119 protein-coding genes and 1 riboswitch (1 of these 120 running past the window's edge) are annotated in these 115,343 nt (G+C 36.3%); of the genes, 90 read left to right on the top strand and 29 right to left on the bottom strand.

What is annotated here, in order from left to right; translation table 11 throughout:
* From AC07UM_RS10455 to AC07UM_RS10440, 4 genes are all read left to right on the top strand, one after another.
* Window positions 1-270, top strand: the 3' portion of a protein-coding gene (locus tag AC07UM_RS10455; RefSeq protein WP_494683552.1) for a TolC family protein. 1,005 nt of this gene lie to the left of the window's left edge; 270 of the gene's 1,275 nt are visible here — the last part of the coding sequence; its start codon lies beyond the left edge, outside the window; it ends in the stop codon at window positions 268-270.
* Window positions 271-273: 3 nt separating this feature from the next.
* Entirely contained in the window at window positions 274-1,389 is a 1,116-nt protein-coding gene (locus tag AC07UM_RS10450; RefSeq protein WP_494683553.1) for an efflux RND transporter periplasmic adaptor subunit, read from the top strand.
* Window positions 1,389-4,487 carry an efflux RND transporter permease subunit gene (locus AC07UM_RS10445; protein WP_152290905.1) on the top strand — a complete coding sequence of 1,033 codons (3,099 nt, stop codon included), beginning with the start codon at window positions 1,389-1,391 and terminating at the stop codon, window positions 4,485-4,487. Before AC07UM_RS10450 ends, AC07UM_RS10445 begins: the two co-directional genes overlap by 1 nt.
* 370 nt (window positions 4,488-4,857) lie before the next feature.
* Entirely contained in the window at window positions 4,858-6,258 is a 1,401-nt protein-coding gene (locus tag AC07UM_RS10440) for an MAC/perforin domain-containing protein (RefSeq protein WP_494683554.1), read from the top strand.
* 70 nt (window positions 6,259-6,328) lie between these two features.
* On the opposite strand, the gene AC07UM_RS10435 is transcribed toward AC07UM_RS10440, so the two are convergent.
* From AC07UM_RS10435 to AC07UM_RS10425, 3 genes are all read right to left on the bottom strand, one after another.
* Window positions 6,329-6,562, bottom strand: coding sequence for a hypothetical protein (locus tag AC07UM_RS10435; RefSeq protein ID WP_494683555.1), 234 nt, complete (start codon window positions 6,560-6,562; stop codon window positions 6,329-6,331).
* A gap of 170 nt (window positions 6,563-6,732) precedes the next feature.
* Window positions 6,733-7,707 (bottom strand): DUF6624 domain-containing protein, encoded by a 975-nt coding sequence (locus tag AC07UM_RS10430; RefSeq protein ID WP_494683556.1) that lies wholly within the window; start codon window positions 7,705-7,707, stop codon window positions 6,733-6,735.
* A gap of 68 nt (window positions 7,708-7,775) precedes the next feature.
* On the bottom strand, window positions 7,776-8,012 hold the full coding sequence (locus AC07UM_RS10425) for a hypothetical protein (RefSeq protein WP_494683557.1): 237 nt from the start codon (window positions 8,010-8,012) through the stop codon (window positions 7,776-7,778).
* 263 nt (window positions 8,013-8,275) lie between these two features.
* Here AC07UM_RS10425 and AC07UM_RS10420 point away from each other — a divergent pair, with 263 nt between their 5' ends.
* A complete protein-coding gene (locus AC07UM_RS10420) occupies window positions 8,276-8,443 on the top strand; it encodes a bacteriocin-like protein (protein ID WP_494683558.1) in 168 nt (55 codons plus the stop codon).
* A 35-nt stretch (window positions 8,444-8,478) separates the two neighbouring features.
* Here AC07UM_RS10420 and AC07UM_RS10415 read toward each other — a convergent pair whose 3' ends face one another.
* The 3 genes from AC07UM_RS10415 to AC07UM_RS10405 all read right to left on the bottom strand — a co-directional run bounded on the left by AC07UM_RS10415 (window position 8,479) and on the right by AC07UM_RS10405 (window position 10,782).
* Entirely contained in the window at window positions 8,479-9,015 is a 537-nt protein-coding gene (locus AC07UM_RS10415) for a YciI family protein (protein ID WP_494683559.1), read from the bottom strand.
* Window positions 9,016-9,031: 16 nt separating this feature from the next.
* Window positions 9,032-10,210, bottom strand: a complete 1,179-nt coding sequence (gene pncB / locus AC07UM_RS10410) for a nicotinate phosphoribosyltransferase (protein ID WP_494683560.1) — start codon at window positions 10,208-10,210, stop codon at window positions 9,032-9,034.
* Between the two features lie 95 nt (window positions 10,211-10,305).
* Complete coding sequence (locus tag AC07UM_RS10405; RefSeq protein WP_494683561.1) at window positions 10,306-10,782, bottom strand: Dps family protein; 477 nt, start codon at window positions 10,780-10,782, stop codon at window positions 10,306-10,308.
* 455 nt (window positions 10,783-11,237) lie between these two features.
* Here AC07UM_RS10405 and rpsL point away from each other — a divergent pair, with 455 nt between their 5' ends.
* The 9 genes from rpsL to AC07UM_RS10360 all read left to right on the top strand — a co-directional run bounded on the left by rpsL (window position 11,238) and on the right by AC07UM_RS10360 (window position 22,299).
* Window positions 11,238-11,651, top strand: coding sequence for a 30S ribosomal protein S12 (gene rpsL, locus AC07UM_RS10400; protein ID WP_027381287.1), 414 nt, complete (start codon window positions 11,238-11,240; stop codon window positions 11,649-11,651).
* 23 nt (window positions 11,652-11,674) lie between these two features.
* On the top strand, window positions 11,675-12,151 hold the full coding sequence (rpsG, locus tag AC07UM_RS10395; protein WP_089734635.1) for a 30S ribosomal protein S7: 477 nt from the start codon (window positions 11,675-11,677) through the stop codon (window positions 12,149-12,151).
* A gap of 6 nt (window positions 12,152-12,157) precedes the next feature.
* Window positions 12,158-14,275, top strand: coding sequence for an elongation factor G (gene fusA, locus AC07UM_RS10390; protein ID WP_494683562.1), 2,118 nt, complete (start codon window positions 12,158-12,160; stop codon window positions 14,273-14,275).
* Window positions 14,276-14,291: 16 nt separating this feature from the next.
* On the top strand, window positions 14,292-14,597 hold the full coding sequence (gene rpsJ, locus AC07UM_RS10385; protein ID WP_002661363.1) for a 30S ribosomal protein S10: 306 nt from the start codon (window positions 14,292-14,294) through the stop codon (window positions 14,595-14,597).
* 329 nt (window positions 14,598-14,926) lie between these two features.
* Entirely contained in the window at window positions 14,927-17,182 is a 2,256-nt protein-coding gene (locus AC07UM_RS10380; RefSeq protein ID WP_494683563.1) for a TonB-dependent siderophore receptor, read from the top strand.
* Window positions 17,183-17,200: 18 nt separating this feature from the next.
* A complete protein-coding gene (locus AC07UM_RS10375; protein WP_494683564.1) occupies window positions 17,201-17,818 on the top strand; it encodes a hypothetical protein in 618 nt (205 codons plus the stop codon).
* A 269-nt stretch (window positions 17,819-18,087) separates the two neighbouring features.
* Window positions 18,088-19,284, top strand: a complete 1,197-nt coding sequence (locus tag AC07UM_RS10370; protein WP_494683565.1) for a PepSY-associated TM helix domain-containing protein — start codon at window positions 18,088-18,090, stop codon at window positions 19,282-19,284.
* Window positions 19,285-19,388: 104 nt separating this feature from the next.
* On the top strand, window positions 19,389-19,880 hold the full coding sequence (locus AC07UM_RS10365; RefSeq protein WP_494683566.1) for a low affinity iron permease family protein: 492 nt from the start codon (window positions 19,389-19,391) through the stop codon (window positions 19,878-19,880).
* Between the two features lie 157 nt (window positions 19,881-20,037).
* Window positions 20,038-22,299, top strand: a complete 2,262-nt coding sequence (locus AC07UM_RS10360; protein WP_494683567.1) for a zinc-dependent metalloprotease — start codon at window positions 20,038-20,040, stop codon at window positions 22,297-22,299.
* Between the two features lie 59 nt (window positions 22,300-22,358).
* On the opposite strand, the gene AC07UM_RS10355 is transcribed toward AC07UM_RS10360, so the two are convergent.
* The 7 genes from AC07UM_RS10355 to AC07UM_RS10325 form a co-directional block, all read right to left on the bottom strand.
* Window positions 22,359-25,082, bottom strand: a complete 2,724-nt coding sequence (locus AC07UM_RS10355) for a hypothetical protein (protein WP_494683568.1) — start codon at window positions 25,080-25,082, stop codon at window positions 22,359-22,361.
* Between the two features lie 80 nt (window positions 25,083-25,162).
* A complete protein-coding gene (locus AC07UM_RS10350; RefSeq protein WP_494683569.1) occupies window positions 25,163-26,140 on the bottom strand; it encodes a hypothetical protein in 978 nt (325 codons plus the stop codon).
* A gap of 278 nt (window positions 26,141-26,418) precedes the next feature.
* The gene (locus AC07UM_RS10345) at window positions 26,419-26,838 is read right to left on the bottom strand and encodes a hypothetical protein (protein ID WP_494683570.1); all 420 of its coding nucleotides are present in this window, start codon (window positions 26,836-26,838) and stop codon (window positions 26,419-26,421) included.
* Between the two features lie 206 nt (window positions 26,839-27,044).
* Window positions 27,045-27,857: a hypothetical protein gene (locus AC07UM_RS10340; RefSeq protein ID WP_494683571.1), complete on the bottom strand. Its 813-nt coding sequence runs from the start codon at window positions 27,855-27,857 to the stop codon at window positions 27,045-27,047.
* Between the two features lie 4 nt (window positions 27,858-27,861).
* On the bottom strand, window positions 27,862-28,593 hold the full coding sequence (locus AC07UM_RS10335; protein WP_494683572.1) for an MIP/aquaporin family protein: 732 nt from the start codon (window positions 28,591-28,593) through the stop codon (window positions 27,862-27,864).
* Between the two features lie 23 nt (window positions 28,594-28,616).
* Complete coding sequence (glpK, locus tag AC07UM_RS10330; protein ID WP_494683573.1) at window positions 28,617-30,113, bottom strand: glycerol kinase GlpK; 1,497 nt, start codon at window positions 30,111-30,113, stop codon at window positions 28,617-28,619.
* Window positions 30,114-30,123: 10 nt separating this feature from the next.
* Window positions 30,124-31,722: a glycerol-3-phosphate dehydrogenase/oxidase gene (locus AC07UM_RS10325; RefSeq protein WP_124532190.1), complete on the bottom strand. Its 1,599-nt coding sequence runs from the start codon at window positions 31,720-31,722 to the stop codon at window positions 30,124-30,126.
* Between the two features lie 116 nt (window positions 31,723-31,838).
* Between AC07UM_RS10325 and AC07UM_RS10320 the strand changes: the two genes are divergently transcribed.
* The 30 genes from AC07UM_RS10320 to AC07UM_RS10175 all read left to right on the top strand — a co-directional run bounded on the left by AC07UM_RS10320 (window position 31,839) and on the right by AC07UM_RS10175 (window position 47,585).
* The gene (locus tag AC07UM_RS10320) at window positions 31,839-32,603 is read left to right on the top strand and encodes a DeoR/GlpR family DNA-binding transcription regulator (protein ID WP_494683574.1); all 765 of its coding nucleotides are present in this window, start codon (window positions 31,839-31,841) and stop codon (window positions 32,601-32,603) included.
* A gap of 248 nt (window positions 32,604-32,851) precedes the next feature.
* Window positions 32,852-33,475, top strand: a complete 624-nt coding sequence (rplC, locus tag AC07UM_RS10315) for a 50S ribosomal protein L3 (RefSeq protein WP_103231555.1) — start codon at window positions 32,852-32,854, stop codon at window positions 33,473-33,475.
* Window positions 33,466-34,095 (top strand): 50S ribosomal protein L4, encoded by a 630-nt coding sequence (rplD, locus tag AC07UM_RS10310; RefSeq protein WP_124532186.1) that lies wholly within the window; start codon window positions 33,466-33,468, stop codon window positions 34,093-34,095. The genes rplC and rplD overlap by 10 nt, the downstream gene beginning before the upstream one ends.
* A gap of 3 nt (window positions 34,096-34,098) precedes the next feature.
* Window positions 34,099-34,389: a 50S ribosomal protein L23 gene (gene rplW / locus AC07UM_RS10305; RefSeq protein ID WP_047380577.1), complete on the top strand. Its 291-nt coding sequence runs from the start codon at window positions 34,099-34,101 to the stop codon at window positions 34,387-34,389.
* 22 nt (window positions 34,390-34,411) lie between these two features.
* Window positions 34,412-35,233, top strand: coding sequence for a 50S ribosomal protein L2 (gene rplB / locus AC07UM_RS10300; RefSeq protein ID WP_103231554.1), 822 nt, complete (start codon window positions 34,412-34,414; stop codon window positions 35,231-35,233).
* A gap of 2 nt (window positions 35,234-35,235) precedes the next feature.
* Entirely contained in the window at window positions 35,236-35,514 is a 279-nt protein-coding gene (rpsS, locus tag AC07UM_RS10295; protein ID WP_034702850.1) for a 30S ribosomal protein S19, read from the top strand.
* Window positions 35,515-35,516: 2 nt separating this feature from the next.
* Entirely contained in the window at window positions 35,517-35,915 is a 399-nt protein-coding gene (gene rplV / locus AC07UM_RS10290; protein ID WP_034694674.1) for a 50S ribosomal protein L22, read from the top strand.
* A 7-nt stretch (window positions 35,916-35,922) separates the two neighbouring features.
* On the top strand, window positions 35,923-36,672 hold the full coding sequence (rpsC, locus tag AC07UM_RS10285) for a 30S ribosomal protein S3 (protein ID WP_076353263.1): 750 nt from the start codon (window positions 35,923-35,925) through the stop codon (window positions 36,670-36,672).
* Between the two features lie 98 nt (window positions 36,673-36,770).
* Entirely contained in the window at window positions 36,771-37,196 is a 426-nt protein-coding gene (rplP, locus tag AC07UM_RS10280; protein ID WP_076353264.1) for a 50S ribosomal protein L16, read from the top strand.
* 12 nt (window positions 37,197-37,208) lie between these two features.
* Window positions 37,209-37,394, top strand: a complete 186-nt coding sequence (rpmC, locus tag AC07UM_RS10275) for a 50S ribosomal protein L29 (RefSeq protein WP_103231553.1) — start codon at window positions 37,209-37,211, stop codon at window positions 37,392-37,394.
* A 12-nt stretch (window positions 37,395-37,406) separates the two neighbouring features.
* Window positions 37,407-37,661 carry a 30S ribosomal protein S17 gene (gene rpsQ, locus AC07UM_RS10270; RefSeq protein ID WP_027371715.1) on the top strand — a complete coding sequence of 85 codons (255 nt, stop codon included), beginning with the start codon at window positions 37,407-37,409 and terminating at the stop codon, window positions 37,659-37,661.
* A gap of 2 nt (window positions 37,662-37,663) precedes the next feature.
* Window positions 37,664-38,032 (top strand): 50S ribosomal protein L14, encoded by a 369-nt coding sequence (gene rplN / locus AC07UM_RS10265; protein ID WP_002983226.1) that lies wholly within the window; start codon window positions 37,664-37,666, stop codon window positions 38,030-38,032.
* 21 nt (window positions 38,033-38,053) lie between these two features.
* On the top strand, window positions 38,054-38,380 hold the full coding sequence (rplX, locus tag AC07UM_RS10260; RefSeq protein ID WP_103231552.1) for a 50S ribosomal protein L24: 327 nt from the start codon (window positions 38,054-38,056) through the stop codon (window positions 38,378-38,380).
* A gap of 11 nt (window positions 38,381-38,391) precedes the next feature.
* Window positions 38,392-38,943, top strand: coding sequence for a 50S ribosomal protein L5 (gene rplE / locus AC07UM_RS10255; RefSeq protein ID WP_089734598.1), 552 nt, complete (start codon window positions 38,392-38,394; stop codon window positions 38,941-38,943).
* Between the two features lie 3 nt (window positions 38,944-38,946).
* A complete protein-coding gene (gene rpsN, locus AC07UM_RS10250; protein WP_076353267.1) occupies window positions 38,947-39,216 on the top strand; it encodes a 30S ribosomal protein S14 in 270 nt (89 codons plus the stop codon).
* A 143-nt stretch (window positions 39,217-39,359) separates the two neighbouring features.
* On the top strand, window positions 39,360-39,758 hold the full coding sequence (gene rpsH / locus AC07UM_RS10245) for a 30S ribosomal protein S8 (RefSeq protein ID WP_076353268.1): 399 nt from the start codon (window positions 39,360-39,362) through the stop codon (window positions 39,756-39,758).
* Window positions 39,759-39,775: 17 nt separating this feature from the next.
* The gene (gene rplF, locus AC07UM_RS10240; RefSeq protein ID WP_103231549.1) at window positions 39,776-40,321 is read left to right on the top strand and encodes a 50S ribosomal protein L6; all 546 of its coding nucleotides are present in this window, start codon (window positions 39,776-39,778) and stop codon (window positions 40,319-40,321) included.
* 15 nt (window positions 40,322-40,336) lie between these two features.
* Complete coding sequence (gene rplR, locus AC07UM_RS10235; RefSeq protein ID WP_103231548.1) at window positions 40,337-40,690, top strand: 50S ribosomal protein L18; 354 nt, start codon at window positions 40,337-40,339, stop codon at window positions 40,688-40,690.
* Window positions 40,691-40,709: 19 nt separating this feature from the next.
* Complete coding sequence (gene rpsE, locus AC07UM_RS10230; RefSeq protein ID WP_045491132.1) at window positions 40,710-41,231, top strand: 30S ribosomal protein S5; 522 nt, start codon at window positions 40,710-40,712, stop codon at window positions 41,229-41,231.
* Between the two features lie 10 nt (window positions 41,232-41,241).
* A complete protein-coding gene (gene rpmD, locus AC07UM_RS10225; protein ID WP_027371710.1) occupies window positions 41,242-41,418 on the top strand; it encodes a 50S ribosomal protein L30 in 177 nt (58 codons plus the stop codon).
* Window positions 41,419-41,439: 21 nt separating this feature from the next.
* Entirely contained in the window at window positions 41,440-41,889 is a 450-nt protein-coding gene (gene rplO, locus AC07UM_RS10220) for a 50S ribosomal protein L15 (protein WP_103231547.1), read from the top strand.
* Window positions 41,890-41,898: 9 nt separating this feature from the next.
* A complete protein-coding gene (gene secY, locus AC07UM_RS10215; protein WP_103231546.1) occupies window positions 41,899-43,278 on the top strand; it encodes a preprotein translocase subunit SecY in 1,380 nt (459 codons plus the stop codon).
* A 3-nt stretch (window positions 43,279-43,281) separates the two neighbouring features.
* Window positions 43,282-43,497, top strand: coding sequence for a translation initiation factor IF-1 (gene infA, locus AC07UM_RS10210; RefSeq protein WP_034684855.1), 216 nt, complete (start codon window positions 43,282-43,284; stop codon window positions 43,495-43,497).
* Between the two features lie 62 nt (window positions 43,498-43,559).
* On the top strand, window positions 43,560-43,676 hold the full coding sequence (gene rpmJ / locus AC07UM_RS10205; RefSeq protein ID WP_007839480.1) for a 50S ribosomal protein L36: 117 nt from the start codon (window positions 43,560-43,562) through the stop codon (window positions 43,674-43,676).
* 9 nt (window positions 43,677-43,685) lie between these two features.
* Complete coding sequence (rpsM, locus tag AC07UM_RS10200; RefSeq protein ID WP_002983260.1) at window positions 43,686-44,063, top strand: 30S ribosomal protein S13; 378 nt, start codon at window positions 43,686-43,688, stop codon at window positions 44,061-44,063.
* Between the two features lie 12 nt (window positions 44,064-44,075).
* Window positions 44,076-44,465 (top strand): 30S ribosomal protein S11, encoded by a 390-nt coding sequence (rpsK, locus tag AC07UM_RS10195; protein WP_047491454.1) that lies wholly within the window; start codon window positions 44,076-44,078, stop codon window positions 44,463-44,465.
* A gap of 19 nt (window positions 44,466-44,484) precedes the next feature.
* Complete coding sequence (rpsD, locus tag AC07UM_RS10190; RefSeq protein WP_103231545.1) at window positions 44,485-45,093, top strand: 30S ribosomal protein S4; 609 nt, start codon at window positions 44,485-44,487, stop codon at window positions 45,091-45,093.
* A 33-nt stretch (window positions 45,094-45,126) separates the two neighbouring features.
* Complete coding sequence (locus tag AC07UM_RS10185) at window positions 45,127-46,122, top strand: DNA-directed RNA polymerase subunit alpha (RefSeq protein WP_103231544.1); 996 nt, start codon at window positions 45,127-45,129, stop codon at window positions 46,120-46,122.
* 6 nt (window positions 46,123-46,128) lie between these two features.
* The gene (rplQ, locus tag AC07UM_RS10180) at window positions 46,129-46,641 is read left to right on the top strand and encodes a 50S ribosomal protein L17 (protein ID WP_103231543.1); all 513 of its coding nucleotides are present in this window, start codon (window positions 46,129-46,131) and stop codon (window positions 46,639-46,641) included.
* Window positions 46,642-46,760: 119 nt separating this feature from the next.
* Window positions 46,761-47,585, top strand: coding sequence for an N-acetylmuramoyl-L-alanine amidase (locus tag AC07UM_RS10175; protein WP_494683575.1), 825 nt, complete (start codon window positions 46,761-46,763; stop codon window positions 47,583-47,585).
* 46 nt (window positions 47,586-47,631) lie between these two features.
* On the opposite strand, the gene AC07UM_RS10170 is transcribed toward AC07UM_RS10175, so the two are convergent.
* The gene (locus tag AC07UM_RS10170; protein ID WP_494683576.1) at window positions 47,632-48,066 is read right to left on the bottom strand and encodes a hypothetical protein; all 435 of its coding nucleotides are present in this window, start codon (window positions 48,064-48,066) and stop codon (window positions 47,632-47,634) included.
* Between the two features lie 368 nt (window positions 48,067-48,434).
* Between AC07UM_RS10170 and AC07UM_RS10165 the strand changes: the two genes are divergently transcribed.
* From AC07UM_RS10165 to AC07UM_RS10140, 6 genes are all read left to right on the top strand, one after another.
* A complete protein-coding gene (locus AC07UM_RS10165) occupies window positions 48,435-49,067 on the top strand; it encodes a response regulator (protein WP_494683577.1) in 633 nt (210 codons plus the stop codon).
* Between the two features lie 6 nt (window positions 49,068-49,073).
* Complete coding sequence (locus AC07UM_RS10160; RefSeq protein WP_494683578.1) at window positions 49,074-49,895, top strand: hypothetical protein; 822 nt, start codon at window positions 49,074-49,076, stop codon at window positions 49,893-49,895.
* A gap of 596 nt (window positions 49,896-50,491) precedes the next feature.
* The gene (locus tag AC07UM_RS10155) at window positions 50,492-51,280 is read left to right on the top strand and encodes a sensor histidine kinase (RefSeq protein WP_494683579.1); all 789 of its coding nucleotides are present in this window, start codon (window positions 50,492-50,494) and stop codon (window positions 51,278-51,280) included.
* 96 nt (window positions 51,281-51,376) lie between these two features.
* Window positions 51,377-51,706, top strand: a complete 330-nt coding sequence (locus AC07UM_RS10150) for a hypothetical protein (RefSeq protein WP_494683580.1) — start codon at window positions 51,377-51,379, stop codon at window positions 51,704-51,706.
* Between the two features lie 301 nt (window positions 51,707-52,007).
* A complete protein-coding gene (gene eno, locus AC07UM_RS10145; protein WP_047380609.1) occupies window positions 52,008-53,300 on the top strand; it encodes a phosphopyruvate hydratase in 1,293 nt (430 codons plus the stop codon).
* Window positions 53,301-53,384: 84 nt separating this feature from the next.
* On the top strand, window positions 53,385-54,671 hold the full coding sequence (locus AC07UM_RS10140) for a citrate synthase (protein ID WP_494683581.1): 1,287 nt from the start codon (window positions 53,385-53,387) through the stop codon (window positions 54,669-54,671).
* Between the two features lie 65 nt (window positions 54,672-54,736).
* Here the strand turns inward: AC07UM_RS10140 and AC07UM_RS10135 are convergent, their stop codons facing one another.
* Both AC07UM_RS10135 and AC07UM_RS10130 read right to left on the bottom strand, forming a co-directional pair.
* Window positions 54,737-55,060 (bottom strand): nuclear transport factor 2 family protein, encoded by a 324-nt coding sequence (locus AC07UM_RS10135; RefSeq protein ID WP_494683582.1) that lies wholly within the window; start codon window positions 55,058-55,060, stop codon window positions 54,737-54,739.
* Window positions 55,061-55,076: 16 nt separating this feature from the next.
* On the bottom strand, window positions 55,077-55,871 hold the full coding sequence (locus tag AC07UM_RS10130; protein ID WP_494683583.1) for an SDR family oxidoreductase: 795 nt from the start codon (window positions 55,869-55,871) through the stop codon (window positions 55,077-55,079).
* 121 nt (window positions 55,872-55,992) lie between these two features.
* Here AC07UM_RS10130 and AC07UM_RS10125 point away from each other — a divergent pair, with 121 nt between their 5' ends.
* The 3 genes from AC07UM_RS10125 (at window position 55,993) to AC07UM_RS10115 (ending at window position 59,770) form a co-directional block, all read left to right on the top strand.
* The gene (locus tag AC07UM_RS10125) at window positions 55,993-56,379 is read left to right on the top strand and encodes a winged helix-turn-helix transcriptional regulator (protein WP_494683584.1); all 387 of its coding nucleotides are present in this window, start codon (window positions 55,993-55,995) and stop codon (window positions 56,377-56,379) included.
* 86 nt (window positions 56,380-56,465) lie between these two features.
* The gene (locus AC07UM_RS10120; RefSeq protein WP_494683585.1) at window positions 56,466-57,527 is read left to right on the top strand and encodes a helix-turn-helix domain-containing protein; all 1,062 of its coding nucleotides are present in this window, start codon (window positions 56,466-56,468) and stop codon (window positions 57,525-57,527) included.
* Between the two features lie 80 nt (window positions 57,528-57,607).
* A complete protein-coding gene (locus AC07UM_RS10115) occupies window positions 57,608-59,770 on the top strand; it encodes an outer membrane beta-barrel protein (protein WP_494683586.1) in 2,163 nt (720 codons plus the stop codon).
* 35 nt (window positions 59,771-59,805) lie between these two features.
* Here AC07UM_RS10115 and AC07UM_RS10110 read toward each other — a convergent pair whose 3' ends face one another.
* Complete coding sequence (locus AC07UM_RS10110; protein ID WP_153816335.1) at window positions 59,806-59,970, bottom strand: hypothetical protein; 165 nt, start codon at window positions 59,968-59,970, stop codon at window positions 59,806-59,808.
* A 281-nt stretch (window positions 59,971-60,251) separates the two neighbouring features.
* On the opposite strand from AC07UM_RS10110, the gene AC07UM_RS10105 reads away from it, so the two are divergent.
* The 10 genes from AC07UM_RS10105 (at window position 60,252) to AC07UM_RS10060 (ending at window position 70,318) form a co-directional block, all read left to right on the top strand.
* Window positions 60,252-61,166, top strand: a complete 915-nt coding sequence (locus tag AC07UM_RS10105) for a dimethylarginine dimethylaminohydrolase family protein (RefSeq protein WP_103233312.1) — start codon at window positions 60,252-60,254, stop codon at window positions 61,164-61,166.
* An 80-nt stretch (window positions 61,167-61,246) separates the two neighbouring features.
* A complete protein-coding gene (gene ctlX, locus AC07UM_RS10100; protein WP_494683587.1) occupies window positions 61,247-62,170 on the top strand; it encodes a citrulline utilization hydrolase CtlX in 924 nt (307 codons plus the stop codon).
* A gap of 20 nt (window positions 62,171-62,190) precedes the next feature.
* On the top strand, window positions 62,191-62,550 hold the full coding sequence (locus AC07UM_RS10095) for an S-adenosylmethionine decarboxylase family protein (RefSeq protein WP_494683588.1): 360 nt from the start codon (window positions 62,191-62,193) through the stop codon (window positions 62,548-62,550).
* A 2-nt stretch (window positions 62,551-62,552) separates the two neighbouring features.
* Window positions 62,553-64,010, top strand: a complete 1,458-nt coding sequence (locus AC07UM_RS10090) for a DUF4178 domain-containing protein (RefSeq protein WP_494683589.1) — start codon at window positions 62,553-62,555, stop codon at window positions 64,008-64,010.
* Complete coding sequence (locus tag AC07UM_RS10085; protein WP_494683590.1) at window positions 64,010-64,201, top strand: hypothetical protein; 192 nt, start codon at window positions 64,010-64,012, stop codon at window positions 64,199-64,201. Before AC07UM_RS10090 ends, AC07UM_RS10085 begins: the two co-directional genes overlap by 1 nt.
* 13 nt (window positions 64,202-64,214) lie before the next feature.
* Window positions 64,215-64,430: a DUF350 domain-containing protein gene (locus AC07UM_RS10080; protein ID WP_062673653.1), complete on the top strand. Its 216-nt coding sequence runs from the start codon at window positions 64,215-64,217 to the stop codon at window positions 64,428-64,430.
* On the top strand, window positions 64,423-65,937 hold the full coding sequence (locus tag AC07UM_RS10075; protein WP_494683591.1) for a polyamine aminopropyltransferase: 1,515 nt from the start codon (window positions 64,423-64,425) through the stop codon (window positions 65,935-65,937). The genes AC07UM_RS10080 and AC07UM_RS10075 overlap by 8 nt, the downstream gene beginning before the upstream one ends.
* Window positions 65,938-65,974: 37 nt before the next feature.
* Window positions 65,975-67,501, top strand: a complete 1,527-nt coding sequence (locus AC07UM_RS10070) for an NAD(P)-binding protein (protein WP_494683592.1) — start codon at window positions 65,975-65,977, stop codon at window positions 67,499-67,501.
* An 8-nt stretch (window positions 67,502-67,509) separates the two neighbouring features.
* Window positions 67,510-68,535 (top strand): hypothetical protein, encoded by a 1,026-nt coding sequence (locus AC07UM_RS10065; protein WP_494683593.1) that lies wholly within the window; start codon window positions 67,510-67,512, stop codon window positions 68,533-68,535.
* Window positions 68,536-68,563: 28 nt separating this feature from the next.
* Entirely contained in the window at window positions 68,564-70,318 is a 1,755-nt protein-coding gene (locus tag AC07UM_RS10060) for a discoidin domain-containing protein (RefSeq protein WP_494683594.1), read from the top strand.
* Between the two features lie 47 nt (window positions 70,319-70,365).
* On the opposite strand, the gene AC07UM_RS10055 is transcribed toward AC07UM_RS10060, so the two are convergent.
* From AC07UM_RS10055 to AC07UM_RS10045, 3 genes are all read right to left on the bottom strand, one after another.
* Window positions 70,366-71,226: an alpha/beta hydrolase fold domain-containing protein gene (locus tag AC07UM_RS10055; RefSeq protein ID WP_494683595.1), complete on the bottom strand. Its 861-nt coding sequence runs from the start codon at window positions 71,224-71,226 to the stop codon at window positions 70,366-70,368.
* A gap of 80 nt (window positions 71,227-71,306) precedes the next feature.
* Entirely contained in the window at window positions 71,307-73,556 is a 2,250-nt protein-coding gene (locus AC07UM_RS10050) for a TonB-dependent receptor domain-containing protein (RefSeq protein ID WP_494683596.1), read from the bottom strand.
* Window positions 73,557-73,602: 46 nt separating this feature from the next.
* Window positions 73,603-75,864 carry a TonB-dependent receptor domain-containing protein gene (locus AC07UM_RS10045; protein WP_494683597.1) on the bottom strand — a complete coding sequence of 754 codons (2,262 nt, stop codon included), beginning with the start codon at window positions 75,862-75,864 and terminating at the stop codon, window positions 73,603-73,605.
* Between the two features lie 324 nt (window positions 75,865-76,188).
* Here AC07UM_RS10045 and AC07UM_RS10040 point away from each other — a divergent pair, with 324 nt between their 5' ends.
* Window positions 76,189-77,970 (top strand): carboxypeptidase-like regulatory domain-containing protein, encoded by a 1,782-nt coding sequence (locus AC07UM_RS10040; protein ID WP_494683598.1) that lies wholly within the window; start codon window positions 76,189-76,191, stop codon window positions 77,968-77,970.
* Between the two features lie 57 nt (window positions 77,971-78,027).
* On the opposite strand, the gene AC07UM_RS10035 is transcribed toward AC07UM_RS10040, so the two are convergent.
* The 3 genes from AC07UM_RS10035 to recJ form a co-directional block, all read right to left on the bottom strand.
* Window positions 78,028-78,366, bottom strand: coding sequence for a DUF3817 domain-containing protein (locus AC07UM_RS10035; protein WP_152290933.1), 339 nt, complete (start codon window positions 78,364-78,366; stop codon window positions 78,028-78,030).
* An 84-nt stretch (window positions 78,367-78,450) separates the two neighbouring features.
* Complete coding sequence (nadD, locus tag AC07UM_RS10030; protein WP_494683599.1) at window positions 78,451-79,035, bottom strand: nicotinate (nicotinamide) nucleotide adenylyltransferase; 585 nt, start codon at window positions 79,033-79,035, stop codon at window positions 78,451-78,453.
* 133 nt (window positions 79,036-79,168) lie between these two features.
* Window positions 79,169-80,881, bottom strand: coding sequence for a single-stranded-DNA-specific exonuclease RecJ (gene recJ, locus AC07UM_RS10025; RefSeq protein ID WP_494683600.1), 1,713 nt, complete (start codon window positions 80,879-80,881; stop codon window positions 79,169-79,171).
* 109 nt (window positions 80,882-80,990) lie between these two features.
* On the opposite strand from recJ, the gene AC07UM_RS10020 reads away from it, so the two are divergent.
* The gene (locus AC07UM_RS10020; RefSeq protein WP_124532136.1) at window positions 80,991-81,803 is read left to right on the top strand and encodes a M48 family metalloprotease; all 813 of its coding nucleotides are present in this window, start codon (window positions 80,991-80,993) and stop codon (window positions 81,801-81,803) included.
* An 80-nt stretch (window positions 81,804-81,883) separates the two neighbouring features.
* Here AC07UM_RS10020 and AC07UM_RS10015 read toward each other — a convergent pair whose 3' ends face one another.
* Entirely contained in the window at window positions 81,884-83,506 is a 1,623-nt protein-coding gene (locus AC07UM_RS10015; protein ID WP_124532134.1) for an ABC-F family ATP-binding cassette domain-containing protein, read from the bottom strand.
* 121 nt (window positions 83,507-83,627) lie between these two features.
* On the opposite strand from AC07UM_RS10015, the gene smpB reads away from it, so the two are divergent.
* The 5 genes from smpB (at window position 83,628) to AC07UM_RS09990 (ending at window position 88,383) form a co-directional block, all read left to right on the top strand.
* On the top strand, window positions 83,628-84,086 hold the full coding sequence (gene smpB / locus AC07UM_RS10010; protein WP_034694839.1) for an SsrA-binding protein SmpB: 459 nt from the start codon (window positions 83,628-83,630) through the stop codon (window positions 84,084-84,086).
* A 77-nt stretch (window positions 84,087-84,163) separates the two neighbouring features.
* Complete coding sequence (locus tag AC07UM_RS10005; RefSeq protein ID WP_494683601.1) at window positions 84,164-85,693, top strand: OmpA family protein; 1,530 nt, start codon at window positions 84,164-84,166, stop codon at window positions 85,691-85,693.
* A gap of 95 nt (window positions 85,694-85,788) precedes the next feature.
* Entirely contained in the window at window positions 85,789-86,529 is a 741-nt protein-coding gene (locus AC07UM_RS10000; RefSeq protein WP_494683602.1) for a YebC/PmpR family DNA-binding transcriptional regulator, read from the top strand.
* Between the two features lie 57 nt (window positions 86,530-86,586).
* Window positions 86,587-87,411, top strand: coding sequence for a UDP-2,3-diacylglucosamine diphosphatase (locus tag AC07UM_RS09995; RefSeq protein WP_124532128.1), 825 nt, complete (start codon window positions 86,587-86,589; stop codon window positions 87,409-87,411).
* Complete coding sequence (locus AC07UM_RS09990; protein ID WP_494683603.1) at window positions 87,412-88,383, top strand: glycosyltransferase family protein; 972 nt, start codon at window positions 87,412-87,414, stop codon at window positions 88,381-88,383. It abuts the gene before it with no gap.
* Here the strand turns inward: AC07UM_RS09990 and AC07UM_RS09985 are convergent.
* Window positions 88,372-88,662: a GNAT family N-acetyltransferase gene (locus AC07UM_RS09985; RefSeq protein ID WP_494683604.1), complete on the bottom strand. Its 291-nt coding sequence runs from the start codon at window positions 88,660-88,662 to the stop codon at window positions 88,372-88,374. The genes AC07UM_RS09990 and AC07UM_RS09985 overlap by 12 nt on opposite strands.
* Before the next feature lie 148 nt (window positions 88,663-88,810).
* Window positions 88,811-89,560 carry an RDD family protein gene (locus AC07UM_RS09980; protein ID WP_494683605.1) on the bottom strand — a complete coding sequence of 250 codons (750 nt, stop codon included), beginning with the start codon at window positions 89,558-89,560 and terminating at the stop codon, window positions 88,811-88,813.
* A 28-nt stretch (window positions 89,561-89,588) separates the two neighbouring features.
* Here AC07UM_RS09980 and AC07UM_RS09975 point away from each other — a divergent pair, with 28 nt between their 5' ends.
* The 8 genes from AC07UM_RS09975 (at window position 89,589) to AC07UM_RS09940 (ending at window position 96,882) form a co-directional block, all read left to right on the top strand.
* On the top strand, window positions 89,589-90,578 hold the full coding sequence (locus AC07UM_RS09975) for a stage II sporulation protein M (RefSeq protein ID WP_494683606.1): 990 nt from the start codon (window positions 89,589-89,591) through the stop codon (window positions 90,576-90,578).
* Window positions 90,562-91,524 carry a DUF4013 domain-containing protein gene (locus tag AC07UM_RS09970; protein WP_494683607.1) on the top strand — a complete coding sequence of 321 codons (963 nt, stop codon included), beginning with the start codon at window positions 90,562-90,564 and terminating at the stop codon, window positions 91,522-91,524. The genes AC07UM_RS09975 and AC07UM_RS09970 overlap by 17 nt, the downstream gene beginning before the upstream one ends.
* On the top strand, window positions 91,517-92,308 hold the full coding sequence (locus AC07UM_RS09965) for a DUF4129 domain-containing protein (RefSeq protein ID WP_494683608.1): 792 nt from the start codon (window positions 91,517-91,519) through the stop codon (window positions 92,306-92,308). The genes AC07UM_RS09970 and AC07UM_RS09965 overlap by 8 nt, the downstream gene beginning before the upstream one ends.
* Window positions 92,309-92,319: 11 nt before the next feature.
* Window positions 92,320-93,477, top strand: a complete 1,158-nt coding sequence (locus tag AC07UM_RS09960) for a DUF4350 domain-containing protein (RefSeq protein ID WP_494683609.1) — start codon at window positions 92,320-92,322, stop codon at window positions 93,475-93,477.
* 117 nt (window positions 93,478-93,594) lie between these two features.
* Window positions 93,595-94,626, top strand: a complete 1,032-nt coding sequence (locus AC07UM_RS09955; RefSeq protein WP_494683610.1) for an AAA family ATPase — start codon at window positions 93,595-93,597, stop codon at window positions 94,624-94,626.
* Window positions 94,627-94,697: 71 nt separating this feature from the next.
* The gene (locus tag AC07UM_RS09950; protein ID WP_494683611.1) at window positions 94,698-95,048 is read left to right on the top strand and encodes a four helix bundle protein; all 351 of its coding nucleotides are present in this window, start codon (window positions 94,698-94,700) and stop codon (window positions 95,046-95,048) included.
* A gap of 67 nt (window positions 95,049-95,115) precedes the next feature.
* The gene (locus AC07UM_RS09945) at window positions 95,116-96,438 is read left to right on the top strand and encodes a DUF58 domain-containing protein (protein WP_494683612.1); all 1,323 of its coding nucleotides are present in this window, start codon (window positions 95,116-95,118) and stop codon (window positions 96,436-96,438) included.
* 24 nt (window positions 96,439-96,462) lie between these two features.
* Window positions 96,463-96,882, top strand: a complete 420-nt coding sequence (locus AC07UM_RS09940) for an OsmC family protein (protein ID WP_494683613.1) — start codon at window positions 96,463-96,465, stop codon at window positions 96,880-96,882.
* A 71-nt stretch (window positions 96,883-96,953) separates the two neighbouring features.
* On the opposite strand, the gene AC07UM_RS09935 is transcribed toward AC07UM_RS09940, so the two are convergent.
* Complete coding sequence (locus AC07UM_RS09935) at window positions 96,954-99,569, bottom strand: MGH1-like glycoside hydrolase domain-containing protein (protein ID WP_494683614.1); 2,616 nt, start codon at window positions 99,567-99,569, stop codon at window positions 96,954-96,956.
* Window positions 99,570-99,757: 188 nt separating this feature from the next.
* Window positions 99,758-99,864, top strand: a riboswitch (SAM riboswitch).
* Between the two features lie 66 nt (window positions 99,865-99,930).
* On the opposite strand from AC07UM_RS09935, the gene AC07UM_RS09930 reads away from it, so the two are divergent.
* The 8 genes from AC07UM_RS09930 to metF all read left to right on the top strand — a co-directional run bounded on the left by AC07UM_RS09930 (window position 99,931) and on the right by metF (window position 109,890).
* Window positions 99,931-100,869 (top strand): alpha/beta fold hydrolase, encoded by a 939-nt coding sequence (locus AC07UM_RS09930; RefSeq protein ID WP_494683615.1) that lies wholly within the window; start codon window positions 99,931-99,933, stop codon window positions 100,867-100,869.
* 5 nt (window positions 100,870-100,874) lie between these two features.
* Window positions 100,875-102,413 carry an ACT domain-containing protein gene (locus tag AC07UM_RS09925; RefSeq protein WP_124532103.1) on the top strand — a complete coding sequence of 513 codons (1,539 nt, stop codon included), beginning with the start codon at window positions 100,875-100,877 and terminating at the stop codon, window positions 102,411-102,413.
* 112 nt (window positions 102,414-102,525) lie between these two features.
* On the top strand, window positions 102,526-103,686 hold the full coding sequence (locus AC07UM_RS09920) for an O-succinylhomoserine sulfhydrylase (protein ID WP_494683616.1): 1,161 nt from the start codon (window positions 102,526-102,528) through the stop codon (window positions 103,684-103,686).
* Window positions 103,687-103,715: 29 nt separating this feature from the next.
* Window positions 103,716-104,102, top strand: coding sequence for a four helix bundle protein (locus tag AC07UM_RS09915; RefSeq protein ID WP_494683617.1), 387 nt, complete (start codon window positions 103,716-103,718; stop codon window positions 104,100-104,102).
* Window positions 104,077-105,087: a homocysteine S-methyltransferase family protein gene (locus AC07UM_RS09910; protein WP_494683618.1), complete on the top strand. Its 1,011-nt coding sequence runs from the start codon at window positions 104,077-104,079 to the stop codon at window positions 105,085-105,087. Before AC07UM_RS09915 ends, AC07UM_RS09910 begins: the two co-directional genes overlap by 26 nt.
* Window positions 105,088-105,169: 82 nt before the next feature.
* Window positions 105,170-106,261, top strand: coding sequence for a fatty acid desaturase family protein (locus tag AC07UM_RS09905; protein ID WP_494683619.1), 1,092 nt, complete (start codon window positions 105,170-105,172; stop codon window positions 106,259-106,261).
* A 1-nt stretch (window position 106,262) separates the two neighbouring features.
* The gene (gene metH / locus AC07UM_RS09900; protein ID WP_494683620.1) at window positions 106,263-108,923 is read left to right on the top strand and encodes a methionine synthase; all 2,661 of its coding nucleotides are present in this window, start codon (window positions 106,263-106,265) and stop codon (window positions 108,921-108,923) included.
* Between the two features lie 7 nt (window positions 108,924-108,930).
* Window positions 108,931-109,890 carry a methylenetetrahydrofolate reductase [NAD(P)H] gene (gene metF / locus AC07UM_RS09895; protein WP_494683621.1) on the top strand — a complete coding sequence of 320 codons (960 nt, stop codon included), beginning with the start codon at window positions 108,931-108,933 and terminating at the stop codon, window positions 109,888-109,890.
* Between the two features lie 53 nt (window positions 109,891-109,943).
* Here metF and AC07UM_RS09890 read toward each other — a convergent pair whose 3' ends face one another.
* Together AC07UM_RS09890 and AC07UM_RS09885 are read right to left on the bottom strand one after the other, a co-directional pair.
* Window positions 109,944-110,627, bottom strand: a complete 684-nt coding sequence (locus tag AC07UM_RS09890; protein ID WP_494683622.1) for a hypothetical protein — start codon at window positions 110,625-110,627, stop codon at window positions 109,944-109,946.
* A gap of 91 nt (window positions 110,628-110,718) precedes the next feature.
* Window positions 110,719-111,870 carry a hypothetical protein gene (locus AC07UM_RS09885; RefSeq protein WP_494683623.1) on the bottom strand — a complete coding sequence of 384 codons (1,152 nt, stop codon included), beginning with the start codon at window positions 111,868-111,870 and terminating at the stop codon, window positions 110,719-110,721.
* A gap of 101 nt (window positions 111,871-111,971) precedes the next feature.
* Here AC07UM_RS09885 and folE point away from each other — a divergent pair, with 101 nt between their 5' ends.
* From folE to AC07UM_RS09865, 4 genes are all read left to right on the top strand, one after another.
* Window positions 111,972-112,640: a GTP cyclohydrolase I FolE gene (gene folE / locus AC07UM_RS09880; protein ID WP_494683624.1), complete on the top strand. Its 669-nt coding sequence runs from the start codon at window positions 111,972-111,974 to the stop codon at window positions 112,638-112,640.
* Between the two features lie 3 nt (window positions 112,641-112,643).
* Window positions 112,644-113,075, top strand: a complete 432-nt coding sequence (locus tag AC07UM_RS09875) for a DinB family protein (protein WP_103235402.1) — start codon at window positions 112,644-112,646, stop codon at window positions 113,073-113,075.
* Window positions 113,076-113,200: 125 nt separating this feature from the next.
* Window positions 113,201-114,667 (top strand): cysteine--tRNA ligase, encoded by a 1,467-nt coding sequence (gene cysS, locus AC07UM_RS09870; protein ID WP_494683625.1) that lies wholly within the window; start codon window positions 113,201-113,203, stop codon window positions 114,665-114,667.
* Window positions 114,668-114,731: 64 nt separating this feature from the next.
* Entirely contained in the window at window positions 114,732-114,983 is a 252-nt protein-coding gene (locus tag AC07UM_RS09865) for a hypothetical protein (protein ID WP_494683626.1), read from the top strand.
* Window positions 114,984-115,343 lie beyond the last annotated feature (360 nt).

The following is a 115,343-nucleotide window of genomic DNA, read 5'->3' as shown; positions in this document are numbered from 1 at the left end:
TTGAAATCGGAAAATGAAATTGTCTCTGTTTTCAGAAACTATATCCGGACACAACAGGTTTCAGAAGAAATTGATGAAAATTATGAATCTACATTGGATAGTTTGCTGGTAAGTCATGAAAAAAACTTCAGACTCAGAAATATCAGCATGCTGGAGTATATGGATTTTCTGGATACTTACATAGGAAATAAAATGATCATACTGGATACTAAAAAAGAGCTTAACCAATACTACGAAAACCTGCAGTATGCTGTAGGACAAGATTTATAAGATATGAACAAAAATATTACCCAATACATTGCTGCGATCTACCTCTCTGCCTTTGTGATTTTTACAGGTTGTACCGGAGAAAAAGAAAATAAGGAAGTTGAAAAAAACTATTGCATCAGTAAAGAACTTAAAAAAGATATTAAACTGGTGAAAGCAGAAATGCTTCCCATAGAAGAAAGCATTACCCTCACCGGAGAAGTGGAAAGTAACTCGGATAAAACGGTTCCTTTTGTAAGCCTGGTGGATGGAGTTGTGATGGATACCTATTTCTCACTCGGGGATTATGTGAAAAAAGGACAGACTCTGGCAAGTATAAAAAGTACAGCAGTAAACGAAATGCAGGACGATTCCCAAACTTTACAGGCTCAGCTGGCAGTCGCCAAAAGAAAGCTGACCTCTGTGGAAGCGATGTATAAAGATGACATTGCCTCTCAGAAAGATTTACAGGAAGCACGGTCGGAAGTAGCCATATTGCAGTCTAATATTTCCAAGACCCAGAAAAATATGCAGCTGTATTCAGCAGGAGGAAATACGATTCAGATAAAAGCTCCTGCGGACGGCTACGTTATTTCAAAGAATATTTCCAAAGGAATGCCTGTTACAGCGGGTGGAGACCAGCTTTTTACCATTTCCAACCTGGATAAAGTCTGGGTAATGGCCAATGTGTATGCTACGAATATGAGACATGTATATGTAGATCAGCCTGTAGTAGTGAAAACACTGGCATATCCGGATGATAGCTTTTCAGGAAAAATTAATACTATTTCTCAGGTCTTCAATGAAAACGAAAGAGTACTCAAGGCCAAAATCATTATGGACAATAATGGGATGAAACTAAGACCCGGAATGTCTGCGGATGTTGTACTACCTGTTAACTCACAAAATAAAAGTGCGCTGGCTATTCCTGCTAAAGCTTTGATCTTTGATAACAACCAAAGCTATGTAGTGGTATACAAAAAAGACTGTGAGCTGGAGATCAGACCGGTAACGGAGATTGCTTCCAACAGCCAGTATATTTATGTAGAAGGAAATTTAAAGTCAGGTGAAAATGTCATTGCTTCCAACGGATTGCTGATCTACGAAAATCTGAAAACCCAAATAAATAATTCCACCAAGTAATGCGAAAGTTTGTACAGAATATAGTTTCCTTCTCTTTAAAAAACTCATTGATCGTTCTTTTGGGTACTTTTCTTTTGCTGGCCGGAGGGATCTATTCTTATATGCATACCCCTATTGAAGCATTTCCGGATGTTACCAATACAAGGGTAAGAGTCATTACTCAATGGCCGGGAAGAAGTGCTGAAGAGATCGAAAAATTTGTCACATTACCCATTTCCAAAGAAATGAATGCCATTCCGAATAAAACATCGGTGCGTTCTATTTCCTTATTCGGATTGTCTGTAGTGACTGTGATTTTTGATGACCATGTCAATGATTTTTATGCCCAGCAATATGCTTCCAATAAACTCGGAAATGTAAACCTTCCTGCCGGGGCAGAATACAGCATTGAACCACCTTCCGGAGCTACGGGTGAAATTTACCGTTATATTATTAAAAGTAAACTTCCCATCAAAGAAGTTACTGCCATCCAGGACTGGGTAGTGGAAAGAGAGTTGCTGGCAGTTCCCGGTGTTGCAGATGTGGTAAGCTTCGGTGGTGAAGAGAAAACCTATGAAATAAAAATTAATCCTACAGAATTACACAATTACGACCTTTCCCCCCTGGATGTGTATGAAGCCGTTTCGAAGAGTAATATTAATGTAGGAGGAGATGTTGTGGCAAAAGGAGATCAGGCTTATGTAGTGCGGGGGATCGGTCTTTTGGAGAAGAAAGAAGATATTGAAAATATTAAGATCGAGGTAAAAGGTTCTACTCCGATTCTGGTAAAACATGTGGCTGAAGTAAAAATTTCTGCAAAACCAAGGTTAGGGCAGGTAGGGTACAATAAGGAAAATGATGTCGTAGAAGGAATTGTCATCATGCTTCGTGGTGAAAATCCAAGTGAAGTCATTGCCAGACTGAAAGACAGGATTCAAGAGCTGAACGGAGGAGAACTGCCGGGAGATGTTCAGATTGTTCCGATCATTGACCGTACAGAACTTGTGAATACTACCGTTCATACCGTTTCCAAAAACCTGATTGAAGGAGTCATCCTCGTTTCTATCATTGTATTTATATTCCTTTACAACTGGAGAACCACTTTTATTGTAGCATCAGTCATTCCTTTGGCTTTCTTGTTTGCGATTATTATGCTTAAAATTCAAGGGCTGCCGGCCAACCTGATTTCGATGGGAGCATTGGATTTCGGACTGCTCCTGGAAGGAACGCTGGTCATCGTAGAACATGTCTTTGTTGCCCTCGAACTTAAAGCCAGGAAAATAGGGGTGCGGAGATTCAATAAAATCTCCAAACTGGGGATCATTAAGAAGAGCGCAGGAAGTGTGGCAAGCTATATTTTCTTTGCCCTGCTGATTCTTATTGTTGCTCTGATGCCAATCTTCTCATTCCAGAAAGTGGAAGGAAAAATGTTCTCTCCGCTAGCATTTACGCTTGGATATGCATTATTAGGATCTTTGATTTTAAGTTTGACCTATGTTCCAGCGATGTGTAAAATTTTATTGACCAAGAATATTGAAGAAAAAGAAAATTTCATCTCAAAATTCTTCAAAGTAAATATCTATAGGATCTATGAATTCAGTGACCGCCATAAAAAAGGATTTATTATCGGTTTTGTTGCCTTACTTGCTATTTGCGGCTGGAGATTCTCCAATTATGGATCCGAATTTTTACCAAAACTGAACGAAGGAGCAATCTACGTGAGAGCAACCCTTCCCAACAGTGTCAATCTGGATGAATCGGTACGGTTGACCAAAGAGATGAAGGAGATTCTCATGAAATATGATGAAGTGAAATTTGTCATGACCCAGACAGGCCGTCCGAATGACGGTACTGATCCTACCGGTTTTTTTAATATCGAATTTAATATCCAGCTGAAGCCGGAAGGGGAATGGAAGAAAAAAATATCCAAAGAGGAGCTTCTTGAAGAAATGAGAGTTTCCCTTGAAAAATATCCGGGAATCAATTTTGGATTCAGCCAGCCAATACAGGATAATGTAGAAGAATATGTTGCCGGTGTAAAAGCACCATTGGTTATTAAGATTTTCGGAAATGATCTCTTCGAGCTTGAAAACTATGCCAATAAAGTAGCCAATTCCATCAGAACAGTTCCAGGAATTTCAGATGTCAATGTGTTTAAAAATATTGGACTTCCGGAATTGAGAATACAACTCCACGATTCTAAAATGGCCAAATATGGTATTTCCACAGCAGATGCACAGGCTGTCATCGAAATGACGATCGGCGGACAGGCTGCGACCAAGTTTTATGAAGAAGAAAGAATGTTTGATGTCATGCTGAGATTTGAAAAACAGTACCGCGACACTCCGGAAAAAATGGGGAATATTCTCATTCCTACACAGGATAATAAGAAAGTTCCATTGAAAGAAATTGCAACCATAGATTATCATACCGGACCATCATTTATTTACCGTGAAGGGAACAGCAGATATATCGGAGTTGGTTTTAATATTGAAGGACGTGATCTGGGAAGTACGATCCAAGAAGCAAAAGCAAAAGTAGATAAGGAAGTAAAGCTTCCGAAAAATCATAAAATGACGTGGGCTGGGGAATTTGAAAGCAAAGAAAGAGCGGCAAAACAGCTGGCAATGGTAGTACCGATATCTTTAGTTCTTATTTTGATGCTGTTGTATTTCAACTTCGGAAATGTAAAAGATACACTGATTTCTTCTATTACACTGGCATTTGCGTTTATTGGAGGATTTTTATCTCTTTGGTTTACAGGAACCATTTTCGGAATCTCAGCGGGGATTGGATTTATCATTCTTTTCGGAGTAGCTACCATAGACGGTATTGTTCTGATCGGAGTGATGAAAGAAAACCTGCAAAGCAGAATGTCTCTTAAAGAATCTATTGCACAGGGAGTGAAAAGCAGAATCCGCCCGGTGGTTATGATTGCCCTAATGGGATCTATGGGACTTCTTCCTGCAGCAATGTCGAATGGAATGGGCTCAGAAATTCAGAAACCTTTAGCCATTATGATTGTTGGAGGACTGATTGTCTGTATGCTGCTGTCATTTACAATACTGCCAATTATTTTCCATTATGCCTACCGTAAAAAGCATAAGGAAGCACTATAGTTTCTTTTATTTTGTTCATTATGAGGCCGGGATCCGTGAGGAAGATCCCGGCCTTTTTGGTTAAGTATTTTTTGTAGACTCTAAGATCTCAATATTCTTCACCACATCATTGCTTTCACATTTTTTAAGTTCTTTTAAAAGGGCAGGAGTGAGGATCTTCGGGCTCAGAATTGCGCAATCTACAATACCGATGACTAATCCAGTTTTTTAAGAACTTCCTCAGTGGTTTCATGATGTTTTTGTTTAAAGATATTGAGAAATACATTATCACACTATAAAAGGCCTATATTTTAATTAATTCCCTTATTCATGATTTATATCATTAGAGCTTTGAATGTAAAGAATTAAGTTTGTAGACTTAAAATAAAATATGAAAAAACTAAGTTTCTTTTTTGCAAGTATTATTTTACTGCTTGCAACTTCTTGCTCTACTGAGGAGCTTGAAAATCCTAACCTAAATGAAAACTCAAAAAAAAATTCAGGGAGAAGTTTTGCTAAAAGCGCTGGTGATGGTATTTATGACGTCTTGGGATACGGTTATAATGCTACAGGAGAATATGCTAATTCTAACGCTGCAGGATATCAGGTAATTGATATTGAAAGATTCAAAAACGAACAGGCTGGAAGATTGATTACTGATAATGTATTTTCTCAGGAATATCTTGAAGAATATGGTGAAAGTGCAGAAGCTTATTCAAAAATGGTATCTACGAAGGTAGGAGCAACAGCTGGATTCTCTTTATTTAAAAAGCTTATTTCGGTTAGTTTTAGTTCTTCGGTTAGTAACACTACTACCAATAAATTTGATGCTAAATATATTTATGGAAGCTATAATCTTCTAATTAAACAAAGAAGATTCAGATTTAATGCTACTCCTGTCTTATTGTCTGATTATTTGACTCCGGAGTTTTCCAGCGATTTACAGTCCAATAGTCCTGCACAGCTTGTAAACGATTATGGTACTCACGTTGCAGTAGATATTTACACGGGTGCCAAGTTAGATGTTATGTTTCAATCTGAAACAACAAATCAAAGTCGTGAAAAGGCTGCCAGAATTGGTGTTAAAGTGGGCGTAAAAAGTATTTTTGATGCAAATGTTGATAACGATGTAGATACTTCAGAATCAAATAAAAACTTTTCTAGAAAACTATCCTTTAAAACAAGAGGGGGAGATCCATCTAAGGGCTTGGTAGGAGAGCTAAACCTTGATCAAACGAACTCTAAAATTAATATTTCCAGCTGGCAGAATAGTTCCACACCAACTAATGCTGTGTTGGTAGAATTTGGGAGTAATGGTTTGATACCTCTTTATGAGTTTGTTAAAGATCCTGTGAAGAAGGCTCAATTGAAAGCTTATATAGATCAATATTTAATTGATAATCAGGTTAGACTGGATTATACAAATACGGCAAATCTTGTGAATGGTAATTTTGTTAGAAATCCTGCTACCAACCAGATCTTTTTTATGTTTGAAAACAAACTGAGATATATCCAAAGTCCTATGACACTATACGGGTTATTTAATATTACCAGTGGTGAAATCGCGACTATTAGTCCAAGTAATTTGTCAACAGTGGAACGTGGGGCAGATTTAACACCTGATAATGATCTTAAACAGGATAATTTTACCAATAAGATATACATGAGAGAAGGTAATACTTTAAGATATATTCCAAATATTGGTATTTATAATAAATATAGATTTAATAATAATGCGGTTAAAAAAATAAATGGAACAAACGGTTATATAATCGGTAGCGATATTTTTTAATTTAAAATTATAATTGTAAAAAAGAGACTGTCACAAAGACAGTCTCTTTTTATTTTATTGTTCATTAAGATTATGGGGTGATTATAATCGGATCAGGAAAAGGTTCAAGAACCAGTGGTTTACACATGGCTGCCGGTTGGCAGCTTCCCCCCATGCATATAAAATTAGTCATAGTGGTAGTGCCGTCAGGACATCGGATCATCGCTTCACCATGGCATCCTCCGGGGCATTGTGCCGGATATAGTGTTCCTCCGAATACCTCTTTCAATTCTGTTCTTAAAAGTTTTGTTAAGTTCTTTTTCATGGTTTAATTTTTTTTGTTTAGTAAATTATTTTATTCTTAACACTCTTATAATTAAATAAGTAGGGTTGAAAAGATTGAACTAAAATAGTAAATTATTCTATGGTAATTGAATTAATTTATGATAAATGTTAAAATGAAGGTTAGATTTTTTTAATGTCCAATAAGTCTGTTTATTTGTGCTTTGTTTTTGCCTCCAGTTTAGGCAAGTCTTTTTTATATTGCTCAGCATCCCATTTAATCTGCCAATTCTTTACATAGTCTGCCAATGGAGGAAGTCCAACATCTGCGCGTCTTTTATCTACATTTTCAGGATCTTCTAGTGGGGATACATAATATATTTGTGTTTCAGGATCACGTCCGATCTGGCTGCCGTAGATTTGTCTTTTACCTTGTCTCAGGGCCACCCTGTCTTCGAGAAGCGCCAGACTGCTGCTTTGTGCTTTACCATTTTTTACAGCATCTCTCATCATGGGCAAATATTTTTCCTGTGTTGCCTGATCTGCATGTTGGATAACAAGAAATAATGTAACACTTCCCTGTCCACCCACAATATCAGGACCCACCCAGCCATATTGATCAAGAATGGCTTTTACCTCAATAAGATTGAGTGAATCTTTTTTATTGATAAGCTGCCAATGATCATTCATTTCCTTTGAGTTTCCACCGTATTTTTTTTCAATACCATCGATTTGTTGTCTGTACTTTTGGTCTTCATTATAAATTTCACCAAGCTTTGCGACCAAGGGTTTATTCAAATTTGCTTCTGCTTTCTCCTGGTTCTGTTTGATTTTTTCGATGAGAGGCTTCCATCGTTTATCATTATGTAAAGAGCTAAGGTCTGTATCCTTTGTTATATGGTTATAATTACTGAATGTTACTGCAATCCTGTCAAGCTGTGAAAATGCACTGTCTGGCCCTGATGCCATTGCCCAAGAGCATGCTGCGTTATATCTGTCATTTACAGATGCCTTCCAGCCGTTAGATTTAAAGGCTTCTGAATAGTTGCTGGCAGAGTTTTTGAAATCCTTGGCTTGGTAAAGTGATTCAGCCGTTTTTACTTTATCCGTGTATTCTTTGGGAATAGTTTGTCCGAAGACCAGTTTTGTTGATGCTAAACACAGCAAAGCGAATAGTCTTACTTTCATGGTAAATTTTATTTATTTAAAGATAATAAAAAGTGAGCCGGGAAGCTCACTTTATATTTTTTATCAGATTATGGGGTGATTATAATCGGATCAGGAAAAGGTTCAAGAACCAATGGTTTGCACATTGCTGCAGGTTGGCAGGTTCCTCCCATGCATATAAAATTAGTCATCGTGGTGGTTCCGTCAGGACATCTGATCATCCCTTCACCGTGGCATCCTCCCGGACATTCCGGAAGATGTAAATACCCGCCGAATACATCTTTTAATTCTGTTCTTGTAAGTTTTGTTGAATTCATTTTTTTCATGAGATTAATTTTTAGTTTTAATTTAGTTTTTGTTAAGTTGCTTACAATGAGTTATGTAAGTTCGGTGTACTAAATGCTAAAATAATTAAATTAATTCATTATGACAAGAGATACTATTGCTGATTTGAATATTATTTATTTATAATGATTTGAAATGTAGGTTTTTAAAAAATAAATTGTATTTTTAATTCCAGGTAAAGAGAAATAAAAAGAGGAATCCGAAAATCTTCAAGAGTAGGAAACTAAACTAAACAAAATTAATCATGAAAAATTTGAAAAACTTAAACAGAAAAGAGTTAAAAACTGTTTTGGGTGGTGCCGCATTGGCTTGTGAAACACCTATAGATGGAGGTTGTCCGGCAGGGTATATATTCTGCAGCAATCCTTATTGCTGCTATCCACCAAGAAAACCGTATATCTGTATTGATTAATGAAAAAATCCCTCAATTGAGGGATTTCTTATTTATTAAGGATTTTCTTTTGAAACTTCATCATGATGTTTAAGATACAAAGGCAGAGCTGCTGAACCATACCATGGGAAAATTTCATAACTAAAGACTCCAGCCTGTACTGCAGGATCTGTTTTTACCCATTGTTCAGCTTCTTCCTTAGATTTAGTATTGAATATAAACATCCCGCGGTAGTTTTCTTTATTCTTTTCCAGAAAAGGTCCGGCTACTATGATTTTGCCTTCATCAGCAAGTTTACCGATATTCGTCATATGGCCTTTCATCACTTCGCCCATTTTAGCTTTGTCTTCAATCTTAGCAGATCCTGTGGTCAGCATAACAATGGTATAAGGTTTCATGCCATATTGATCAGCTCCTAAAGAATCTGCAAGTTTCTGGTTATATGCTAATTTTTTTACATCAGTCTTTTTTGCTGAAGATTCTGAGGCTGCTGGTTTTCCAGATGTTCCCGGTTTGCCGTTTTCTCCTTTTGTATGAACAGCACAGGAAATAACAGAAAGAGGGATTACGAAAAGCATTATAATTTTTTTCATCACTTTAGTTGTATAGCTAATCTTTTATTCTTAAAAATTCTTTTGCCAGTTCAATCATTTTTGGATCTCCTGTATACTTACCATGTTCATCAGACAATTTTACTGTAGGAATCCATTCTTTATTAGTGGCTTGTACCCCAATAAGTTTCATGACAATGTTCATGGGTTTCAATCCTACATCATTCGTTAGATTGGTTCCTATTCCGAAAGAGATTCCTATTTTTCCTCTGCAGTAGTTGGTAATTTCTTCTACTTTTTCAAGATTTAGGGCATCAGAAAAAATAATATACTTAAACATAGGATTGATGCCGTTTCTCTGATAATGAGCAATCGTTTTATCGGCAAATTCCAGAGCATCTCCACTATCATGGCGTACACCATCAAAAAGCTTTGCAAATTTTTTGTCAAACTGCTGAAAGAAGACATCGGTGGTATAGGTATCAGATAAGGCAACTCCAAGATCACCTCTGTATACATCTACCCAATGTTCCAAAGCCATTTCATTGGCCATTTTGAATCCATATTCCGCAGCGTGGAACATAAACCATTCGTGAGCATGGGTCCCGATTGGTTTTACGCCATACTTCATCGCGAAATGTACGTTTGAACTTCCTATAAAAGTAGAGTCTTTTTTTTGGGTTAAAGCTTCCATCACCAGATTCTGTACCTTATAAGAATGTCTTCTTCTGGTTCCGAATTCGGCAAACGTTACTCCAAGCCTGCCCAATGAGTCTGCTTTTTCCAATGTTTTGCTCATGACCACTTCATTGGAATCTCTTTCCATATGGTTCATTTCGTAATGCAGCTCACTGATCAATGCCAGTAAAGGAACTTCCCAAAGGATCGTTCTGTACCAAAGTCCTTCTACAGTAACAGAAAGGTCTCCTCCTTCCTGATGAATTTTCACTTCAGATGGATCAAAATGGTATCCCTCTAAAAAATCCAGATAGGGGAGATCAATATAAGGACATGTTCTTGCCATGAACTTTTTTTCATCTTTCGTAAGTTTAAGTTCTGCCATTTTATTAACGGCTTCCCTTAAAGCAATGTCAAATCCTTCCGGAAAGTGGTGTTTCCCCCTGTTGATAAATTCATATTTTACAATAGAACCAGGGAATAGTTTTACCACGGCATTCTGCATGGTTATTTTATAGAAATCATTATCAAGGATAGAGTTTAATCTTACATCGTTCATAATATGTGTAATTTTAACGCAAATATAAAAATAAAAAATAAAATCGCCTAAATGTAAGGCGATTTTTTTGAAATATTTCAACGCTTTTGATGGAGTTATTTTCCAAGATAAGAATTATACATCCAAACTTCTTTCTCCTGTTCGGTAATATAGTCGCTCATTTGCGAATTGGTACCTTCATCTCCAGCTTCATCAGTAATATCTAAAAGTTCTCTCTGCAGATCAATCACTACTTTGAATGAATTTAAAATCAGTTCAACACTTTTCGCTCCGTCAGTTACCTCTTTGCTTTCTTTAATCGTAGCAACTTTTAAATAATCTGAATAGTTGTGGGCAGGAATTGCCCCCAGTGTCAGGATTCTTTCTGCAATTTCATCAATCTTTAAAACCAGGCTGTTGTATAATTCCTCGAACTTCGGATGAAGCGTAAAGAATTGTTCACCTTTGATGTTCCAGTGTGACCCTCTTGTATTCTGATAAAATACAGAATAGTTGGCTAACAGTGCATTTAATTTTTCTGAAATCTTTTTACAATCGGCTTCTTTAAGGCCAATGATACTAGCATTTTTCATATGTATATATTTATTTTTTTAAGTTAAATAGAATCGCCGGCTTCAATTGAATAAGTTTTGAAATTCCGTTTGGCGATTGAATGAGTTTATCATTTATGTATCCCAAATTTACGAAATATCGTGCCAATTTCTCTCTTTAACAATAGATGATAACTATAAGAAAATTTTTAAATATAGTTTGGATGTATCAGATAAAATACTTGGGTCTATTTTGGATATACAACTTTATACATAAGTTCCAATAATGCAAATTTCATAATTATTTAATACTCTTTTTTTACGCGGTAAAATATATTTTTTCAGGTCTCTTTCCCGTATGTAGATTAGGCTTCTTTGATTATCATATTGAAATGTATTTGATTTTGGATGTAAGTCTTTGATTTTAATTTTTATATAAGTGTTTGCAGATTAAAAAAATATTACTATTTTTGCACCCTAAAATAAAAAGCAATTAAATGCCTACTATTCAACAATTAGTAAGAAAAGGAAGAGCCACGCTTGCCAAGAAGAGCAAATCGGCTGCCCTTGATTCTTGTCCACAAAGACGTGGTGTATGTACGAGAGTATATACAACTACACCTAAGAAACCTAACTCTGCACTTAGAAAAGTAGCAAGGGTAAGACTTTCTAACGGTAAAGAAGTTAACGCCTATATCCCGGGCGAAGGACATAATCTTCAAGAGCACTCGATAGTATTGGTTAGAGGCGGAAGGGTGAAAGACCTACCGGGAGTACGTTACCACATCGTAAGAGGTGCATTAGACACCGCTGGTGTAAATGGAAGAACTCAGAGAAGATCTAAGTACGGAGCTAAGAGACCTAAACCAGGACAAGCACCTGCTGCTCCTGCAAAAGGAAAGAAAAAATAATCATTAAATAAGGTACAAAAGCAATGAGAAAGACAAAAGCGAAAAAAAGACCGTTGTTACCAGATCCAAAGTTTAATGATCAATTGGTAACGAGATTCGTAAACAACTTGATGCTTGACGGTAAGAAGTCAATTGCATTCAAAATATTCTATGATGCTCTAGAGATCGTAGAAACTAAAAAAGGAGAAACGGAAAAAACTGCCCTTGAAATCTGGAAAGACGCACTTACAAATGTAATGCCTCACGTAGAAGTACGTTCTAGAAGAGTAGGTGGAGCTAACTTCCAGATCCCTATGCCAATCAGAGCTGATAGAAAAATTTCTATGGCAATGAAATGGTTAATTAGCTATTCTAAAAAGAGAAATGATAAGTCTATGGCTTTGAAATTAGCTAATGAAGTAGTAGCTGCTTCAAGAGAAGAAGGTGCTGCTTTCAAAAAGAAATCTGATACTCACAAAATGGCGGAAGCTAACAAAGCTTTCTCACACTTTAAATTCTAATTAGAAATGAGTAGAGATCTTAAATTTACAAGAAACATTGGTATTGCTGCCCATATTGACGCAGGTAAAACTACCACTACAGAAAGAATCTTATTCTACACAGGAGTTAACCATAAAATTGGAGAAGTTCACGATGGTGCTTCTACAATGGACTGGATGGAGCAGGAAGCAGAAAGAGGTATTACTATTACTTCTGCTGCAACTACTTGTTCTTGGAACTTTCCAACAGACCAGGGAAAACCTCTTGCGGATACTAAGCCTTACCACTTCAACATTATCGATACACCGGGACACGTTGACTTCACAGTAGAAGTAAACAGATCTTTAAGAGTATTGGATGGATTGGTATTCCTTTTCTCTGCAGTAGATGGAGTAGAGCCTCAGTCTGAAACAAACTGGAGACTTGCTGACAACTACAAAGTTGCTAGAATGGGATTCGTAAACAAAATGGACAGACAAGGTGCTGACTTCCTTAACGTGGTAAACCAGGTTAAAGATATGTTAGGATCTAATGCAGTTCCAATCGTTTTACCAATCGGTGCTGAAGAAGATTTCAAAGGTGTTGTTGACTTAATTAAAAACAGAGCGATCATCTGGGATGAAGCAGGACAAGGAGCTACTTTCGAAGTAGTGCCAATTCCTGAAGACATGAAAGATGAAGTTCTTGAATATAGAGAGAAATTAGTAGAAGCTGTTGCTGACTACGATGATACTTTGATGGAGAAATTCTTCGAAGATCCAGATTCTATCTCTGAAGAAGAAATCAACGAAGCTCTAAGAAAAGCTACTATTGATCTTTCTATTATCCCAATGACTTGTGGTTCTTCATTCAAAAATAAAGGAGTACAGTTTATGTTGGATGCAGTATGTAAATACTTGCCTTCTCCATTGGATAAAGATGATATCAAAGGTACTGACCCAAGAACTGACGCTGAAATTACAAGAAAACCAGACGTAAACGAGCCGTTCGCTGCTTTAGCATTTAAGATTGCTACTGACCCATTCGTGGGAAGATTAGCATTCTTCAGAGCATACTCTGGAAGACTAGATGCAGGTTCTTACATCTTGAACACTCGTTCAGGTGATAAAGAAAGAATCTCTAGAATCTATCAGATGCACGCTAACAAGCAAAACCCAGTAGAATATATTGAAGCTGGTGATATTGGTGCTGCGGTAGGTTTCAAATCTATCAAAACTGGTGATACTATGTGTGACGAGAAAAACCCAATCGTTCTTGAATCGATGGTTTTCCCTGATCCGGTAATTGGTATCGCTGTTGAGCCTAAAACTAAAGCTGACCAGGATAAAATGGGTAACGCTCTAGCTAAATTGGCTGAAGAAGATCCTACGTTTACTGTGAGAACTGACGAAGCTTCTGGACAAACGATTATCTCTGGTATGGGTGAGCTTCACTTAGATATCATTGTAGATCGTATGAGAAGAGAATTCAAAGTTGAAGTAAACCAAGGACAGCCTCAGGTTGAATACAAAGAAAATCTTACAAGAGTTGCTCAACACAGAGAAGTTTACAAAAAACAATCTGGTGGTAAAGGTAAATTTGCTGATATTGTATTTGAATTAGGACCTGCTGACGAAGGTAAAATTGGTTTAGAATTCATCAATGAGATCAAAGGTGGTAACGTTCCTAGAGAATTTGTTCCTGCCATTGAAAAAGGCTTTAAAGCTGCAATGAAGAACGGTCCTTTGGCTGGTTTCGAAGTTGAAGGTATTAAAGTTGTTCTTAAAGACGGATCTTTCCACGCGGTGGATTCTGATGCTCTTTCATTTGAAATGGCTGCTAAATTAGGATTTAAAGAAGCGGGACGTGCTGCTAAGCCAGTAATTATGGAGCCTATTATGAAACTGGAAGTTGTAACTCCGGAAGAATATATGGGTAACATAATTGGTGACCTTAACAAAAGAAGAGGTACTATCAGTGGTCAGGAAGAGAAAAATGGAGCTGTTGTAATCAAAGGTTCTGTTCCACTTTCTGAAATGTTTGGATATGTAACAACTCTAAGAACACTTTCATCAGGAAGAGCTACTTCTTCTATGGAATTAGAGAAGTATCAAGCTACTCCACAAAACGTTGCTGAAGAAATCATAGCTAAAGCAAAAGGTTAATTTTTAAATTAAAGAAATGTCACAAAGAATCAGAATAAAACTAAAATCTTACGATTACAACTTGGTAGACAAGTCTGCTGAGAAAATCGTAAAAACGGTAAAGGCTACTGGTGCTGTTGTAAACGGACCAATTCCATTGCCAACAAATAAGAGAATCTTCACAGTGTTGAGATCTCCGCACGTAAACAAAAAAGCAAGAGAGCAGTTCCAATTATCAGCTCACAAGAGACTAATGGATATCTACTCTTCTTCTTCTAAAACTGTTGATGCTCTAATGAAATTAGAACTTCCTTCAGGTGTAGATGTTGAAATTAAAGTGTGATAAATGCATACTTTGCAATGATTATACAATCCGTTCCTTTTCAGGGACGGATTTTTTTGTGAAGTTATCTTTAATAAACATGAAATAAAACATAAAGGGTAGATTCATCAATGTATGAATTTGCCCTTTTTTGTATTATGCTTTCAATAATCATAAAATAGGTTTATGGGATAACCATTAACGATAGATTATATCTGTTTGGGGATTCTAAAGAGACCTTAGGATGGCTTAATGATCTGATATTAATAGTTCTTTTTAAGGTGACATATGTCAGTATGTTTCATTTATTTAGAATCAATAAAAATAATAATTTTGCAAAAAATTATCAGATGAATAAAGTAATATCCTTTTCTCTGCTAGTATTAGGTGGGGTTCTTGCCAATGCACAGAAAGTAAATGATTCAGTTAAACACAAGAAAATTGAAGAAGTAGAACTGTTTGGTGAAAAAAAGAAACAGCCGCAAGGTCTGGATGCAATTACAAGATTGCCTTTGAAAACCAGAGATCAGATTCAGAGTATTTCTATAATTTCCCACAAAGCAATAGAAGAATTAGGAGCACTTACTGTCACTGATGTTGCTAAAAATGTACCCGGAGTAACATTATTTTCAAGCTATGGTGGAGGAAATGAGAGTATGTCTATCAGAGGATATCGTGGGGTTCCGGTATTGAAAAACGGTGTTCAGCTAGATTCAGACTTCCGTACCGCAGGAATGATTACAGATATGCAGGGAGTAGAAAGTATTCAGGTGATCAAAGGATCTGCTGCAGTTGGCCAGGGAATAGGAAATGGCTTAGGATCTGCAGGAGGTGTAATCAATGTGGTGACAAAAAGACCACAATTTATTGATCAGACCAATGTAGGATTCCGTTATGGAAGCTGGGATTTTTACAGACCTACAGTAGACTTCCAGAGAGTATTAGACTCTCAGGGGAAGGTGGCTGTAAGATTCAACGGGGCATATCAGAATAACAATTCATTCAGAAGCCATGTACAGGGAGAGAGAATTTATGTAAATCCATCTATTGCTTTCCGTCCGGATGATAAGACATTCATCAATGTGGAAATGGATTATCTGCACGACAAAAGAACACCGGACAGAGGGACGATCAACCTTGCTCCAGGAACTGTTGAAGCACTTTATCATATGCCGAAAGGTAAGTTTTTGGGATATACTTCAGATTATTCAAAAATAGAAACATATAATTTTGCCACAACCATAGTGCGTAATCTTAATGATAAATTAAAGGTAAGAGCAGCTTTTATCAATTCAGTAAGCAATACAGATTCTGAATCCTCATCAGTGTCACTTCCGGCTGGTGAAACCAACTATAATATCAGACAGCGTACAATAGGAAAGTCGCAGGGAGAAGATATTAATAGAGTATTGCAGTTAGATTTGATTGGAGAACAGATAAAAACAGGATTTATCAATCATACATTCCAGGTAGGTTTTGACTGGAGAGAGACAGAAACTTCAGCGACAACCTATGAAGCATACAAAAACTCAATTGCTCCTGCAAATTTGATCACAGCACGATCTACAAAGATTGGAAATACAACTTATGCTGCAAATCCGTTGGATATTTTTGATGTAGTAAACGGAAGTATTCCCAATCAGCTTCCTGTGAATGTCATCTACAAAAACTTAGGAAGATCAAATGCTGTATTGACTCCAAGCATTGGAGCAATGGCTCAGGATGTGATGACCATTGGGAAATATGTGAAAGCTCACTTAGGGATTCGTTACAGCAGGCTAAATGGATCAGCTAATGAATCTGTGGATACATGGAATCCTAATTTCGGATTGATCGTTTCTCCACTTCCAAATGTTAACGTATTTGGATCATACACAACTACAACATCTTTAAGATCTTCTAATAATTTCCTTTTAGACGGTGGTAGAGTAGGTCCATCAATGACTAAACAATGGGAAGCAGGGATTAAATCAGACTGGTTTAATGAACGTTTAAGATTTAATGTAACCGTATTTGATATTAAAACAGATCATCTTTCTTTCACTATTCTTGATGAAAATTATAACCCTGTCGTGATCAACAAACAAACGATGTACGGTCTTGCAGGAAACCTTAGAAGAAAAGGAGTTGAAGTAGAATTGATCGGAAGAATTCTTCCTAACCTTCAGATAATGTCAGGATGGGCATACCTTGATGCCCAATATCAGGATAGTCCGGCATATATTAACGGATCAGCACCAATGAATGCTCCTAAACATACTGCTAATGGATGGTTGAATTATAAGTTCAATAAAGGGACTTTATCAGGTCTTGATGTAGGGGCAGGAATTTATTATGTAGGAAAAAGACCGGTTGATGAATGGACTCAGAAAACATTTACAGCAGGTCACCTGAACAGTGTGAAGCCCGGAGATAAACCTTTCGACATGCCAGAATATACGACTGTAGATGCTCAGGTAGGATACGCATTGAAAAATGGAATGGGAATAAGAGTATTCTTTAATAATATTTTTGATAGTGTAGGGTACAGCTCTTATTTCAGAGGAGGATACATCGATCAGATTCAGCCTAGAAACTTTGCAGTACAGGTAAACTATAAATTCTAATCAACAAAATCAGTTATTATGAAAAGTATCAAAACATTAATTTTTGCATTGGCTCTAGGTGCTGTGACGGTATCATGTTCAGGAGATAAAAAGAAAGGAATAGATTATAACCAGTTCAAAACTGAAGTAAAGCTTACTCCCGAACAAGAAAAAAGCTTTGATGAGATCACCAAAAAATATCAGGATCTTCAGGAGCAGAACTTCCAGGCAGCAAAAGCGCAGGGAGGAAATATGGACCGTGTAGCTTTAGGAATCAAAAATGAAGAACTGAGAGCACAGCAGTCTATTGAAATTGCTACGGTTTTAGATACCTCACAGATGGAAAAGTTCAACAAATTTGTTGATGAAAATTCCAGAAAAAGACCAAGATATGACAACGCCCTGTTAGAAAAAATCAAAACTGAAGCTCAGCTGTCTGATGATGAATTCAAAGTAGTGAATGCAGCCAATGATGCCTTTGAAAAAGCATTCAATGATGCACATGATGTCTATCACGGGAATAATGATTTGGCTAAGCAATACTGGGAGAAATTCGATGTCCAAAGAAAATTAGCTATTCAGAAAGCCTTGAGCCCTGAGCATTATACTAAGTTTGAAGACATCGTAAAAGACGTTCAGTTCAAAGGAAGAAAATAACAACATTGATACCAGTGAGGGCTGGAAGCAGGAAGAAGGAAATGGATATAATATTGGACTAAAAGTTCTTACTACTTTTGAGAAAACATATTCAATTTGGTGAATGTAGATTAAAGTTAAATTGTAAGCTTTTACTCTAAAATAACTTCCATCGAGAGCTTCATGCTTTCTAACCCGAATTTGTATTAACTTTTTTTAATTTATTCATATCAATTTTAATTTAAAACATTAAGACGGTCCAACTGTCTTAATGTTTTTGCTATTAAACAATGAAATTATTATTTAAAAGCCTTTACAGGAAAAGAAGAAAAAACGAATCCATCACAAAATATCTGATGTGGATCATTCATCTCTGGTTGGGACTTTTATCAAGTGCTATTGTTTTTGTGATGTGTCTTACCGGATGTCTGTATGCATTCAAAAATCAGATCATTGATGTTAGCAATAAGGGCAAAGTTTATATAGGTTCCCACTCAGGACAAGTCAAGAATCCTGATGTAATCCAGGCAGAATTATTAAAGCAGAATAAAGAACTTACCTCTTTAATAATTCCGGATAATAAAGGAAAAAGTTATGTGATAGGTTACCGCGAAAATCATTTAGATAAAAGCACTTATTATAATCAGTATACTGGGGAAATTCTTGGGCAGCCCAATGTGGGATCAGGTCAGTTTTTTGAAGTAGTTCTTGATCTTCACAGAAATCTGATGATGGGAAATGTAGGAAGACAGATAGTAGGAGCATCGGTTCTGATGTTTTGTATTCTTCTGATCTCTGGTTTCATCCTTTGGCTTCCGAAGAAGCTGAAGTTTTTGAAACAGGGATTGACGGTTATGTTTAAAGCAAAATTTCAGCGGGTCAATTATGATCTGCACAATACACTTGGTTTTTATACTTTTTTGATGCTTTTCTTTATTGCTGTTACCGGATTGTATATAACCTATCCATGGGTGAAAAATGCACTTATTGTAAGCCTGGGTGGATCTTCAATAGATCATATTTCAAAAGAAAAAGACGGTGGTGAAGATGCCTTTGGAGGATTTCTTGAAGATATGCTTCAAAAGCAGGATGAAAAGAAAAACCTAAAGAATGCCGCTTCAGCTTCTGTAGATAAGATTTTAAAGCTGGCGGATCATCACCTCCCTTATCCTGCGGTTACCAGCATAGAACTTCCCAACAAAGAAAATCCACGTTATGTTGTGATCAAAACCAACAGACAGAACTTCCTTGGAATGATGTTCCCGGATGAAGTAACATTTGATAAAACAGGAGTTTTCAAGACCAAAGAACTATTCTCAGACAAACCGTTGAATAAACAATTTACCGCTTTAGCAAAGCCTTTGCATACAGGAGAGATCATGGGGCTGCCAAGCATTATTCTCTACTTTATAATATCTCTCATTGGCTGCTCTCTGCCCGTGACTGGATTTCTCATCTGGTGGCACAGGTTTAGAAAAATGAAATAAGATACGATAGGCAGCAGTCTAAAGTGTTTAGGTACCATATCTTCATTTCTTTTTCCGTTTTCAGATTATTTTTTTATACATTTAGTATATAAAAAGTAAAAGTTATGGGTCATAAAGGGAATCATTTTTTTGAAAAATTTTCAAACTGGGCTGTAAAATTTACGGGAAGTGCCTATGCTTTTGTCGGAGCTTTTCTAATTGTTGTGGTCTGGGCAGTTTCAGGTCCTTTTTTTGACTATTCAGAAACCTGGCAGCTGGTGATCAATACCGGAACTACAATCATTACGTTTCTCATGGTGTTTCTGATTCAGAAAGCTCAGAATAAAGATTCAAAAGCAATACAAATAAAGCTGAACGAGCTTATTGCGGCTCACGAGAAAGCCAGTAACCGGATTGTGGATATTGAAGATCTTACCGAAGCAGAATTGGATCAGCTTCACATCTATTATGAAAAATTAGGTGAACTTGCCAAAAAAGATGCAGATATCCATACTTCTCACTCCATTGATGCTGCACAGAGAAATCAGGATTATAAATATGAATTCTTTAAAAGAAAACACGAAGAGTGGATGCAGAAGCATGAACAGAGAAAATAATGGGGGTTAGTTGAAAAAAAAATTTAATTCATCAATGTTGTGGTGTTATTTTAAGCTTTCATACCGGTAGCTTGTGTTTTATTCTTATGTTTTTGTTTTTTTTATTGTTTTTTAGTGTTTTATTTAATAAATATTTACATTTGTTAAAAAATATTAAATGAAAGCAAAATTACTTTGTTTGCCGGTATTATTTTTAGCGGTAGCGGCAAATGCACAATGGAATAGAGGGATTCCTAGCCAGAAGATCACTAAACAAAGCGACAATTCTGTTTATTATCAGCTTGATATAGATCAGATAAGAACCCAACTTCTGAGAGCACCAAAAATGGGTGAGGGTGCTCCCGTTACAATCAGTATTCCTACCCTTGAAGGGAAGATCGAAAAATTTACCGTAAACAGTTTTCCGGTAATGGATGAGACTTTGGCGAATAAATACCAACTTGGATCATATGTTGGGATAGGAATTGATGATCCTACCAAGTATATCAGATTTAGTGTGGCTCCCAATGATTTCCAATCTATGATCATTGGTTTAGATGGTAAATACGAATTTATAGAGCCGGCAACGTCTGATAAATCTTATTACTCTATACACGGAAAGACCAATAAGAGTGGGCATGCGTTTACCTGCAAAACTAAAGAAAGTAAAGAGTCTGTAGAAAATTTACAAAAGCTAATGAATGCAGGTGCCACAGCTAAATCTAATAACAAAACTTTTCATACCCTTAGACTGGCTATGTCAGTGACAGGAGAGTATACAGCTTATTTTGGAGGAGTTGCCGGAGCGCTTACACAGATCAATGCTACTTTGTCAAGAGTAAACGGTGTATTTGAAAAAGAATTTAATCTTCATGTCAATGCGATTGATGCTCCTAACCTTATCTTTACCAACGCAGCTACGGACCCTTACAGTACATCTGAGTTCATGTGTAAGTGGAATTATGAGCTTATGAATGTTTTGCATGGAGGGTCTTACGGTGTTACTGATGCTAATTTTGATATTGGGCATTTGTTCGGAGCTTCAGGAGGAGGTGGAAATGCAGGTTGTATTGGTTGTATAGGAAGTAATGATGTTTCTACAACGTCTTATACAGTAGCTCAAAGTGACTGTCAGGATAGTGGAGGTAATTATTATGCTTATATAGCTCCTGATAACTATAAAGGAAGTGGAATTACTTCTCCGGCTAGTAATGTTCCTATGGGTGATAATTTTGATATAGATTATGTAGCTCATGAAATTGGACATCAATTGGGAGATAATCATACATACAGTTATAATGAAGGAACCGGTGTTTGTGTGGAGCCAGGATCTGGATCTACTATTATGGGATATGCTGGTATCACAGGTGCTAATACCGATGTTCAGCAACATTCTGATGCCTATTTTCATAGTGTAAGTATTGATCAGGTACAGACTAATATGACAACAGTAACAGTTGATGTAGAAACGCCAATCACAAATAATCCACCGGTTGTTACTCCAATGACGACAAGTTATACTATTCCGAAATCAACTGCTTTTGTTTTAACAGCTTCAGCAACAGATCCGGATGGTGATGCATTATCATATAACTGGGAGCAGGTTAATTCAAGTTCGTTAGGCAATGGTATTGGTAAAGCATCAGGTACAGGCGATGGAGCTGCAGCTATAGGTAATACAACATCTGGAGCAAGTTTCAGATCCTGGCCAGCAACAACAAGCCCTACAAGGTATTTCCCTAAATTAGCAACCGTTTTGGGAGGAGCCGTAAAAAATACGACAGATTTTGAAGCTGCAAGTACTGTAGCAAGAACTACAAATTTCCGAGTGACTGTAAGAGATAATAAACCTGGAGGACAAGCTCAGACAGCTTATGCAACACAGACTATTGTGGTAGGATCTGCAGCTGCGTTTACAGCTAATACAACATCCCTTAGCCCTAATGTAAACTCTACTATTGCATGGACGGTTTCCGGAACAACAGCTTCCCCATATAACGTAGCGAATGTTAAAATTGATTATACAGAAGATAATGGAGTAACCTGGAATAACCTGGCAGCATCAGTGCCGAACAACGGATCGGCAAGTGTTTTCATTCCTGCATCATTAGCGGGTAAAACAATTTATTTGAGAGTCTCTGCAATCGGGAATGTTTTCTACGCAGTGAAACAGGCTACTGTAGCGAGTCTACTGGCTGTTTCTGAAGCCGGAAGTGTGAAGTCTGTTAAGATTTATCCAAACCCTGCGGAGGATGTATTGAATGTTATGAATATTTCTCCAAACGCATCTTATGAAATATTCAATGCTCCGGGGCAATTGATTTCAAAAGGAACCATAGGAGATGGTAAAATTAATGTCAGAAATCTTGTAAAAGGAGTTTACTTTATTACAATCAATAATAAAGAAGAAAAAAGTACGACAAAGTTTGTTAAGAAATAATTTAATAAACAATAAAAATAAAAAACCTCTGAGTCATCAGAGGTTTTTTTATGAAGATATTATTTCATGAAATAACTAAAATAACTACAGCTTCCCATCAGGTTTTTCGTAGTTTCTGTATCAGAATACTGAGCTTTTAACTGAGCAAAATAGGTTCTGTATTTTTGATTCTTAAGATGGTCCATTTCTTTCTGGCGGGCATCTTCTTTTTCAGACCATTTAGGATCAGAATAATCAAAGTCTTTTGGAGCTTTTGCTTCGTACTGGTAATATTTACCCTGTTCAGCACTTGCCATCTGAAATAAGAGTCTTGCTTTTTCTTCTTTGTTGTTAGAAAGCTTAAGAGCTTTTTGATAGTAATTGATTGACAGATCAAAATTATCAGGCTCAATGTAAGAAGTGTCAAGGAAGTTTTTATAATAATACTTATAAGGATTCTTTCTGTCTGTATTCCAGAAGTTGTATTTACCTCCGTTGCTGTTGTCAATATCCATAACAAACAATTCACGGTAATATCCTAAAATAGAAGTATTATACAATAAGTTTCCGATAAGCTGGTTGGCCTTTGCCGCTTTTTCACCTGTTCCGTTTCCAATCTTTTTAAGTTGAATCAGTACATCTGCCAGTTCAAGTTTATCCATGTTCGTTTTGATGAAAGGGAAATCGGTGTAATTTTCTGCTTTCATACTTTCTGCATCCGGGCTTCCGAAACTTTCCCAAACATTATGCCCGAATACCAGATCTGAAATGTTTTTAAATCCATCATATTCTGCAGGAGTATATTGTTTGGTCGTTATGGTTTGACCGCTCTTTTCTGTCCATTCATAATTTTGTCTTGGAATACCTGCAAAGCTTTTCGCTTTTTCGTAATAAGATTTCGCCTTTTCAAAGTCGGCAAGCCTCATCGCTCTGTCTCCGTAAATTGTGCTGAAGAATGCATCAATGTTACCTACACTGTCCATGTTTTTGGCGATGATCTGCTGCTCAAACTGTGTTTTATTAGCCTTTCTGTAGAAATCTTCTACACTTTTTACCAAGCTGGAGTTTGGATTGTACTGAAGATCAGAAAGCTTATTATTCATCAGGAAAGACTTTCCGTCTTCACCCTGAAGTAAATAACGGTTGGCCATAACATCTTTCAGGAAATCAGCAGTAGAAGGTACTTCACCATAATAATCGTAATTATCTGTAGCGACTGTGTCTTTCACTACTTTTTTCTCTACGAAATACTCCGCATAATCTTTCATCAGATGATCTTCATATTCGGCATCAATTTTTGGCTGGGAAACAATATCATTCAGAACTTTCATTCGTTTGATCTCTTCCAGATATTCAGGATTTGTTGTTTTGATATCATTCAGAATTTCTGTGCTTTCTTTGTAATCCTTTTTCAGGAATTTAAGATAAGCATTGGCAATCTGCCAATATTCATCCTTAGATTTCTCTTTGGTTTTGTCAGTGAATTTCTCAAGATCGTCAAGATAATCCTTCATCTTATCATCATATCCATAGCCGGAAGTAGTGTAGAACGGAATTCTGTTCGGATTATTCAGCAATTCATCATCGCTCTGATCTGTTTTTCCATCGGCAGATTCTTTAGATTTTGAACCTCCAAAGAGATTTTTAAAGAACCTTACAATCTTTTGCCAGAAAGACAATTTTTCCTCTTTTACTTCAGTTTTAGTCGTAGTATTAGCATCTTTTGAAGTCGTATTGGTATCAGCTTTTCCTCTTTGTACATACGGATTATTGGCTGCATCTGAAGTATAATAATAAGTAGGCAGGTAGCTTCTTTCCAGTTCGTTGATGCTTCTGGCTGCCATTACCTTCAGAATTTCAGAATCAGGGTTGATTTCATACATCTTTTCCATGGTAGGAATAGGATTGTTGAAGTCCTCATATCCCAAAAGGAAATAAGCCATATTCTTTTCTTCATTGGTGCTGGCTCTTTTCATGATATTGCTGAAAGATGCTGTATCAGAAAGTTTCATAGAAACAAATGCAGACTCCTTACGGTCTTTGCTATTCATGAATACCTGGAAGAAATTCCAGTTGGCATCACTGTTCATTTCCAATCCTCTTTGTGCTCCTCCCAGCTGATCCAGGGACATAAAGTACACTGATCCTTTCAGTTTTATCGGAGCAACATAGGTTTTGAAAGCCTGTACTGCAGAATCATAGTTTCTGGTATAATGATTCAGACGTACCAGCTGATATCCATAACGCTGTTTGATTTCAGGATTTCTTGCCGCATTGTACAATGACGTTAAGGCAGCAATAGTTTTATTATAATCAAGAGCTGTGGCGTTTTTTCTGTTGACATCCCGGTTGTAATAAAATGAATTATCATTTTCAACATAATTGATGCTCATATAAGGCTCCAGATATTTGGCTTCAATTAAATAATCAATACCTTCCTTATATTTCTGGTAAAATCCGGAACCCAGTTTTTGTAAAAGAGGATTGGTCGGATTTCCGTTCTTTAAAGCATTCAGATCGTTCATGCTGATCTTATACACCAGATTTTGAGTTTCAGAATAGCTAAGCTGATTATTAAAGAACTTTTTCCATGTTTCAATATTATCATCAGGAATCAATGATGGGTTGTATCCTCCATAGAACCTGCTTGAATAGCTGTGCAGAAAAGGAAGATAAGCTTTGTCTTTGATAATGCTTTGCGTAAAAAGGTTGAAGTAATCATAATCAGGATCTGACCACGCGCACGCATCAGATTGTGTATAGAAAAGTGATACAACCGCAAGTGAAAGAATGTACTTTTTCATAGGATTTGTAATGTGTTTTTAATTTCTTAATAGTTTATGCTTTGGTCTTGACAGTTGGTATGTCTCTATCTCCGGGAGATTTACAATTTCCGATCTAACACAAATTTACTATCTAATTGATAATAAATAATATTAAAATGCGGGATTTTTTTCTCCAGAAAATTAATTACCTCTTCAAGCTGTTCTTCAGATATTTCCTCTGCCTTTATTTTGAAACCTTTGTTTAAATAACTTCCAAAGTAAAATCCGTCTTTCAGAACCTCAATCTCATGATCGGACGTCTTCTTAAAGTTGGGGTTTTCCAGATCTCTTTTTGATAAGGCATTTATCAATTTATGTTTTCCTAAATGATTGGTGACAATCCCCCAGGAATAAATAGGAAGTGCCACTTCAATTTTTTTGATAGGGTAGTCTTCCATTTTAGAAAGATAGCTTTTCAGAATGTTGACATCGAGAATAGAATTTTTATCAGAATTTTCCAGAGGTGAGGAAGTAGAGTAGCACATTAGATAAACTTTTTCCACAGGAGGAATTCCGGTCTGCTTTTTATCTTTCACCTGATGAAGACGAAGCGTGCAGGTAATTTCTTTTCCGGAAATTCTTTTGAGCTCTTTCAGAAATTTAAAATAATCATTCCGTGTTCCGGCAGTCCAGTCGCAGTCGATTTGGATTTCATTGTTTGTTTTCAGTTGATATTCTTCCGCTTTCTTTTGAATTAAAAGATGAATGCTTTCGGCCAGAAACTTGATCTCTTCTGCAGAAATCCCCAGCAATGTCTGATTGGTAATGAAAACTGTAGGAACAATCTGTTTATCGGTCTGAAAACTCTGGTCTTTAGCAATAACTGCTACCGGCTGAAATTTTCCGCTCACTTTATCTACATCAAAGAATCTTGTGTATAAATAGGGAACCGTAGCTTTGTCTAATGCTTTCTTCTCTTCACCGTCAAGCTTTAATTTGGTTTTCCAGTAATAAAACGTATAAGGATGATTTTCTTTCCTGTTGCATGAAACAATGAAGAAAAGAAGAAATAGAAATAAAATTTTAAAATTTTTCATTGGTATAAATTACTCTTGCAACCACCATTCGGTTCAGCTATAATTTTTTCAAAAGTAAAGATATTTAGACAGAATAGAAACAGTAAAATCCCGGTGATTGATTTTTGAATAGCAATTTCATGAAAATGATGATTAAAATACTTCTATTTCTGTAAACCATATAATTGGTATAAGCATTTTCCATTTTTGGAGAGCTGGAAAATCGTGATTTGACTGGGTAGTTGATTAAAACAAGAAAACCACCCCAGATGGAGCGGCTTTCTCTATATACTATTTAACTACTTGTACAGTTCACTTTCGCAGGCGCAGGTTTCTTTATCAATACTTTCACTGGAAGAACAGCAGCCCTCAAGGTTTTGAACATTTCCTTTCTGGTCGGTGAGATAGATTTTATTTTTATCAAATTTTACCAGAAATTTTTCTTCGAATTTTTTGAAAACGACTTTCATTACTTTATTAGGAGTATATTTGCCGGCATTTATTTCTTCTTTTGTCTCTTTTCCGTTAGCTTGATTCACCTGAACATAGCCAAAATGAACATCTCCATTCTTTTTGATATCCAGATAATAATGAGGAGTACCCGTACCACTATATCCTTTCATGATATCAAAACTTCTATGTCCAACAAACGGAACCTTTACTTGTGCTAAAGAAAAAATGCTGATGCAAAATATAAGTAAGCAGAAAATCTTTTTCATATATATTTTTTTCAAAAGTAAATATATTTGAGGAAAATAAATACCGTAAAAACCCGGTTATTGCAGATCATTGATTGTGACTTTAGCATATCAACAGAATATGTACGACCATTCCCTTTCTTTGTTATAATCTAATGGGGTGGGCATCGCAAAAACAAAACCACTCCTAAGAAGAAGTGGTTCTATATAATTTAGGTAAAGCTTAATTAAAAAACAGTTGCCGCAAGCTGAATTCGTGCATACTTATTAGACGGATTCCACATAGCCATCATAGATACAGGAAGGCTGTAATGATCCGTTATCTTTACTACTTTTCCTGCTTTTACACCCACATTTACGATGTCAAAGCTGTTTTTGCCGTTACCATATAGAAAAGTCTTATCATTAAGAGCAAATCCGGCCCCTACAAAAGCATCCAGATCTACTTTCTGGTCTTTAATGACAGGATAGCTGGCTTGTACATAGGTAGAATATCTGTTTTTCTTATAACTTCCGTCTGCTTCCAGAATAACCTCTCCCGCATTGGCACCTCCGTAAAGCATAATATCTGCTTCAATATTAATGGGAAATGAAGGACCGAAAGTATAGTTCGTTCTTAGATCAATAATATGAGCTGTTCTTCTCTGTGAATAGCTGAAAATATCATCAGCTGCCACTGCAGTATTAATATTCCTGGAGTTGTAAAGGTCCCATAATCCAATATAAAAACGTCCGTCAGAATATTGAACATAATAATTGATTTCTTTGTAATGGGTATTGTCCTTATCATCTGCTAATGCAGAAGCTCCCCAAATTCCCACTTTCCATTTTTTCTCCGCATCCAAAGCATAGGAAAGATTTCCCATTACCACAGGTTTATCAGTGATGATAAGCCCTCTCCATAAATGATTGTTCTGAATATTGGCTGTAAAATCAAGTCTTCCTTCTTTGGTTTCCTTGGCTTCACCATTTTCCTGTGAAAATAACCTTCCTGTGCCTATTGCCAGAAGGAAGATTCCTTTTAAGATTTTTCTCATCATATGTTTATTTTAAAAATCCATATAATAGTGCAGCAATAGCAGCTCCGATAATTGGACCTACAACAGGAATCCAGGCATATCCCCAATCACTGCTCCCTTTTACAGGAAGGATTGCGTGCATGATTCTTGGAGCAAGGTCTCTTGCCGGATTGATGGCATATCCAGTTGTTCCTCCCAGAGACAAACCTATTACCCATACCAGAAAAGTAACGGGAATAGCTCCTACAGTACCCAATCCTATTTTTGCTGTCGGATCGGCTTGTAATGAAATACTAGGATCGGAAAAATGGAAAATAACAAATACCAGGACAAATGTTCCGATAATCTCACTGATAAGATTAGAAGATGTTTTTCTGATAGCAGGACTCGTACTGAAGCAGGCTAGCTTTGCTCCCTCATCTTCGGTAATGGCAAAATGATCTTTATTAAATAGCCATACCAGAAATGCACCCAGCATTCCTCCGATCATTTGTGCAGCGATATAAGATGGAACCAGGTCCCATGAGAATTTTCCTGCAGCTGCAAGACCAATGGTCACAGCTGGGTTCAGATGGGCCCCACTTATTGGCCCTGCAACGGTTACTCCCACAAAAACGGCTAGTGCCCATGCGGTAGTAATAACAATCCATCCGGAATTATTTCCTTTCGTATCTTTTAAGACAACATTGGCTACAACACCGTTGCCTAACAATATAAGAAGCATCGTTCCGATAACTTCTGCAATAAATGGGGTCATATAAGTTTTTTTAAGTGAGTGAATTAATCTTCTATCCAGCTTTGAGCGCTTTTTACAGCTTTCTTCCAGAAGTGGGTCATTTTATCCACTTGCTCTCTGTCCAGTTGAGGGTAGAAGTCCTTGTCTACAATCCATTGTTCCTGGATTTCGTCTATGTTTTTCCAGTATCCTACTGCAAGACCGGCAAGATAGGCGGCACCTAGTGCTGTAGTTTCCAGGGTTTTTGGACGTGTTATTTTAACCGCGAATAAATCAGACTGTATCTGCATCAAAAGATCGCTCGCTGATGCACCTCCGTCTACTCTTAGCTCAAGACTCTCTCTTCCAGAATCAGCTTCCATAGCTTTTACAATCTCATAAACCTGGAATGCTATTCCTTCCAGTGTAGCTCTTGCGATGTGTGCGTCGGTAGTGCCACGGGTGATTCCTACAATCGTTCCGCGGGCATATTGGTCCCAGTAAGGAGCACCAAGTCCTGTAAGCGCAGGAACGAAATATACTCCGCCATTATCTGGTACGGAAGCAGCCAGTTCGTTCACCTGATCTGAAGAATGAATGATTTTAAGACCATCTCTTAACCATTGTATGGCTGCGCCTCCTACAAATACACTTCCTTCCAGTGCGTAGTTCACTTCTCCATTGATTTTCCAGGCTACGGTTGTAAGAAGATTGTTTTTAGAAGAAACGGCTTCTGTACCTGTGTTCATTAATAGGAAGCATCCTGTTCCGTAGGTATTTTTTACCATTCCCGGAGTAGTACACATCTGACCAAATAAGGCTGCCTGCTGATCACCGGCAATACCAGCAATTGGAATTTTAGTAGAGAATAGAGTTGTCGCTGTTTCTCCATAGATTTCACTGCTTTGCTTAACCTCAGGAAGAATGGCTTTAGGAATGTTGAATAATTCTAAAAGATCATTGTCCCATTCTAAAGTATGGATGTTCAGAAGCATGGTTCTGCTGGCATTGGAAACATCTGTGATAAACATTTTCCCACGGGTCAGCTTCCAGACAAGCCAGGTATCAACGGTTCCGAAACATAATTTCCCTTCCTCAGCCTTTTGTCTGGCTCCTTCTATATTATCAAGAATCCATTTTAGTTTGGTCGCTGAAAAATAAGCATCCAGAACAAGTCCCGTTTTTTCTTTAATAATCTCAGCGTGTCCCTGATCTTTCAGTTCATCACAATATTTTGATGTTCTGCGGTCTTGCCATACAATAGCATTGTAGATGGGTTCACCCGTTTCTTTGTCCCAAACTATCGTGGTTTCACGTTGATTTGTAATCCCGATGGCAGCAACTTCCAGTCCGGAGATTCCTGCTTTCGCTATAATTTCTGCTGCTACGGAGATTTGTGATGACCAGATTTCGTTGGGATCATGCTCTACCCAGCCCGGGGTAGGAAAGATCTGTTCGAAATCTTTTTGTGATACATATTTTATTTCTCCACTGTGGTTAAATAAAATCGCTCTGGAAGATGTTGTTCCCTGATCCAAAGCGAGAATCAATTTCTCATTCATAGGTAGGATGTTAATATAGGTTGATAACTTTTGGCGAATAAGGAGTTAATAGATATCCTCTTGCCAACTCAATGAATTCATTTTCCTGTTGCTGTGCCCATTCTTCGGTAAAACCTTTTTCTTCGGCAATGATTCTGGCAATATTGTGAGCGCAGTCTATCGCTGCTCTTGCATCTAAAAATAGGAGACGTACTCTTCTTGCGAGAATATCCTCAATAGTTTCTGCCATTTCATTTCTTACTGCCCATACTATTTCTGCTACGGTGAAAGCGTGATCAGGATGGATTTTCTGTGCATAACGCGGATTACTTTCCTGAAGAGCCTTTATAGCCGGTATATCAGATCCGTAAACGTAAAGGTGATTGGTTCTGTCTACTTGTTCAGGCTTCACATTTCCATGGATGGAAAGATGTTCTGTTTTAGAAGGAGAATTTCCCAATCGGTGAACTTTCATGGCTTCATCTACTGTATCCTCTGCCATTTTACGGTATGTGGTCCATTTTCCTCCGATAATAGAAACTAATCCTGTATCTGAAGTAATGACTTTGTGGCTTCGGGAAACCTCTTTTGTACTTTTGCTTCCGTCTTTAGGAGCGGCAAGAGGGCGAAGTCCTGCATAAACGGATTTTACATCTTCGCGGGTCGGCTTTTTAGCTAAATATTGTCTGGCTGTATTTAAGACAAAATTGATTTCCTCTTCTAGAGCACGAGGTTCAAAGCTTTCATCTTTCAGAAGGGTATCTGTAGTTCCTACCAGAGCTCTGTCATGCCAAGGGACAACAAATAAAACTCTTCCGTCTGAAGTTTTTGGGATCATAATCGCATCATCGCTTTTCAGGAATGATTTATCCAGTACCAGGTGAATTCCCTGGCTTGGTACAACTAATTTACCATGCTTAGGATTGTTCATATTAAGAATGTCATTCGTAAATACACCTGTTGCATTGATGACCACTTTACTGTGAATCTGATATTGCTGCTTTGAAAACTGATCTTCCGCAACGACACCTATTACTTTATCAGAAGCATCTTTCAAAAGGTTGATTACTTTTACATAATTAACAGCAGTTCCCCCTTTCTCGATAATGGTTTGGGTAAGGTTTACAGCAAGCCTGGCATCATCAAATTGTCCGTCCTGGTAAACAACACCACTCATTAAGTGATTTTGTTCAATAGTGGGAAGCTTTTCAATGGTTTTTGATTTGCTGATATATCTTGTTTTTCCAAGACTTAGTTTTCCGGCAAGGAAATCGTAAACGGATAGCCCAATCTTATAATAGATTCCTCCCCACCAGGTGTAGTTTGGGATAATAAAAGACTGATTTTTTACAATATGCGCTGCATTTTTAGCCAAGAGACCTCTTTCTTTTAATGCTTCTTTTACCAATCCGACATCTCCCTGGGCAAGATATCTAACTCCACCGTGTACCAATTTGGTACTTCTGCTGGATGTTGCTTTTGCGAAGTCATGAGATTCAAGCAATAAAGTTTTGAATCCTCTGCTTACTGCATCTAATGCTGAACCTAAACCACTGGCTCCTCCTCCTATGACAATAAAGTCCCATTCTTTTACATCGGTTAACTTACTTAGTTCTTCGTTTCGTTTCATAAATGTTTCGTTTATGTTTCGTTTTCAAATATATAAATTAAAAATGAAAGCAAAAAGAAAATAAATGAAATTTTAAAATGTGAAAAAAAATCGGTATTTTTGAGGAAACGAATAAAATGGAAAAGCTACTACCAAGGCAGGATGAAATACTAAAAGAGCTTGATGAGAAAGGACATGTGCTTGTTCAGGATCTGTGTGAAAAGCTTAGTGTTTCTTCGGTTACGATCCGAAAGGATCTGAACTATCTCGAAAGCTTGGGGCTTCTTTTCAGAAATCATGGAGGGGCGAGTAAGCAGGTTAGATATGCTTATGAGAAAAATGTAGGAGAAAAGGAAAATATCAATGTGGAAGCGAAGCAGGCTATTGCAAAAGCAGCTTTGTCTTTGATCCAGGAAAACGATTGTATCATATTGGCTTCCGGAACAACCATGCACTACCTTGCCAGAATGTTGGTGAATTTTGGACCGCTTACGGTTCTGACCTCTTCTTTAAGAGTAGCGATTGAACTTTGTAATAATCCTAATATTAATATCATTCAGTTGGGAGGTGAAGTGCGCAAGAGTTCTACTTCTATAGTAGGTTCTATTTCCGAAGGAATTCTTAAGCAGTTTTCATGTAATAAACTTTTCTTGGGTGTAGATGGGATTGATCCTGAATTCGGAATCAGTACTTCCAATGCAGCAGAAGCTCACCTGAATCAGATTATGATGGAGTGTGCAGATCAAACGGTGATTCTTGCAGATTCTTCAAAATTGAATAAGAAAGGGTTTGGTAAAATAGCGGCTTTGGATCAGGTGGATTATCTGATCACAGATCATGGTATTTCTGTTGAAGAAAGGGCTGAACTGGAGGAAGTAGGGGTAAATGTTATTGCTAAATAATGCCCTCATCTTAATTTCTTTTTTAAAATCAAAATAAATCTTTGGGAAATTTGTTCTGAATTTTTTCAAAATCATCTAATTGATTAAAAATCAAAATATTTTACTTGAAATATTTGTCAGTTATAAAATTATTCATACATTTGCACACTCATTTTACGGGCGTAGTATGCCTATATCAAAAGTAGAAATTACTTCAGACTCGGAAAAATGGTAAAAAATAAAGGATAAATTTTATTATAATATAAACAATGTCAGGTATTATTGGAAAAAAAATCGGGATGACATCTCTGTTTGACGAGAACGGCAAAAACATGCCTTGTACCGTTATTCAAGCAGGTCCATGCTCGATTTTACAGGTCAGAACCTTGGAAAAGGACGGCTATACAGCTGTTCAATTGGGTTTCGATGACAAGAGTGAGAAGAACGTTGGTAAAGCGTTAGCTGGCCATTTTAAAAAGGCTGGTTCTGCTCCTAAAGCTAAATTGGTAGAATTCCACAACGGATTCGCTGATGTGAAAGTAGGAGAAGAAGTAAAAGTTGATTTGTTCACTGAGGGTGAATATGTTGACGTAACAGGAACTTCAAAAGGTAAAGGCTTCCAGGGTGTTGTTAAAAGACACGGATTTGGAGGTGTAATGCAGGCAACTCATGGACAGCACAACAGACTTAGAGCTCCAGGTTCTATCGGTGCTGGTTCAGACCCTTCAAGAGTGTTCAAAGGGATGAGAATGGCTGGAAGAATGGGAGGTGAGCAGGTAACTGTTCAAAACCTTCAAGTGTTAAAAGTTGATCAAGAACAAAATCTTTTAGTAGTAAAAGGTGCTGTTCCGGGAGCTAAAAATTCTTATGTAATTATCAGAAAATGGAACTAGTAGTATTAAATACATCAGGAAAAGAGACCGGAAGAAAAGTAACTCTAGACGAAACAGTATTCGGAATTGAGCCAAATCAGCACGCGGTTTACTTAGAAGTTAAACAGTACCTTGCTGCACAAAGACAAGGGACTCATAAAGCAAAAGAAAGAAGCGAAATTACTGCTTCTACTAAAAAGCTTAAGAAGCAAAAAGGATCAGGATCTGCTAGATATGGTGATATTAAATCTCCAACTTTCAGAGGTGGAGGTAGAGTATTCGGACCTAAGCCAAGAGACTACAGATTCAAATTGAACAAAGCTCTTAAGAGATTAGCTAAGAAATCTGTTTTATCTCAGAAAATGAGAGACAACAGCATTAAAGTTTTAGAAGATTTGAGCTTTGGTGCTCCTAAGACTAAAGATTTTATCAGTGTATTGAATGCATTGGAACTTAACGGTAAAAAATCTTTATTCGTTCTTCCTGAAGCTAACAAGAATGTGTATTTGTCTTCAAGAAACTTACCAAAAACTAAAGTAATGAACTTCAACGAGATCAGTTCTTACGACTTAGTAAACGCCGGTGAGATTATTTTCTTCGAAGGTGCAGTTGAAAAATTCCAGGAAAATTTAAAGAAATAAGTCATGTCTATTATTATTAAACCAGTTATTTCAGAAAAGGCTAATTACCTTACAGATTTAAGAGGTTCTTATTCTTTCTTAGTTGAACCTAAGGCGAATAAAATCCAGATTAAAAAAGCTGTTGAAGCAGCTTACGGTGTAAAAGTAGCAGACGTTAATACAATGATTTATGCTCCGAAGGTTTCTTCAAAGTACACTAAAAAAGGTCTTCAAGTAGGAAAGACAAACAAATTGAAAAAAGCGGTAATCAAACTTGCTGAAGGTGAGGTTATCGATATTTTTGCTGTAAATTAATTATTAATTATAAATAATAGTAATGTCTGTTAGAAAATTAAAACCTATCACCCCGGGACAGAGATTCAGAATTGTAAACAATTTTGAAGAAATTACTACCAACAAACCAGAGAAATCTCTAACAGTTGGTATTAGTAAGTCAGGTGGACGTAACCAAACTGGTAAAATGACCATGCGTTACACCGGAGGTGGACACAAAAAGAAATACAGAATTATTGACTTCAAAAGAAACAAAGCAAACGTTGAAGCCACTGTAAAATCTGTAGAATATGATCCAAACAGAACTGCATTTATCGCTTTATTAGAGTATGCTGACGGAGAGAAGAGATATATCATCGCTCCAAACGGTATCAAAGTTGATCAGAAAGTAATTTCTGGTGAAAGCGTAGAACCAAATGTAGGGAACGCAATGAAGTTGAAAAACATTCCTTTGGGTACTGTTATTTCTTGTGTTGAAATGAAGCCTGGTCAAGGTGCAATTTTAGCAAGAAGTGCTGGTTCTTCAGCTCAATTAACTTCAAGAGACGGAAAATATGCAATCATCAAATTGCCTTCAGGAGAATCTAGAATGATCCTTACTGAATGTTATGCAATGATTGGATCAGTTTCTAACTCTGACCACCAGTTAACGGTATCAGGTAAGGCTGGTAGAAGCAGATGGTTAGGTAGAAGACCAAGAACAAGAGCTGTTGTAATGAACCCAGTTGATCACCCAATGGGAGGTGGTGAAGGTCGTTCTTCAGGAGGTCACCCAAGATCTAGAAACGGTATGCCTGCTAAAGGTTACAAAACCAGAAAGAAAAATAAAGCGTCTAACCGTCATATCATATCTAAACGTAAATAATTATGGCAAGATCACTTAAAAAAGGACCATTCATTCATCATACTTTAGATAAGAAGGTTCAGACAAACATAGAGTCTGGTAAGAAGACAGTTATTAAAACTTGGTCTAGAGCATCAATGATTTCTCCAGACTTCGTAGGACAAACTATTGCAGTACACAACGGGAAATCTTTTATCCCTGTTTATGTTACAGAAAACATGGTTGGTCACAAGCTAGGCGAATTTTCTCCAACAAGATCTTTCAGAGGTCATGGTGGTAACAAAAACAAAGGAAGCAGATAATCATGGGATCAAGAAAAAGAGAAAGTGCATTAGCACGTAAATTGACAAACCAAGATGTAGTAAAAGCAATACACAATGATTGCCCATCTTCTCCAAGAAAAATGAGATTAGTAGCTGATATCATTAGAGGAGAGCAGGTAGACAAAGCTTTATACATTCTAAAATATTCTAAAAAAGACGCATCTAACAAGTTAGAAAAAGTATTGCTTTCCGCAATGGCTAACTGGCAAACTAAAAACGAAGGTGCTGATATTGAAGAAGCAAATCTTATCGTTAAAGAAATTTTTGTAGACAGTGCAAGACAATTGAAGAGACTAAGACCAGCTCCACAAGGTAGAGGGTACAGAATCAGAAAAAGATCAAACCACATTACATTAATCTTAGGTAAAAAAGAAAATTAATCAAGGTATGGGACAGAAGACAAATCCAATTGGTAATAGATTAGGTATCATCAGAGGATGGGATTCTAACTGGTTTGGTGGAAACGATTATGGAGACAGAATCGCTGAAGACTACAAAATCAGAAGATACCTTGAGGCTAGATTATCTAAAGGTGGTATTTCAAAAATTTATATCGAAAGAACACTTAAATTAGTTACAGTTACAATTACTACTGCTAGACCGGGACTTATCATCGGTAAAGGAGGTCAGGAAGTTGATAAATTGAAAGAAGAATTGAAGAAACTTACAGGTAAGGATATTCAAATCAACATTTTCGAAATCAAAAGACCTGAATTAGACGCTGTACTAGTTGCTGATAGTATTTCTAAGCAAATTGAAAACAGAATTTCTTACAGAAGAGCTGTTAAAATGGCAATGGCAAGTACTATGAGAATGGGTGCTGAAGGTATCAAAGTTCAAATCTCTGGTAGATTGAACGGAGCTGAAATGGCAAGATCAGAATCTTTCAAAGACGGAAGAATTCCATTGTCTACTTTCAGAGCAGATATCGATTACCACTGGGCAGAAGCTCACACTACTTACGGTAGATTAGGTGTAAAAGTATGGATCATGAAAGGAGAAGTTTACGGTAAAAGAGAACTTTCTCCACTAGTGGGACAACAGAAAAAAGGAGGTCAGTCAGATAGAGGAAACAGAGGAGGAGACAGAGACAACAGAAGACCTAGAAAAAACAACAACAATAACAATAATAATTAAAATTTTAGATTAGAAATTTTGAATTTTAAATTACCGTTACTTTTTTAAAATTAAAAAAAATCTAAAATCTAAAATCTAAAATCTAAAATTTAGAAATTATGTTACAACCAAAAAGAACCAAATTCCGTAGAGTTCACAAGATGAAGATGAAGGGGAATGCCCAAAGAGGTAGTCAACTTGCTTACGGAACATTTGGGATCAAAGCGACGGAAGGAGCTTGGATCACTGCAAGACAGATTGAAGCAGCTCGTATTGCTGCGACAAGATATATGAAGAGAGAAGGTCAACTATGGATCAAAATCTTCCCAGATAAGCCAATTACTAAGAAACCAGCGGAAGTACGTATGGGTAAAGGTAAGGGAGCTGTTGAATATTGGGTAGCTGTAGTAAAACCTGGTAAAATTATGTTCGAAATCGGAGGTGTATCTTACGATATCGCTAAGGAAGCTTTAAGACTTGCTGCACAAAAATTACCAGTAGTTACTAAATTCATCGTTGCTAACGATTTTGTTAAACCTCTATAATCTTTGAATACAATGAAAAATGCTGATATTAAAAATTTAAGCGCGGGTGATATTCAAGCTCAATTAACTGAAGCAAAAGCTCAATATTCTAAATTGAAGTTGGCTCATGCAATCAGCCCAATTGAAAACCCGATTCAAATCAGAGATTTGAGAAAAGCAATCGCAAGACTAAACACTGAGTTAACTAACAAACAATAATTTCATTTTACAATGGATAGAAATTTAAGAAAAGAAAGAATCGGAGTGGTTTCCAGCAATAAAATGGAAAAAACTATTGTTGTTAGTGAAACTACAAGAGTAAAGCACCCGATGTACGGTAAATTCGTTTTGAAAACGAAAAAATATACTGCACATGACGAGAACAACGAATGCACAGAAGGTGATACAGTTTTGATCCAAGAAACTAGACCTTTGAGCAAGAGCAAGAGATGGAGATTAGTAAGAATCATTGAAAAAGCTAAGTAATAATGTTACAAACAGAATCAAGATTAAAAGTTGCTGATAACACAGGTGCAAAAGAAGTACTAGTTATCAGAGTTCTGGGAGGAACCAGAAGAAGATATGCTTCAGTTGGTGATAAAATCGTTGTTACTATCAAGGATTCTACACCATCAGGAAACGCTAAAAAAGGTCAGGTATCTAAAGCTGTAGTAGTAAGAACTAAAAAAGCAGTAAGAAGAAAAGATGGTTCATACATCAAATTCGACGACAATGCTTGTGTATTACTAAACGCAGCGGGAGAAATGAGAGGAACTCGTGTTTTCGGACCAGTTGCTCGTGAGTTGAGAGATAAAGAATATATGAAAATCATTTCATTAGCTCCTGAAGTACTTTAATTTTTAAAATTTTTAAAAGAAATGTCAAAGTTAAAAATAAAAAGAGGAGATAACGTAATCATTACTACTGGTAAGAAAGATATCAAAGGTAAGACTGGTGAAGTTATTGAAGTGATCAAGAAAGAAGGAAGAGACCCAAGAGTAATTATTGCAGGACTTAACATCGTTAAAAAACACGTTAAACCTTCAGCTTCAAATCCTCAAGGAGGAATTACTGAAAAGGAAGCTTCTATTCATATCTCAAACGTAGCTTTAGTTGGTAAAGACGGAAAAGCGATCAAAATCGGTTACAAAATCGAAGGAGATAAGAAAGTAAGAATCAACAAAAAAACGGGTGAAACTTTATAATTTGAATTAACATGGAATTTATAGCAAGACCCAAAAAAATATACAGAGAAACAATTGTTCCTGCAATGATGGAAGAATTCGGGTACAAGTCAATCATGCAAGTACCTAGATTAGAGAAAATCGTTGTATCACAAGGTTTAGGAGACGCTACTGCAGATAAGAAAATTATTGATTATGCTGTAGAAGAATTGACAAACATCACAGGTCAGAAAGCAGTAGGTACAATCTCTAAGAAAGATGAAGCTGCATTCAAATTGAGAAAAGGAATGCCTGTAGGTGCAAAAGTTACATTGAGAGCTCACAGAATGTATGAGTTCTTAGACAGACTTACTTCTTCTGCTTTGCCACGTATCAGAGATTTCTCTGGTATCAAAGCTGATGGTTTCGATGGTAGAGGTAACTACAACTTAGGTATTACTGAGCAAATTATCTTCCCTGAAATCGTAATCGACAAAGTGAAAAAAATCCAAGGGATGGACATCACTTTTGTTACTACTGCGAAGACAGATAAAGAAGCTAAAGCATTACTAACTCACTTCGGTTTACCATTTAAAAAGAACTAAGAAATGGCTAAAGAATCAATGAAAGCGCGTGAGCGCAAAAGAGAAGCACTAGTTGCTAAATACGCTGACAAAAGAAAAGCTTTAAAAGAAGCTGGTGATTATGAAGGACTTCAGAAATTACCTAAAAATGCTTCTCCTGTAAGATTACACAACAGATGTAAACTAACAGGTAGACCAAGAGGATATATGAGAACGTTCGGACTTTCCAGAGTAACTTTCAGAGAAATGGCAAACAACGGTCTTATCCCAGGGGTAAGAAAAGCTAGTTGGTAATAATTACTAATTAAAATCGAGACAATTAAGTTGTTTAGATACTAAAGAATAAATATCAGACCGAGGTTTTCTGAAGTCTGATATTTTTATCTTCAAGTCTTTTCAATACTGATTGTCTTTAACCAATAATTTATAAAAGAAAAATGGTAACAGATCCAATTTCAGATTTCCTAACAAGAGTAAGGAACGCACAAAGCGCAGGCCACAAAGTGGTGGAAATTCCTGCATCGAAAATCAAAAAGGAGATTACTAAGATCCTATTTGATCAAGGGTATATCTTAAACTACAAGTTTGAAGATAACGCTGTTCAAGGAGTGATCAAAATCGCTTTAAAGTACGATAAGCAAACTAGCAAACCTGCTATTAAGTCTATTCAAAGAGCTTCTAGACCAGGTTTGAGACAGTACAAAGGTTCTACGGAACTTCCAAGAGTACTAAACGGTTTGGGTATTTCTATCATCTCTACTTCTAAAGGAGTAATGACTGACAAGAAAGCTAGAGAAGAGAAAGTAGGCGGTGAAGTAATCTGCTATGTTTATTAATTTTTAATCAGAGGAAAATGTCAAGAATTGGTAAAGCAATTATAACAATTCCAGCTGGAGTTACAATCACTGAAAATAACGGTGTAGTAACTGTAAAAGGAGCAAAAGGAGAACTTTCTCAAGAGCTTACAGCAGGAATTACTTTAGAACAAAAAGATGGTGAGCTTAATGTAAACAGACCATCTGATTCTAAGCAACACAAAGCGCTTCACGGTTTATACAGAGCGTTAATCGCCAACATGATCGTTGGTGTAACTGAAGGTTTCGAAAAGAAACTAGAACTAGTAGGGGTAGGATATAGAGCTTCTCACACAGGTCAAAAACTTGAGTTGGCTTTAGGATTCTCTCACGGTATCGTATTAGAACTTCCAGGTGAAGTGAAAGTTGATACATTGACTGAAAAAGGTAAAAACCCAATTATTACTTTAGCGTCTCATGACAAGCAACTTCTAGGAATGGTTACTGCAAAGATCCGTTCTTTCAGAAAGCCTGAGCCATACAAAGGAAAAGGTGTAAGATTCGTAGGAGAAATTGTTAGACGTAAAGCTGGTAAATCTGCTTAATAAATTATAAGTATTATGGCATTAAGTAAATTAGAAAAAAGAATAAGAATCAAAAGAAGAGTAAGAGGGAAAATCTCTGGATCTTCTGAATTGCCAAGATTATCTGTATACAAAAGTAATAAGGAAATTTACGCTCAGTTAATCGACGATAAAAATGGTAAAACTTTAGCATCAGCTTCTTCTAGAGAGAAAGGTGTAGACGCTAAAGGTACTAAGACTGAAATTTCTGCTGCTGTTGGTAAAGCTATCGCTGCTAAAGCTATCGCTGCAGGAATCGGAAGTATTGTATTTGACAGAAACGGTTTCGTATATCACGGTAGAGTAAAAGCTCTAGCTGACGGTGCGAGAGAAGGTGGACTTAAATTCTAATCATTAAATTTCGGAAAATATGTTAGGACTAGATAATATAGAAAGAGTAAAACCGGGAGGATTAGAATTAAAAGATCGTCTCGTAGCTGTTAACAGAGTAACAAAAGTAACAAAAGGGGGTAGAGCTTTCGGATTTTCTGCTATTGTTGTAGTAGGAAACGAAGAAGGTATTATTGGTTTCGGTTTAGGAAAATCTAAAGAGGTTGCTTCTGCAATTGCTAAAGCAGTTGAAGACGCTAAGAAAAACCTTGTGAAAGTTCCTGTAATGAACCACACTATTCCTCACCAAACTACTGCTAGATACGGTGGTGCAGATATCTTCTTAAGACCTGCTTCTCACGGTACAGGACTTATCGCCGGTGGTGCGGTAAGAGCAGTATTAGAATCAGCTGGTATTCACGATATCCTTTCAAAATCTAAAGGATCTTCTAACCCTCACAACGTAGTGAAAGCTACTTTCAAAGCGTTATTAGATATCAGAAGACCTGAAGAGATCGCTAGAATGAGAGGAGTTTCTCTAAGTAAAGTGTTTAACGGTTAATATAAAAACAATGGCAACAATTAAAGTAAAACAAGTAAGAAGCGCTATTGGTAGAACAAAAACCCAAAAGAGAACGCTTGAAGCATTAGGATTAAAAAAACTTCACCAAGTTGTAGAACATGAAGCTACTCCTTCCATCTTAGGAATGATCGCTGCAGTAGGACACTTACTTGAAGTTCAAAAATAATTTTATAAAAGAGAAATTAAAATGAATTTAAATAACATACAACCTGCTGCTGGATCTACTTTCAACTCAAAAAGAATTGGTAGAGGTCAGGGTAGTGGAAAAGGAGGTACTTCAACAAAAGGACACAAAGGTCAAAAAGCTAGAGCTGGTTATTCTCAGAAAATCGGTTTCGAAGGTGGACAGATGCCTTTACAAAGAAGATTACCTAAATTCGGATTCAAAAACGTAAACAGAAAAGAGTTTAGAGGAATTAACCTTGATACTATTCAAACTTTAATCGAGAACAAATCTATTACTGGAGAAATCACGAAAGAAGTTTTAGTAGCAAACGGAATAGTTTCTAAAAACGAATTAGTGAAAATTATGGGTAGAGGAGAATTGAAATCTGCGGTTTCAATTTCTGCTGACAAATTCACTAAGTCTGCTGAAGAGCTTATTGCTAAGGCAGGAGGAAAAGCAATTACCTTATAATACTTACTAATGAAAGAATTTATACAAACACTTAAAAATATATGGAGCCTAAAGGAGTTAAGAGATAAAATTCTCTTTACGTTAGGTATTATCCTTGTGTATAGATTCGCATCTTATATCTCACTTCCCGCAATTAATCTTGCTGAAGTGGGAGATCTCTTAGAGCATTATAAAAATCAAGGCGGTAACAAGCAAGGAGCAGGTCTCCTTGGCTTGCTTTCGTCGTTTACGGGGGGAGCTTTCAGCCACGCTTCCGTAATGGCGTTGGGAATCATGCCTTATATTTCTGCTTCTATTATTGTTCAGTTGATGGGGATGGCTATTCCTTATCTTCAGAAGCTTCAGAAAGATGGAGAGTCAGGTAGAAATACATTGAACCAAATTACAAGATGGTTAACGATTGGAGTTTGTCTGGTACAAGCGCCTTCTTACCTAACTTCTATTACTCAATTATTCTTACCGTATGCTCAGTTCCAATCTGCATATTTTGTAGAGCCAAATTCTATCATGTTCTGGTTACCAAGTATTGTTATTCTGGTTGCTGGTTCAGTGTTCGCAATGTGGTTAGGTGAAAAGATTACCGACAAAGGAATCGGAAATGGTATTTCCATCCTTATTATGGTAGGTATTCTTTCAAGACTACCTGAAGCATTCTTACAGGAGATGGCCGTGCAGAACGGAAAAGGAGGAATGGGATCTATCATGATCCTTATTGAAGTATTATTCTGGATGGTGGTAGTTCTTTTAGCGGTGATCTTATCAGTTGCTGTTAGAAAAATCCCTATTCAGTATGTAAGCAGAGCTCAAGCAAGAGGAGGTGTAAACAAGAATCTTATGCAGGGCGCAAGACAATGGATTCCATTGAAAGTAAATGCTGCTGGTGTAATGCCGATTATCTTTGCTCAGGCATTGATGTTCGTACCAGGATTATTAACAAAATTCGATGAGTCCAACACTTTTCTTGCAGGTTTCAAGAATGTTTTTAGCTGGCAGTACAATGTATTGTTTGCGCTATTAATTATTATCTTCTCGTTTTTCTATACTGCAATTACAATTCCGGTAAACCAGATGGCTGATGACTTAAAGAGAAATGGAGGTTTAGTACCGAAAGTAAGACCCGGTAAAGAGACAGCTGATTACTTAGATGATATTTTATCAAAAATTACCTTGCCAGGTGCAATTTTTTTATCTATCTTTGCAATCCTTCCGGCAATTGTGCATGGAAGCTTTGTTCAGACAGATGCGTTTGCCCTATTTTTCGGGGGAACATCATTGTTGATTATGGTGGGGGTAATTTTAGATACAGTTCAACAGATTAATACATATCTGCTGAACCATCATTATGATGGCTTAATGCAGTCTAAACTGTCTAGAACGACTGGATATTAATTTATGGCAAAACAAAAACATATTGAACAAGACGGCGTTATAACGGAAGCACTTTCGAACGCTCAGTTCCGTGTAGAACTTGAAAATGGGCATATTCTTATTGCTCATATTTCCGGCAAAATGCGAATGCACTATATTAAACTTTTACCTGGTGATAAGGTAAAACTAGAAATGTCTCCCTATGATTTAACAAAAGGGAGGATCACATTTAGATACTAAAACATTTAGCCAAATGGAATGCACATTCCATTTGGCATTTGTAAAAAATAAATACTATCAAAATGAAAGTAAGAGCATCAATTAAAAAAAGAAGCGCTGATTGCAAGATTGTACGCAGAAAAGGTGTGCTATTCGTAATCAACAAGAAGAACCCAAAATTTAAACAAAGACAAGGCTAACATTAAATTATGGCGAGAATTGCAGGTATTGATTTACCAAAAAACAAAAGAGGTGTTATCGGTTTAACTTACATCTATGGAGTAGGAAGAAGTACTTCTTCTGAAATCCTTAAAGCTGCCGGTATCAGCGAAGACAAGAAAGTCAACGAATGGAATGACGATGAATTGGCTGCAATCAGAACATATATCTCCGAAAACGTTAAAGTAGAAGGAGAATTAAGATCTGAAGTGCAATTGAACATCAAGAGATTGATGGACATAGGATGCCAACGAGGAATACGTCACAGACTAGGATTACCTTTAAGAGGCCAGAGAACGAAAAACAACTCTAGAACCCGTAAAGGAAAGAGAAAAACAGTTGCTAACAAGAAAAAGGCAAGTAAATAATCGTTAGGAATTATGGCAAAACAAAGTAAAGTAGTTAAAAAAAGAAAAGTAAAAGTTGAAGCTATTGGTGAAGCACATATTCAAGCTTCTTTCAATAACATCATCATTTCTTTAACAAATAAAAGCGGAGAAGTTATCTCTTGGGCTTCTGCCGGTAAAATGGGTTTCAGAGGTTCTAAAAAGAATACTCCATTTGCTGCTCAAATGGCAGCTGAAAATTGCTCTAATGTTGCTCACGAAGCTGGATTAAGAAGAGTAAAGGTATACGTTAAAGGTCCTGGTGCAGGTAGAGAATCTGCAATCAGAACTATTCACAATTCAGGAATTGAAGTTAGTGAAATCGTTGATGTGACTCCAATGCCACACAATGGATGTAGACCACCAAAAAGAAGAAGAGTTTAATTTTTAGAATTTACCCATTATGGCAAGATATATTGGACCTAAAACTAAGATTGCTAGAAAGTTTGGTGCTGCAATCTACGGAGATGATAAAAACTTCGAAAAAAGAAAGAACCAACCGCCAGGACAACATGGTCCTAACAAAAGAAGAGGTGCTAAAAAATCAGAATATGCAGTTCAGTTAGCTGAAAAACAAAAAGCTAAATATACTTACGGTATTTTAGAAAGACAGTTTGCTAATTTATTTGAAAAAGCACACAGAAGCAAAGGTGTAACAGGTGAAGTCCTTTTACAACTTTGTGAATCAAGATTGGATAACGTAGTATACAGATTAGGGTTTGCAAAAACTAGATCTGGAGCTAGACAATTGGTTTCTCACAGACACATCACTGTGAACGGAGAAATTCTTAATATCCCTTCTTACTTGGTAAAAGCTGGTGATGTAATCACTGTAAGAGAAAAGTCTAAGTCTCTTGAAGTTGTTACCAATTCATTGGCTTCTAAGTCAAACTATGAGTGGTTACAATTCAACGATGAGAAGAAAGAAGGTACTTTCATTTCTGCTCCTGAAAGAATCCAGATTCCGGAGGACATTAAGGAAAACCTTATCGTCGAACTTTACTCTAAATAATTTTTTAATCAAATTTTTGCTCAACCCAATAATATGGCAATTTTACAATTCATAAAACCCGATAAAGTAATTTTACTTAACTCTGATGAATTTAAAGGTCAATTCGAATTTAGACCTTTAGAACCAGGTTTCGGGCTTACAATCGGTAATGCTTTGAGAAGAGTGTTGCTTTCTTCTCTGGAAGGATACGCTATTTCATCTATCAAAATAGAAGGTGTAGAGCACGAATTTTCAACTATTCCAGGAGTAATCGAAGACGTTACCGAAATTATTCTTAACCTTAAGCAGGTAAGATTAAAAGCTTCAGCAGAAGGCCAGGCTAACGAGCAGGTTGTTGCTAAAGTTTCAGGTCAGACGGTTATTACTGCTGGTGATTTAGGGAAATCTATCAACGGATTTGAGGTGCTAAACCCAGATTTAGTGATTTGTAACCTAAACAGTGATGTAACTTTCGAAATTACTTTCAATATTGAAAAAGGTAGAGGGTATGTGCCTTCTGAACAAAATAAGTCAAACAATGCTCCTGTAGGAACTATTGCTATCGACTCTATTTTTACGCCGATCAAGAAAGTACAATATAGCATTGAAAATTATCGTGTAGAGCAAAAAACAGACTACGAAAAACTTGTATTAGATATAGAAACTGACGGGTCTATTAGCCCTCAGAATGCTTTAACAGAAGCTTCTAAGATATTAATTTATCACTTCATGTTGTTCTCTGATGAGAGAATCACGCTTGAAACTGAAGCTGTAAAAGCATCTATCCAATATGATGAGGAAACTCTTCATACAAGACAACTACTTAAGTCTAAATTAGCAGATATGGATCTTTCAGTAAGAGCCCTTAACTGTCTTAAAGCAGCTGAAGTAGAAACTCTTGGAGAATTGGTTTCTTACAGTAAGTCTGATTTGATGAAATTCAGAAATTTTGGTAAAAAATCTTTGACAGAACTAGAAGAATTAGTGCATTCAAAAGGTCTTAACTTCGGTTTCGACGTTGCAAAATATAAGTTAGACGCTGATAAATAATTAATAATGAGACACGGTAAAAAATTCAATCACTTAGGAAGAACAGCTTCTCACAGAAGCGCTTTACTTTCTAATATGGCTTGTTCTCTAATTGAGCATAAAAGAATCAACACTACTGTAGCTAAAGCGAAAGCTTTAAGAGTATATGTTGAGCCTCTATTAACAAAAGCAAAAGAAGATACTACACACAACAGAAGAGTAGTATTCTCTTACCTTCAAAATAAATTTGCGGTTGCTGAATTATTCAGAACTGTAGCTCCTAAAATCGCTGAAAGAAACGGTGGTTATACAAGAATCATTAAGACAGGTTTCAGACCAGGTGATGCTGCTGATATGGCTCTTATCGAATTGGTAGATTTCAACGAGCTTTACAACCCTAATGCTGAAGAGAAAAAAGCTACGAGAAGAAGCAGAAGATCTACAACAGCGAAAACAGCAGTAGTTGCTGATGCTCCTGTAGTAGAAGAAAAAGTAGAAGAAGCTAAAGCTGATTCTGCTGAAGAAAAAACTGAAGAATAATATTCATTCAGATTCAAATATATAACAAAACCATTCGTAATACGGATGGTTTTTTTTTATTTCATTAATGTTTAATTAATATATTTAGAATAACTTTGAGGGTTTAAAAAATCTTGATCATGATCATCGTAAAAGATAAGTTAGGAAAAACAATTTCCGGGGAGAGTATTACCTTTATAGAATCTCCCAATAAAGAGGGAATTATTATTCCGGAATACATTATCATTCATTTCACAGCAGGACGCGGAGCTGAAAATTCGATAAACTGGTTTCAGGATCCTACAGCAAAAGCTTCAGCTCATATTATTATCGATAGAGATGGCAGGATTACCCAAATGGTAGAATTTAATAAAAAAGCCTGGCATGCGGGAAGAAGCCGATGGGCTGACCGTTCAGGATTCAATGATTTTTCTATTGGTATTGAGCTCGAAAACCCCGGAAGGCTTACGAAAGTAAATGAACGGTTTTATGCATGGTTTGAAAAAGAATATTCGAAAGATGTTGTAGTGGCAGCTAAGCATAAACATGAAAATACTACTTCTTATTGGCATAGCTTTACAGAAAAACAACTGGAAACCTGTTTTCAGGTTTGTAAACTGTTGATGGAAACCTACAATATTAAAGATATTCTAGGGCATGATGATATTGCTCCTTTCAGAAAAAACGATCCGGGTCCGGCATTTCCTATGGAAAGTTTCAGAGCGAAGCTATTGGGAAGAGAAGATGATACTGCAGATATGTTCGAGGTAAGCGCTGAATATGCTAATGTAAGAACTGGTGCAGGAACAGGATTTGAAACAGTGGTTAAGCTTAAGAAAAATACCCAGGTTGAGTTTATTAAAAGTAAACTGGGATGGTTCTATGTATATGTTTTGATGGAAGCAGGAAAAGATGGTGAACCTATATACGGATGGATCAACAGTGATTTGGTGAAGAAAGTTTAAAACTTATATAAATAAAATGTCCCTTAATAAGAGGGACATTTCTATTTTAAATCTTTGTTCTTTTCAGTTCAATAATATTATTACCCTGCTCAAGGTGGAGACTGTCCCCTTTTACCCTTGCAGTCATATCATCTTTCTTGTAAATCGTTTCATCACCTTTGGTTTCTGTCTTTGGTAACGTAAATGTTTTCTTGTTGCTGGTAATCGCTACTGTATTTTCTTTCGGATCATTTTTGAATACCACTTTTACCAATGTTCCGTCTGTAGCTTTATAAACGAAATCTGTTTTTTCAGTTTTCTGCCCGTTGATATCTACAGTAGAAGAACTTTGCGTTACCGAATCTATTTTTCCATTGTTGTCCGTAACTACAGTTGTTGAACTATCTGTTTTGATAACGCTTTTGTTTCCACTTTCGCTTTTTTTACAGCTTACCGCTGTTAATGCAAGTACAGCACCAAGTGCTAAAAGACCTTTTTTCATGATTATTTTTTTTGATATTTATTATGATTTTTATTCTTTAATTTTTACAAAAATCATGCCTGACAATATGAGAATTTTCCACTGATATTAATGTATAATTCTCTTTTTTTAATGAACAAAATAAAATAATGTTAGAGAGCTTGTTTCTGTAAAATAATTATTTGAGGGTTGAGCCTCATTTTTGAAGCTTTATTTTATTATGTTGGTATTAATTTGAGTTAATATTGTTTTTGCAACGAAAAATTGATTAGATTTAGTAAAAACTAAAAGACTAAACCATAACTATAAATTCAGATGTCAATATTACACAAAGGTGTAATTGATTCCCATTTATTTTCTGTTGAAATTTGTTACAAACAAAAAAGGTCATGAGTATTTCCATCGCCATAGTAGAAGACGAGAAGAACTACAACAATGCGTTGAAGAAAGTCATCAATTACCAGGAGGACATGAAAGTCATTGCTCAGTTCTTTGACGGGAATGATGCCATGAAAAATCTACCCGACTTTTCTCCGGATGTTGTAATGATGGATATCCAGCTGCAAGATATGCTCGGAATTGAAATCATAGAAAAGCTACGAAAAGAAATGCCCAATACACAGTTCATTATGTGTACCAGTTTTGACGATGATGAAAAAATATTCAATTCTTTAAAAGCCGGCGCTATGGGGTACTTGGTGAAAGGAGAAAGCATGGACAAGATTCTTTCTTCCATTCGGGATGTATACCACGGCGGAGCTCCAATGAGTTTTTCTATTGCCCGAAAAGTTCTTAAACATTTTGAAAAAAAACTTCCGGAAATCAAAGGCTTCGACGAACTTACGGAACGGGAAAAAGAAATTCTGGAACTTCTTTCGCAAGGGCTTCTGTATAAAGAAATCGCCGATAGAAAATACATCAGTATTGATACGGTCAAAAAGCATGTTGGAAATATCTACAGAAAACTTCACGTAAACAATAAAGTGGAGGCCGTCAATAAGTTTAACAATTTTAAAAACTAAGAAACCATGAATGAAAATCAGGATTTATTAAATTTAACAGGAAAAATTCATCAACTAGTAGATTACAAAACTATTAATACTGAAGAGTTAGAGAATGTAAAATCATTTTGTAATCAGGAAATTGAAAGATTAAATTCAGAAGAATTTATAGAAAGAGAATCTATAGATTGGAAGGATTATACAATTCATGAACAAACTGAACATGATGGGGAAATTGATGGCGGATTAGCAATGGAAATGACAGGTGCTTATCAGGACATTGATGATATTAAAAATATTTACAGGAATAAATTACAAGTTTCTGGGGAAGTTATATCAGATTTATTTGGGAAAAACGCTAAAAATATTAAAGTCTTTTTAGGTGAACTGAATAGAGGTCTTATTTTTTTATATGAAGATTTGGACTTAAAAAAATATTATATTATTAGTAATATGATCATTAAAGAAGAAATCTCTTTAGAAGAATTTGAAAGATATAAGGACGCATATAAAGATGGAGAACTAAAAAAGATATTAGATCCTTATATTCAGAAAATTGATAAGAATACTGTAAATACTATAAGGTTTACAGTATCAAGAGAATTTTTTTCAAAGCTTGAAAGTTTAAAACCTAAATATCCTAATATTGTAATTTCTTTTCATCCTGCAATACATATTTCCAAAGAAATTTTTGAGGTGGTCTTAGATGATGGAACGATCATTCAGGCTAGTTATGAGAGCAGGCTTACTTTTATTATGATATTAGGTTATTATCAAGGAGCTAGATTTATTCCTATACCTGGAATAGGCGTTTATGATAGAAACGGTTTATGTCCTCCAGGATGTTGATAAATGAGTATTCTTGATATAGCATATTATATTGTAATTGTTACAAATTTTGTTGTTTCCGTAGCCTGTAAAAAGTTACGGAAACATTTCTATTTTCTATATTTCTTTGTTACTATAGTGATAGAGTTGCTTGCATTATGTCATCATGACTGGCAAAGAATGTATAATTTTCTTGATATTTTCAGTATACTATTTTTTTATTTTCTTTTTAAAAAAGAAATAGCTAATAAGCGTTTTCTGACATTAACAACAAGTGTTGTACTCATATTGGCTGTATATTATACCTGTGTATGTAGCACTTCGTATTCTATATATACCGGACTTATTTTTTGTATATATTCCATATTTGTTTCTTTAAACTGGTTTTATAATATGATTGCATTTCAAAATGATACAGAATCAATACTGGAAAGAGGCCTATTTTGGATTAGTTGTTCCTTATTATTTTGGTCCGTTTTTTACCTTTTCAGAATGATGCCGATGTATTGGATACAAAGTAGGGATGAGGGATTTTTGTACACCTTGAAATATATTTTTCAAGTAGCAACTATTAGCTCATATCTTTTATTTCTTAAAGGACTTTTGAGTAAAAAATTATGAATACGCTACCCCAGGAAATAAAATTAGTTTTTCTTATTGCATTACTTATAGTAGTGCTCTTTGTAGCTTTTATTATTTTCGTTATATTAATGTATAACAGAAAACAGCTTTTATATCTTAAAGAGCAACAGCTCAAAGAATCAGAATATCAAAACCAGCTTCTCCAAAAAGAACTTGAAAAGCAGAGATCTATTGAAATAGAACGGGAACGTATTTCCCACGATATGCATGATGACCTGGGAGCAGGAATTTCAGCATTGAAACTTCAGGCAGAATTTCTGAAACAGAAAGCATCAGACGATGATCTGCAAAGTGATATCGATGAACTTCTGAAGACCTCTGAAGAAATGAATATCTCCATGAGAGAAATGCTCTGGAGTCTGAACTCAGGAAATGATACATTGGGGAGTTTTATCGATTACGCGATATTGTATACCGGAAATTTTTTAAAGAAAACAAAAATAATATTACGTTCGGAATGTGAAGATGTCATTACTGAAACTTCTATCTCTACAGAAATGAGGCGTAATCTTTTTCTTTGTTTGAAAGAAGCGGTCAATAATATATATAAGCACAGTCACGCAAATACTTTGAAACTTTCATTTTCCCAGGATAAAAATAACTTTTATATGAAAATCGAAGATAATGGAATAGGGATTTCAGAGGATCAGCCAAAGGGAAATGGTCTCAGAAATATGAAAAGAAGAATGACTGAATTATCCGGTGAATGCAATATCTCATCCCAAAATCCAGGGACTTCTTTGATTTTCAAAATAACATTATAGATTACTTATTTACAGCATCACTCTTATATATTACCCTTTTGTGTAATTGACAGATATGGTTTTTTAATGGAAATTTGATGTATAAAATCAAAAGCCATGAAAACTCTTATTAACGACAGTATCGGAGATTTAGAAGCTGCTTTAAAAAACAACAGTGATCTTCAGGAGAAATTCAAAACGAATCCTGTAGAGGCTATTAAAAATGTTGAGATCAAAAATCCGAAAGATACAGACTATTGGATCTATAGAATTATTGTACTGATGCTTGGGCTTGCAGTAATTGCCATTATTGCAGGACTTATTCTTATTTCTTTCTGGAACCAAGGGAAATCTCCCGATGCTCAGTTGGTGACAATCTTTGCAACGATTTCCTCAGGAGCAATAGGAGCTTTGGCAGGTCTATTATCCCCTTCCCCCAGAAAATAACTTACAATGAAAGCTTTAAAAAAGGAAATGATATTGCTGTATTGCTCTTTTTTAGTGGTATCAGAAAAAAACGAAAAGGTAAGCAACACTAAAATTAATTTCAAACTCCAGTATTTTGATATCTGGAGTTTTTTTATGACTGTTCCTCCATTTTAAATTACAAATTCAACACAAAGAAATTGTAGAGTTATCATAATATACATTAACTAAAATTTAACTTGCATTTATTTCAAAAAAATCCCTTGAAATACCCCTGAAAGTTTAATTTTGATTAAATTTGTCTAAACTAAAAAAATAAAAAATGAGTGCAATTTCTTACATAGAAGCAAGACAGATTTTAGATTCCAGAGGAAATCCTACCATCGAAGTAGATGTATTTACAGAAAGCGGGGCAATGGGCCGTGCTGCTGTACCTTCAGGAGCGTCTACAGGAGAACACGAAGCGGTAGAATTACGTGACGGTGGTTCAGAATATCAGGGAAAAGGAGTTCTGAAAGCTGTTGAAAATGTAAAAGAAGTAATTGCAGAGAATTTAGTTGGACAACCGGTTTTCGAACAAAACTATATCGATCAGATTATGATTGATCTTGACGGAACGGCTAACAAAGGAAATCTTGGTGCTAATGCTATTCTTGGTGTTTCTTTAGCCGTAGCAAGAGCTGCAGCTGCAGAATTGGGAATGCCGCTTTATAAATATGTAGGAGGAGTGAATGCAAACACACTTCCTGTTCCAATGATGAATGTTATCAATGGCGGATCTCACTCAGATGCTCCTATTGCATTCCAGGAATTTATGATCATGCCGGTAAAAGCAGATTCTTTCTCTCATGCATTGAGAAAAGGAACTGAAATTTTTCACAACCTGAAATCTATTCTTCATTCAAGAGGTTTATCTACTGCAGTAGGTGACGAAGGTGGTTTTGCTCCTACTTTCAAAGGAACTGAGGATGCTTTGGATACCTTACTTCAGGCAATTGAAAAAGCAGGTTATAAGCCAGGCGACGACATTATGTTAGCGCTTGACTGTGCGGCTTCTGAATTCTACAAAGACGGAATTTATGATTACAGAAAATTCCAGACTCCGGACGCAGCTCAGTTTTCAAGCAGCGAGCAGGTTTCTTACTTAGCTGAACTGGCTGCTAAATATCCAATCATTTCTATCGAAGATGGTATGCAGGAAAATGACTGGGAAGGTTGGAAAATGTTAACTGATAAAATCGGTGACAGAGTACAGCTTGTTGGTGATGATTTATTTGTAACCAATGTAGAAAGATTATCCAGAGGAGTAAAAGAAAATATTGCGAACTCTATCCTTGTAAAAGTAAACCAAATCGGTTCTCTTTCTGAAACAATGGCTGCTGTACAAATGGCTCAGAACAACAGGTTCACATCAGTAATGTCTCACAGATCAGGAGAAACTGAAGATTCTACAATTGCTGATTTAGCGGTAGCAATGAACTGCGGACAAATCAAAACAGGTTCAGCTTCAAGATCAGACAGAATGGCTAAATACAACCAGTTATTAAGAATTGAAGAAGCTCTTGGTGAAACCGCAATTTTCCCAGGTTTAGAAGCATTTAAAATTAAAAGATAATTGAATTTATAAATAACGGCAAGCGATAATTTTTGTTTGCCGTATTTTGTGGAAAGTGGTATATTTAAAAAAAATAAATAAATAATGTCAGACAACAAAGTAATATTGAATTACGACGGTAATTCATATGAATATCCAATCGTGGATAGTACTATCGGAGACAGAGGGATTGATATTTCAAAATTAAGAGACCAGACAGGTTTGATCACTCTGGATTTAGGTTACAAAAATACAGGAGCTACTATTAGCGACATCACTTACTTAGACGGAGATAAAGGAGAATTATTCTACAGAGGTTATCCAATTGAGCAAATTGCTGAAAAATCTAACTTCACTGAAGTAATGTATCTTTTATTACATGGAGAATTACCTACTCAGGATCAGTTTGCTTCATTCGACAATAATATTAAAAAATATAACTTCATCGCAGACGAAATGAAAAAGATCATTGATGTTTTTCCTCGTTCTGCTCACCCTATGGGAGTTTTATCTTCTATGACTTCTGCATTGACAGCTTTTAACCCTAAGGCCGTTAATGTAAACTCTAAAGAAGAAATGGATCATGCAGCGGAGCTGATGATCGCTAAGTTCTCTCACCTTTGTGCTTGGACTTACAGAAAAACTCAAGGTTTACCATTAAACCACGGAGATAACAACCTAAACTACGTAGAGAACTTCTACAAAATGGCATTCAGATTACCAAACGCTGATTTCGAAATCGATCCGGTAGTGGTAGGTGCTTTAGATAAATTATTAATTCTTCACGCTGACCACGAGCAAAACTGTTCTACTTCTACAGTAAGAATGGTAGGTTCTGCTCACACAGGTCTTTTCGCTTCTATCTCAGCTGGAGTATCTGCACTTTGGGGACCACTTCACGGTGGAGCTAACCAGGCTGTAATCGAAATGCTTGAATTGATCGAGAAAGATGGTGGTGACGTATCTAAATATGTTGCTAAAGCTAAAGATAAAAATGATAACTTCCGTCTAATGGGATTCGGACACAGAGTTTACAAAAACTTCGACCCAAGAGCGAAAATCATCAAGAAAGCTGCTGACGATATCCTTACTGCACTGGGTATTCAGGATAAAGCTCTTGACATTGCAATGCAGTTAGAAAGAGTTGCACTTGAGGATGAGTACTTCATCGAAAGAAAACTATATCCAAACGTAGACTTCTATTCAGGAATCATCTACAGAGCATTAGGAATTCCTACAGAAATGTTCACCGTAATGTTTGCATTAGGAAGACTTCCAGGATGGATTTCTCAGTGGAAAGAAATGAGATTAAAAGGAGACCCAATCGGAAGACCAAGACAGGTTTACCAAGGTGCTCAGGAAAGAAACTACATCGATATCGCAAGCAGATAATATTTGCTTTTATCATCATAAAAAAATCCCAAAGTTTACTTTGGGATTTTTTGTTTTTTTACAACTTATCCAGTAATAATTAAAGCTGTAATAAGATCGCTCTCCATTCTGAAATGAAAATTTAGTAGTAATGGGCTTCCATCGAAAGAACCGGCAATATTGATCCTTAAAAGAATTGTATTATCTCTTGTTGAAAAATCTTGTACCTCAAACAATGTTTGAAATTCATTGTTAGATTTCTCATTCCATTGCCTTATTTCCTCTTTTCCGAGATATATTTTTCCTTCATCAAACACAGTTGCCTGATCCGAAAAACAATGGGAAAAAGATGTACTGTCAAAAAGCTTCTGTGCTTTTAAAAATTCTTGTAAAATGTTCGGTAGGTTCATATTTTATTTTAAATGATTAAATAGTGGGAATGGTGCCGCCATCTACTACATATTCGGTTCCTGTTAAATATCCAGCCCGTGGAGAAACCAGAAACCCAACAAATTCTGCAATATCTTCAGGTTGTGCCGGTTTACCGATGGGAATCCCTCCCAATGCATCCATGACACTTTGTGTAGCTTCTTCAATCGTGGCCTTTGAACTATCAGCAATACGTTCCATCATTCGGGTTGCTGATGAAGTCATAATCCAGCCCGGAGAAACAGTCAGTACACGGATTCCTTTTGGGGAAACTTCTTTTGATAAACCTTTACTGTAGTTGATAAGCCCAGCTTTGGCAGCTGCGTAGGGTAATGTAGAATCAAATAAAGGTAATCTTCCCTGGATAGAGGCAATATGGATAATTACTCCATTTTTTCGCTCCAGCATTTGGGGGAGAAATCCTCTGTCTAAACGGACTGGCGCGAGAAGGTTCGTCTGAATCGTGTTCTCCCAATCTTCATCACTGAGAACAGCAAAACCACCACCGGGAGTATCTGAACCGCCAAGGGTATTAACCAGAATATCCAGTCTGCCAAATGTGGAAAGAACTTCCCGTACCAATTTTTCGGTTTCTTTTGGCTGGCTCAGATCGCCTGCGATAAAATGAAGGCGGTTGTTCATATTTTCAGGTTGATTTCTTGCAGTGACAATTACAGTGGCCCCTGCGCCTAATAATCTTTCGGCAATTGCTTGTCCGGTTCCTTTTGTTCCACCTGTTACCAAAGCGATTTTATCTGATAATTCGTTGTTGAAATTAAATGCTTCTGTCATGATTTCTTTTTTGTACAAATTTCAGGAGTATATCAGGTTCATACAAGTAAGGAAATACGAATCATATACGGATAAATTGATCCCTATTGTTGCATCCTGTCATTTGTATTACATTTGTTGTATGTATGAAAGAAAAATCCCACCTAATCTGAATTGCGGGCTTGATCTGATTGCCGAAGTACTCTATGGTAAATGGAAAATCCGTTTGTTGTGGTTTATTAATGAAGGAATTCAGAGGCCAAGTGAGTTGCAGCGGAAGATTCCCGATGCTTCCCGGAGAGTTTTGAATGTACAGTTGAAAGAACTTGAAGAGCATGATCTCGTGACTAAGAAAATTTATCCTGTCTTACCTCCAAAAGTAGAATACAGGCTTACAGAATTCGGGCAGACGCTGATTCCGGTGATTGCTGCATTGGGAAAATGGGGAGACGATCACGAAGAGCGTTTACGAACATTAATTTTAAAAAGGTTGGAAAACGGATCAGAGAATGGTATTGAGCAGCCTTAAGGGCAATTTTTACTATTTTACAAAAATTATAGAAAACCGAATACAATAATTTGATTAAATTTACTACTGTAAAAAATTAATACCCAATGAATTTCGGACAACAGCTATTATTTTTCTTCAGTGCAGTAGGAGCGTTTAATGGACTTCTGCTGGGAATCTATCTGCTGTTCATTAAAAAACCGAAATATCTGCCGGATTTTTTCCTTGGGCTTCTTCTTTTAATGCTAAGTTCAAGAGTAGGGATTTCCGTATTCATGTATTTTTATCCGGATTTGCCCAGAATTATTCCACACTTGGGAATGTCAGCATTATTTTTCACCGGACCGGCTTTATATTATTATGTGAAATCTTCCTTTCAACAGGATCAGTTTGATTGGAAGAACTGTCAGAAATCGTTTGGAATATTAACGCTTGTTTTAGGAGCTGTCGGATTATTATATTTAGTTTTCCCGATTACCTGGGATCACTATTTTGGAAGTTTCATTTATGCCACCTGGTCTGTATTTATATTTCTTACGGTGTATCAGTATTATACTTTGGTTAAACAAAATCATAAAAGCCCAAACAATTTTGTCCTTCCGGTTCTGGTGAGTAATGTGATTATCTTTTTGAGTTATCAATTGATTTCAACGGGTTGGGTACAGATATACTGTGCGGGAGGGAGTCTTGTATTTTCATTTGTACTGTATGCCAACTTTTTGATCTTATTTAATAAAAAATATCAACAGCTTCCTGTAAAAGAACCCGTAAGATATTCCAATAAAAAGATTTCAGAAGAACAGGCCGATAATTTTGTATCCAAATTACAGAGGCTAATGAGTGCTGAAGAACTTTATAAAAATCCGAATCTTAAACTGAGCGATCTGGCTTCCAGGATGAATATGCCTGCCCATCAGCTTTCCCAACTATTGAATGATAATTTGGATAAAAGTTTTTCTACTTATATCAACGAATACAGGATCGGTGAAGCCTGTGAAAAAATTGAAAATGGATCCTATTTGAAAATTGAGGAGATTGGGTATGAAGTGGGATTTAATTCCAAATCAACTTTCTTTTCTACTTTTAAGAAAATAAAAAATACAACACCGCTTTTGTACAAACAATCAAAAACCCTTACTGAACCTAGGTTTCAGAGTTTAGATTTATAATTCAGTACTGCGGAATTTTAATTTCAAAACCTTTTTTTTACGACAACCCAATACTTTTGATGTCATAAAATTTAATATTTATGATGATCAAATTATGGTTTTTGATACTGTTCCTGCTTCTTTCATTTTACGGAAATGCACAGAAAGCGGCCTCAGATTCTCTGACAAAAACAAAGTCTTCCACAACCAATATTTCAGAAGTTGTTATCCAGTCAGCTCCCCGAAAGATGAAGCTGAACGATGGGAATGTAGTAATGGCTGTTGCCGGAAATAAAGACTTTAAAACCTCTATCCACCTTCTTGATGTTCTGAGAAAAACACCAGGTGTTACAGTAGACCAGGAAGACGGAATTTTTATTGGAGGAAGAATCACTCCGGCCATCTTTATTGATGGCAAGCCTATTGTCATGAGCAATCAGGAGATACAGGCATATCTACGGTCTTTATCACCCGAAATGGTAGAATCTGTAGAAGTAAATACCAATCCATCTTCAAAATATGATGCAGAATTTAAAGGAATTATTGATATTAAATTAAAAAAGAACGCCAACCTTGGTTGGAAAGCAAACTATAACGGCACTGTATATAGTAATAAATTCAACTACCGGGAAAATACACTTAACCTATCTTATCACACAGGAAAAGTAACATACAATCTGCAGGCAGGCTATAATGAAGGGATTTCAACATATCGATATCAAGCGTTGCAACAGTTAGCGAATACTCATGTTTTGCGTACCAATACCTATCAGGAAGATTTCGGGAAAGTCTATAATATTCAGGCTGGAGCAGACTTCATACTGAATGATAAAAACAGGGCCGGGATCAGTCTAAGAAGTAACTTCCGGGAAAATGACCGTGCACGCAGCGGATCACTTTATGCTACTGATAAAAATGAAAAACAATTGGTGTTTCATACTGTGAGTGAAAATCCTACAAATTATTTGCAGGATAATTATGGAATTGCAGCCGATTATTCTTTCCAAAATAAAGGATTTAAACTCATCTTTTTAGGAAACTATCTTGCCGTTAAAAATAAGCAGGATGATGATTTTATCAATAAAGATCAGGCTACAGCTAATCTTTTGTCTTATTGGAAGTCTGATCTGCTTAACAAAATTAATATCTATACCGCTCAGATAGACGCTTCCCAAAAAATAAATAATATAGACATCGAGGCAGGTGTCAAGTACAGTAACTCCGATACCCGTAATAATATCAGGTATGATACATTGTCTGTCGGAAATCAGTTTGTTTTTGACCCTACACGAAGTAATGTATTTTCATATAAAGAAAAAATATGGGCAGGATATCTCGCGTACAGGCAGAAAATTGGAAATCTACAGATCAACGCTGGGTTAAGATTTGAAAATACAAACAGTATTTCCAATGCAGTTACTTTAGATTCTGTTGTTTCTAGAAAGTACCTGGAATGGCTTCCGTCATTTAGTACAAGCTATACTTTTAATAAATCCAGTGAACTTTCTCTCTCCTATAGCAGGAAGATAACAAGACCGGCTTTCTCGCAGCTTAATCCGTTCAGGTTTTATTTCAGCCCTCTCAATTACTGGATTGGGAATCCCTATTTACGGCCTTCATTTACCAGTCAGATTAAAGCAACCTATCGTTATAAAAACTGGGTTACAAGCTTTACGGTCGGAAAAGAAAAAGATTTCATGACACGTTATCCCATTTACAACCCGGAAACGAACGTATTACAATATTTGGGAACCAATCTTCCGTATCGGAATTTCGCTGTTTTTGAAACCAGTTTTCCGGTCAGAATTACAAAATGGTGGAATATCACCAGCCAGTTCACAGGAAATTACAATTATGAATTCATGCCCTATCTGGATGAGGTTTTTGCATTGAACATCTATAATTATGGAGTAAGAATCAATCAGGTGTTTTCACTTCCAAAAGGATATACAGTGAATATTTTTGCCAATTATGAGTCCAAAACGGGAAATAGCCTTTACATCATAAAACCAAGATATACCATAGATGTATCAGTTCAGAAGTCTTGGCTTGATAATAAACTGAACACTAAAATTGGTTTTAATAATATCTTTGATTCCTATAACCAACAGTTAGAATTCCGCCATAAGCAAATTATGGATAACCGCCTTACACACTGGTGGGATAGCAGCCGGTTGGTATTTTCGCTCAGCTATAGTATAGGAAGTACAAAATATCAGGTAAAAGAAACCCAGAAAACGGAAGAAGAAAACAGAGCGAGATAAGAAAACCTGCTTGAAAAAGCAGGCTTTCAGTTGTATTAAGGACATTGGCATCTGTCGCATGTCCAGATATAGCATTTTCCTGTATCATCCCATTCACAGCATCTTCTGGCTGTTGAGATGGGTGCTCCTCCCATAACGGATTTTTGTTGGTCTCTTCCTAATTTTTGTGCGTTTTTCAGCACCGGATTGTTCTTGTTCATGACTTTGATTTTTGGTGTTAATAGCTAAGTTTTATGATTTATAATTTCGCGAAAACTATATCACTAAGATATGAATTTAAATAATAAAAATAATATGTTTTTTAATGCTTATGTAGATGAAATATAGTAGGTTGTAGAGGTTTTTGAAATAATGTTTTTCCTTTTTTGTTAAAAAATAGTAAAAAACAATTTTGGACACATTCAAATTTAATGCATAAAATAATCCAAAAGTTTTATAGGTAGAGACCTTTACTTATATTTGTAGTATTGCATAAATCTTTATGAGACTAAACATTAAAAATGAAACGGGTAGGCTGAAGTCAGTAGTTCTAGGCCAGCCTAATTCACTGGGACCGGTTCCCACACTAGAGGAAAGTTATGACGCAAAGTCATATTACTCAATCGAACATAATATTTATCCTAAAGAACAGGATATTATTAATGAAATGAACGCTTTTGAAGCGGTTTTAAAAAAGTATGACGTTGAAGTACTGCGTCCAAGTATCATTAAAGATTACAATCAGGTTTTTTCAAGAGATGTAGCCTTTGTAATTGATGATAAAATGATCATTTCCAATGTGATCGCAGATAGAGCAGATGAGCAGGGAGCATACAAAAATGTTTTTGAAAAAGTAGCATGGAGAAAAATCATCAATCTGCCGGAAACAGCCCATATTGAAGGAGGGGATGTTATCGTATGGGATGATTTTATTTTCATCGGAACCTGTTTCAGCGAAGATTACAGAAACTATAAGACGGCAAGAACCAATGAGTATGCCATTGAAATATTAAAAGAATATTTTCCAAAGAAAAGAATCATTGACCTTGAACTGAAGAAAAACGATAAAATTCCGTTTGAAGGTATTCTGCATTTGGACTGTACATTCAATCCGGTAGGAGAAGACAAATGTATTATCTATAAAAACGGATTCGTAGATGAAAGCGACTACCGTTTAATCATCGATATTTTCGGAGAAGAAAACTGCTTCCATATCAATGATGAAGAAATGTTTGAAATGGTTCCTAATATTTTCTCTATTTCTCCTGATATAGTAGTTTCTGATAAAGCATTCACAAGAATGAACAATCATCTGAGAAACGAATGGGGAATGACTGTTGAAGAAATTCCTTACAGAGAAATCTCCAAAATGGGTGGTTTGTTAAGATGCTCTACAATGCCGCTTGTGAGAGAATAATTGAGTGGGGGTCTTAGGGCTTGAGAGCGGGAGAGTGTACTCTTTCAATCTTTTAATTTTCAATCTTTTAATCAAAAAAAATGCAAACAACAGATACAGTATTAATGATAGAACCGATTGCATTCGGTTACAACGCTGAGACAGCGAAAAACAATTACTTCCAGGTGGAACAGACAGGTTCTGATATCCAGTTCAAAGCTTTGGCAGAGTTCAATACCTTTGTTGGAAAACTGAGAGGAAAGGGAATCAATGTAATCACAATAAAAGATACATTGGATCCTCATACGCCGGATTCTATTTTCCCGAATAACTGGGTAAGTTTCCATAAAGACGGGAAAGTGGTTTTATACCCAATGTTCGCATCCAACAGAAGAGTGGAAAGAAGAGAAGATATTATTGAAAGTATTCAGAATCAAGGCTTTGAAGTTGCTGAAATTGATGACTGGTCTTTTTCTGAAACACAGGGACATTTCCTGGAAGGAACGGGAAGTATGATTTTTGATCATGATAATAAAATTGCTTACGGTTCTGTTTCTTTAAGATTAGATGAAAAACTGTTCAGAGAATTCTGCATAAAATACGGCTTCACTCCGGTTGTTTTCCATTCATTCCAGACAGTAGGAACAGAAAGACTTCCTATTTATCACACCAACGTAATGATGTGTGTGGCTGATCAATTTGTCGTAATCTGCCTTGACTGCATCGATGATGAATTGGAAAGAGAAAAGGTAATTGAAACCATTAAAGGTTCCGGAAAAGAAATTATTGAGATTTCAGAAGACCAGATGCAGCAGTTTGCCGGAAATATGCTTCAGGTTCAGAACAAAGACGGAGAGAAATTTCTGGTGATGAGCCAGACTGCTTACCAGTCTTTAACAACAGAACAGGTTGCAGCTATTGAAAAATACTGTGAAATTATCTATTCAGACCTCAATACCATTGAAGTAAATGGAGGAGGAAGCGCAAGATGTATGCTTGCTGAGGTTTTTCTTCCAAAAAAATAATATATTTACGAAAAAATTAATTGAACCCATTATCAAGTAAAGGTTTACATATTCTTCTGACTTTGGAAACAGAGTCAGAAGATTTGTTATTAGACAGCAAAGGTTTTCTGACGTTTACGGAAGAAATTCTGAAAACTAATGATGTAGAAATTGTAGGAGTGACGAATCATGTTTTTGAAAATGAGAGTTTTACTTCGGCAGTGATCCTTAAAGAGTCGCACCTTTGTATCCACACGTGGCCGGAATTTAAGCAGCTTACTTTTGATGTTTTCTTATGTAATTATACCCAGGATAACACCACGAAAGTAGAGCAGATCGCAGATGAGGTGGTTCAGTATTTTAAAGCTAATACCATTCAAAAACACAAAATTTACAGATAAAAATGCATTATGTCTGCCCAGCATGCGAATCAGAAAATAAATTAGATCTCAGTTTCCCTATTGAAGAATATGTTTGCCAAACCTGCTCTCATCTCATTGATGTAGCCGGAAACAAACAAATCAAGCATTTGAAAGTACCGACTGAAAACGTGGTCTTGGACGTCGGTCAGAAAGGGATAATTGAAGGTGTAGAATATACGGTCGTTGCTATTATTGTAAAGAAATATGGCTCCAGTATTTTCTGGCGCGAATACTATTTAAAAGACAGCAAAGGAAATGATGCTTTCCTGAGTGAAAGTGATGGACATTGGGTTTTCCTGATTCCTATGCATCCCGATGATTTTAAAGGTAAAAATTCGAAATTACCAACCTACCTAGGACGAACCTACCGCTGGTACGAAAACTCCCAGTGTAGTATTGAAGCTGCAGCCGGTTTTTTTGATGAGCACGTAGATTTCAGTATTGCTACCTACAAAGAATATGTCAACGGAACCCGTATGATCTCTCAGGAGAAGACCAGCAAGAAAAGCCAGTATTTTTACGGAGTTCACATTTCAAAATATGATATTAAAAGAGCTTTTAAAATAGCTAATCTCCCTCATTATACAGGTGTAGGGATCGTTCAGCCTTATTATTTTGATATCAAACAGACTAAAAACATCTTTTGTGTGGCTGCATTAATGATTTGTCTGCTTCAGTTGTATGTCTATATCTCAAGAACGAACGAAACCGTTTTTGAGCAGTCGGTCAACTTTTCTGATGTAAAAGATAAAGAACTGGTCAGTAAAAGTTTTACTCTTTCGGGTGGATCAGCACCATTAAAGGTTAATGTCTTTTCAGCAGTTGATAACTCATGGGCAAATGTTCAGCTAAGCCTTGTCAATGAAAATACCAACGAAGTTGTATATACTTCAAAAGATATCGAACAATATCACGGCTATGAAGGTGGTGAAAGCTGGTCGGAAGGAAACCAGTCTGAAGATTTTAATCTTTGCGGAGTAGGTTCGGGTAAATATCATTTTCTGATTTCAGCAGAAAAAGAAGGATCTTTGCCCCCATTTTCCGGTCTTCAGTCACCAGATTCAAAAGTATTGATCTCCAGGGATAAAGCTGGAGTTCTCGATGTTACAGATCTCTATAAAGTACAATCTACCACTTTTATAGATGGGAAAACACTGGAAAAAGATACAACCGAACTGGGTAAACTGGTGAAGGCATCCTTTGGAACCTCAAAAATAGACTCTTTGATCAACGCTGAAGGACTAAGACTTACAACGGATGTTGTAGCAGCAAACAGCGATGTTAAGATCAAAGCAACCTGGCTTCCCGTTTCATTCTGGAACTTCGGATTTATTTTATTCATAATGGTCGCTATTTTTGTGGCTATGTATATAGGAAGGTACTTATTTAATGTGAGTAAATGGAAGAACAGTTCAAACACCCCTTATTCTACATCGTAATGACTAATATTTTACACTATATAAAACAAAACTGGATACTCTGCCTGATGGGTAGTTGTTTTCTGACATGGTTTGTATACCTTACTTACCAGGGAAATCAGGTGTGTGACTGTGCCAAAACGGAAACATACCGTGACGGAACCACAAGAAGCCATTCCAGAGTAGGATTCTACAGATACTATCACAAATAAAAATATAAAAACTATGGACAACATCAATTTCTTACCCATATTAAACTCGGTTCTTTATTCATTTTTAGGAATCGCAATTCTGTTAGTGTGCTATTTCGTTATTGAAAAGCTTACGCCGGAAAAAACATGGCATGAGATCGCTCAGAACAAAAACATAGCACTGGCTATTGTCTTCGGAGCATTTATCATCGGAATTTCAATGATTATAAGTGCTGCAATTCATGGATAAGAAGAGGATTCCTCTTGAGCTGCTTTTATTGTTTTCAGTATTCGTCATTGCTACATGTGGATTGATTTATGAATTGGTGGCCGGAGCCCTGGCAAGCTATCTTTTAGGAGACTCTGTAAAGCAGTTTTCTTTTATTATCGGAGTGTATCTTTTTTCAATGGGAGTGGGTTCCTACTTTGCAAAATTCATCAAAGGAAATCTTATTGATAAATTCATTGAGATTGAAATCCTTGTAGGAATCGTAGGAGGAATCAGCTCTGTGGTGCTTTTTATTTTGTTTAATACTCTCGCACATTTTGAAAGCGTTCTCTACCTTTTTGTCTTTTTTACAGGATGTCTTGTTGGGGTGGAAATTCCGCTTTTGATGAACATTTTAAAAGATAGAGTTCAGTTTAAAGATTTAGTTTCAAATGTCTTTGCATTCGACTATATCGGAGCGTTACTGGCATCCATTCTATTCCCATTGGTTTTGATTCCAAAGCTGGGAATTGTAAAAACCCCTCTGTTTTTCGGACTGATTAATATTTCTATTGCGATATTTCTCTGTTATTACCTTAAAAAGGAATTATCAAAATCGTTTTCATTAAGAGTAAAGGCGATTTCGGCATTTGTTTTTTTGCTTGGACTTTTCTTTTTTTCAGATACGATTTTATCTTATTCTGAAGAAAAGCTATATGGTGAAAATGTAGTATACACCAAAAGCTCACCTTACCAAAGGATTGTGCTGACGAGAAATACTCACGAATTTCGTCTCTATTTGAATAACAATTTACAGTTTTCATCCACCGATGAATACCGTTATCATGAGGCTCTTGTACATCCTGCGATGTCTATGGCAAAAAACATTGATAACGTTTTGATTCTGGGAGGAGGAGACGGCTTTGCGGCAAGAGAAGTATTGAAATACAAAGACGTTAAAAAAATAACGCTCGTGGATCTTGATGGTGAAATGACCCAGTTTTTCAAGACCAATGAAACCATGCGCAGGCTGAATCAAAGTTCTTTTTCCAATCCTAAAGTGGAAGTCATCAATAAAGACGCCTACATTTGGGTAAAAGAGAACAGGAAAAAATTTGATGTTATTATCATAGACTTTCCGGATCCGTCCAACTACAGCCTGGGAAAACTATATTCCCTGCAGTTTTATAAAGAATTGGAGAGACTGACGACTCTTGATACCAAAATTGTGGTTCAGACCACTTCTCCGTATTTTGCGCCGAAATCGTTCTGGTGTATAGAAAAAACGATCAATCAGATTTTTCCTTTCACAGCAGCTTATCATACTTATGTTCCGTCTTTCGGGGAGTGGGGATTCTCTATGGCTTCATTTGAACCCATCAACAACAGGATCTACAGAAAGCTTCCCGGTTTAAAATACTATGATTACAACTTTTCACAGATGTCTTATTTTAATAAAGACATGAAAGTGAAAGACGTAGAAGTTAACCGTCTGGATAACCAGATACTAGTTCGTTATTTTGATGAAGAGTGGGGAAAAGTACAGTAGAAAGGATTTTCTTAAAACTATATTTTTAGGTAGCCTTATGCTTCCCTTTTTACAGTATTGTGGAAAGAAAGCAAAGTCACTGCTGGTAAAAATTACCGGAACCAATCATGTTCTCGGACATAAGCTATGGGCAAAAGATTTTCCACAGTTTTCAGAAGTTATCCACACCCAATATCTTATTGTGGGCGGGGGAATTTCGGGACTTGCTGCTTGCCGGTTTTTCAGTCAGCATAATGAAAACAATTATCTTCTCCTGGAAATGGAAAATCATTTGGGGGGAAATTCTTCCAATGGGGAGAACTCGTTTTCAAAGTTTCCGTTAGGAGCCCATTATTTACCATTACCCAATAAAGAAAATGTAGAAATCATAGAATTTCTGACAGAATGTGGAATCTGTCTGGGAACTGAAGAGAACGGAGAACCTATTCTTGATGAATACCAAATGACTTTTCCACAACAGGAAAGACTGTTCTATAGAAACTCCTGGCAGAATGATATTGTTCCTCAGAGAGGGATTTCAAAAGAAACTCAGCAAGAGCTCAACCGATTTTTTAAGCTGATGGATGAGTTCCGCCTGAAGAAAGATGCACAGGGAAAGTATTGGTTTGCTATTCCTGTGCATGATTCAAGCCAGGAAGATGAGGTCTTACACCTTGAAAAAATCATTTTCAAAGATTGGCTGAATGAAAATAACTATCATTCAGAAGAACTTCTCTGGCTGTTGGATTACTCCTGCAGAGATGATTTCGGATTAGGCATAGACTATGTTTCAGCATGGGCAGGCATTCATTATTTTGCAGGAAGAAAGAATAACTGGAGCGCGAAATATAAAGATCAGGTATTCACCTGGCCGGAAGGAAATGCCAGACTGGCAAAACATTTCTCAAAATATACAAAGGGAAAGCATATGCCCGCAAATCTTGTCTTTGATGTAACACTCAATGATCAAGTTGAGGTATTGAGCTTTGATAATATTCAGAAGAAAACAAAAAAGATTATTGCTGAAAAAGTACTGTTTGCATCCCCCCAGTTTGTGAACGAGAGAATTTTTAATCATAAGAAAGCCCAATCGTTTAATTACGTTCCATGGCTTTTAACAACGATTACTTTAAAGAATGAATTCGGAGGAGATGAAGAATTGGCCTGGGATAATGTGATCTATGGAAATTCAGGGTTGGGGTATATCTTTGATCAGCATCAAAATCTTAACCAGATTATTGGGGAAAAAGTAATTACCCATTATAAAAGCTTCTCAACCGGAGACTGTAGAAAAGCAAGGAAGAAGCTGTATGCAATGAAGGATGCTGAACTTAAAACTTTAGTTTTGAATGATCTGAAGAAAGCCCATCCGTTAATAGAAGATTTTATTCTGGAAATGCAGTTTCATAAAATAGGGCATGCTATGATTGCGCCGGTTCCTAACCAGATTTTTGGAGAAGCAACAAGGATAGCAAAAGAACCTATAGATGGGAAAATATTCTTCGCCCATTCTGATCTTTCGGGAATATCTATTTTTGAAGAAGCTTTTTATCAGGGAATAAGAACGGCCGGACAAATGATATAAATTATAATATGAAACAGCCTTGGATACATAATGCAAAAACAGACTGGTGGTTTATTTTATCACCACCTTTCCTGGTATTGTTGATTATTTTTCTTTTTCAGAAACAGATCCAGGGACTGGAAAACCATTATTCTTTTTATACATGGCTTTTCCTGATTGTTTTTGTGGACGTAGCCCACGTCTATTCTACACTGTTCAAAACCTATTTTGTAAAAGGTGAAATACAGAAGAATAAACTGCTTTATCTTGGGATTCCTGTTCTAAGCTGGATATTGGGTATTGTTTTATTTCAATTGGGAAGCCTGACATTTTGGTCGGTACTGGCTTTGGTTGCCGTTTTTCACTTTATACGCCAGCAGTACGGGTTTATGAGACTTTATGCCCGATTTGAGCCCAATAACTGGAGCAAAAAAATAGATGAGGTAGCTGTTTATTCTGCGACCATCTATCCTATGTTATACTGGTTTAAAACACCCCGCGCCTTTACCTGGTTTGTCAACAATGAATTTAAATGGCTTCAAAACCTTCCGGATTATATTCCTCTGATTACCGTTATCTATTTTGCAATTCTGATCATTTGGATCGTTAAAACTGTTTTTGAAGCTTTCAAAACAAAAAATATTAATATTCCTAAAACAGGATTAATTACCGGAACTTTCCTTTCCTGGTATTTTGGAATTGTATACTTTAACAATGACCTTCTCTTTACTTTCTTGAATGTAGTTTCCCATGGAATTCCTTATATCGCATTGATTTATATTCAGGAAATAAAACAAAAAGAAAATCATCAGCTGAACAGAATGCAGATTTTTAAATCTTTTTCGGGAGTATTTTTATTTGTAGCGATCATTGTAGGTTTTGCTTTTCTGGAGGAATTTTTATGGGAAACTTTGGTCTGGAATGAGCATTTTTCTTTGAATGTGATGGTTTCAGAAAAACTGTTTCAATTTTTGGTTCCGCTATTGGTCGTTCCACAGCTTACCCATTATCTTCTGGATGGCTTTATTTGGAGAAAACCAAAAAAAGTTAGCTAACTTTGCTCCGAATGTTTAAAATCTGAAAATGAGACAATATCTTTTATCATTAGCAATTTTTCTGGGAATCATAGTGGGCGGTCAGCAGAAAACTTTCTGTAATCCCATTAATATAGACTACGGATATACCCCTTTCGAAGTTTTTTCAAAACAAGGAAAACACCGTGCTACAGCAGATCCTGTTATTGTTAATTTTAAAAATAAACTGTTTCTTTTTTCTACCAACCAGGAAGGCTATTGGTACAGTGATGATATGCTGGACTGGAAGTTTGTAAAAAGGAAATTTCTAAGAGACAATAAGTATACCCACGATCTGAATGCTCCGGCGGTCTGGGCAATGAAAGATACGCTGTATGTTTATGGTTCTACCTGGGAACAGGATTTCCCAATCTGGAAGAGTACAAATCCAACTAAAGACGACTGGGAAATTGCGGTAGACACGTTAAAAGTAGGAGCGTGGGATCCTGCATTTCACTATGATGAAGATAAGAATAAGCTATACCTGTATTGGGGCTCGAGCAATGAATGGCCTCTGTTGGGAACAGAAGTTAAGGTTAAAAATCTGCAGTCCGAAGGTTTTGTAAAACCTATTCTAAAACTGAAACCCGAAGACCACGGATGGGAACGTTTTGGCGAATACAACGACAATGTTTTTCTTCAGCCTTTTGTGGAAGGAGCGTGGATGACAAAACATAACGGAAAATATTATATGCAGTATGGTGCTCCGGCAACAGAGTTTAGCGGATATTCTGATGGAGTATACGTGAGCAAAGGTCCTTTAGAAGGCTTCGAGTATCAGCAGCATAATCCTTTTTCATACAAGCCTGGTGGTTTTGCCAGAGGAGCAGGGCATGGAGCTACTTTTGAAGATAATTATAAAAACTGGTGGCATGTTTCCACTATCTTTATTTCCACTAAAAATAATTTTGAAAGAAGATTGGGAATCTGGCCGGCAGGTTTTGATAAGGACGATGTGATGTACTGTAATACAGCCTATGGAGATTATCCTACTTACCTTCCGCAATATGCACAGGGAAAAGATTTTTCAAAAGGTCTTTTTGCAGGATGGATGCTGTTGAATTATAATAAACCGGTTCAGGTCTCCTCTACCTTAGGAGGTTATCAACCCAATTATGCAGTAGATGAAGACATTAAAACTTACTGGAGTGCCAAAACCGGGAATTCCGGAGAATGGTTCCAGACAGATCTTGGTGAGGTTTCTACCATCAATGCTATTCAGATCAATTATGCAGACCAGGATGCAGAATTTATGGGGAAAACCTTGGGAAAGATGCACCAATACAAAATCTATGGATCTCATGATGGAAAGAAGTGGAATGTAATTGTGGATAAAAGTAAAAATACAAAAGATGTTCCTCACGATTATGTAGAATTGGAGATCCCTGCAAAAGCCCGTTTCCTGAAAATGGAAAACCTGAAAATGCCTACCGGAAAATTTGCATTGAGTGGTTTCAGAGTGTTTGGGAAAGGAGGCGGAAAAGAGCCTGCTAAAGTAGAAGGTTTTGTTCCTTTAAGAGCTGATCCTAAGAAATATGGTGAAAGAAGAAGTATCTGGATGAAGTGGCAGCAGAACTCTGAGGCAGACGGCTATGTGATCTATTGGGGGAAATCTCCCGATAAAATGTACGGAAGCATTATGGTATACGGAAAGAATGAATATTTCTTTACAGGAGCCGACAGAACTGATGCTTACTATTTCCAGATTGAAGCATTCAACGCCAATGGGGTTTCAGAAAGGACAGCACCTGCAAAGTCTGAATAAAAGCAATTAAGAAATAAAAATAACACGTTTTGAATGATCAGAACGTGTTATTTTTTGTCCGTTTTTTTAAGAAAAGTTGTTATTTTATTGATAAGAAATTCATCATTGGGATGTTTATCCCAATCCAAATGCCCACCATTGAATTGATAAGATTCATGAATGATATGGTTTTTATTTAAAATGGAATCTAGGATTTTTTCTTGTGAGGAAGGGATAACGCGGTCTGTACTTCCATAGTAGGATAAGGTAGGAGGGGAGGTTTTTGTGATCCATTTTACAGGGCTGGCAAAATCTATACGTGATATTCCTAGTCTTGGTACATCAGGATCCACAAGTCTTTCCTGAACAAAAGAATATTCCTGATAATTTTTGAAACCCGGATCTGAAAGATCAGCCGGACCCACAATATTAATAACAGCCTTTACTTTTTTATCAGAATCGAATTGATAGGCATATAGCATGGCTAAATGTCCTCCGGCACTGTTTCCCAATAATATGAATTTAGTATTGTATTTGAGTTTCTTTTCTAAAAAGGCAGAGACCTCTTTAATGTCGTTTATTTGATTGGGTAGCCCATAATTAGATGCTGATGCCAGTCTGTAATTGATATTAACGAAAATATGATCAGGAAATTTCTGCATGAGGGAAAGAGTGAAAAATGTAAGCTGTGACTTATTTCCACTACGCCAGCCCCCACCATGGATGATCATGAAAACATCCCTTTTTTGGAGTGTTTTTTTATTGGGAATATAAATGTCCATCACCTGTTCAGGACTATTTCCGTACTGAATATTTTCCTCTTTATCAAAGCTGATATCGTTGCCTAGTTTTATCTTGTTTTCCTTACAGCCAGTCCATAGAAAAAGCAGAATGAGGATGATTAAAATAATATGTGGCTTTTTTTTCATAGCGATTAAATATAAAAAATCCGCTGTAAAAAAACAGCGGATACCGTAAGAATAATTGAATATGAAGAAAGATACTTCTCTTATTTTGTTCTGCTTTTGATGGCATCAGATGCGCCTTCGATGTTTCTTACCTTTTTCACTTTCTGATTTCCGAAATTGTAGGTAAGGCTTACCATTACGTTTCTATTGTAGCGGTTTTGGTGGATGTAATTGTAATTCCCGTTGTCCTGGAAGTCTTCAATTTTGACAATATTGGTATTCAGGACGTCATTTACATTCACTGCAAAAGTCCAGTCGTTCCATATTTTTTTGATGCTAAGATCTAAACTCATTAGCTCTTTTAGTAGTCCAAGCTCGATCTGCTGTTTGTCTACGAAGAAATAATTAACTCCAAAGAACCATGTTTTCTTTTTATCAAGACGGATGGTGTTGTTGGTCTGGATGACAAGACTGGTAGAATTTGTTTTATTAGTGTATACAATATCTTCGCCCTTCTGATTTCTGAATCGGTCTCCTGTAGTAGGGTCGATGTCAAGACTTCCATTGTTGATGTTATGTTGAACTCCAATATTGAAGTTGGTTGTCCAGTATTGCTTAAAAAATGACTTCTGAAGGCCTAGCATTGCAGACATTTCCTGCTTATTTCCAAAATTGGTTCTGATGTATCTCAATACAGGATTGGTACCCACTGTACCATCCGGGGCTACCGGATATCCCTGTAACGGAACCTGAGTAATAGCATCCTGAATATAAGAATGGTTTAGAATCAGGAAGTATGAATTTTTAAACATATAAGTTAATTCCTGATTGTAAGTTGAAGATGCTTTTACAAACGGGTTGTTCTGAGTATAATTATCATCTGTCAGAATGTTTCTTACAGGATTAAGTTCCCAGAAACTTGGTCTTCTCATTCTGCTTGAAAAGGAATACGAAATGTTATTTTTATCATTAATCGCATAATTCACACTCAAATAAGGAAGAAAGTTTTTGTAATTTCTTTCAATTCTCTTAAGGGCTTCTGTAGGTGCATTATCAGAAGTTCCCAAACTGTTGGTAATCTCGTATCTCGCCCCTATTTTTCCGGAAAGCTTATCGGAAATCTTCTTTTCAACAGTAAGATACACACCGTAGATGTTTTCATCATAGATAAAATGATTGGGTCTGGGATCCGGATTTTTTACGGGATCAAAAGAATAAGTAATGTTTTTAGAATCGTTATCTGTTTTGGTTTTGTTATAATTTCCTCCTATTGATACTGTCAGATCATTTTTAAATTTCTGAATATAATCTACCATTCCGGAGAAGTTATTAATGATCTGAGGGAGATCCTGAAGCACTTGTGTTGTTCTTGTTCCTAGTCCTCTGTTGATATCTGAAGCGAAGGTTTGGTTATCTGTAAACTGAAATCTTCTATAGTTCAGATAGGCTGCATTTACATTCAGCTTACTGCCTGATGAATCTGTTTTTAATTCATAATTTAGATTCAAAGAATTGTTATAAGACCTTGCATCTTCTTTGTTTTTGGACCATGTATATTGTGTGCCTGTTTTTTTTATGGTATTAAACAAATCTACTGTTGAATTATAGCTTTTATTAGCCCATGTGTTCCATGATAATGCCAGGTTGCTTTTGTCATTCAGCTGGTAATCAATATTCAGATAACCGCCAATATTTTTGTTTGGATCGTTGATATCCCCGGTAGATTCATTGGAAGTATTGGCAGTACCATTTCTTAATGTATAAGTTTGTGCCTCAATATTTTCCCCACCGCTAAGATTGGCGCTCACTCCCAGCTTATCTTTTCTGTAGTTGGCCGAGAAACTGGCTTGGCTTCCGTTGTATTTACTGGTTGTATTAGACATTCTCATGTTTCCGCTGAGACCGTCACTCATTTTTTTCTTTAAAACGATGTTGATGATGCCATCTGATGATTCTACCTGATACTCACTTCCGGGAATCGTTATCACTTCAATTTTCTGAATATTTTCTGCCGGAGTATTTTTCAGGAACTGAGCCAGAGACTCAGAATCCATATTGGTTTTTCTTCCGTTGATATAGATCAGCGCATTATTCTTTCCTGCGATTTTCAAGGTCTTATCATCTGTAGAAGATAATAATGGAGTCTGTTTCAGAAGGTCGAAAGTGGTATTTCCTTTAGCAACAGGGGAAGCGGCCACATCATATACAAAACGGTCACTTTGCTTTTTGAAAACCTGTTTCGTGATAGTAACTCCTTCTATATTTTTAGTTTTTGCCGTATCAGATTTCTTCTCCTGAGCAAATGCACAAGTACCGAATACGATAGCCATTGACAAAATTATACGTTTCATTTTTGTTTTATTTAAGAGTGGTTGTCGTGAGATCAATTATTATAGATTAGGTTCTTGATTTTACAGCATCATTCGCTGATTTCATTTCCCTTGCCTTTTTCAGTTTCTGATTACCGAAATTGTAAGTAACTCCGATACTTATAAGTCTTGGATAATTGAAGTTGGTTATATTATTATAGGTTCCGTTAGGCTGTACTCCTTTAACTCTATAAAAGCTTTGATTGAATAAGTCACTAACTTCAGCTACAATCGTCCAGTCGCCTACAATTTTCTTCACATTGAAATCAAAGCTCTGTCTTGCCCCGATCATACCTCCTTCCATAGCGGTCTGGCTTGCAAAAAAGTAATTAACTCCTAAAAACCAGTCTTTTTTGGATGAAAGGCGGATTATATTGTTGAAGGTAGCAGACATATTATAGTTTTTGACATTAATGATATAAGGCTCTACAACTTCAGTTTCTCCCGGAACCGGCATGGATGTAGGATCTTCCCAAACTCCGCCACTATAAGTAACATACCCTAAGTTCACAGAATAGTTGGTTGTCCATATGTCTTTGAACCATGATTTGTTCATCCCAAGAGTTAAAGCAAGCTCTCTGTTTTTTCCGTAGTTAGTTCTGATATATCTAAGGAATCTAGTAGTTTCCATGGTTGTATTTCCTTTGATATCATATATAATGTTTCCCTTAGAATCTTTTTTGGGAGCCGTTACAGTTCCCTGCAATGGAAGGAGGTCTGAAGCAGCAGCATCTTCTACCATATTAAAACTCAGGTTGGCATAGAATGCATTTTTGTACATATAATTGATTTCCTGATTGTAATATTTAGAAGCCAATATAAATGGATTGTTCTGCGTATAATTGGTTGGAGTAAAGTAGGTTCTGGAAGGATTCAATTCCCAAAATCTAGGTCTTCTGATTCTGCTTGAAAACGTATAACTCAAATTATGATCTGAATTGATGGCATAATTTAAATTTAAATAAGGTAGCAGATTGTTGTAGTTTCTTTCAAATCCTGTTTTGTCTACAATATCTCCGGTACTTCTTGTCATTTCATAGCGGGCTCCTATTTTTCCGGATACTTTCTCAGTCAGCTTTCTTTCATAGTTCAGGTAAATTCCAAGAATATTTTCCTTATAAATGAAGTGGTTGGTCTGATTAGGATCTATCACAAATGCTCCGTTTTTCAGCTTATCCTGTCTGGTATCATTATCTGTATTGGTATGGTTGTAGCTGATTCCCATCAACCACGTTGCTCCTTTAGCCGTTTTTTTCAGATAGTCGATGTTGGCTGCATAGTTGTTGATAATTTGTGGTACAGCCTGACGAAGCGCTGAATATTTATTAATTGTATCATTCGTTAAAGGGAAACTTTCATTGAAACTTTCTTTATTTCTGTTGAACCATAGATAAGAGACGTTCGATGTAAGTTTGCTTCCCAGAGAGTCCGTTTTCATTTCATAATTTAAATTGAAAGAATGATTTCTGGTTTGCGCATCCTCATTATTGACAGTTCTGTTGGATAACACTCCATCTTGCCAATTGGTGATATCCAATATAGAATTGAAGCTTTTATTATATCTCATATTGTAAGAGAAACCTAAACTGTGTTTTTTATTGATTTCATAATCAACATTGAAACCTCCTCCGTAATTTTTGTTGGGATCATCATTGAAACCTGATGATTCATTTCTGAAAGTAGAATCTCCGTTAGACAATGTATATTTTTGTCTGTCTGTCCAGCTTCCCATTCTGAAATTAGAATTCCCGGACCATTTACCTTGTCTGAAATTAAAAGAAGCTCCTGCGTTTGGATTGTTGTAATAGCCTTGCTCATTCTGCATCTTCAACGTCCCATTATAACCGTTATTTTTGCTTTTCTTCATGACAATATTGATGACCCCTTCCTTGGATTCAACCTGGAATTCACTTCCGGGAACTGTAATGACTTCAATTTTTTGTATATCTTCTGATGGAGTTGATTTCAGCATTTCAATTAATGCCTCAGAATCCATATTGGATTTCTTATTGTTGATGTAGATTACCGCATCATTTTTACCCAAAATCTTCAGCGTTTTTCCATCTATACTGGAGATCATCGGGGTTTGTTTTAAAAGATTAAAAGTGTTGGTTCCTTTAGCAATAGATGAAGAAGCTACATCATATACCAAGCGGTCACCCTGTTTTTTGAAAACCTGCTTCTTGATATTAACTGCATCAATAGTATTTACTTTCAAACTGTCTTTTTTCTGCTGGGCAGTGATAAGTCCACCGAAAAATAGTGCTGCAATAAGAATTTGAGTTTTCATGATGATTATTTTTTTAGTTTAATAGCTTGTATGGTTTGTTATTTTACATTACAAAGATATATAATAAATACAGTATCATGCAATACAAAGTACTTAAAAATATTTCAAAATAAGTTTAATTAATTGATTATCAGTTAATAAAAATTTAGTTTGAAAATAATGATTGCTTGACCTTTCTGCATAATAAGACAACTTTAGCAATAAATTTGTTACATGATAGCAAGAAATTTATTAAGATTTAAAAAAGATTTGATGAAAAATAAGAGAAAACATGAGGACTCGTATTTTATTATTAATTTAGTTAAAACTAAAAATTATTACCATATGAGAAAATTTTACCTTTTATTTTTATTGTTTCTATTAATATTTTCATGTAAGAATGAATCTTTCTTAGAAATAAGTGAAGAGACACCCAATTCCCCATCTAATTATAATTTTGGGAATACTGCACAAAGAAATTTCCAGGGCGTAGTTCTTGATACCAACGGGGTTCCGGTTTCAGGAGCAACAGTTACCATTGGAACAAGTACGGTGACAACCAATCTTAGAGGTTTTTTTACATTTAAAAATGCTTCTGTAAAAGAAAACTTTGCCCACATAAAAGTGACAAAGTCCGGTTATGTAAATGCATCACGGGTTTTGGTTCCTACCAGCGGAATGAATCAAGTGAATATTATGATGATTCCTGCCACAGCCACTTCTACCATTACTTCGGGCGCTGCCTCTACAGTTTCATTGCCAAACGGAACGAAAGTAAAATTCGATGGAAGCTTCAAAGATGCCAGCGGAAATGCTTATTCAGGAAATGTGAGCGTTGCCGTTTTTCACTTAGCACCATCCAATCAATACCTCAATGAATTAATGCCAGGATCATTTTTGGCAACCAATTCAGGAGGAAACTCCAGAGTGATGGAAACTTTTGGGATGCTGCATGTACAATTAACGGGAAGTTCCGGACAAAATCTTCAGATTGCAAACGGCCACACGGCAGAAATTACCGTTCCAGTAGATCCTGCACAAGCTTCCAATTCACCAGCCACCATTCCATTATGGACTTATAATGAAGATACAGGAATGTGGAAGGAGGAGGGCTCTGCAACAAAGATTGGAAATACCTATGTAGGAACAGTAAGCCATTTTTCATGGTGGAATTGTGATGCACAGTTTGAGCAGGCGACAATGAAAGTAACGGTAAAAAATGCTGCAGGGCAGATTTTGCCTAATATCAAAGTAACTTTAAAGAGAAGCTCTCAGGCATATGAAACGTACGGAATGACTGACAATGCAGGAATGGTTTCTGGAATTGTTCCCGCAGGTGAAGTCTTAAGCTTAAAAGTGTATGATGTCTGTAATAATATTATTTATACATCTAGTGTCGGCCCTTTTCCGGCCGGAATCATAACGACGATCCCAGATATTACAGTAAATCCTTCTGCATCTACCAGTTATACTATTCAGGGGAATCTGAAAACTTGTGCCAATGCCATTGTTACTGATGGCTATGTAATGTTAAAGCCTGCAGTGAGTACAAATTATTTCCAATATATGTCAGTACCCGTAAACAGTAGCGGAGGTTTTACATTTAATACCTATTCATGTACTGCGAATCCACAGTTTATTTATGAAGGATTTGATGCGGTTAATGTTCAGACTACCAATCAGGTTACTTTCACGGCAACATCTACTACTGTAAATTTAGGAGATATCATGGCATGTAATTCTGTAAATGAATTTGTTAATTATAAAATTGATAATCAGCCTGTTGTTTATGTAATAGGATCTTTCAATGCACAATGGGCAGGTCTTACTCCTACATCACCTAATATGGTACCCAAACAATTGAGAATAAATTCAATGAATCCTGCAGGACCATTTTTCTCTATGACTCAAAATAATATGTTGGGCGTTGCAGCAAGTTTTACTACAGATTATATATTTGAACTTTCAGGAGCCGTTATTACACCAAGTAATGGAAATTTGGTTATAAACATAACCACTTTTGGAATAGTAGGGGATTACATTGATTTTACAGTTAATGGAACTTACACTAATAATTCAGGAAATCATACTTTCACAGCGACAGGGCATGTGAAGCGGGATATGTAATAACACTAAAAATTAAAAGGACCGAAAAGGTCCTTTTTTTATAGGGTATTTTATGAATTATTCTCTATCGAATCGGGCTAGTTTTTTATCTACCCAAATCGTTGCAAAAGGAAAGAATGCGGATAATAATGCAAAAACAAAATCTTCATCATCCCAATTATAAATTTTTCTTGCAGGAAGGCAGAGCAAAAGATAAAGTGTAAAAAATAATCCATGTAAGCTGCCAATAACGCTGATGAAAATAATAGAATATAAATTCTCATCATACCGGATCCAGATCATAGCGACACAATATAATAAAAGACATGAAATGGCTTCTGCAAGACAAATCTGTTTAAACCATTTGATGATTTTTTCCTGAGGATATTTTGAGAAAAATTGTTCGATGAAGTTCATTTCTTTAGCTATGAGTTGGGCGTTAAAAGGTAAGAGTCATTCTCTGCCTTCAGGTTTCTACCCTCTAATTTCTGATTTGCAAAATTACTTATAAAAATTACTACCATCCAAATATTCAAAAACTTCAGGAGGTAACATAGGTCTCACATTTTTACTGTCTCTGATCATATTGCGGATTTCTGTTGCAGAAAGTTCTATTACCGGAGCTTTTATCAGAGAGATATTCTCATGCTGTAAATATTCAGAATCTTTCTTTTCCCCATCAAATACTCTGGGATAAACAATGATATGATGATTCTTGATCAGAACATCAGAATTTTTCCATTTGTGAAGGCTCTTGAGATTATCCTCTCCCATAATCAGGCTAAAAGAATAATCCGGATATTTCTCATGGAGATACGTCAAAGTATCAATGGTATAACTAGGCTTCGGAAGTGAAAACTCCACATTAGAAGCCCTCATATTAGGATAATTCTTTACTGCAAGCTGTACCATATCAAGCCTGTTGTGGTCATTCAGTAAAGATTTTTTATCTTTAAAAGGATTTTGTGGGCTTACTACAAACCATAATTCCTCCATATCAGAGTTTTCCAGAATATAATTAGCCAGAATAAGGTGTCCGATATGAATAGGATTGAATGATCCGAAAAATAAACCGATTTTTTTCATTTTTTGTTAGGTAGTAGGTAGCGGGTGGGAGTACTTAGAATATAAATATTGGACTCAGGATTCTTTTTAAGGTTAATGGGGTTTGATAAAGTTCTGATTTCTATCACCTGCAACCTAAATCCTGCAACCTCCATCAATCCCTAAACTTCACATCCTTAATATTTAGATAATGAGTTACATTGCCTTTCCAGTGGTTTTCTTCCAGGGTAAACGCCAGGTCAAAGCTTTTGTTTTTAAAATCTTCAACAAATTGTCCAAGTTTGAACCCAACACATTCAATATTACGTCCTGTAGATTCCTGTTTGATATAAAATTTCAGATGATTGTTATCTTTTCCCATTGTTTTTACATACCCTGAAAGCTTCTGATTAGTTAATGTAAAAATAGGTTTCATATTATGAGGACCGAAGGGAGCCAGTTTCCTGTGGAAATTGATAAACTCTCTGTTAATTTCGTCAATTATGATTTCAGTATCAATCGTAATGGAAGGCTCTTTTTGGTGTTCTTTGATTTTTTCAGAGACAATTCTCTCGAACTTTTCTTTGAAAGCTTCAAATTTGTCCTTCTCCATCGAAAGTCCGGCAGCTGCATGATGTCCCCCAAATTTAAGGAAGTATTCGGAGCATATATCTAACGCCTCATGGACGTCAAAATCGGAAACAGATCTTGCCGAAGCTACCATTTCTCCATTATTTCCATCTGTGAATACCAGTGTAGGTTTATAATAGGTTTCAATAAGCCGCGAAGCTACAATACCAATCACTCCTTTATTCCATTCCGGATGATATACAATGGTGGTATGTTTACTTTCCTGCTGAGATTCTATAATCTGATTCAGAGCAGAAAGAGTAGAATTCATATCCAATTCACGTCTTTCATCATTAAGGTCCATGATATCGCTTACAATCTGATTCGCATGTTTCAGATTATCAGAAACCATCAGTTCCACTGCTGCTTTACCTTGAGATATTCGTCCGGCAGCATTAATTTTAGGAGCGATTTCAAAAACAATATTGGAAATTTCAAAATGGGAAAGCTTGTCTTCAGGAATCAGCAATCTTAATCCCAGATTTCTGGTTTTCCTAAGCGTTTTTAACCCCATCTTAGCCAATACCCTGTTTTCCCCCGTCATAGAAACAATATCTGCAGCAATTGAAATGGCCAGAAGATCTGTCAGTTCAAATAATTCCGCTTCCGGTAATTTATAAATGGTATTTAGTCCCTGGCAAAGTTTAAAGCCTACACCACATCCGGAAAGTTCCTTGAATGGATATCGGCAGTCACTTCTTTTAGGGTCAAGTACAGCGACGGCATTGGGAATCTCTTCACCTGGAAGGTGGTGGTCACAGATAATAAAATCAATATCCAGACTGCTGGCATAGCTGATCATATCAAGTGCTTTGATTCCACAGTCCAGAGCAATAATTAATGAGAAGTCATTTTCTTTGGCAAAATCAATCCCTTCTGTGGAAATTCCATATCCTTCAGAATTTCTGTCCGGAATATAATAGTCTAAATATTTTTTCTCAACAATTTTGCTGAGATATAGGTACATCAAAGCAACCGCTGTGGTTCCATCCACATCATAGTCACCATATACCAGTATTTTTTCACCATTTTCAATCGCAGTGGCAATACGCTCTACAGCTTTTTGCATATCTGCCATTAAAAACGGATTGTGTATATCGTTAAGGTTCGGTTTAAAAAATTCTCTGGCCTTTTGATAGTTGTCAATTCCTCTTAAAACGAGAAGTTTAGATTCAAAAGTACCAAAACCAAGTGACGAACTTAGTCCGTCCACAACTTCCTCATCGGGTTCGGGCTTATAAATCCATTTTTGACTCATTTCACAAAAATAAGGAAAAAAAACAGCATTCTGAAATGATCTCGAACTAAGTTTCAACTTAATAATTGTTAAAAAAAGGTTACCTTCGTGCTCCAAATTTTTAATAATTATGAAAAAAATTACTGTATGCCTTATGTTATTGGGGGCAATGTATTCGATCAATGCACAAAAAATTAACCTCGGAAAAGCAGCCGGAATGGTTTCAAATGGTGCAAAAGCTTTAACATTTACGAACGAAGATGCGGTTAAATTATCCAAAGAATCAGTAGACTGGATGGATAAAAATAATGCCGTAGCAGGACCTAAAGACCCGTACACTGTGAGACTGAACAAACTGTTTGGAAAACACAAATCTCAGGACGGTCTGAATTTGAATTATAAAGTTTATAAAGTGAAAGATATCAATGCTTTTGCCTGTGCAGACGGAAGTGTACGTGTATTTTCTTCTCTGATGGATATTATGACAGACAATGAATTGCTGGCAGTTATCGGACACGAGATCGGTCACGTTAAAAATCAGGATACAAAAGATGCGATGAAATCGGCTTATCTTAAAGCAGCTGCCTTAGATGCAGCATCATCAGCTTCTTCTGCTGTAGCGACCCTTAATGAGAGCCAGGTAGGGAAAATGGCTAATGCATTTTTAGATGCTTCACACAGCAAAAAACAGGAATCAGAAGCTGATACCTATTCATACGACTTTATGAAGGCTAATAAATATGATGTAGTAGGAGCTTATACAGCGTTCAAAAAATTGGCTTTACTTTCAGAAGGAAGTACACAAACTAATTTTGAGAAAATGTTCAATTCTCACCCGGATAGTAACAAAAGGGCAGAGTCTATTAAAAAGAAAGCTGAAAAAGAAGGGTTATGGAAAGATCCCGGAACAGTTTCTTTACCTACTGCAAAATTGACGAAATAATTATTTTATTTATTGTTTAAACGAAAATACCTCAAAACATTGCTTTGAGGTATTTTTATATAGATTTAATGTTGTTCAGATTAAGAATACATTTTTTCTCTTAATTCTTTCACCTTTTTATCAGCAAGGTATTCGTCGTAAGTCATCTCTCTGTCGATGATTCCGTTTGGAGTCAACTCAATGATTCTGTTACAGACTGTTGAAAGCATTTCGTGGTCATGAGACGCCAATAAAAGATTTCCTTTGAAGTTTGATAGTGAGTTGTTCAAAGTAGTAATACTTTCAAGATCTAAGTGGTTGGTAGGCTCATCTAATAAAAGAACGTTTGCTTTCTGAAGCATCATTCTACTGAACATACATCTCATTTTTTCACCTCCTGAAAGTACTTTACAAGATTTTAAAGCTTCATCACCAGAGAAAAGCATTCTTCCTAAGAATCCTCTCATGAATTCTTCGTGACGCTCTTCATCGTTTTTAGTAAATTGTCTTAACCAATCAACTAAGCTAAGATCTTCCTGGAAGAAACTTGTATTATCTAAAGGCATGTGAGATTGGTTCGTAGTAACTCCCCAAGCAACAGTTCCTTTGTCGGCTTCAACATTTCCTGCTAGAATTTCAAAAAATTCTGTGATCGCCAAAGAGTTTTTAGAAAGTATAGCTACTTTATCCCCCTTTTTAAGATTAAGATCGATATTTGAGAATAATAATTCCCCGTCTTTTGTCTTTTCAAGACCTTTTACATCTAAAATCTGATCCCCAACTTCTCTTTCCATTTCGAAAATAATTGCAGGATACCTTCTTGAAGATGGCTTAATGTCATCGATATTTAATTTGTCGATCATTTTCTTTCTTGCAGTAGCCTGTTTAGCTTTTGCAACGTTAGAACTAAATCTCGCGATGAAATCCTGAAGTTCTTTCTTCTTTTCTTCCGCTTTTTTGTTAGCTTGAGCTCTTTGTCTTGTTGCTAATTGAGAAGCCTGATACCAGAAAGAGTAGTTACCGGTGTAAAGATTAAGTTTAGCATAATCTAAATCTCCAATGTGCGTACAAACCGTATCAAGGAAGTGACGGTCGTGAGATACAACGATTACGGTATTTTCATAGTCAGCCAAGAAATCCTCTAACCAAGAAATGGTGTCAATATCAAGGTCATTCGTAGGTTCATCCAAGATCAATACATCAGGATTTCCGAAAAGCGCCTGAGCCAAAAGAACCTTTACTTTGTCCTTATTCTCCAGTTCGCTCATCATCTGATAATGCATGTCATCTTTAATTCTTACGTTTGAAAGCATCGTTTGCGCATCAGATTCAGAGTTCCATCCACCCATTTCATCATAGATTACACCTAGTTCACCCGCTTTAATTCCGTCTTCGTCAGAGAAATCTTCTTTCGCATAAAGCGCATCCATTTCCTCTTTTATCTCGAATAATTTTTTGTTACCTCTTAAAACTGCTTCAAGAACAGTATACTGATCAAAAGCAAAGTGATCCTGCTCCAAAACTGACATTCTTTTCCCTGGCTCCAGAGATACATTTCCTGTTGTTGGATCTTGCTTCCCTGTTAATATTTTAAGGAATGTAGACTTTCCCGCACCGTTTGCTCCGATGATTCCGTAGCAGTTTCCTTTGGTAAACATAATATTTACCTCGTCAAAAAGTACTCTTTTCCCGAATTGTAAAGATAAGTTAGATACTGTTAACATATAGTTTTGTAAATTTGGCGCAAAAATACGAAAAGAATTTGGGTATTTTGTAATAATATAATAGTCAAGTTTTTAAATGTATGGTATTTTTTATATATTTCATTAACGAAATTTTAAAATGATGAAGATTGAGAAAACAGTCAGTATATTAAATAAAAGAGCCCGCTTTGAATATGAAATTCTTGAAGAATATGAAGCAGGAATGGTTTTGACGGGTACCGAAATAAAATCTTTACGCTCATCTAAAGCATCTATCACAGAATCGTTCTGTCAGTTTATTGATGGGGAATTATACATCATCAATATGATGATTGACGAGTATAAATTGGGAACTTTTTACAACCATAAAACAAAAAGGGAACGGAAATTGCTCTTGCACAAAAAAGAATTGCAAAAACTTGAAAAAAAATTAAAGGATGCTGGAAACACAATTATACCTTTAAAATTATATATCACTGACAGGGGGAAAGCAAAGGTGCTGATAGCGCTGGGAAGAGGGAAAAAGCTTTTCGATAAAAGAGAGGCAATTAAAGATAGAGAAAACAAACGAAACCTGGACAGAATATTAAAGAAAAGTTAAAAATCATTTGAAAAACTTTGTATATAAAGAAAAATTATATTTATTTTGCATTATCAATTATTTAATCATTTAATTCTATGAAAAATCTAAAATTAGGAATTTCAGCATTGGCGCTTACTGTTGCCTCTACTGTTTTCGCACAGACTACCAACAATCCGTGGTTAATCGGAGTTGGTGCTCATGCTGAAAACCACGTAGCAGCAAGAAATAACTTCAGTAATACGTTCTCTGCTAACAATTTGACGAAAAATATGTTCAATGTGAACAATTTTTCTATTACACCTCCATTGTCTAAGCTAACAGTTGCTAGAAACATTGGTAAAGGTTTAGTAATTGACTGGCAAACTTCTGTTGGAAATGTTGAAAACAAAAGATTCAACATGGGGAAAGAATTTTTCCTAATGACAGGTCTTGGTTTCCAGGCTCACGCTGCAGGTCTTTTATGGAACGAGGAATCTTGGTTTGATCCATATTTAAGAGTTGGTGCTAACTACTTAAGACATGACTATACAGCTCTTACTTTCCCTAGAACATCTGTTGACGCTAACGGTAATCCAATCGAAAACGTACCTAATGGTAAGGATGGTAACGAAAATGGTAAAGCTAACCACTTTACTGTAGCTACAGGTGCTGGTGCTAACTTCTGGGTAACTAAAAACTTCGGTCTTGGTGTTCAAGGAGATTATGTATCAACTCCAGGTGATAAATCTACAGTGGCTAACTTCTGGCAAGCTTCTGCTTCTATCTTATTCAGATTCGGAAACAGAGACAGAGATAAGGATGGTATCCTAGACAAAGATGACCTTTGTCCTGATACTCCAGGTTTACCAGAATTCCAAGGATGTCCTGATACTGACGGTGACGGAGTTCCAGATAAAGACGATCAATGTCCAGAAGTGGCTGGTCCAGTTGAAAACAACGGATGCCCTTGGCCAGATACTGACGGTGATGGTGTAATCGACAAAGATGACGCTTGTCCTACAGTAGCAGGTCCTGCTGAAAACAACGGTTGTCCTTGGCCAGATACAGACGGTGACGGTATCTTAGATAAAGATGATGCTTGTCCTACTGTTCCAGGTCTTCCTGAATACAACGGATGTCCAGCTCCTAAGAAGCCAACTGCTGTTGTAGTTACTGAACAATTAAAAGATATCTTATTTGATTTCAACAAAGCTACAATCAGACCTCAATCTAACGAAAAATTAGATAATGCTGCTAAGATCATCAAAGATGCTCCAGCTGAGAACTTCGTAGTAGTAGGTATGACTGATAAGAAAGGTGCTGCTGCTTACAACTTGAAACTTTCTAAAGAAAGAGCTGCTTCTGTAGTAGGTGCTTTAGAAGCTAGAGGTGTAAACCCTTCAACATTGAAATCTATCGGTATCGGTTCTCAGGAAGCTACTGTTCCTGCAACTGCAACTGATGCTGAAAGACAACAAGACAGAAAAGTTATTGTAAGAGCTATCTCAGGATCTGAGTGGGAAACTTACAAGAAAAATGACTTAACTGTAGCTAAACCAGCTAAAAAAGCTGTTAAGAAAGGTGCTAAAAAAGCTCCAGCTAAAAAGGCGACGGCTAAAAAAGCTCCAGCTAAAAAGAAAAAATAATTAATTTTTCTAAATAATGAATACCTCCAATTTTTTTGGAGGTATTTTTTTTTTGTTGACTTTTGATTAATTTTGTTGGAAATTTAAAAATTAAAATGGGAAGAGCATTTGAATATAGAAAAGCTTCTAAAATGGCCAGATGGGATAAAATGGCCAAAACATTCTCTAAAATAGGAAAGGATATCGCTTTGGCTGTAAAAGCAGGCGGAACAGATCCTGAAGCTAATCCGGCACTGAGAAGATGTATCCAGAATGCCAAAGGGGCTAATATGCCTAAGGACAATGTAGAAAGAGCAATCAAGAAAGCAAGTGGTGCTGATGCTGAAAACTATGAAGAAATTACTTACGAAGGTTACGGACAGGGAGGGGTTGCTTTTTTTGTAGAATGTACTACAAACAACACAACAAGAACGGTAGCGAACGTAAGGGCTGTTTTCAATAAGTTTGATGGTAACCTTGGTAAGAATGGTGAGCTGGCATTTATCTTTGACAGAAAAGGAATTTTCACCCTTGATTTGGCCCAGATCAAAATGGATTGGGATGATTTTGAAATGGAAATGATTGACGGAGGAGCAGAAGATGTAGAAAAAGATGAAGATGAAGTAATGATTACAACGGCTTTTGAGGATTTCGGTTCTTTATCTCACAAATTAGATGAGCTTGGAATTGAAGCGAAGAGTGCAGAACTTCAAAGAATTCCAAATAATACAAAAGAGGTGAATGCAGAACAGTTCAAAGCAAATATGAAAATGCTTGAGCGTTTCGAGGAGGACGATGATGTTCAAAACGTTTACCACAATATGGAAATCACAGAAGAGCTGATGAACTCTTTATAAAAAATAATATAGCATTCATATACAGTTAATTTTCAATTAGTTTCTTTGTACAAAACTATGAAAAGAAACGTTGAATTAGTTGTTATATCGGATGTTCATTTGGGAACTTATGGATGTAAGGCTAAAGAACTGTTGAGATATCTCAATTCTATCCAACCCAAAACTTTAGTTTTAAACGGTGATATTATTGATATCTGGCAGTTTAAAAAGTCTTACTTCCCTAAACCTCATTTGAAAGTGATCAGAAAGATACTTTCATTGGCCACTAAGAATACAGATGTCTATTACATTACAGGCAATCATGATGAAATGTTCCGTAAGTTCACGGATTTTGAACTCGGAAAACTTAAAGTATGTAATAAAATCTGTCTGAATATCGATCAGAAAAAAACCTGGATATTTCACGGTGATGTCTTCGATGCATCCGTCCAGCATTCAAAGTGGATTGCCAAACTTGGCGGAAAAGGTTACGATCTCTTAATTGTTATCAATAATGTTGTAAATTGGTTCTTAGAAAAAATGGGTAAAGAAAAATATTCATTTTCAAAAAAAATCAAGAACAATGTGAAAAAAGCGGTGAAATATATCGGAGATTTTGAGCTTACAGCTTCTGAGCTTGCTATCGACAATCAATATGACTATGTTGTTTGCGGGCATATTCACCAACCACAGATTCGTGAGGTTGTTAATAAAAAAGGATCCTGTACTTATCTGAATTCGGGTGACTGGATTGAAAACCTGTCTGCCTTAGAATACCATGATAAAGAATGGAAAATTTTTTATTATGATGAGCATAAACATTTGCTGAAAGATGATGAAGTAGAAGAAATTCAGGAGATGGATAATTCTGCTCTTCTGAAAATTGTAACCAATTTTTCCTAAATGAAGATTTTGTACGCATTCCAAGGGACTGGAAACGGCCATGTTGCCAGAGCACAGGAAATCATTCCTCTTCTCAAAAAATATGCATCTGTTGATACATTGATCAGCGGGCACCAGTCACAATTAAAGGCTGATTTTGACATTAATTTCCAATATAAGGGTATTTCCCTTCTTTATAACAAAACAGGAGGTTTATCCTATCGAAAAACGTTTACCGAAAATAAATTTCTTGAAGCAGCCAAAATAATCAGAGAATTGGAGCTATCACATTATGATTTAATCATTAATGATTATGAGCCGTTGACAGGCTGGGCTTCCAAACTGAAAAAGTTACCGATGATAGAGCTTAGCCATCAGGCATCAATGAGCTTTCCAGAGACCCCTAAGCCTAAGAAAAAAGATTTTCTGGGAGAGATGATTTTAAAATACTATGTTCCCAGTGAAAGGAAAATCGGATTTCATTTTGAAAACTATCATCCCCAGATCAAAAAACCTGTCATCAGAAGAAAAATCAGAAATCTTAATCCTTATAAGCAGGGATATTACCTTGTTTATCTTCCTAGTTTTGCAGATGAAAATATCATCAAGGTTTTAAGAAAAATTCCTGTTGAATGGAAAGTATTTTCAAAATACAGCAAAGTACAGGTAAAGGTGAAAAATGTAGAAGTATTTCCTATTGATGAAAGCCAGTATCTGAAATACTTTGAAGGCTGTGAAGGAATCTTGTGTAATGCAGGTTTTGAAGCTCCTGCAGAAGCCTTGTTTATGGATAAAAAACTTTTTGTGATTCCGATTCATAATCAATATGAACAGGAATGTAATGCATGTGCCCTTGACAAAATGGGAATACCCAATTCTAAGGTTTTAAATCTTCAGGAAATTATGGAATGGGTAGCTTCTGATCATCATCTTAAAGTAGATTATCCGGATGATATTGAAGATATCCTATTGAATGAAGTCTTAATTCTTTAAAAATATATCTTCCACATCATTCATTCTCATCATCACGGATCTTGCATAAGAACAGTGCGGATACACTTTCCAGTTGTTTTCTCTGGCAAATTTGATGGCTTCCTCTACTAAAAATTTCCCCATTCCTCTGCCCTCAAATTCAGGGTGTACCAATACAAAAGAAATAATAAATTTATGATCTTCAGGGAAAATGGTATAGGTAAGTCTGCCAACTTCTTTTGTATCGTTATTTAGAGTAAGAACTCCGCCGTTTCCGGATTTATTGTTTTCAAATTTCATGATTCAGAACTTTATAGTTAAATATACAAAAATTAAACCGACCTGTTAGTACGAGTGATTGCGAGTGGTGAGTCCACTTCACTATTGATTTTTTTCAGGTTTTTAAATTGACGATCCACTTGCGAGGCAAAACTCGCTGATGCCCTTACTAATTGTCTTTTCCCGTATAGTAGTTATAATCTTTAATAACAACATTGATAAACTGCCTTTCCGTCATTTTAGTAGAATCTATTTCCAGTTTTAGAATACTTTTAATTTTATCAGACAGTTTGTTGATGATCTGGCGGTCGTCTGCTTTCAAAGCTTTGGTATAATTATCTTTGATGATTCTCATGTCATTATCACTCAAAGCGATGACCTGGGGAAAAGAGGGAACATAATCTTCGCGGATATTCTCTAAAATCGTATGAGAAATATTGATGTTATTTTTAAGGGAGATGACCGCCGTTCCTGAGGCCATATCACCCAAACGTTGATTATTTTTAGAGACAATCATAGAGATAAGCCCAATCACTCCGGCGAATGAAACATCCACAATTCTGAAAACCCAGCGGATCATATAATCAGCAAAACTTGCTTGATAACCGTCAATCTTTACCACTTTGATTTTCATCAGCTTTTTACCCGGAGTCTGGCCTTCCATTAAACTTTCCAATACCAGAGGATAAATGTAAATAGGAAACGTAAGGATAAGATATACAGCTCTTATAGACCATTCGTCAAGACCATCCAGTATATATCCCAAATCAAAAATGTTGAAGAATAAATACAGAATGATCACTACATAAGCGATCCTAATCAGAAGATCAATAATGAAGGCAAGCATCCTTTCTCCTACGCCTGCAATATTAAAATTAATATTTACATTTTGTGAGGTATTTATCGCAATTTGAGACATATTTTTTATTATTTTAGCCTTAACAATTATGAGAGAAGTTTATTTCATTAAACAAAATAAAGAAAAATGGTTGGGAATAGAACAGGTTATTCAAGGGAAAATTAAAAAAAATCCAGATGACCTGTCTTCGTTATATATTAACCTGATCAATGATCTTTCTTTTGCCCAGACCTATTACCCTAAAAGTAATACGACTGTTTACCTGAACCATTTGTCTTCTCAGATTTTTCAGAAGATTTATAAGACCAAAAGGGTAGAGGAGAACAGACTGATCTATTTTTTCAAAACAGAAGTTCCATTGCTGATGTATCAGTACCGGAGATATCTGATGTATGCCTTTCTTTTTTTCTTTTTGTTTACTTCAATAGGTGTTCTTTCTGCAATTTATGATAAAAGTTTCTTAGCCGTTGCAATACCCAATGGGGAATCCTATGTTAATGAAACGATAGAAAATATCAAGAAAGGAAATGCTGTTGCCGTGTATGAAAGTGGCTCAACTTGGGGGAGTACAATCGGAATTATCTTCAATAATATTCAGGTAGGAGCAAAACTATATATTTATGGGATTGCCGGAGGAGTGGGAACATTGTTTGCATTGCTTTCCAATAGTGTGATGCTGGGAGCTTTCCAGTATTTTTTCTATGATTATGGCGCATTGAAAGACAGTGCGAGAGGAATATGGCTTCACGGAGTTTTTGAAATTTTTGCCATGGTGGTGGAAGCGATGTGCGGATTGATTCTGGGAGCTTCCATTTTATTTCCGAGAACATTTTCAAGGTTTAATTCTTTTAAAAAAGGATTTAAAGATTCATTTAAAATATTTTTAAGCACTATTCCTTTTACTATTTGTGCAGGAATTATAGAAGGTTATGTAACAAGACATGCTTTAAAGATGCCTTTGTTTCTGAACCTGATTATTATTTTCGGCTCACTGGCAATTGTAGGATTTTATTATTTTGTATATCCGTCTATTGTTAATAAAAAAACTAATAAACACATCCATGATACAATTTTATAAAAAAAGAGATTTTGGAACTTTTATAAGCGATAGTTTCAATTTTTTCAAATTATACGGGAAGAATTATTTCAAAAACTATATTCTGATCAATGGCTTGCTTTTGATCTTAATGGTAACCGTTATTATTTTCGGATATAAGGAACTTTTTTCCCAGATATTCGGATCCAATCTTGGTGGCGAAACGTATTATTTTGAACAATATTTTTCAGATAATGCAGGAATGCTGATCACGGTAGTATTATTGACTTTCCTACTTTTCATGGTCCTGATGATTGTGAATTATCTGTACCCGGTTTTTTATTTAAAAAGAATAGCACAGGGAGCAGAAAAGATAAAAGCGGATGAAATTCTGAGTGATTTTAAGAGCAATGCGGGAAGAATAGCCAAGCTGTGCCTTGGAATGATCTTTATTGTTACTCCGATAATTTTGGTTGTTGTAGGTTTTTCTTATATTCTGATTTTTATTATTATCGGATTGTTTCTGATCCTGCTTCTTTACCCGACGATATTTAACTTTACGATATTTCTGATGTATGATTATTTTAATTCAGACAGAGGTTTCTGGGGAGGTTTGAGCTATGCTTTGCGTTCTCAGTTTTCTTACCCGAATGGAAGTGAGAAATCACCCTATTGGAAATATTGGGGATCTGCATTTGTGATGTTTATTATTATTTACATGGCAACTTCTGTGTTCACATTTATTCCCATGATATTCTTTTACGGATCACTTCTCACCTCTACACCGGACGGAAATTTTGAGCAGAATCCTTTTACCGGAACTACGGGAGTTCTGTTTTTTATATTTTATGGATTCTCGATGCTGCTTTCATTTTTTCTTTCAAACCTGATGTATGTGAATGCAGGATTGATGTATTATGACAGCAGAACAGACCTTCATCAGAAAGTAGAATTGGCAGAAATAGATACTATTGGAATCAATGAATAGAATTCTTTTTTTCTTACTGTTTTTTTTCTCTCTTGGGTTGGTTCATGCTCAGGACGATAATCCTACTGCTGATAATCTGGTAGATTCATTATATACAACCGGACATTATAGAAATATGCTGCGTGCAGATTCTGTTCTGATGAAAAATCCGGTATCAGAAAATACTGCTTATCCTAAAACATTCAAAGAAAATATTCCATCAAGATATAAAGGAAATGAATTTGATTATTCTGTATCAAAGCCAAGAGAATCTTTCTGGCAAAAGCTGATGCGAAAACTCAATCAGATTATACAGGGAATTTTTGGAGAAACAGCATTGACTAAGTCTGCAGAATTTACGGGAGTTCTTATCCGGCTGTTTGCCATTATTCTGGTAGGTTTTCTGCTTTATTTTGTCATTAAATATATCATGGGAAAAGATGGTAATTTTATTTTTGGTAAAAAGAATAAAAAACTGAACATTAATGTAGAAGAATTGCATGAGAATATCCATGAAATCAATTTTCCTGAAAGTATTGCGAAATTTGAAAATGCCAGAGATTATCGCTCAGCAGTTCGTTATCAATTCTTGTTTATCCTTAAAAAACTGAGTGATAAAAAATTGATCAGCTGGAATCCGGAAAAAACAAATAAGGATTATGCCGCCGAGTTAAAAGCTCCTCATCTGAAAAGTGATTTCTCTAATCTGTCTTATATTTTCGATTATGTCTGGTATGGGGAATTCAATATTGAAGAGCAGAGTTATCAGAAATTTAAAAATCAGTACCAGGCCTTTAAACCATAATAACAATAACCATGAATAAAACTTTCAAAACATATGCTGTAATTTTCATCATTGTGATGATTGTTTTGGCATTGCTTGAAGTTAACAAAAAAGAAACGACAGACTGGCGCAAGAATTTTGATATCAATGAAAAGTCGCCGTTTGGTCTGTTTGTTTTTAATAATGAAGCGAAATATCTTTTTAAAAATAACCTGAAAAAGATTGAGCAGGTTCCTTATGAATACTACAGCCAGCATAAAAAAGATGCTCACAATATTGTTGTTATCGAAAATAACCTTGATGGAGAGTCGTGGAAAAAAATCCTGACTCAGGTATCTGAGGGCTCAGATGCGTTTTTGATGGCAAGCCATATGCCCAAAGAAATCTCAGACAGTATCGGATATTATGATTCAGAAATCTCTTTTGAAGAGGAAAATGTTCTGAAACTTACCGACAAAAAATACCAGAATGATTTTGTTAAACTGGATAAATTTCCATCAGGCAGAGGATTCTCATTTATAAAACCCAACGTTGAAGTGCTGGGGAAGACGGTAGAAAAAAAGAATACAGATCAGGCCAACTTTATCAAAGTGAAGTTTGGAAAAGGGTATATCTATGCTCATACAGAACCTCTTTTTCTCACCAATTATTATCTCCTTAAACCTGGGAACATAAAATATGCACAGGATGTATTTTCATACCTTCAGGATAGGGAAACGCTTTGGTTTGTTGCTAGTAAAAGTACAACTTCGCGTTTCTTTATGAGATTTGTATTGTCGAATCCGGCTTTAAAGTATGCGTGGTGGGTATTTTTGGGAGGTCTCATTCTTTTCATTTTCTTTAATGCAAAGAGAAAACAGAGAATAGTGCCTGTAGAAGAGCCGTTAAGAAATACTTCTCTGGATTTTGTGAAAAGCATTGGAAATCTTTATCTTCAGGAAGGTGATTTTCATGATATGATGGCTAAGAAAGCGCAGTATTTTCTGAATAAAGTGAGAATGGATCTGTTGATAGATACCCAGAATCTGGATGAAGAATTTGCAAAAAAACTGCATCTGAAAACGGGTAAAACTATGGAAATGATTAATGAAGCGATAGCACTTATCAAAAAAGCTCAGGATCCTTACGCCAGCGTAATGAAGGAAGATCTTGCAAGGATCAATAAACTCCTTGATGAAATACTTAAATAATATAACTATATAATAATATAACAATATAACAGCTGACCAATGATCATAACAACTATTCCAAAGAAGAATATAATTGTTAGATTGATACAGTGTTAGATTGGTAAATTAAATTTTATTATGGAAAATCTTGATAACCAGAATATAGAAAACCAAAGTTCTATAAACCTTAATAAACAGGAAGAACAGTTTCAGTCGAGAATCGATATGATAGAACTTCGTACGAGTTTAGAGAAAGTAAAGTCTGAGATAGGAAAAGTAATTGTAGGGCAGGAGAAGATGATAGAACATCTTTTGGCAGCATTACTTTCAAACGGGCACGTTCTTATTGAAGGAGTTCCCGGAGTAGCCAAAACCATTACAGCAAAATTATTGGCTAAGACCATTGACGTAGGTTTCAGCAGAATCCAGTTTACACCGGATCTGATGCCTTCCGATATCCTGGGAACATCTATCTTCAATGTGAAAAACTCAGAATTTGAATTTAAAAAAGGACCTATCTTTTCCAACTTCATACTGATTGACGAGATCAACAGATCGCCGGCAAAAACCCAGTCTGCATTGTTTGAAGTCATGGAAGAAAGACAGATCACCATGGACGGGACACGGTATATTTTGGAAGAACCTTTCCTTGTTATAGCTACCCAAAACCCCATAGAACATGAGGGAACATATAGACTTCCGGAAGCCCAGCTCGACAGGTTTTTATTCAAAATCAATGTAGGGTATCCTAATCTTGAACAGGAAATCGCGATCATTAGAAATCAGCATGAAAGCAAAAAAGAAGATAAAACAGAAGGAGTAAATCGTGTCATCACGGCAGAACAACTGAAAAGCTATCAGCATCTGGTAAAAGAAATTATTGTGGAAGCTCAGTTGATGGAATACATTGCTAAAATCATCATCAATACCAGAGAAAATCAATTCTTATATCTGGGAGCTTCACCAAGAGCTTCATTAGCACTTCTTACAGCATCAAAAGCATTTGCAGCTATGAGAGGAAGAGACTTTGTGACTCCTGAAGATATCAAAGAAGCAAGCTACGCTGTTTTAAGACACAGAGTAATTGTATCTCCTGAAAGAGAAATGGAAGGTCTTACTGCAGATGAAATTATCCGTCAGATTTTAGAAGGAATAGAGATTCCTAGATAGGTAGTAGATAATAGGTGGCAGGTAGCAGTTGATAGTAAGTGAATGCTTTAATAGTGACAAAATTATTATATATGGCAAATTTTAAAGAGCTTATAGTTTGGCAGAAGTCTATTGATTTTGTTACTGAAATGTATAGAATTACAGAAACTTTTCCTAAAGCCGAAATCTACGGATTGGTATCACAAATCAGAAGAGCAGCTGTTTCAATCCCCTCTAATATTGCTGAGGGAAACTCGAGACGAAGTAAACCTGATTATCTGCAATTTTTAAAAATATCAAGAGGTAGTTGTGCAGAGGCAGAAACACAATTAATCATTTCAAAAAATCTCGGTTTTTTAAATGAAGATGATTATTTGAAACTAAATCAGGAAATTATAGAAATATCCAAAATGTTGAACGGACTCATTAATTCCTTACAATAATAATGAATGTGGAAAAGCTAATAAATGACCACCTAAAACCTTTTATCTGCAACCTGCAACCTAACCAATGAAAAACTTATACATCAATACACGTTTCTTTTTTACACTCATCGGAGTGGGGATTCTGTATGTCCTGGCATTTTTCTTTCCGGTGCTGATGTGGGCAGCCCATATCGCACTTTTGATCTGCTTTCTGGCTGCAATGGTAGATTTTCTATTGCTTTTTAACCAAAAAAATGCATTACAGGTTCAAAGGATATTGCCGGAAAAACTGTCCAACGGAGATGAGAACTTTGTGAAAATTGATATTAAAAATAATTACAGCTTTCCAATAGCCACTAAAATTATTGATGAAATTCCATTCCAGTTTCAGAAAAGAGATTTTTTGATTGAAAAGAAGATTGCTTCCGGAGCGAATACTTTCTTTCAATATTCATTAGAACCTAAAGAGAGAGGAGAATATCATTTTGGAGGGTTGAATATTTATGCATCTTCACCGCTTGGGTTGATCTCGAAGAGGTTTACTTTCCAGAAAGATGCTATGCTGCCTGCTTATCCATCTTTTATCCATCTCAGAAAATATGAACTGATGGCCATTCAAAGTGAATTTTTATTGGGAGGAATCAAAAGAGTCAGAAAGCTGGGGCACACCATGGAATTTGAGCAGATCAAAGAATATGTACCCGGAGATGATATCAGAACGATCAACTGGAAGGCAACATCGAAGACCAACCGTTTGATGGTAAACCAGTTTCAGGATGAAAAATCACAGCGTATTTTTATGCTGATTGATAAAGGACGAACCATGAAAATGCCTTTCAACGGGCTCAGTCTACTGGATTATTCCATCAATGCAACGATGGCACTCTCTCATATTATTTTGAGAAAAGGAGATAGAGCCGGGATGATGACTTTTTCCAAAAAAGCTGAAAATAAAATTGCCGCTGATAATAAATCCGGACAATTGAAAAAAATATCTGAAGCACTTTATAATATTAAAACAGATTTCTTTGAAAGTGACTTCAACCGTTTGTATCAGGATGTAAAATATTCCATCAACCAAAGAAGTTTAATTTTACTTTTTACGAACTTTGAAACATTAGACGGGCTCAACCGACAGTTGAAATACCTTCGGGGAATCGCTAAAAACCATTTGCTGGTAGTGGTATTTTTTAAAAATTCAGAACTGCAGACGTTGATCAACAAAAATCCTGAGAATATGCAGGAAATATATGATGAGATCGTTGCTGAAAAATTTGAATTTGAAAAGAAACTGATTATTCAGGAACTCCGCAAATATGGAATTTATACCGTATATACGCTTCCGGAAAATTTGAATATCGATGTTATCAATAAATATTTGGAGATAAAAGCGAGAGGAATTTTATAACTTTGTATCAAGCAATAAGCAAGAATGAAGATAACACTTAACAGAATAAACGACGATTTTTTATTTGAATGTACAAATGCTCAGGGAAATTCTATCCTTTTGGATAATACTTCCCAGCCGGGAGCAAAAGGAGTTTCTCCAATGGAAAGTGTACTGATGGCTGTGGCTGGCTGCAGCGGAATTGATTTAGTTTCTATTTTGAAGAAACAGCGTCAGGACATCAAAAGTTTTCAGGCAGAGGTAGAAGGAGAGAGAGTGCAGGTAGAGGATGCGAAACCTTTTAAATCAATTAACGTTAAGTTCCTTTTAGAAGGGGACATTGATCCTAAAAAAGCGCTGAAGGCTGCAGAACTTTCTTTTGAAAAATACTGTTCCGTATCAAAAACGTTAGAACCGAATGTAGAAATCGGATACGAAGTATACGTAAACGGAGAAAAAATCTAATCTCTTATTTAAAAATAGAAAAAGCCGGATGAGTCATCCGGCTTTTTTATTACTCATTACTGATTATTCATCTAGAACGTCAGCCTTGGTTTTATTAGTTTCGCCACAGTAGCAGTCCACCCTGTCTGATGAGAAGCCCCTACACCGCGGCCGTTATCTCCATGAAAATATTCAAAGAAGGTAATATAATCTCTGAAGTGTTCATCATAATTGAACTTCGGATTGCCTCCATTGAAAGCACGCTGCCCATGTTCATCCTTTAAAAATATAGAACAAAGTCTTTTGCTGATGTTTTGAGCCACTTCATCAAGGTTTCTTTTATCTCCGCTTCCCGTTGGAAGTTCTACTTTCAAACTATTTCCATAATAATAATGGAAACGCTGCAAGCTCTCTACAATCAGGAAATTAATAGGAAACCAGATCGGTCCCCGCCAGTTGCTGTTTCCTCCAAACATTCGGCTGTCACTTTCTGCAGGAGTATAGTATACCATATTTTCGGCTCCATGCACAGAGAATACAAAAGGATTTTCTTCATATACTTTAGACATAGCACGGATTCCGTAAGAACTTAGAAACTCTTTTTCATCAAGCATTCTGGTAAGAACTTTCGTTAATCTGTTTTTACGTAAAATACTCATCAGATGTTTTCTGCCTTGCCCCTCCTCATCCCAATGAGAAACAAGCTTGGTGAGTTCCGGTTTATTTTTAAGAATCCATTCCATTCTGGTTTTGAAATTAGGCATCTTTTCCAAGAGCCTGTGATCAACAATTTCTACTGCGAATAACGGAATTAAGCCAACGATGCTTCTTAATTTCAAAGAAACACTATCTCCATTTCCAAGCTGCAATACATCATAGAAAAATCCGTCTTCTTCATTCCACAAACCTTTTGTTCCTTCACCCAGATTTTCCATAGCCTCAGCGATATAAAGATAATGTTCGAAAAACTTGATCGCCATATCCTCATATACCTGATAATATTGGGCAAGTTCCATGGCAATACGCATCATATTTAATGCATACATCGCCATCCAGCTTGTTCCGTCTGCCTGCTCAAGATGCTGACCGTCCTTTAATTCCATATTTCGGTCAAAAGCTCCAATGTTATCAAGACCAAGGAAGCCGCCTCCAAAAATATTTTTACCGTTTTTATCCTTTCTGTTAACCCACCATGTAAAATTTAGCAACAACTTCTGGAAAACTTTCTCTAAGAATAGCAGATCCGGCTTGCCATTATTTTTTTCATCAATCTTAAAAACACGGAAGCATGACCATGCATGTACAGGAGGGTTCACATCGCTCATGTTCCATTCATAAGCAGGAAGCTGTCCGTTAGGATGCATGTACCATTCTTTGGTCAACAGTAAAAGCTGTCCCTTGGCAAATTCTGCATCGATGATTGAAAAAGGGACACAGTGAAATGCCAGATCCCAGGTGGCATACCATGGATACTCCCATTTATCAGGCATAGAAATAATATCCTTATTGTGGAGATGATTCCACTCTGTATTTCTTACATATTCGTTGAAATTTCTTGGTGCTTCAAAGTTGGGATCACCTTTCAGCCATTTTCCGATATTGTAATGATAGAACTGTTTATTCCAGAGGAGTCCGGCAAAAGCCTGTCTCTGAACATTTCTTTCATCTTCATTTACAGTATCGTTCTGAATTTCGTTATAAAACTCTTCAGCTTCAGCTTGTCGGGTATTGAAAATATGATCAAAACTGTTAAAAGGTTCATCCGTTTCTTCAGGACACAATCTGAATTCAAAGACTTTTGATTCTCCTCCACCGATAATCTCATCAATCAGAAAAGAAGCTTTTGTTCCTCTTTTTTCAGGATTTACGGTATCTCTCTGATGAATAATAAAATCATTGATTCCATCTTTGAAATAAGCATTCTCTACTTTGGGAGCTCCGTAAAGTTTTGAAGTATTCGTTTCGTTATCACAAAATACACTTTGTGCATTTGTATTTCGGGAATAAAGCTTTTTAATCGATATACTGTCATGACCAATATTGATACTTCCGTCATGAGAAGCATTAACCTCTCCTTTATAAGTATTGTATCCCCATTTCCAGTTATTTCTGAACCAGACTGTAGGAGCTACCAGAATAGAAGCCTCACGCTGGCTTCGATTACAAACGGTGACTCTTGCTAGGATATCGTTGTGATCTGCTTTACAGTATTCAATGAAAATATCGAAATACTCGTCATTATCAAAAATTCCGGTGTCGAAAATCTCATACTCCGGTTCCTTTTTGCTGCGTTTTCCGTTTTCTGTAACAAGATCATCGTAAGGAAATTCATTAATTGGATATTTATACACCATCTTCATATAGCTGTGGGTAGGTGTATTGTCCAGATAATAAAAGATTTCTTTGATGTCTTCACCATGATTTCCCTGAGGATTGCTCAACCCAAAGAATCGTTCTTTTATCATTTTATCTTTCCTGTTCCAGAACGAAAAAGCAAAACAGAAAAGCTGCTTTACATCAGAAATTCCTGCAATTCCTTCCTCTCCCCAGCGGTAAGCATAGCTCTCGGCATTATGATGATTGGTAAAATTCCATGCATTTCCATTGGGGCTGTAATCTTCACGTACATTTCCCCACTGGCGGTTGCTTACATATGGTCCCCAGTTTTTCCATTTAGTATCTTGTAATCTTTCTTTTTCAACGGTCATATTTCATCATTTTTCAATACGAAGTTAGTTTTTTTGAGAAGTAATTCCAATTTTTTTCATCTGAATAATTATTAATATAGCCTTGAAATACTTGTATTTAAGGGCTGTTTTAAATATTAAAATAATTTTTTTTTGAAATTAAAAGAAAAGAACTACCTTTGCATCATTCGTTCATTTAAATATTGAAAATGTTATCAAGAAAGGTTGAGGGATTAGACCCTATGAAACCTTAGCAACCCTTTGCGCAAGCAAAGAAGGTGCTACGTTCTACCAATTTATTTTGGACAGATAACTTACTGAAGTTCTTTTCAGCCATTTCCTGTGGCATTTTCAATTGTATTTGTAGTAAAATATAATAGAATTGAAAACAGAACTAAACTATATTAATCTTTCGTATCAGACTTATTCTCAAAAGGAATATCATATCTCATTAAGCTATCAGCTTTTTGGGAAAAATCTGTTTACAGCACCCATCATTCTAATCAACCATGCTCTTACCGGAAACTCAAATGTATCGGGAGAAAAAGGATGGTGGAAGCAATTGGTGGGAGAGAATCAGCTTGTTGATACGAATCAATATACTGTTCTGTGTTTCAATATACCCGGAAACGGTTATGATGATTTTTTAATTGAAGACTATGAAGACTTCACCCCTTCAGATATCGCTGCGATATTTCTGAAAGGGCTTGAAGCTTTACATATCAAAAATATATATGCCATTATTGGAGGCTCTCTTGGAGGGGGAATTGCATGGGAAATGCTTGCGAAGCAGCCGGATCTTGCAGAAATATTTATTCCCATAGCCTGTGATTACAGAACACACGACTGGCTTCATGCTCAATGTCTGGTTCAAAAGTTTTTATTGAATGATAAAGATGAACCATTACAGAAAGCGAGAATTCATGCGATGCTCTGTTATAGAACTCCACAATCACTCAACGATAGATTTCAAAACCAATATAATCAGGACAAACAACGCCTGGAATCAGAAGACTGGCTGGTTTACCACGGTAATGCATTAAACGAAAGGTTTAGTTTAAAAGCATACAAATTGATGAATCATCTCTTGATGAATATCAATGCTGAAGAGAAAGCACTGGAGAGGATCGAAGCACGAATGCACATGATCTCCGTAGATACAGACTTATTCTTCCCGGCTTCTGAAATCCGAATGTGTTTTGAAAACTTAAAAGAGAAAAATAAGGATGTTTCTTATCACGAGATCCAATCTATACATGGGCATGATGCCTTCCTAATGGAATATCAACAATTAAATAATATCATAAAAAACATTTTATAGAAGTAATGAAAAATGCTAACGAAATAAAATTTTTGAAAAACAGATCAATCATTAAATTTGAAGGAGAGGATTTCCTCGGAGAAATCGGGATTGACGGAAGAATTTTTAAAGCGCTTACTTTAGCGCGTATCAGTGTAGGAGTAATTTCTCAACAGGCCATAGAAAACGGAATTTCTATTTTGGTTCAGGAAATTGATGCAGAAAAAGCAGTAGCTTGTCTTATTGATGAGTTTGAAGCAGAAAGAAAATCTGGAAAAGTTTCTCAGATCTATAGTATCAATAATGTTTCTGTAATCGGTTTTGTAGCAGAAGATTTCAATAAAGTCTTTGCCGAACTGGCAAGAAATAATGTTTTCCCATTATTGCTGAATCAGGTAGCAGGAGAAAACAGAGTTAATATCGTAGTGACTTCTTCACAGGATGAAAAAACAAAAAATATCATAGAATCTGAAATTTTCAAAAAACCAAAGACGGTTCATCTGGCAATTATTGGTCACGGAAATGTAGGAAAGACATTAATACAGCAGGTACTTGAATCTGCAGAAGAAATTAAGAAACGTAAAAAAATAGACCTTAAAGTAGTTGCAGTAGCCAATTCAAAGAAAATAGCCTTCAACAAAAAAGGATTCGATGCCAATTGGGGCGATGAGGTTTTGACAGCAGAACATCCGTCGAATGTAGAAGAACTTATTAATTTCTCTAATGAAAATCAACTGGAGAATCTTATCGTTGTGGATAACACAGCAAGTAAAGATTTTGTAAAGAACTATCATGCTTTGGCAGAAAACGGATTCGATCTGGTTTCTTCCAACAAAATTTTCAATACCCTTCCCATTGAAGAGTATAGAAAACTAAGATATACGTTGAGCAAAAATAACAGACGTTATCTGTATGAAACCAATGTTGGAGCTGGTTTGCCGTTAATTGATACGATCAAATTATTACACCTTTCAGGAGAAAATATCACAAGAATCAAAGGAGTATTCTCAGGAACACTGAGCTATGTATTCAATAATTTTTCTTTGAGGGATGATAAATTTTCAACCATCATCAACGAAGCTTTGGAAAAAGGCTATACAGAACCGGATCCGAGAGAAGACTTATCCGGAAATGATGTAGCAAGAAAACTATTGATTTTAGCAAGAGAGCTAGACCTGATCAATGAATTCGGTGATATTAATATCCAAAACCTTGTCCCGGAAAGCTTACTTGAAGTTTCAAAATCAGAATTTCTTTCAAGATTGGATGAACTGGATGAAGAATACCAGAAAATTAAAGAAAATCAGGAGCCTGGTCATGTGTTGAGATATGTGGGTGATTTACATGGTGACTTGCAGAAAGATAAAGGTGAATTGGATGTGAAATTGATTTCAGTTCCTGCAACTTCAGCATTAGGACAGTTAAAAGGTTCCGATTCTATCTTTGAAATTTATACAGAAAGCTATGGAGAAAATCCAATCGTGATTATGGGAGCCGGAGCCGGAGCGCAAGTAACTGCTAGAGGAGTATTCGGAGATATTTTAAGAGTAAGTGAAACGAAATAATATTTAACGTAATAATCTACCAATTTGGCAGTGTAACCATAACGGCAATTGTCCTTCTGGGCATCGCGAAGAATCTGATGGCTACACTGTGAAATTGATCAATTAAAACTATATGGAAAATTTTGAAACATCAGCAATAAGAACCCAGACTGAAAGATCTCAGTTTGACGAGCATTCCACACCATTATATCTTACCTCCAGCTTTATATTTCAGGATGCAGAAGATATGAGAGCAAGCTTTGCAGAAGAAAAACCTAAAAATCTATACAGCCGTTTCTCTAATCCGAATGTGACAGAGTTTACTGATAAGATTACTAAGATGGAAGGTGCAGAAGCCGGGTATGCCTTTGCAACAGGAATGGCAGCCATCTATTCTACATTTGCTGCACTCCTGAATGCCGGAGATCATATTGTAAGCTGTCAGTCTGTATTCGGATCTACACACACTTTGTTTACCAAGTATTTCCCGAAATGGAATATTGAAACTTCTTATTTCAAAGCGGAAGATGCTCAGAATGTTGAAAAATATATTCAACCCAATACAAAGATATTATACCTTGAAACTCCCACCAATCCAGCGATTGAAATTCTGGATCTTGAGTTCTTCGGGCAGATCGCCAAGAAACATAATCTTATTTTCATTGTAGATAACTGTTTTGCAACACCTTATCTTCAACAGCCTGTCAAATACGGTGCGGATATCGTTGTACATTCAGCAACGAAACTGATTGACGGACAGGGAAGAGTGCTAGGAGGAATAGCAGTAGGAAAAGAAGACCTGATCAGAGAAATTTATCTTTTTGCAAGAAATACAGGACCTGCATTGTCTCCTTTTAATGCATGGGTATTATCAAAAAGCCTTGAAACACTAGCTATCCGAGTGGAAAAACACTGTGAGAACGCATTGAAAGTAGCTGAATTCTTAGAAAGTCATCCTAATGTTGAACTGGTAAAATATCCTTTCCTGAGATCCCACCCGAGTTATGAAGTAGCTAAAAAGCAGATGAAGCTTGGTGGAAATATCGTAGCGTTTGAAATAAAGGGAGGAATTGAAGGCGGAAGAAACTTTTTAGACAAGATACAAATGTGTTCACTGTCCGCCAACCTGGGTGATACAAGAACGATCGTTACCCATCCGGCATCCACTACACACTCCAAATTGTCAGACGAAGAAAGAAATGAAGTAGGGATTACAGCAGGGCTGGTTCGCTGCTCAGTAGGATTGGAAAATGTAGATGATATCATCGCAGATCTGAAACAGGCTTTAGGTTAGTTAATCGTTGACAATTTATAGAGAGCCCAATGGATAGAAACTACAAAGAATTAGCAATTTGGAGGGAAGGAAAAAAGTTGGTTCATTTAACTTATATCCTTACTGCAAATTTTCCTAAAGAAGAATTTTTGGCTTTAACAGGCCAAATAAGAAGAATGACAACTTCAGTTTCGTTCAATATAACGGAAGGAAGTAGAAGAGAAGTTTCTGAAGATACTTTACAGTTTCTGCATATTGCTGGAAACTCTCTCTATAAAATGGAAACTCAATTCCATTTTGCTTCAGACCAGCATTTTATTTCTAAAGAAGATTTTGAAATCATCAATAAACAAATCCTCTTATGCAAAAAACTGGTCAGCGGATTTATAAACTATTACAAATTGATAGAAAATGAAAAACTCAGAACAATTATATAAAGCTTTATCCGAAAGAATATTAATTCTTGACGGTGCAATGGGAACCATGCTTCAGAGATATAAGTTTGAAGAAGAAGACTACCGTGGAGAGCGTTTCAAAGATTGGGAGCATCCTGTAAAAGGAAACAATGACCTGCTTTCTCTTACACAGCCCCAAGCTATTGAAGAAGTTCACAAGAAATATCTGGAAGCCGGGGCTGACATTATTGAAACCAATACGTTTTCAGGAACTACGATCGCGATGGCAGATTATCACATGGAAGATCTGGTATATGATCTGAACTATGAGTCTGCAAAGATTGCCAGAAAAGCTTGTGACGAATATACAGCACAAAATCCTGATAAGCCGAGATTCGTAGCTGGATCTATAGGGCCAACGAACAGAACGGCAAGCTTAAGCCCCGATGTGAATGATCCAGGATATAGAGCGATCACTTTTGAAGAGTTGAGAGTAGCTTACAAACAGCAGTGTGAAGCTTTGCTGGATGGAGGTTCAGATATCCTTTTGGTAGAAACCATCTTTGATACATTGAATGCGAAAGCAGCTTTGTTTGCTATTGATGAATTGCAGGACGAAAGAGGAATAAAAATTCCAATCATGGTTTCAGGAACCATTACAGATGCTTCAGGAAGAACATTGAGCGGGCAGACGGCAGAAGCTTTTCTGATCTCAGTTTCCCACCTGAATTTATTAAGCGTAGGTTTCAACTGTGCATTGGGAGCAGATCAGCTGACTCCTTATCTTGAAACTCTGGCTCACAATTCAGAATTCTATGTTTCAGCTTATCCGAATGCCGGTCTACCGAATGCTTTCGGAAAATATGATGAAACTCCTGAAGATATGGCAAGACAGATCAAAGAATATGTGGAAAAAGGACTGATCAATATTATCGGAGGATGCTGTGGTACGACTCCGGAACATATTAAAGCGATCGCTGATCTGGTACAGCAATACCCGCCAAGGAAATTGAAGGAATTTGTATGATTTGATAGATTTTTTTAATTAAAATCAAGAATGAAGGCTGAATTATAAATGTTAACTTTAAGTAAACCATAAAGTTAACTATATGGAAAAGCCAATTTACTTAAAAGATTCAAAGGATGTCAGACTATTTAATGAGCTGAGAAAGAAAGTGAACCAAAGAGTAGAAAGCATTTCTGAGAATAGGGATATCTACATTCAGATCAAGGCGGTTGTTCTGCCGCTACTCTATATCGGGTTATATTTTCTTGCCGTTTTGAATGCAGAGAAGCATTGGATCTACATTCTGAGTTTTGTTTTAATGGGGATTTCTCTGGTTTTGATTTATTTAAACCTAATTCATGAAGCGGCCCATAACAATATCTATAAAAGTAAAAGACTGAATGGGCTGGTTCTGCATATTTTTGATTTTATAGGAGCCAATTCCTATATCTGGAAAAAAAGACATATCGCAAGCCATCATGCTTATCCGAATGTAGATGGATGGGACACAGATATAGAACAAAGCGGATTACTTTTAATTGTACCGTGGATCAAAGCGAAAGGGGTACAGAAGTATCAGGATAAGTTTTTCTTTTTAGTATATCCGTTGTATTTGTTCAACTGGATGTTTATAAGAGACTTTAGAGACTTCTTTGATAAGGAAAGAGTGATCTTGAAAACCCAGGGAAAAATACCCGTTATTGAAAAAGTTAAAATGATAAGCTATAAACTGTTCTATTTCTTTTATCAGATTGTGGTTCCTGTTGTGTTCTTTAAAGTATCAATGGGTTTAGCTTTAGGAGCGTGGTTTTTACAGGTTATATCAGCAAGTATTTTTGCATTGTTTGTTTTATTGCCTTTGCATCCCCTTCCTGATAATGCCTTTCCAAAATTAAATAAAGAAAAAGGTCTTCCATTCAGTTGGCTTCGTCATCAGTTTGAGGTGACCAATGATTTAAAAGAAAATAACTGGTTAGTAAGAAATGTGTTGGGGAATTTCAATTTTCATGTAGCCCATCACCTGTTTCCCAATTACAGTTATATGTATTACAATGAGATCACAGAGGAGATTGAGGAATTTGCTAAAGAACATGGTTTAGCATACAAAAGATTTCCACTGATTACAGCTTTAAGTAAGCATAGGGATTTATTGAGGCAGAATGCCAATAATGCCTACTATATTTTAGAAGAATAAAATGAAATATTTAAGATTATCAGGCCTTGAGCCTCTTATCATAACGCCGGAGAGTAATTTCATCAATGTTGGTGAAAGGACTAACGTTGCCGGCTCCAAAAAGTTTTTAAGACTGATCAAAGAGGAGAAATTCTCTGAAGCATTAGATATTGCCCGCCATCAGGTAGAAGGAGGTGCCCAGATTCTGGATGTCAACTTCGATGATGGTTTGATTGATGGTAAAGCATCGATGATCAAATTCCTGAACTTAATTGCCTCCGAACCGGATATCGCAAGAATTCCGATCATGGTAGATTCTTCCAAATGGGAAATCCTGGAAGCTGGTCTTCAGGTAGCTCAGGGAAAATGTGTAGTGAATTCGATCAGCTTAAAAGAAGGTGAGGAAGAATTCATCAAACATGCCAAAGCCATTAAAAGATATGGTGCAGCAGTTATTGTAATGGCATTTGATGAGGTAGGGCAGGCTGACAGTTTTGAACGCAGAATTGAAATTTCAAAACGTTCCTATGATATTCTGGTAAATCAACTTGGTTTTCCTGCAGAAGATATCATTTTCGACTTAAATATCTTTCCGGTGGCAACAGGAATGGATGAGCACCGAAGAAATGCCATCGATTTTATTGAAGCGACACGCTGGGTAAGACAAAATCTTCCGTATGCATCCGTGAGTGGGGGAGTGAGCAATGTTTCATTCTCTTTCCGTGGAAATGATACCGTGAGAGAAGCTATGCACTCCGTATTCCTTTATCACGCTATTCAGGCAGGGATGAACATTGGTATTGTAAACCCTGCCATGCTGGAAGTTTATGATGAGATTAATAAAGAATTGCTGGGACTTGTAGAAGATGTAATACTTGATAAAAGAGAAGATGCTACAGAAAGACTTCTCGACTATTCGGAAAAACACAAATCGGTCAAAAAAGAAAAGACCGAAGACTTAGAGTGGAGAAACAATCCATTACAGGAAAGAATTACCTATGCTCTGGTAAAAGGAATTGACCGCTTTATTGAAGAAGATGTAGAAGAAGCAAGACAAGTAGCTGCAAAACCACTTCATGTTATTGAAATTAATCTGATGACCGGAATGGGAGTAGTAGGAGATTTATTCGGAAGCGGAAAAATGTTCCTGCCACAGGTAGTAAAATCGGCAAGGGTAATGAAAAAAGCAGTGGCTTATTTACAACCTTACATTGAAGCTGAAAAAGACGGATCAAGGCCGGCTAATGGAAAAATTTTAATGGCAACCGTAAAAGGAGACGTTCATGATATTGGTAAAAATATTGTGAGCGTTGTTTTGGGTTGTAACAATTATGAAATTGTTGACCTTGGAGTGATGGTTCCTGCTGAAAAGATCATCCAGACAGCTATTGCAGAAAAAGTAGACGTTATTGGGTTAAGCGGATTGATCACACCAAGTTTAGATGAAATGGTATATATCGCATCTGAATTGGAAAGACAAAATTTAGATTTTCCTTTATTAATCGGAGGAGCTACTACTTCAAAGGCACATACCGCAGTGAAAATCGATTTAAAATATAAAAATGCTGTCGTTCACGTGAATGATGCTTCACGAGCTGTAAACGTCGTAAGCTCATTATTGGGTGACAGAAATAAAGAATATGTTTCGGATTTAAAGAATGACTATTCCGATTTCAGAGAAAAGTTCCTGAACAGACAAGTGGATAAAGATTATGTTTCTATTGAAGAAGCAAGAGAAAACCATTTTAAAATTGATTGGGAAAATGAAGATATTTTCACTCCGAATACTATAGGAATAAAAGTAATCGAAAATCAGGATCTGCAGGAGCTTCTTCCTTTCATCGACTGGTCACCATTTTTCAGAAGCTGGGATTTACACGGAAAATATCCAAATATCTTAGAAGATGAGGTCGTAGGTGCTCAGGCTAAAGAATTATTCAAAGATGCTCAGGTTATTTTAAAGAGAATTCTGGATGAGAAACTGTTGACAGCAAAAGCCATCTTCGGAATCTTTAAAGCCAATTCCAATGAATCTGATGATATCTTAATTTTTGATGAGGATAATAATGAGCAGGCTAAGTTTCTGACCTTAAGACAGCAGGCTCAGAGATCAAAAGGAAAAGACTATCTGGCTCTAAGTGATTTCATTGCCCCTCAAAGCTCTGGAAAAACTGATTACGTGGGAGCATTCTGTGTAACAACAGGATTTGGAACCGATGAATTGTCCAGTGAATATGAAAAGGCCAATGATGACTACAATTCTATCATGGTGAAAGCTTTGGCAGACCGTTTTGCAGAGGCCTATGCCGAATTTTTACATAAAAAAGTCAGAACAGAATACTGGGGATATGCCAATCAGGAAAGCTTAAGCAATGAAGAACTAATCGCGGAAAAATACAAAGGAGTCCGTCCGGCACCAGGATATCCGGCTTGCCCAGACCACCTGGAGAAGAAAACAATATGGGATCTTCTGAAAGTAGAAGAAAATACCGGCGTTTTCCTTACAGAAAGCCTTGCTATGTTCCCGACAGCGTCTGTTTCCGGATATTATTTCGGAAGCCCGCATGCCAAATATTTCGGATTAGGAAAAATTACAGAAGACCAGCTTAAAGATTATGCTGCAAGAAGAGGTTGTAGCATACAGGAAGCAAGAAAATGGTTGTCACCCAATTTAGCAGATTAATATTGACATGAAGATAACAGAACACATTAAAAACGCAAATGGAAAAACTTTGTTCTCCTTAGAAGTTGTTCCGCCACAAAAAGGAATCGGGATTGAAGATTTGTACACCAATATAGATCCGTTGATGGAATTCAAACCTCCATTCATTGATGTTACTACTTCAAGAGAAGAATATATTTATTTAGATAAAGGAAATGGATTGATGGAACGCCGTATTACAAGAATGCGTCCCGGAACATTGGGAATCTGTGCCGCCATTCAACATAAATACAATGTAGATACTGTTCCACATTTGCTTTGCGGAGGGTTCACGAAAGAAGAAACAGAATATCTTTTGGTAGACTGTATGTACCTAGGGATAGACAATGTGATGGCTTTAAGAGGTGATGCCATGAAAGGGCACCAATATTTTGAGCCTACTCAGGGAGGGCATGCAAGTGCCATGGATCTTGTGAATCAGATTAATAACTTAGGAAGAGGAAAATATCTTCATAACGAAGAGCAGATTTGTGACGAACTTAATAAATTCTGCATCGGTGTTGCCGGATATCCGGAGAAACATATGGAAGCCCCTTCCATGAATTATGATCTGAAGTGGCTGAAACAAAAAGTAGATGCCGGAGCAGATTATATTGTTACCCAAATGTTTTATGACAATAAAAAGTATATAGAATTCGTTCAGAAAGCAAGAGAAATGGGAATTACGGTTCCTATCATTCCGGGAATTAAACCAATTGCTACGAAAAAACATTTGAAAATCCTGCCGCAGGTATTCAAAATAGACCTTCCCGAAGAACTGATCACTGAAGTGGAAAATGCAAAAAATAATGAAGCGGTGAAGCAGATCGGTATAGAATGGGCGATTGCCCAATGCAAAGAACTTTTGGATTTTGGAGTTCCTGTTCTGCACTTTTACTCGATGGGGAAAAGTGATAACATCAAAAAAATAGCCGGTGAGCTATTCTAATAAAAGTACCAAAAATGAAGGAACCCCTGTGAATTTTCACAGGGGTTTATTTTTTATTGATTTAAGAACTTAACCAGTTTGATGAGGTCTGCCTCTTTATTTATTTTAATATTATTCGATTTTACGAATTTTTCAATATCATCTTTTTTCGCCGGGAAAGCTTCCGCTATCTCTTTTACTTTTCTTGGGTTCTTAATATATCCTGACTCTGTTTTAATATAATAGACAGGATCCATTGCATTAAAACTTGCAGGTCTATCCGTTTCGTATGAATTTCTGGCAGTAAAAGCCTTTTTAAACTCTGTTTTTACTTTTTTATAAAGTGCATTTTTACCATTTACCAATTCAAAGAAATATCCTTTTAGATCATCACCAGTGTCAAGCTTTACCAATGTTTCTTTAGTTCTGGTAAATTCAATTCTGGTAAAAGGGCTGTCCGGAACTAAAGAATAAGTTTCTTCATCCTTCTTGAACTCAACTTCATCAAAATATGTATTGTAACGTGCTACAGTAGTTTCAGCTCTGTCAGCAACAATAAATTTAGCGGGTGAAAATGCTTTGTCATAGTAAGGAGTACCCTGTATGTCATCATAGCTGATCCCCTTACTGTTTGAATCTCCATTCTGATAAAAGGTGTGATTCAGTAATCGTGATCCGTCATAACTCAATGTCGTCATCTGCTGGGCAGAAAGAGGAATGAAAGATACTAATAAGATACTGATAATGATTTTTCTCATTGTATATGGTTTTATTTAGTTTATTGAAAAATTACTTTCAAAAGTACAAATATTCCATTAAAATAAATGAAAAGAAAGAATTGTTCTTGAATTATAAATCCTGGTGCCTCTCAAATTCTTTATTCCTGTCAAACAAATATCGGTAGGTAGCCAGCTTTCGGGTAACAGTAGTATCCAGAGTTTCTGCAATCTTGATCATTTTAGGATTAAAATCACCAATCCACTGCAGTTCTGTAATCTTGAAATCTGTATGTTTTCTCAAATGCTGGGTTCCTTCCCAGATCATATACCCATCAATCCCTTTCTTCTGCCATTCCGGAACAACACCAAAGACAAGTCCCACCATTTTCTCATTCTTTTTGAATCGTTTTAAAAACAAAAATTTAAGCTTTTCAAAAATGCCAAATCTTCCATTCAAATATTTAAACCACTGGTTGAGGTCCGGAATATTGATCCACATAGCAATAGGTTTTTCATTTTCATAGACAAACCAGGAAATATGCTCATTGATAATAGGTTTCATCGTATTAAACATTTTCAAAACCTTAGCTTCTTCCAGATGTTTTCCTTCCCCGTGGCAAGCCCATGCCTTATTATAAACTTCAGTAAAATCTTTTGCAAACTTGGCCAGATTATTCTTTTTCATAGGTCGGGCCGAAATAGCCGGATTTCTTCTGTTCTTTTCATGAGCAATCGTGAAAATTCTTGAAACTTCTGCAAAAACAGGTCTGGTAAAACAAAGCTGTTCAAAATAAATCTGAAATCCATAATTCTCAAAAAGATCTTTGTAATAGGGAAGGTTGTAATTCATTCCAAACAGTGGTTCAATAAAACCTTCAATTAAAAGTCCCCAGAATTTGTCCCGTTCTCCGAAATTAATAGGACCGTCCATCGCCTCCATTCCTTTTTCCTGAAGCCAGTTTTTACAATGGTCAAAAATAAAATTGGCAGTTTCCTGATCATTGATACAGTCGAAAAAACCAATTCCTCCGGTAGGTTGCTTTTGCTCATAAAGGGTATTGATAAAAACGGCTACTTTACCAACCGTTTTATCATTCCTTTTAAACAGAAATCTTTTACACTCCCCATTTTTAAAGAATTTATTCTTTTCAGGATCGAAAATCTCTTCAATATACTTATCTAAAGGTCGGATGTAATTTTTGTCGTGTTGATAAATTTTTGCCGGGAATTCTAGAAATTCCCTTTTATGGAGTTGGTTTTGTACTTCTTCGACAATAATCATAGGCTTTTTAATCAGAAATGGCTATAAAAGATAATGTTTTTCATCTTTTTTGAAATAGATAAATAGATATTATCCGTATTTTTGCTGCAAATTAAATAAAAATGGTTGATTTTACTGATAACGACGATGATATTTTCACTGGAAAAGAACATACGCCTATAAGGAAAGATGCTTTTGATAAATCGCCACAGGAAAAAATAGAAAAAATTACCAAGCTTTTTGGTGAGATTATGGAAACATTAGGAATGGATATGACAGATGATTCTCTGAAAGATTCTCCCAAGCGTGTTGCCAAAATGTATGTGAACGAGATTTTCGGAGGACTTCTTCCGGAAAATAAGCCAGGAATTTCCACTTTCTCCAATAAATATAAATACCGCCAAATGCTGGTGGAAAAAGATATCACCGTATACTCTTTTTGTGAACACCACTTCTTACCCATCATAGGAAGAGCACACGTTGCTTATATTTCCAATGGGGAAGTGATTGGTCTTTCAAAAATTAACAGGATTGTTGATTATTATGCAAAAAGACCACAGGTTCAGGAAAGGCTTACCATGCAGATTGTAGATGCTTTGAAAGAAGCATTAGGAACAAAAGACGTAGCGTGTATTATTGATGCAAAACACCTTTGTGTAAACTGCAGGGGAATTAAAGATACGGCAAGTTCTACAATTACTGCAGAATTAAGTGGTATTTTCAGAACAAATCCTATTACAAGACAAGAATTCTTACATTATGTGGGAAGCCATGCAAAACTGGATTATTAGACAATGAACTACCAAATTCTTAAGAATATTATTGATGCCGAACTTCAGAGATTTCAAAATATCACTGAAGAAGAATGGTCATATAGAATTTCATCGGAAAAATGGTCTAAAAAAGAAATTATTGGCCATCTTTGTGACAGCGCTTTTACAAATATCCGTAGATTTGTTGTGACACAATATAAAGAGAACGAAAATATTGTATACGATCAGAATTTTTGGGTAAAAGCTCAGGACTACCAGAATGTTCCGACTGCAGATCTTATTGATCTGTGGAAGTCGCTGAACTATCAGATTGTTCATATAGTTGAAAATATCCCGGATGAAGCATTACAAAGAACCTGCGATACGACCAAAACGGAGCCTCGGGTTTTTACATTGGAATTCATTATCAATGATTATGTAGACCATTTGCAGCATCATTTAAAAGCGATTTAATTATGATAAAATTTAAAAAAGTTTCCGATAAAATTTTCATCACGACAATTATTTGTTGTGACAGAATTATTTTTTAACTAATTTTTGAATCTTTAAAACTATTAAATCTTTTAACTTAAAAATAAATGCAATTAAAAATATATAACTCCCTTACAGCGGAAAAAGAAATATTCAAACCTATTTTAGAAGGAAATATCGGAATGTACGTCTGCGGACCTACAGTGTACAGCAATGTGCATTTGGGAAATGTAAGAACTTTCCTTTCCTTCGATTTTATTTATCGCACCCTAATGCATTTGGGGTATAAAGTAAGATATGTAAGAAATATCACCGATGCAGGTCACCTTACCGATGATGGAAATGTAGAGAATGACAGATTCGTAAAACAAACCAGACTTGAAAAGCTGGAGCCTATGGAAATTGTACAAAAATATACAGTAGATTTCCATAAAGTACTGGAGATGTTCAACCTTTTGCCACCCAATATTGAACCTACAGCTACAGGTCATATCGTTGAGCAGATCGAACTGACTCAAAAACTGATTGAAAGAGGCTTCGCTTACGAAAGCAATGGTTCGGTATACTTTGATGTATTAGAATACAATAGGAGAGGATTGAACTATGGCGAACTTTCAAAACGTAATATAGAAGAGCTTTTTGCCAATACCAGAGACCTTGATGGCCAGGGTGAAAAGAAAAACCCACAGGATTTTGCATTGTGGAAAAAAGCATCGCCGGCTCACATCATGAGATGGAATTCTCCTTGGGGAGAAGGATTCCCCGGATGGCACCTTGAATGTACTGCGATGAGTACAAAATACTTAGGAGAAACATTTGATATCCATGGAGGAGGGATGGACCTTAAATTCCCTCACCATGAATGTGAAATTGCACAAGGGAAAGCTTGTAACGACGCGGCACCGGTAAACTACTGGATGCATGCCAATATGCTGACAATGAACTCACAACGTATGAGCAAGTCTACAGGAAACTACATTCTTCCGATGCAGCTGGTTACAGGTGATAATGACTTCTTTGAAAAACCTTTCCATCCTACAATTGTGCGTTTCTGCTTCTTGCAGGCACATTATAGAAGTGTTTTGGATATTTCAAACGATGCCATGATTGCCAGCGAAAAAGGATTCATTAGGTTGATGGAAGCTGTTAAAGTATTGAACTCCATCACTCCAGACGATACAAAACAGTCTGGCTTCAACTTGAAAGAGTGGAAGAACAAAGCATATGAGGCTTTAACAGATGATTTCAACTCTCCAATCCTGATCGCTCACTTATTTGAGGCTGTGAAGTATATTTTTGCCTTGAATGATGACAAAGAGACAATCTCTACAGAAGACCTGGAAGATTTAAAAACGACATTGAATGCCCTTATATTTGATGTTTTAGGTTTACAGGCTATAGAAGAAAATAATAATGAAAAGCTTGATCAAACCTTAAAGGTTCTTATCGAGCTTAGAAATCAGGCAAGAAAATCTAAAAACTTTGATCTTTCAGATCAGATCAGAGATAAACTTCTTGCAGAAGGAATAGAATTAAAAGACGGAAGAGACGGAACATCCTATGTTCTGAACTAAAAACACAACTTCGTTTTACAATTACCATTCCGTAGGGATCCCACATATTCAGGATTCTTACGGAATGTTTTTTTTATTCCCTCCTGAGAATATATCCGGATTTCTGATTCTTTCTCTTTACCACATCATTTCTCAATCTCTCCCAAACGTTTCCACACTCCAATCCTCCAACTCTCCGACTTTTCCAGGAGCTATTCCTGCTATCCATTCTTACTCCTCGCCCCAGCGCTCTCCAACCCCTCCAATCCACCCACTCTCCAACGCAAGCTGTGGGGTATCCATTCCTATCAGGGCTAGGGGAGGGAATGATGAATGATGAATGATGAGTTGTGAATTAGGTTTTCGTGTTTCGCGTTTCGCGTTCCGGTTTTTTGGTTTTAAGGTTACAATTCCAGGTTTTAGGATATGAATAGGAGTATTCTGTATCATCAACTTTCTCTCTTATATATTATATCCATCACCCTCTGTGCAAATCCGTGCTCACTGTGGTTGATGATCCTACCAACGAATAATCATGATACCCTTATCCAAATATTCATCCAGATTGTAAAAATTCAATAGAAACGGGTTTCAACCCGTTTAATAAAAAGAAAACTAGCTTATTGGCTTTAGCCGAAACTTAAATAAAGACTATTTGTTTTTAAAAAAGCCTCTGCTATTATATATAGGTGTACCT

It is taken from the genome of Chryseobacterium sp. GW821-FHT04C04, from assembly GCF_059420365.1.
Note: the sequence above shows the minus strand (reverse complement) of the source record. Positions and strands in the feature narration are given on the sequence as shown.

What these genes read in the sequence shown, in the direction of transcription:
- AC07UM_RS10165 (WP_494683577.1), top strand. Translation starts at nt 48,435, where the DNA reads ATGAGTATTTCCATCGCCATAGTAGAAGACGAGAAGAACTACAACAAT.
- rplF (WP_103231549.1), top strand. Translation starts at nt 39,776, where the DNA reads ATGTCAAGAATTGGTAAAGCAATTATAACAATTCCAGCTGGAGTTACA.
- AC07UM_RS09940 (WP_494683613.1), top strand. Translation starts at nt 96,463, where the DNA reads ATGAAGATAACACTTAACAGAATAAACGACGATTTTTTATTTGAATGT.
- rpmJ (WP_007839480.1), top strand. Translation starts at nt 43,560, where the DNA reads ATGAAAGTAAGAGCATCAATTAAAAAAAGAAGCGCTGATTGCAAGATT.
- rplR (WP_103231548.1), top strand. Translation starts at nt 40,337, where the DNA reads ATGGCATTAAGTAAATTAGAAAAAAGAATAAGAATCAAAAGAAGAGTA.
- AC07UM_RS09935 (WP_494683614.1), bottom strand. Translation starts at nt 99,569, where the DNA reads ATGACCGTTGAAAAAGAAAGATTACAAGATACTAAATGGAAAAACTGG.
- AC07UM_RS10320 (WP_494683574.1), top strand. Translation starts at nt 31,839, where the DNA reads ATGGAAAAGCTACTACCAAGGCAGGATGAAATACTAAAAGAGCTTGAT.
- AC07UM_RS09910 (WP_494683618.1), top strand. Translation starts at nt 104,077, where the DNA reads ATGAAAAACTCAGAACAATTATATAAAGCTTTATCCGAAAGAATATTA.
- rplV (WP_034694674.1), top strand. Translation starts at nt 35,517, where the DNA reads ATGGGATCAAGAAAAAGAGAAAGTGCATTAGCACGTAAATTGACAAAC.
- AC07UM_RS10110 (WP_153816335.1), bottom strand. Translation starts at nt 59,970, where the DNA reads ATGAACAAGAACAATCCGGTGCTGAAAAACGCACAAAAATTAGGAAGA.
- AC07UM_RS10435 (WP_494683555.1), bottom strand. Translation starts at nt 6,562, where the DNA reads ATGAAAAAGAACTTAACAAAACTTTTAAGAACAGAATTGAAAGAGGTA.
- AC07UM_RS09905 (WP_494683619.1), top strand. Translation starts at nt 105,170, where the DNA reads ATGGAAAAGCCAATTTACTTAAAAGATTCAAAGGATGTCAGACTATTT.
- AC07UM_RS10140 (WP_494683581.1), top strand. Translation starts at nt 53,385, where the DNA reads ATGTCAGACAACAAAGTAATATTGAATTACGACGGTAATTCATATGAA.
- AC07UM_RS09990 (WP_494683603.1), top strand. Translation starts at nt 87,412, where the DNA reads ATGAAGATTTTGTACGCATTCCAAGGGACTGGAAACGGCCATGTTGCC.
- secY (WP_103231546.1), top strand. Translation starts at nt 41,899, where the DNA reads ATGAAAGAATTTATACAAACACTTAAAAATATATGGAGCCTAAAGGAG.
- rpsK (WP_047491454.1), top strand. Translation starts at nt 44,076, where the DNA reads ATGGCAAAACAAAGTAAAGTAGTTAAAAAAAGAAAAGTAAAAGTTGAA.
- AC07UM_RS10115 (WP_494683586.1), top strand. Translation starts at nt 57,608, where the DNA reads ATGATGATCAAATTATGGTTTTTGATACTGTTCCTGCTTCTTTCATTT.
- rpsE (WP_045491132.1), top strand. Translation starts at nt 40,710, where the DNA reads ATGTTAGGACTAGATAATATAGAAAGAGTAAAACCGGGAGGATTAGAA.
- AC07UM_RS09955 (WP_494683610.1), top strand. Translation starts at nt 93,595, where the DNA reads ATGGAAAATCTTGATAACCAGAATATAGAAAACCAAAGTTCTATAAAC.
- AC07UM_RS10105 (WP_103233312.1), top strand. Translation starts at nt 60,252, where the DNA reads ATGAGACTAAACATTAAAAATGAAACGGGTAGGCTGAAGTCAGTAGTT.
- AC07UM_RS09885 (WP_494683623.1), bottom strand. Translation starts at nt 111,870, where the DNA reads ATGATTATTGTCGAAGAAGTACAAAACCAACTCCATAAAAGGGAATTT.
- cysS (WP_494683625.1), top strand. Translation starts at nt 113,201, where the DNA reads ATGCAATTAAAAATATATAACTCCCTTACAGCGGAAAAAGAAATATTC.
- rpsS (WP_034702850.1), top strand. Translation starts at nt 35,236, where the DNA reads ATGGCAAGATCACTTAAAAAAGGACCATTCATTCATCATACTTTAGAT.
- rpsL (WP_027381287.1), top strand. Translation starts at nt 11,238, where the DNA reads ATGCCTACTATTCAACAATTAGTAAGAAAAGGAAGAGCCACGCTTGCC.
- AC07UM_RS10365 (WP_494683566.1), top strand. Translation starts at nt 19,389, where the DNA reads ATGGGTCATAAAGGGAATCATTTTTTTGAAAAATTTTCAAACTGGGCT.
- AC07UM_RS09875 (WP_103235402.1), top strand. Translation starts at nt 112,644, where the DNA reads ATGAACTACCAAATTCTTAAGAATATTATTGATGCCGAACTTCAGAGA.
- AC07UM_RS09970 (WP_494683607.1), top strand. Translation starts at nt 90,562, where the DNA reads ATGATACAATTTTATAAAAAAAGAGATTTTGGAACTTTTATAAGCGAT.
- AC07UM_RS10015 (WP_124532134.1), bottom strand. Translation starts at nt 83,506, where the DNA reads ATGTTAACAGTATCTAACTTATCTTTACAATTCGGGAAAAGAGTACTT.
- rpsM (WP_002983260.1), top strand. Translation starts at nt 43,686, where the DNA reads ATGGCGAGAATTGCAGGTATTGATTTACCAAAAAACAAAAGAGGTGTT.
- AC07UM_RS10440 (WP_494683554.1), top strand. Translation starts at nt 4,858, where the DNA reads ATGAAAAAACTAAGTTTCTTTTTTGCAAGTATTATTTTACTGCTTGCA.
- AC07UM_RS10070 (WP_494683592.1), top strand. Translation starts at nt 65,975, where the DNA reads ATGCTTCCCTTTTTACAGTATTGTGGAAAGAAAGCAAAGTCACTGCTG.
- pncB (WP_494683560.1), bottom strand. Translation starts at nt 10,210, where the DNA reads ATGAACGATGTAAGATTAAACTCTATCCTTGATAATGATTTCTATAAA.
- AC07UM_RS10075 (WP_494683591.1), top strand. Translation starts at nt 64,423, where the DNA reads ATGGATAAGAAGAGGATTCCTCTTGAGCTGCTTTTATTGTTTTCAGTA.
- AC07UM_RS09975 (WP_494683606.1), top strand. Translation starts at nt 89,589, where the DNA reads ATGAGAGAAGTTTATTTCATTAAACAAAATAAAGAAAAATGGTTGGGA.
- rplO (WP_103231547.1), top strand. Translation starts at nt 41,440, where the DNA reads ATGAATTTAAATAACATACAACCTGCTGCTGGATCTACTTTCAACTCA.
- rplX (WP_103231552.1), top strand. Translation starts at nt 38,054, where the DNA reads ATGTCAAAGTTAAAAATAAAAAGAGGAGATAACGTAATCATTACTACT.
- metH (WP_494683620.1), top strand. Translation starts at nt 106,263, where the DNA reads ATGAAATATTTAAGATTATCAGGCCTTGAGCCTCTTATCATAACGCCG.
- rpsG (WP_089734635.1), top strand. Translation starts at nt 11,675, where the DNA reads ATGAGAAAGACAAAAGCGAAAAAAAGACCGTTGTTACCAGATCCAAAG.
- AC07UM_RS09965 (WP_494683608.1), top strand. Translation starts at nt 91,517, where the DNA reads ATGAATAGAATTCTTTTTTTCTTACTGTTTTTTTTCTCTCTTGGGTTG.
- AC07UM_RS10370 (WP_494683565.1), top strand. Translation starts at nt 18,088, where the DNA reads ATGAAATTATTATTTAAAAGCCTTTACAGGAAAAGAAGAAAAAACGAA.
- AC07UM_RS10155 (WP_494683579.1), top strand. Translation starts at nt 50,492, where the DNA reads ATGAATACGCTACCCCAGGAAATAAAATTAGTTTTTCTTATTGCATTA.
- AC07UM_RS10090 (WP_494683589.1), top strand. Translation starts at nt 62,553, where the DNA reads ATGCATTATGTCTGCCCAGCATGCGAATCAGAAAATAAATTAGATCTC.
- rplW (WP_047380577.1), top strand. Translation starts at nt 34,099, where the DNA reads ATGTCTATTATTATTAAACCAGTTATTTCAGAAAAGGCTAATTACCTT.
- AC07UM_RS10420 (WP_494683558.1), top strand. Translation starts at nt 8,276, where the DNA reads ATGAAAAATTTGAAAAACTTAAACAGAAAAGAGTTAAAAACTGTTTTG.
- AC07UM_RS10150 (WP_494683580.1), top strand. Translation starts at nt 51,377, where the DNA reads ATGAAAACTCTTATTAACGACAGTATCGGAGATTTAGAAGCTGCTTTA.
- AC07UM_RS10345 (WP_494683570.1), bottom strand. Translation starts at nt 26,838, where the DNA reads ATGAAAAAGATTTTCTGCTTACTTATATTTTGCATCAGCATTTTTTCT.
- AC07UM_RS10355 (WP_494683568.1), bottom strand. Translation starts at nt 25,082, where the DNA reads ATGAAAAAGTACATTCTTTCACTTGCGGTTGTATCACTTTTCTATACA.
- rplP (WP_076353264.1), top strand. Translation starts at nt 36,771, where the DNA reads ATGTTACAACCAAAAAGAACCAAATTCCGTAGAGTTCACAAGATGAAG.
- AC07UM_RS10170 (WP_494683576.1), bottom strand. Translation starts at nt 48,066, where the DNA reads ATGAAAAAAGGTCTTTTAGCACTTGGTGCTGTACTTGCATTAACAGCG.
- rplB (WP_103231554.1), top strand. Translation starts at nt 34,412, where the DNA reads ATGTCTGTTAGAAAATTAAAACCTATCACCCCGGGACAGAGATTCAGA.
- rplN (WP_002983226.1), top strand. Translation starts at nt 37,664, where the DNA reads ATGTTACAAACAGAATCAAGATTAAAAGTTGCTGATAACACAGGTGCA.
- AC07UM_RS10185 (WP_103231544.1), top strand. Translation starts at nt 45,127, where the DNA reads ATGGCAATTTTACAATTCATAAAACCCGATAAAGTAATTTTACTTAAC.
- smpB (WP_034694839.1), top strand. Translation starts at nt 83,628, where the DNA reads ATGAAGATTGAGAAAACAGTCAGTATATTAAATAAAAGAGCCCGCTTT.
- AC07UM_RS10065 (WP_494683593.1), top strand. Translation starts at nt 67,510, where the DNA reads ATGAAACAGCCTTGGATACATAATGCAAAAACAGACTGGTGGTTTATT.
- rplQ (WP_103231543.1), top strand. Translation starts at nt 46,129, where the DNA reads ATGAGACACGGTAAAAAATTCAATCACTTAGGAAGAACAGCTTCTCAC.
- rpsC (WP_076353263.1), top strand. Translation starts at nt 35,923, where the DNA reads ATGGGACAGAAGACAAATCCAATTGGTAATAGATTAGGTATCATCAGA.
- folE (WP_494683624.1), top strand. Translation starts at nt 111,972, where the DNA reads ATGGTTGATTTTACTGATAACGACGATGATATTTTCACTGGAAAAGAA.
- AC07UM_RS10020 (WP_124532136.1), top strand. Translation starts at nt 80,991, where the DNA reads ATGAAAAAAATTACTGTATGCCTTATGTTATTGGGGGCAATGTATTCG.
- AC07UM_RS10060 (WP_494683594.1), top strand. Translation starts at nt 68,564, where the DNA reads ATGAGACAATATCTTTTATCATTAGCAATTTTTCTGGGAATCATAGTG.
- AC07UM_RS10040 (WP_494683598.1), top strand. Translation starts at nt 76,189, where the DNA reads ATGAGAAAATTTTACCTTTTATTTTTATTGTTTCTATTAATATTTTCA.
- AC07UM_RS10130 (WP_494683583.1), bottom strand. Translation starts at nt 55,871, where the DNA reads ATGACAGAAGCATTTAATTTCAACAACGAATTATCAGATAAAATCGCT.
- AC07UM_RS10430 (WP_494683556.1), bottom strand. Translation starts at nt 7,707, where the DNA reads ATGAAAGTAAGACTATTCGCTTTGCTGTGTTTAGCATCAACAAAACTG.
- eno (WP_047380609.1), top strand. Translation starts at nt 52,008, where the DNA reads ATGAGTGCAATTTCTTACATAGAAGCAAGACAGATTTTAGATTCCAGA.
- AC07UM_RS10055 (WP_494683595.1), bottom strand. Translation starts at nt 71,226, where the DNA reads ATGAAAAAAAAGCCACATATTATTTTAATCATCCTCATTCTGCTTTTT.
- AC07UM_RS10340 (WP_494683571.1), bottom strand. Translation starts at nt 27,857, where the DNA reads ATGATGAGAAAAATCTTAAAAGGAATCTTCCTTCTGGCAATAGGCACA.
- AC07UM_RS10135 (WP_494683582.1), bottom strand. Translation starts at nt 55,060, where the DNA reads ATGAACCTACCGAACATTTTACAAGAATTTTTAAAAGCACAGAAGCTT.
- fusA (WP_494683562.1), top strand. Translation starts at nt 12,158, where the DNA reads ATGAGTAGAGATCTTAAATTTACAAGAAACATTGGTATTGCTGCCCAT.
- AC07UM_RS09945 (WP_494683612.1), top strand. Translation starts at nt 95,116, where the DNA reads ATGAAAAACTTATACATCAATACACGTTTCTTTTTTACACTCATCGGA.
- AC07UM_RS09985 (WP_494683604.1), bottom strand. Translation starts at nt 88,662, where the DNA reads ATGAAATTTGAAAACAATAAATCCGGAAACGGCGGAGTTCTTACTCTA.
- AC07UM_RS10005 (WP_494683601.1), top strand. Translation starts at nt 84,164, where the DNA reads ATGAAAAATCTAAAATTAGGAATTTCAGCATTGGCGCTTACTGTTGCC.
- infA (WP_034684855.1), top strand. Translation starts at nt 43,282, where the DNA reads ATGGCAAAACAAAAACATATTGAACAAGACGGCGTTATAACGGAAGCA.
- recJ (WP_494683600.1), bottom strand. Translation starts at nt 80,881, where the DNA reads ATGAGTCAAAAATGGATTTATAAGCCCGAACCCGATGAGGAAGTTGTG.
- rpsJ (WP_002661363.1), top strand. Translation starts at nt 14,292, where the DNA reads ATGTCACAAAGAATCAGAATAAAACTAAAATCTTACGATTACAACTTG.
- rpsD (WP_103231545.1), top strand. Translation starts at nt 44,485, where the DNA reads ATGGCAAGATATATTGGACCTAAAACTAAGATTGCTAGAAAGTTTGGT.
- AC07UM_RS09865 (WP_494683626.1), top strand. Translation starts at nt 114,732, where the DNA reads ATGTTTTTTTTATTCCCTCCTGAGAATATATCCGGATTTCTGATTCTT.
- rpmD (WP_027371710.1), top strand. Translation starts at nt 41,242, where the DNA reads ATGGCAACAATTAAAGTAAAACAAGTAAGAAGCGCTATTGGTAGAACA.
- AC07UM_RS10450 (WP_494683553.1), top strand. Translation starts at nt 274, where the DNA reads ATGAACAAAAATATTACCCAATACATTGCTGCGATCTACCTCTCTGCC.
- AC07UM_RS09915 (WP_494683617.1), top strand. Translation starts at nt 103,716, where the DNA reads ATGGATAGAAACTACAAAGAATTAGCAATTTGGAGGGAAGGAAAAAAG.
- AC07UM_RS10120 (WP_494683585.1), top strand. Translation starts at nt 56,466, where the DNA reads ATGAATTTCGGACAACAGCTATTATTTTTCTTCAGTGCAGTAGGAGCG.
- AC07UM_RS09960 (WP_494683609.1), top strand. Translation starts at nt 92,320, where the DNA reads ATGAATAAAACTTTCAAAACATATGCTGTAATTTTCATCATTGTGATG.
- AC07UM_RS10350 (WP_494683569.1), bottom strand. Translation starts at nt 26,140, where the DNA reads ATGAAAAATTTTAAAATTTTATTTCTATTTCTTCTTTTCTTCATTGTT.
- AC07UM_RS09950 (WP_494683611.1), top strand. Translation starts at nt 94,698, where the DNA reads ATGGCAAATTTTAAAGAGCTTATAGTTTGGCAGAAGTCTATTGATTTT.
- AC07UM_RS09920 (WP_494683616.1), top strand. Translation starts at nt 102,526, where the DNA reads ATGGAAAATTTTGAAACATCAGCAATAAGAACCCAGACTGAAAGATCT.
- AC07UM_RS09890 (WP_494683622.1), bottom strand. Translation starts at nt 110,627, where the DNA reads ATGAGAAAAATCATTATCAGTATCTTATTAGTATCTTTCATTCCTCTT.
- AC07UM_RS10335 (WP_494683572.1), bottom strand. Translation starts at nt 28,593, where the DNA reads ATGACCCCATTTATTGCAGAAGTTATCGGAACGATGCTTCTTATATTG.
- AC07UM_RS10375 (WP_494683564.1), top strand. Translation starts at nt 17,201, where the DNA reads ATGAAAAGTATCAAAACATTAATTTTTGCATTGGCTCTAGGTGCTGTG.
- AC07UM_RS10415 (WP_494683559.1), bottom strand. Translation starts at nt 9,015, where the DNA reads ATGAAAAAAATTATAATGCTTTTCGTAATCCCTCTTTCTGTTATTTCC.
- AC07UM_RS10050 (WP_494683596.1), bottom strand. Translation starts at nt 73,556, where the DNA reads ATGAAACGTATAATTTTGTCAATGGCTATCGTATTCGGTACTTGTGCA.
- AC07UM_RS10360 (WP_494683567.1), top strand. Translation starts at nt 20,038, where the DNA reads ATGAAAGCAAAATTACTTTGTTTGCCGGTATTATTTTTAGCGGTAGCG.
- rpmC (WP_103231553.1), top strand. Translation starts at nt 37,209, where the DNA reads ATGAAAAATGCTGATATTAAAAATTTAAGCGCGGGTGATATTCAAGCT.
- AC07UM_RS10035 (WP_152290933.1), bottom strand. Translation starts at nt 78,366, where the DNA reads ATGAACTTCATCGAACAATTTTTCTCAAAATATCCTCAGGAAAAAATC.
- AC07UM_RS10000 (WP_494683602.1), top strand. Translation starts at nt 85,789, where the DNA reads ATGGGAAGAGCATTTGAATATAGAAAAGCTTCTAAAATGGCCAGATGG.
- AC07UM_RS10175 (WP_494683575.1), top strand. Translation starts at nt 46,761, where the DNA reads ATGATCATCGTAAAAGATAAGTTAGGAAAAACAATTTCCGGGGAGAGT.
- rpsQ (WP_027371715.1), top strand. Translation starts at nt 37,407, where the DNA reads ATGGATAGAAATTTAAGAAAAGAAAGAATCGGAGTGGTTTCCAGCAAT.
- rplE (WP_089734598.1), top strand. Translation starts at nt 38,392, where the DNA reads ATGGAATTTATAGCAAGACCCAAAAAAATATACAGAGAAACAATTGTT.
- AC07UM_RS10125 (WP_494683584.1), top strand. Translation starts at nt 55,993, where the DNA reads ATGTATGAAAGAAAAATCCCACCTAATCTGAATTGCGGGCTTGATCTG.
- AC07UM_RS10425 (WP_494683557.1), bottom strand. Translation starts at nt 8,012, where the DNA reads ATGAAAAAAATGAATTCAACAAAACTTACAAGAACAGAATTAAAAGAT.
- rpsN (WP_076353267.1), top strand. Translation starts at nt 38,947, where the DNA reads ATGGCTAAAGAATCAATGAAAGCGCGTGAGCGCAAAAGAGAAGCACTA.
- ctlX (WP_494683587.1), top strand. Translation starts at nt 61,247, where the DNA reads ATGCAAACAACAGATACAGTATTAATGATAGAACCGATTGCATTCGGT.
- glpK (WP_494683573.1), bottom strand. Translation starts at nt 30,113, where the DNA reads ATGAATGAGAAATTGATTCTCGCTTTGGATCAGGGAACAACATCTTCC.
- AC07UM_RS10080 (WP_062673653.1), top strand. Translation starts at nt 64,215, where the DNA reads ATGGACAACATCAATTTCTTACCCATATTAAACTCGGTTCTTTATTCA.
- AC07UM_RS10405 (WP_494683561.1), bottom strand. Translation starts at nt 10,782, where the DNA reads ATGAAAAATGCTAGTATCATTGGCCTTAAAGAAGCCGATTGTAAAAAG.
- AC07UM_RS10085 (WP_494683590.1), top strand. Translation starts at nt 64,010, where the DNA reads ATGACTAATATTTTACACTATATAAAACAAAACTGGATACTCTGCCTG.
- AC07UM_RS09980 (WP_494683605.1), bottom strand. Translation starts at nt 89,560, where the DNA reads ATGTCTCAAATTGCGATAAATACCTCACAAAATGTAAATATTAATTTT.
- rplC (WP_103231555.1), top strand. Translation starts at nt 32,852, where the DNA reads ATGTCAGGTATTATTGGAAAAAAAATCGGGATGACATCTCTGTTTGAC.
- AC07UM_RS09925 (WP_124532103.1), top strand. Translation starts at nt 100,875, where the DNA reads ATGAAAAATGCTAACGAAATAAAATTTTTGAAAAACAGATCAATCATT.
- AC07UM_RS10445 (WP_152290905.1), top strand. Translation starts at nt 1,389, where the DNA reads ATGCGAAAGTTTGTACAGAATATAGTTTCCTTCTCTTTAAAAAACTCA.
- rplD (WP_124532186.1), top strand. Translation starts at nt 33,466, where the DNA reads ATGGAACTAGTAGTATTAAATACATCAGGAAAAGAGACCGGAAGAAAA.
- rpsH (WP_076353268.1), top strand. Translation starts at nt 39,360, where the DNA reads ATGGTAACAGATCCAATTTCAGATTTCCTAACAAGAGTAAGGAACGCA.
- AC07UM_RS10380 (WP_494683563.1), top strand. Translation starts at nt 14,927, where the DNA reads ATGAATAAAGTAATATCCTTTTCTCTGCTAGTATTAGGTGGGGTTCTT.
- AC07UM_RS10325 (WP_124532190.1), bottom strand. Translation starts at nt 31,722, where the DNA reads ATGAAACGAAACGAAGAACTAAGTAAGTTAACCGATGTAAAAGAATGG.
- AC07UM_RS09995 (WP_124532128.1), top strand. Translation starts at nt 86,587, where the DNA reads ATGAAAAGAAACGTTGAATTAGTTGTTATATCGGATGTTCATTTGGGA.
- AC07UM_RS10045 (WP_494683597.1), bottom strand. Translation starts at nt 75,864, where the DNA reads ATGAAAACTCAAATTCTTATTGCAGCACTATTTTTCGGTGGACTTATC.
- nadD (WP_494683599.1), bottom strand. Translation starts at nt 79,035, where the DNA reads ATGAAAAAAATCGGTTTATTTTTCGGATCATTCAATCCTATTCATATC.
- AC07UM_RS10160 (WP_494683578.1), top strand. Translation starts at nt 49,074, where the DNA reads ATGAATGAAAATCAGGATTTATTAAATTTAACAGGAAAAATTCATCAA.
- metF (WP_494683621.1), top strand. Translation starts at nt 108,931, where the DNA reads ATGAAGATAACAGAACACATTAAAAACGCAAATGGAAAAACTTTGTTC.